Source organism: Ottowia sp. (genome assembly GCF_047975795.1).
Lineage (GTDB): Bacteria > Pseudomonadota > Gammaproteobacteria > Burkholderiales > Burkholderiaceae_C > Ottowia.
Window position 1 is genome coordinate 56,906 of record NZ_JBKEEE010000036.1, and the last position, 113,545, is coordinate 170,450.

General features: G+C 62.1%; 105 protein-coding genes, 1 other RNA gene and 1 pseudogene (2 of these 107 cut by a window edge). 74 read left to right on the forward strand and 33 right to left on the reverse strand.

The annotated features are described in order from the left end of the window. The 4 genes and pseudogenes from ccoP to ACK5NW_RS05235 all read left to right on the forward strand — a co-directional run. Positions 1-258: pseudogene (gene ccoP, locus ACK5NW_RS05220) on the forward strand (cytochrome-c oxidase, cbb3-type subunit III); its annotated part reaches 630 nt to the left of the window's first position; the annotation flags it as partial. A 15-nt stretch (positions 259-273) separates the two neighbouring features. Next, positions 274-654 (forward strand): OmpA family protein, encoded by a 381-nt coding sequence (locus ACK5NW_RS05225; RefSeq protein WP_416925971.1) that lies wholly within the window; start codon positions 274-276, stop codon positions 652-654. Between the two features lie 254 nt (positions 655-908). Next, a complete protein-coding gene (gene ccoG / locus ACK5NW_RS05230) occupies positions 909-2,345 on the forward strand; it encodes a cytochrome c oxidase accessory protein CcoG (protein ID WP_416925763.1) in 1,437 nt (478 codons plus the stop codon). Positions 2,346-2,356: 11 nt separating this feature from the next. Beyond that, a complete protein-coding gene (locus tag ACK5NW_RS05235) occupies positions 2,357-2,656 on the forward strand; it encodes a nitrogen fixation protein FixH (RefSeq protein WP_416925765.1) in 300 nt (99 codons plus the stop codon). A 72-nt stretch (positions 2,657-2,728) separates the two neighbouring features. Here the strand turns inward: ACK5NW_RS05235 and ffs are convergent. Then, positions 2,729-2,825, reverse strand: an RNA gene (gene ffs, locus ACK5NW_RS05240) — signal recognition particle sRNA small type. 55 nt (positions 2,826-2,880) lie between these two features. Continuing rightward, positions 2,881-3,390: a ribonuclease E activity regulator RraA gene (rraA, locus tag ACK5NW_RS05245; RefSeq protein ID WP_416925767.1), complete on the reverse strand. Its 510-nt coding sequence runs from the start codon at positions 3,388-3,390 to the stop codon at positions 2,881-2,883. Positions 3,391-3,536: 146 nt separating this feature from the next. Here rraA and ACK5NW_RS05250 point away from each other — a divergent pair, with 146 nt between their 5' ends. The 5 genes from ACK5NW_RS05250 to ACK5NW_RS05270 all read left to right on the forward strand — a co-directional run bounded on the left by ACK5NW_RS05250 (position 3,537) and on the right by ACK5NW_RS05270 (position 12,455). Then, complete coding sequence (locus ACK5NW_RS05250; RefSeq protein ID WP_416925769.1) at positions 3,537-3,746, forward strand: hypothetical protein; 210 nt, start codon at positions 3,537-3,539, stop codon at positions 3,744-3,746. 75 nt (positions 3,747-3,821) lie between these two features. Further along, entirely contained in the window at positions 3,822-4,169 is a 348-nt protein-coding gene (locus ACK5NW_RS05255) for an SWIB/MDM2 domain-containing protein (protein WP_416925771.1), read from the forward strand. Positions 4,170-4,429: 260 nt separating this feature from the next. After that, the gene (locus ACK5NW_RS05260; RefSeq protein WP_416925773.1) at positions 4,430-7,666 is read left to right on the forward strand and encodes an efflux RND transporter permease subunit; all 3,237 of its coding nucleotides are present in this window, start codon (positions 4,430-4,432) and stop codon (positions 7,664-7,666) included. After that, positions 7,663-10,905, forward strand: a complete 3,243-nt coding sequence (locus ACK5NW_RS05265; RefSeq protein WP_416925775.1) for an efflux RND transporter permease subunit — start codon at positions 7,663-7,665, stop codon at positions 10,903-10,905. Before ACK5NW_RS05260 ends, ACK5NW_RS05265 begins: the two co-directional genes overlap by 4 nt. A 152-nt stretch (positions 10,906-11,057) precedes the next feature. Further along, complete coding sequence (locus ACK5NW_RS05270; RefSeq protein ID WP_416925777.1) at positions 11,058-12,455, forward strand: efflux transporter outer membrane subunit; 1,398 nt, start codon at positions 11,058-11,060, stop codon at positions 12,453-12,455. 186 nt (positions 12,456-12,641) lie between these two features. Here ACK5NW_RS05270 and ACK5NW_RS05275 read toward each other — a convergent pair whose 3' ends face one another. Then, positions 12,642-13,589, reverse strand: coding sequence for an IPTL-CTERM sorting domain-containing protein (locus ACK5NW_RS05275; RefSeq protein ID WP_416925779.1), 948 nt, complete (start codon positions 13,587-13,589; stop codon positions 12,642-12,644). A 237-nt stretch (positions 13,590-13,826) separates the two neighbouring features. Beyond that, on the reverse strand, positions 13,827-14,747 hold the full coding sequence (locus tag ACK5NW_RS05280) for a LysR substrate-binding domain-containing protein (RefSeq protein WP_416925781.1): 921 nt from the start codon (positions 14,745-14,747) through the stop codon (positions 13,827-13,829). Between the two features lie 271 nt (positions 14,748-15,018). On the opposite strand from ACK5NW_RS05280, the gene ACK5NW_RS05285 reads away from it, so the two are divergent. The 5 genes from ACK5NW_RS05285 to ACK5NW_RS05305 all read left to right on the forward strand — a co-directional run bounded on the left by ACK5NW_RS05285 (position 15,019) and on the right by ACK5NW_RS05305 (position 20,834). Further along, positions 15,019-15,990: an FAS1-like dehydratase domain-containing protein gene (locus ACK5NW_RS05285; protein WP_416925783.1), complete on the forward strand. Its 972-nt coding sequence runs from the start codon at positions 15,019-15,021 to the stop codon at positions 15,988-15,990. Between the two features lie 77 nt (positions 15,991-16,067). After that, complete coding sequence (locus ACK5NW_RS05290; protein ID WP_416925785.1) at positions 16,068-17,231, forward strand: acyl-CoA dehydrogenase family protein; 1,164 nt, start codon at positions 16,068-16,070, stop codon at positions 17,229-17,231. A 128-nt stretch (positions 17,232-17,359) separates the two neighbouring features. Next, complete coding sequence (locus tag ACK5NW_RS05295) at positions 17,360-18,556, forward strand: CaiB/BaiF CoA transferase family protein (RefSeq protein ID WP_416925787.1); 1,197 nt, start codon at positions 17,360-17,362, stop codon at positions 18,554-18,556. Then, positions 18,553-19,956, forward strand: a complete 1,404-nt coding sequence (locus tag ACK5NW_RS05300) for an MmgE/PrpD family protein (RefSeq protein ID WP_416925789.1) — start codon at positions 18,553-18,555, stop codon at positions 19,954-19,956. The genes ACK5NW_RS05295 and ACK5NW_RS05300 overlap by 4 nt, the downstream gene beginning before the upstream one ends. A gap of 8 nt (positions 19,957-19,964) precedes the next feature. After that, positions 19,965-20,834: an HpcH/HpaI aldolase/citrate lyase family protein gene (locus tag ACK5NW_RS05305; RefSeq protein ID WP_416925791.1), complete on the forward strand. Its 870-nt coding sequence runs from the start codon at positions 19,965-19,967 to the stop codon at positions 20,832-20,834. 55 nt (positions 20,835-20,889) lie between these two features. Here ACK5NW_RS05305 and ACK5NW_RS05310 read toward each other — a convergent pair whose 3' ends face one another. Further along, positions 20,890-21,801: a dihydrodipicolinate synthase family protein gene (locus ACK5NW_RS05310; protein WP_416925793.1), complete on the reverse strand. Its 912-nt coding sequence runs from the start codon at positions 21,799-21,801 to the stop codon at positions 20,890-20,892. Positions 21,802-21,914: 113 nt separating this feature from the next. Between ACK5NW_RS05310 and ACK5NW_RS05315 the strand changes: the two genes are divergently transcribed. Next, positions 21,915-23,114 carry a PLP-dependent aminotransferase family protein gene (locus ACK5NW_RS05315; RefSeq protein ID WP_416925795.1) on the forward strand — a complete coding sequence of 400 codons (1,200 nt, stop codon included), beginning with the start codon at positions 21,915-21,917 and terminating at the stop codon, positions 23,112-23,114. 17 nt (positions 23,115-23,131) lie between these two features. On the opposite strand, the gene prmC is transcribed toward ACK5NW_RS05315, so the two are convergent. Then, positions 23,132-23,959 carry a peptide chain release factor N(5)-glutamine methyltransferase gene (gene prmC, locus ACK5NW_RS05320; protein WP_416925797.1) on the reverse strand — a complete coding sequence of 276 codons (828 nt, stop codon included), beginning with the start codon at positions 23,957-23,959 and terminating at the stop codon, positions 23,132-23,134. Positions 23,960-24,083: 124 nt separating this feature from the next. Between prmC and ACK5NW_RS05325 the strand changes: the two genes are divergently transcribed. Continuing rightward, positions 24,084-25,355, forward strand: a complete 1,272-nt coding sequence (locus ACK5NW_RS05325) for a cation:proton antiporter (RefSeq protein WP_416925799.1) — start codon at positions 24,084-24,086, stop codon at positions 25,353-25,355. 291 nt (positions 25,356-25,646) lie between these two features. On the opposite strand, the gene ACK5NW_RS05330 is transcribed toward ACK5NW_RS05325, so the two are convergent. The 4 genes from ACK5NW_RS05330 to prfA all read right to left on the reverse strand — a co-directional run bounded on the left by ACK5NW_RS05330 (position 25,647) and on the right by prfA (position 29,076). Further along, positions 25,647-26,066, reverse strand: a complete 420-nt coding sequence (locus ACK5NW_RS05330) for a BON domain-containing protein (RefSeq protein WP_416925801.1) — start codon at positions 26,064-26,066, stop codon at positions 25,647-25,649. A gap of 352 nt (positions 26,067-26,418) precedes the next feature. Then, the gene (locus ACK5NW_RS05335) at positions 26,419-27,351 is read right to left on the reverse strand and encodes a hypothetical protein (RefSeq protein ID WP_416925803.1); all 933 of its coding nucleotides are present in this window, start codon (positions 27,349-27,351) and stop codon (positions 26,419-26,421) included. Positions 27,352-27,359: 8 nt separating this feature from the next. Further along, the gene (locus ACK5NW_RS05340) at positions 27,360-27,692 is read right to left on the reverse strand and encodes a hypothetical protein (protein WP_416925805.1); all 333 of its coding nucleotides are present in this window, start codon (positions 27,690-27,692) and stop codon (positions 27,360-27,362) included. A gap of 301 nt (positions 27,693-27,993) precedes the next feature. Beyond that, positions 27,994-29,076 carry a peptide chain release factor 1 gene (gene prfA, locus ACK5NW_RS05345; protein ID WP_416925807.1) on the reverse strand — a complete coding sequence of 361 codons (1,083 nt, stop codon included), beginning with the start codon at positions 29,074-29,076 and terminating at the stop codon, positions 27,994-27,996. A 153-nt stretch (positions 29,077-29,229) separates the two neighbouring features. Between prfA and ACK5NW_RS05350 the strand changes: the two genes are divergently transcribed. Together ACK5NW_RS05350 and ACK5NW_RS05355 are read left to right on the forward strand one after the other, a co-directional pair. Further along, the gene (locus ACK5NW_RS05350; RefSeq protein ID WP_416925809.1) at positions 29,230-30,594 is read left to right on the forward strand and encodes an NnrS family protein; all 1,365 of its coding nucleotides are present in this window, start codon (positions 29,230-29,232) and stop codon (positions 30,592-30,594) included. Positions 30,595-30,627: 33 nt separating this feature from the next. Beyond that, positions 30,628-31,263, forward strand: a complete 636-nt coding sequence (locus tag ACK5NW_RS05355; RefSeq protein ID WP_416925811.1) for a nitroreductase family protein — start codon at positions 30,628-30,630, stop codon at positions 31,261-31,263. 58 nt (positions 31,264-31,321) lie between these two features. Here the strand turns inward: ACK5NW_RS05355 and ACK5NW_RS05360 are convergent, their stop codons facing one another. Beyond that, positions 31,322-32,488 (reverse strand): mandelate racemase/muconate lactonizing enzyme family protein, encoded by a 1,167-nt coding sequence (locus ACK5NW_RS05360; RefSeq protein WP_416925813.1) that lies wholly within the window; start codon positions 32,486-32,488, stop codon positions 31,322-31,324. Positions 32,489-32,593: 105 nt separating this feature from the next. Here ACK5NW_RS05360 and ACK5NW_RS05365 point away from each other — a divergent pair, with 105 nt between their 5' ends. From ACK5NW_RS05365 to ACK5NW_RS05400, 8 genes are all read left to right on the forward strand, one after another. Further along, entirely contained in the window at positions 32,594-33,526 is a 933-nt protein-coding gene (locus tag ACK5NW_RS05365) for a LysR family transcriptional regulator (protein WP_416925815.1), read from the forward strand. A gap of 670 nt (positions 33,527-34,196) precedes the next feature. Then, entirely contained in the window at positions 34,197-35,501 is a 1,305-nt protein-coding gene (locus ACK5NW_RS05370; protein ID WP_416925817.1) for a DcaP family trimeric outer membrane transporter, read from the forward strand. A 75-nt stretch (positions 35,502-35,576) separates the two neighbouring features. After that, positions 35,577-37,877, forward strand: coding sequence for an Orn/Lys/Arg decarboxylase N-terminal domain-containing protein (locus tag ACK5NW_RS05375; protein ID WP_416925819.1), 2,301 nt, complete (start codon positions 35,577-35,579; stop codon positions 37,875-37,877). A gap of 36 nt (positions 37,878-37,913) precedes the next feature. Further along, entirely contained in the window at positions 37,914-40,256 is a 2,343-nt protein-coding gene (gene speC / locus ACK5NW_RS05380; protein WP_416925821.1) for an ornithine decarboxylase, read from the forward strand. Positions 40,257-40,295: 39 nt separating this feature from the next. Further along, positions 40,296-42,599 (forward strand): arginine decarboxylase, encoded by a 2,304-nt coding sequence (gene adiA / locus ACK5NW_RS05385; RefSeq protein WP_416925823.1) that lies wholly within the window; start codon positions 40,296-40,298, stop codon positions 42,597-42,599. Between the two features lie 43 nt (positions 42,600-42,642). Continuing rightward, a complete protein-coding gene (gene potE / locus ACK5NW_RS05390; protein WP_416925825.1) occupies positions 42,643-44,931 on the forward strand; it encodes a putrescine-ornithine antiporter in 2,289 nt (762 codons plus the stop codon). Positions 44,932-45,076: 145 nt separating this feature from the next. Next, on the forward strand, positions 45,077-45,841 hold the full coding sequence (queC, locus tag ACK5NW_RS05395; protein WP_416925827.1) for a 7-cyano-7-deazaguanine synthase QueC: 765 nt from the start codon (positions 45,077-45,079) through the stop codon (positions 45,839-45,841). A 240-nt stretch (positions 45,842-46,081) separates the two neighbouring features. Then, a complete protein-coding gene (locus ACK5NW_RS05400; protein ID WP_416925829.1) occupies positions 46,082-46,762 on the forward strand; it encodes an acyloxyacyl hydrolase in 681 nt (226 codons plus the stop codon). A gap of 224 nt (positions 46,763-46,986) precedes the next feature. Here ACK5NW_RS05400 and ACK5NW_RS05405 read toward each other — a convergent pair whose 3' ends face one another. Both ACK5NW_RS05405 and gloA read right to left on the reverse strand, forming a co-directional pair. Continuing rightward, a complete protein-coding gene (locus ACK5NW_RS05405; RefSeq protein WP_416925831.1) occupies positions 46,987-48,879 on the reverse strand; it encodes a carbohydrate-binding domain-containing protein in 1,893 nt (630 codons plus the stop codon). Positions 48,880-49,067: 188 nt separating this feature from the next. After that, the gene (gloA, locus tag ACK5NW_RS05410) at positions 49,068-49,481 is read right to left on the reverse strand and encodes a lactoylglutathione lyase (protein ID WP_416925833.1); all 414 of its coding nucleotides are present in this window, start codon (positions 49,479-49,481) and stop codon (positions 49,068-49,070) included. Positions 49,482-49,622: 141 nt separating this feature from the next. Here gloA and hemH point away from each other — a divergent pair, with 141 nt between their 5' ends. Together hemH and ACK5NW_RS05420 are read left to right on the forward strand one after the other, a co-directional pair. Further along, positions 49,623-50,675, forward strand: a complete 1,053-nt coding sequence (gene hemH / locus ACK5NW_RS05415) for a ferrochelatase (protein ID WP_416925835.1) — start codon at positions 49,623-49,625, stop codon at positions 50,673-50,675. 59 nt (positions 50,676-50,734) lie between these two features. After that, positions 50,735-51,202 carry a hypothetical protein gene (locus ACK5NW_RS05420; protein ID WP_416925837.1) on the forward strand — a complete coding sequence of 156 codons (468 nt, stop codon included), beginning with the start codon at positions 50,735-50,737 and terminating at the stop codon, positions 51,200-51,202. 228 nt (positions 51,203-51,430) lie between these two features. Here the strand turns inward: ACK5NW_RS05420 and ACK5NW_RS05425 are convergent, their stop codons facing one another. The 7 genes from ACK5NW_RS05425 to ACK5NW_RS05455 all read right to left on the reverse strand — a co-directional run bounded on the left by ACK5NW_RS05425 (position 51,431) and on the right by ACK5NW_RS05455 (position 59,350). Continuing rightward, positions 51,431-52,321: an alpha/beta fold hydrolase gene (locus ACK5NW_RS05425; protein ID WP_416925839.1), complete on the reverse strand. Its 891-nt coding sequence runs from the start codon at positions 52,319-52,321 to the stop codon at positions 51,431-51,433. Between the two features lie 53 nt (positions 52,322-52,374). Then, complete coding sequence (locus ACK5NW_RS05430; RefSeq protein ID WP_416925841.1) at positions 52,375-53,448, reverse strand: branched-chain amino acid ABC transporter permease; 1,074 nt, start codon at positions 53,446-53,448, stop codon at positions 52,375-52,377. Positions 53,449-53,704: 256 nt separating this feature from the next. After that, entirely contained in the window at positions 53,705-54,676 is a 972-nt protein-coding gene (locus tag ACK5NW_RS05435) for a branched-chain amino acid ABC transporter permease (RefSeq protein ID WP_416925843.1), read from the reverse strand. A 72-nt stretch (positions 54,677-54,748) separates the two neighbouring features. Next, complete coding sequence (locus tag ACK5NW_RS05440; protein ID WP_416925845.1) at positions 54,749-55,474, reverse strand: ABC transporter ATP-binding protein; 726 nt, start codon at positions 55,472-55,474, stop codon at positions 54,749-54,751. After that, complete coding sequence (locus ACK5NW_RS05445) at positions 55,471-56,250, reverse strand: ABC transporter ATP-binding protein (protein ID WP_416925847.1); 780 nt, start codon at positions 56,248-56,250, stop codon at positions 55,471-55,473. Before ACK5NW_RS05445 ends, ACK5NW_RS05440 begins: the two co-directional genes overlap by 4 nt. A 213-nt stretch (positions 56,251-56,463) precedes the next feature. Further along, complete coding sequence (locus ACK5NW_RS05450) at positions 56,464-57,663, reverse strand: substrate-binding domain-containing protein (RefSeq protein WP_416925849.1); 1,200 nt, start codon at positions 57,661-57,663, stop codon at positions 56,464-56,466. Between the two features lie 142 nt (positions 57,664-57,805). Then, positions 57,806-59,350 carry a sigma-54 interaction domain-containing protein gene (locus ACK5NW_RS05455; RefSeq protein WP_416925851.1) on the reverse strand — a complete coding sequence of 515 codons (1,545 nt, stop codon included), beginning with the start codon at positions 59,348-59,350 and terminating at the stop codon, positions 57,806-57,808. A gap of 72 nt (positions 59,351-59,422) precedes the next feature. On the opposite strand from ACK5NW_RS05455, the gene ACK5NW_RS05460 reads away from it, so the two are divergent. The 3 genes from ACK5NW_RS05460 (at position 59,423) to ACK5NW_RS05470 (ending at position 61,344) form a co-directional block, all read left to right on the forward strand. After that, a complete protein-coding gene (locus tag ACK5NW_RS05460) occupies positions 59,423-59,872 on the forward strand; it encodes an RNA-binding S4 domain-containing protein (RefSeq protein WP_416925853.1) in 450 nt (149 codons plus the stop codon). Positions 59,873-59,964: 92 nt separating this feature from the next. Continuing rightward, on the forward strand, positions 59,965-60,855 hold the full coding sequence (locus tag ACK5NW_RS05465; protein ID WP_416925855.1) for an alpha/beta fold hydrolase: 891 nt from the start codon (positions 59,965-59,967) through the stop codon (positions 60,853-60,855). A 45-nt stretch (positions 60,856-60,900) separates the two neighbouring features. Continuing rightward, complete coding sequence (locus tag ACK5NW_RS05470) at positions 60,901-61,344, forward strand: MarR family winged helix-turn-helix transcriptional regulator (RefSeq protein WP_416925857.1); 444 nt, start codon at positions 60,901-60,903, stop codon at positions 61,342-61,344. A gap of 108 nt (positions 61,345-61,452) precedes the next feature. Here the strand turns inward: ACK5NW_RS05470 and ACK5NW_RS05475 are convergent, their stop codons facing one another. From ACK5NW_RS05475 to ACK5NW_RS05495, 5 genes are all read right to left on the reverse strand, one after another. Beyond that, positions 61,453-62,292 (reverse strand): zinc-dependent peptidase, encoded by an 840-nt coding sequence (locus tag ACK5NW_RS05475; RefSeq protein ID WP_416925859.1) that lies wholly within the window; start codon positions 62,290-62,292, stop codon positions 61,453-61,455. A 125-nt stretch (positions 62,293-62,417) separates the two neighbouring features. Continuing rightward, positions 62,418-63,209, reverse strand: a complete 792-nt coding sequence (locus ACK5NW_RS05480) for a UDP-2,3-diacylglucosamine diphosphatase (protein WP_416925861.1) — start codon at positions 63,207-63,209, stop codon at positions 62,418-62,420. Positions 63,210-63,228: 19 nt separating this feature from the next. Continuing rightward, positions 63,229-63,738, reverse strand: a complete 510-nt coding sequence (locus ACK5NW_RS05485; protein WP_416925863.1) for a peptidylprolyl isomerase — start codon at positions 63,736-63,738, stop codon at positions 63,229-63,231. A gap of 85 nt (positions 63,739-63,823) precedes the next feature. After that, positions 63,824-64,501 carry a peptidylprolyl isomerase gene (locus ACK5NW_RS05490; RefSeq protein WP_416925865.1) on the reverse strand — a complete coding sequence of 226 codons (678 nt, stop codon included), beginning with the start codon at positions 64,499-64,501 and terminating at the stop codon, positions 63,824-63,826. A gap of 107 nt (positions 64,502-64,608) precedes the next feature. After that, positions 64,609-65,241 (reverse strand): tetratricopeptide repeat protein, encoded by a 633-nt coding sequence (locus ACK5NW_RS05495; RefSeq protein WP_416925867.1) that lies wholly within the window; start codon positions 65,239-65,241, stop codon positions 64,609-64,611. Positions 65,242-65,516: 275 nt separating this feature from the next. On the opposite strand from ACK5NW_RS05495, the gene cysS reads away from it, so the two are divergent. The 3 genes from cysS (at position 65,517) to ACK5NW_RS05510 (ending at position 68,747) form a co-directional block, all read left to right on the forward strand. Continuing rightward, positions 65,517-66,893 carry a cysteine--tRNA ligase gene (cysS, locus tag ACK5NW_RS05500; protein WP_416925869.1) on the forward strand — a complete coding sequence of 459 codons (1,377 nt, stop codon included), beginning with the start codon at positions 65,517-65,519 and terminating at the stop codon, positions 66,891-66,893. Between the two features lie 46 nt (positions 66,894-66,939). After that, complete coding sequence (locus tag ACK5NW_RS05505) at positions 66,940-67,590, forward strand: DNA-3-methyladenine glycosylase family protein (RefSeq protein ID WP_416925871.1); 651 nt, start codon at positions 66,940-66,942, stop codon at positions 67,588-67,590. Between the two features lie 176 nt (positions 67,591-67,766). Then, entirely contained in the window at positions 67,767-68,747 is a 981-nt protein-coding gene (locus ACK5NW_RS05510; protein WP_416925973.1) for an acetyl-CoA carboxylase carboxyltransferase subunit alpha, read from the forward strand. Positions 68,748-68,873: 126 nt separating this feature from the next. Here ACK5NW_RS05510 and ACK5NW_RS05515 read toward each other — a convergent pair whose 3' ends face one another. Then, positions 68,874-69,167, reverse strand: coding sequence for a YkvA family protein (locus ACK5NW_RS05515; RefSeq protein WP_416925873.1), 294 nt, complete (start codon positions 69,165-69,167; stop codon positions 68,874-68,876). Between the two features lie 272 nt (positions 69,168-69,439). Here ACK5NW_RS05515 and tilS point away from each other — a divergent pair, with 272 nt between their 5' ends. The 28 genes from tilS (at position 69,440) to gdhA (ending at position 93,142) form a co-directional block, all read left to right on the forward strand. Next, a complete protein-coding gene (gene tilS / locus ACK5NW_RS05520; protein WP_416925875.1) occupies positions 69,440-70,384 on the forward strand; it encodes a tRNA lysidine(34) synthetase TilS in 945 nt (314 codons plus the stop codon). Positions 70,385-70,447: 63 nt separating this feature from the next. Continuing rightward, the gene (locus tag ACK5NW_RS05525) at positions 70,448-71,725 is read left to right on the forward strand and encodes an aspartate kinase (RefSeq protein ID WP_416925877.1); all 1,278 of its coding nucleotides are present in this window, start codon (positions 70,448-70,450) and stop codon (positions 71,723-71,725) included. 33 nt (positions 71,726-71,758) lie between these two features. Next, positions 71,759-72,868 (forward strand): 3-dehydroquinate synthase, encoded by a 1,110-nt coding sequence (aroB, locus tag ACK5NW_RS05530; protein ID WP_416925879.1) that lies wholly within the window; start codon positions 71,759-71,761, stop codon positions 72,866-72,868. 194 nt (positions 72,869-73,062) lie between these two features. Continuing rightward, complete coding sequence (locus ACK5NW_RS05535; RefSeq protein WP_416925881.1) at positions 73,063-74,205, forward strand: deoxyguanosinetriphosphate triphosphohydrolase; 1,143 nt, start codon at positions 73,063-73,065, stop codon at positions 74,203-74,205. Beyond that, positions 74,202-75,446, forward strand: a complete 1,245-nt coding sequence (locus ACK5NW_RS05540) for a CynX/NimT family MFS transporter (protein ID WP_416925883.1) — start codon at positions 74,202-74,204, stop codon at positions 75,444-75,446. The genes ACK5NW_RS05535 and ACK5NW_RS05540 overlap by 4 nt, the downstream gene beginning before the upstream one ends. A gap of 40 nt (positions 75,447-75,486) precedes the next feature. Further along, a complete protein-coding gene (locus ACK5NW_RS05545) occupies positions 75,487-76,080 on the forward strand; it encodes a DUF1415 domain-containing protein (RefSeq protein ID WP_416925885.1) in 594 nt (197 codons plus the stop codon). 55 nt (positions 76,081-76,135) lie between these two features. After that, positions 76,136-76,981 (forward strand): ABC transporter ATP-binding protein, encoded by an 846-nt coding sequence (locus ACK5NW_RS05550; RefSeq protein WP_416925975.1) that lies wholly within the window; start codon positions 76,136-76,138, stop codon positions 76,979-76,981. Continuing rightward, the gene (gene mlaE / locus ACK5NW_RS05555; RefSeq protein ID WP_416925887.1) at positions 76,978-77,760 is read left to right on the forward strand and encodes a lipid asymmetry maintenance ABC transporter permease subunit MlaE; all 783 of its coding nucleotides are present in this window, start codon (positions 76,978-76,980) and stop codon (positions 77,758-77,760) included. The genes ACK5NW_RS05550 and mlaE overlap by 4 nt, the downstream gene beginning before the upstream one ends. 19 nt (positions 77,761-77,779) lie before the next feature. Further along, a complete protein-coding gene (mlaD, locus tag ACK5NW_RS05560) occupies positions 77,780-78,250 on the forward strand; it encodes an outer membrane lipid asymmetry maintenance protein MlaD (protein WP_416925889.1) in 471 nt (156 codons plus the stop codon). A gap of 66 nt (positions 78,251-78,316) precedes the next feature. Next, the gene (locus ACK5NW_RS05565) at positions 78,317-79,102 is read left to right on the forward strand and encodes a VacJ family lipoprotein (protein WP_416925891.1); all 786 of its coding nucleotides are present in this window, start codon (positions 78,317-78,319) and stop codon (positions 79,100-79,102) included. Between the two features lie 201 nt (positions 79,103-79,303). Beyond that, entirely contained in the window at positions 79,304-79,948 is a 645-nt protein-coding gene (locus tag ACK5NW_RS05570) for an MlaC/ttg2D family ABC transporter substrate-binding protein (RefSeq protein WP_416925893.1), read from the forward strand. A gap of 31 nt (positions 79,949-79,979) precedes the next feature. Next, a complete protein-coding gene (locus tag ACK5NW_RS05575) occupies positions 79,980-80,294 on the forward strand; it encodes an STAS domain-containing protein (RefSeq protein ID WP_416925895.1) in 315 nt (104 codons plus the stop codon). A gap of 63 nt (positions 80,295-80,357) precedes the next feature. Next, positions 80,358-81,308 carry an ABC transporter ATP-binding protein gene (locus tag ACK5NW_RS05580; RefSeq protein ID WP_416925897.1) on the forward strand — a complete coding sequence of 317 codons (951 nt, stop codon included), beginning with the start codon at positions 80,358-80,360 and terminating at the stop codon, positions 81,306-81,308. A 104-nt stretch (positions 81,309-81,412) separates the two neighbouring features. Further along, positions 81,413-82,153: an ABC transporter permease gene (locus ACK5NW_RS05585; RefSeq protein ID WP_416925977.1), complete on the forward strand. Its 741-nt coding sequence runs from the start codon at positions 81,413-81,415 to the stop codon at positions 82,151-82,153. Positions 82,154-82,172: 19 nt separating this feature from the next. Next, positions 82,173-82,418, forward strand: coding sequence for a BolA family protein (locus ACK5NW_RS05590; RefSeq protein WP_416925899.1), 246 nt, complete (start codon positions 82,173-82,175; stop codon positions 82,416-82,418). 70 nt (positions 82,419-82,488) lie between these two features. Continuing rightward, positions 82,489-83,787 (forward strand): UDP-N-acetylglucosamine 1-carboxyvinyltransferase, encoded by a 1,299-nt coding sequence (gene murA / locus ACK5NW_RS05595; protein ID WP_416925901.1) that lies wholly within the window; start codon positions 82,489-82,491, stop codon positions 83,785-83,787. Next, positions 83,784-84,449 (forward strand): ATP phosphoribosyltransferase, encoded by a 666-nt coding sequence (gene hisG / locus ACK5NW_RS05600; RefSeq protein ID WP_416925903.1) that lies wholly within the window; start codon positions 83,784-83,786, stop codon positions 84,447-84,449. The genes murA and hisG overlap by 4 nt, the downstream gene beginning before the upstream one ends. 5 nt (positions 84,450-84,454) lie before the next feature. Further along, positions 84,455-85,774 (forward strand): histidinol dehydrogenase, encoded by a 1,320-nt coding sequence (gene hisD, locus ACK5NW_RS05605; protein WP_416925905.1) that lies wholly within the window; start codon positions 84,455-84,457, stop codon positions 85,772-85,774. 108 nt (positions 85,775-85,882) lie between these two features. Next, positions 85,883-86,119, forward strand: a complete 237-nt coding sequence (locus tag ACK5NW_RS05610) for a CopG family transcriptional regulator (RefSeq protein WP_416925907.1) — start codon at positions 85,883-85,885, stop codon at positions 86,117-86,119. Beyond that, a complete protein-coding gene (locus ACK5NW_RS05615) occupies positions 86,097-86,552 on the forward strand; it encodes a PIN domain-containing protein (protein WP_416925909.1) in 456 nt (151 codons plus the stop codon). The genes ACK5NW_RS05610 and ACK5NW_RS05615 overlap by 23 nt, the downstream gene beginning before the upstream one ends. Continuing rightward, complete coding sequence (gene hisC, locus ACK5NW_RS05620) at positions 86,542-87,657, forward strand: histidinol-phosphate transaminase (RefSeq protein ID WP_416925911.1); 1,116 nt, start codon at positions 86,542-86,544, stop codon at positions 87,655-87,657. Before ACK5NW_RS05615 ends, hisC begins: the two co-directional genes overlap by 11 nt. Further along, a complete protein-coding gene (gene hisB, locus ACK5NW_RS05625; protein ID WP_416925913.1) occupies positions 87,654-88,265 on the forward strand; it encodes an imidazoleglycerol-phosphate dehydratase HisB in 612 nt (203 codons plus the stop codon). The genes hisC and hisB overlap by 4 nt, the downstream gene beginning before the upstream one ends. A 43-nt stretch (positions 88,266-88,308) precedes the next feature. Next, complete coding sequence (gene hisH / locus ACK5NW_RS05630) at positions 88,309-88,980, forward strand: imidazole glycerol phosphate synthase subunit HisH (RefSeq protein ID WP_416925915.1); 672 nt, start codon at positions 88,309-88,311, stop codon at positions 88,978-88,980. An 83-nt stretch (positions 88,981-89,063) separates the two neighbouring features. Beyond that, positions 89,064-89,810 carry a 1-(5-phosphoribosyl)-5-[(5-phosphoribosylamino)methylideneamino]imidazole-4-carboxamide isomerase gene (hisA, locus tag ACK5NW_RS05635; RefSeq protein ID WP_416925917.1) on the forward strand — a complete coding sequence of 249 codons (747 nt, stop codon included), beginning with the start codon at positions 89,064-89,066 and terminating at the stop codon, positions 89,808-89,810. Positions 89,811-89,973: 163 nt separating this feature from the next. Further along, complete coding sequence (locus ACK5NW_RS05640; RefSeq protein ID WP_416925919.1) at positions 89,974-90,399, forward strand: hypothetical protein; 426 nt, start codon at positions 89,974-89,976, stop codon at positions 90,397-90,399. Between the two features lie 7 nt (positions 90,400-90,406). Beyond that, entirely contained in the window at positions 90,407-90,718 is a 312-nt protein-coding gene (locus tag ACK5NW_RS05645; RefSeq protein WP_416925921.1) for a hypothetical protein, read from the forward strand. A gap of 121 nt (positions 90,719-90,839) precedes the next feature. After that, positions 90,840-91,619: an imidazole glycerol phosphate synthase subunit HisF gene (gene hisF, locus ACK5NW_RS05650; RefSeq protein ID WP_416925923.1), complete on the forward strand. Its 780-nt coding sequence runs from the start codon at positions 90,840-90,842 to the stop codon at positions 91,617-91,619. Between the two features lie 179 nt (positions 91,620-91,798). Then, entirely contained in the window at positions 91,799-93,142 is a 1,344-nt protein-coding gene (gene gdhA / locus ACK5NW_RS05655; RefSeq protein WP_416925925.1) for an NADP-specific glutamate dehydrogenase, read from the forward strand. 40 nt (positions 93,143-93,182) lie between these two features. Here gdhA and ACK5NW_RS05660 read toward each other — a convergent pair whose 3' ends face one another. The 3 genes from ACK5NW_RS05660 to ACK5NW_RS05670 form a co-directional block, all read right to left on the reverse strand. Next, the gene (locus tag ACK5NW_RS05660) at positions 93,183-94,892 is read right to left on the reverse strand and encodes a PhoH family protein (protein ID WP_416925927.1); all 1,710 of its coding nucleotides are present in this window, start codon (positions 94,890-94,892) and stop codon (positions 93,183-93,185) included. A gap of 178 nt (positions 94,893-95,070) precedes the next feature. Continuing rightward, on the reverse strand, positions 95,071-95,547 hold the full coding sequence (locus tag ACK5NW_RS05665) for a peroxiredoxin (RefSeq protein ID WP_416925929.1): 477 nt from the start codon (positions 95,545-95,547) through the stop codon (positions 95,071-95,073). Between the two features lie 140 nt (positions 95,548-95,687). Next, a complete protein-coding gene (locus ACK5NW_RS05670) occupies positions 95,688-96,074 on the reverse strand; it encodes an Mth938-like domain-containing protein (protein WP_416925931.1) in 387 nt (128 codons plus the stop codon). Positions 96,075-96,159: 85 nt separating this feature from the next. On the opposite strand from ACK5NW_RS05670, the gene ACK5NW_RS05675 reads away from it, so the two are divergent. Continuing rightward, positions 96,160-97,434: a pyridoxal phosphate-dependent aminotransferase gene (locus ACK5NW_RS05675; RefSeq protein WP_416925933.1), complete on the forward strand. Its 1,275-nt coding sequence runs from the start codon at positions 96,160-96,162 to the stop codon at positions 97,432-97,434. Positions 97,435-97,476: 42 nt separating this feature from the next. Beyond that, positions 97,477-98,802, forward strand: a complete 1,326-nt coding sequence (locus ACK5NW_RS05680; protein ID WP_416925935.1) for a homoserine dehydrogenase — start codon at positions 97,477-97,479, stop codon at positions 98,800-98,802. 116 nt (positions 98,803-98,918) lie between these two features. On the opposite strand, the gene ACK5NW_RS05685 is transcribed toward ACK5NW_RS05680, so the two are convergent. After that, positions 98,919-99,695, reverse strand: a complete 777-nt coding sequence (locus tag ACK5NW_RS05685) for an SDR family oxidoreductase (protein ID WP_416925979.1) — start codon at positions 99,693-99,695, stop codon at positions 98,919-98,921. Positions 99,696-99,791: 96 nt separating this feature from the next. On the opposite strand from ACK5NW_RS05685, the gene ACK5NW_RS05690 reads away from it, so the two are divergent. The 4 genes from ACK5NW_RS05690 (at position 99,792) to moaD (ending at position 103,646) form a co-directional block, all read left to right on the forward strand. Further along, positions 99,792-101,303, forward strand: coding sequence for a threonine synthase (locus tag ACK5NW_RS05690; protein ID WP_416925937.1), 1,512 nt, complete (start codon positions 99,792-99,794; stop codon positions 101,301-101,303). 78 nt (positions 101,304-101,381) lie between these two features. After that, positions 101,382-101,927, forward strand: a complete 546-nt coding sequence (mobB, locus tag ACK5NW_RS05695) for a molybdopterin-guanine dinucleotide biosynthesis protein B (RefSeq protein WP_416925939.1) — start codon at positions 101,382-101,384, stop codon at positions 101,925-101,927. Between the two features lie 9 nt (positions 101,928-101,936). Continuing rightward, positions 101,937-103,217, forward strand: coding sequence for a gephyrin-like molybdotransferase Glp (glp, locus tag ACK5NW_RS05700; protein ID WP_416925941.1), 1,281 nt, complete (start codon positions 101,937-101,939; stop codon positions 103,215-103,217). Positions 103,218-103,394: 177 nt separating this feature from the next. Further along, positions 103,395-103,646 (forward strand): molybdopterin converting factor subunit 1, encoded by a 252-nt coding sequence (gene moaD / locus ACK5NW_RS05705; RefSeq protein ID WP_416925943.1) that lies wholly within the window; start codon positions 103,395-103,397, stop codon positions 103,644-103,646. 247 nt (positions 103,647-103,893) lie between these two features. Here the strand turns inward: moaD and dapA are convergent, their stop codons facing one another. Beyond that, positions 103,894-104,799: a 4-hydroxy-tetrahydrodipicolinate synthase gene (gene dapA / locus ACK5NW_RS05710; protein WP_416925945.1), complete on the reverse strand. Its 906-nt coding sequence runs from the start codon at positions 104,797-104,799 to the stop codon at positions 103,894-103,896. A 392-nt stretch (positions 104,800-105,191) separates the two neighbouring features. On the opposite strand from dapA, the gene ACK5NW_RS05715 reads away from it, so the two are divergent. After that, positions 105,192-105,827, forward strand: coding sequence for a LysE family translocator (locus ACK5NW_RS05715; RefSeq protein ID WP_416925947.1), 636 nt, complete (start codon positions 105,192-105,194; stop codon positions 105,825-105,827). A 22-nt stretch (positions 105,828-105,849) separates the two neighbouring features. Further along, positions 105,850-106,326, forward strand: a complete 477-nt coding sequence (locus ACK5NW_RS05720) for a molybdenum cofactor biosynthesis protein MoaE (RefSeq protein ID WP_416925981.1) — start codon at positions 105,850-105,852, stop codon at positions 106,324-106,326. A 178-nt stretch (positions 106,327-106,504) separates the two neighbouring features. Here ACK5NW_RS05720 and ACK5NW_RS05725 read toward each other — a convergent pair whose 3' ends face one another. Next, positions 106,505-107,377 (reverse strand): acid phosphatase, encoded by an 873-nt coding sequence (locus tag ACK5NW_RS05725; RefSeq protein ID WP_416925949.1) that lies wholly within the window; start codon positions 107,375-107,377, stop codon positions 106,505-106,507. Positions 107,378-107,436: 59 nt separating this feature from the next. Between ACK5NW_RS05725 and ACK5NW_RS05730 the strand changes: the two genes are divergently transcribed. Continuing rightward, a complete protein-coding gene (locus tag ACK5NW_RS05730) occupies positions 107,437-108,006 on the forward strand; it encodes a thermonuclease family protein (protein ID WP_416925951.1) in 570 nt (189 codons plus the stop codon). A gap of 156 nt (positions 108,007-108,162) precedes the next feature. Further along, complete coding sequence (clpB, locus tag ACK5NW_RS05735; RefSeq protein ID WP_416925953.1) at positions 108,163-110,784, forward strand: ATP-dependent chaperone ClpB; 2,622 nt, start codon at positions 108,163-108,165, stop codon at positions 110,782-110,784. Between the two features lie 267 nt (positions 110,785-111,051). Here the strand turns inward: clpB and ACK5NW_RS05740 are convergent, their stop codons facing one another. After that, positions 111,052-111,828 carry an SDR family oxidoreductase gene (locus ACK5NW_RS05740; protein WP_416925955.1) on the reverse strand — a complete coding sequence of 259 codons (777 nt, stop codon included), beginning with the start codon at positions 111,826-111,828 and terminating at the stop codon, positions 111,052-111,054. A gap of 129 nt (positions 111,829-111,957) precedes the next feature. Between ACK5NW_RS05740 and ACK5NW_RS05745 the strand changes: the two genes are divergently transcribed. Both ACK5NW_RS05745 and ACK5NW_RS05750 read left to right on the forward strand, forming a co-directional pair. Further along, positions 111,958-112,857 (forward strand): LysR family transcriptional regulator, encoded by a 900-nt coding sequence (locus ACK5NW_RS05745; protein ID WP_416925957.1) that lies wholly within the window; start codon positions 111,958-111,960, stop codon positions 112,855-112,857. 52 nt (positions 112,858-112,909) lie between these two features. Next, positions 112,910-113,545 carry the 5' end (the start) of an MFS transporter gene (locus ACK5NW_RS05750; protein WP_416925959.1) on the forward strand. 639 nt of this gene lie beyond the right edge of the window, so 636 of the gene's 1,275 nt are visible here — the first part of the coding sequence; its start codon is at positions 112,910-112,912; its stop codon lies beyond the right edge, outside the window.

Sequence of the window (113,545 nt, forward strand, 5' to 3'; positions counted from 1 at the left end):
AATTCGCCCAACGATTCGGTTCGCGCCAATCTGGGTAAGGCCAAGTTTGTGGCGTGTGCGGCTTGCCACGGCCAGGATGCCAAGGGCAATCCTGCGTTGGGCGCGCCCAATCTGACGACGGGCATTTTTACGCATGGCCCTGGGGTGGAGTCGCATATCGTGAACATGATCAACAACGGTAAAACCGGCGTGATGCCTGCTTGGGAAAGCAAGTTCTCGCCCGAGCAGTTGAAGGTGTTGACGGCCTATGTTTGGGGCAAAGGCGGTGGCGTGGTGGATCCATCGACTGCTGGTTCGGCTGCAACTTCAGACGCTGTTGGATCATCTGATGCCGCCTCAGTAGCTGTCGATGGCAGCGCCGTTAAGTTCTATTTTGCGACAGGCAAGGCCGATGTGGCTGCCGATGCGGATCAAGCGTTGGCTGACATTCTGGCTGGTGCGCAAGCGGGTAAAAAAGTGCTGGTCAGCGGTTATGTCGACAGCAGTGGCAGTGCAGCCCAGAATGAAGAGCTGGCCAAGCAGCGTGCTGCTGCCGTGCGGGAAAAACTCCAGGCGCTGGGTGTGCCCGAAAGCCAAATTGAGTTGCGTAAACCTGAAGGCATTGATGCCGGCTCTGGCGCACAAGCGCGCCGGGTTGAAGTGTCTTTGGGCTGAAATACACGCACGGCTTATTCCATCCGCATTTTCATAATAGGCTTGCATGATGGGCAAGCCACGCTGTCGGCCGAATTGCGGCCGACAGTCATTTAGGGCCTTGCATTTTCAACAAGATCATGCACCCAAGATGGATGAGTGTTTGGGCGAAGAGAATTTCCTTGCATGAGCGTTGGTATTGCGGACAACGCTGGTAGAAAAGTTGGTGCTGCATTAGACTCAGCACTGATAATAAGCAAACGCTTATAAAGACCATGGTGACCGATAACAACCCCTCCAAGCCGTCTGCAGCGCAAGACGCAGGCGAAAAAGACGTGATGGTGTCTCTGTACGAGGCGCAGAAGAAAATTTACCCGCGCAGCGTGACAGGGGTTTTTGCGCGCTGGCGCTGGTTTTTCGTCTGGGCGACGCAGCTTTTTTTCTATGGCGCGCCATGGTTGCAATGGGGCCAGCGCCAAGCCTTGCTGTTTGACCTGGAGGCGCGGCGTTTTTACATCTTTGGCCTGGTGCTGTATCCGCAGGACGTGATCTATCTGAGCGCCATACTGATCATTTCTGCGCTGCTGCTGTTTTTATTCACCGCCGTGGCTGGCCGCCAATGGTGTGGCTATGCTTGCCCGCAAACGGTGTACACCGAAATCTATTTGTGGATGGAGCGCAAGATTGAGGGTGATCGCTCAGCGCGCATGCGCCTTGATGCCGCGCCCATGTCGCCTGCCAAGTTGACTCGCAAGGTGGCCAAGCAAGTGGCCTGGGTGGCGTTTGGGCTGTGGACGGGTTTTACTTTCGTTGGGTACTTCACCCCGATTCGTGAGTTGGCCCATCATGTGGCCACCTGGACGCTGGGGCCGTGGCAAACCTTCTGGATCTTCTTTTATGGCTTTGCCACGTATGGCAACGCCGGGTACATGCGCGAGCAGGTGTGCAAGTACATGTGCCCTTATGCGCGCTTTCAGAGCGCCATGTTCGACAAAGACACGCTGATCGTCACCTACGACGCCCAGCGTGGTGAGCCGCGTGGCCCGCGTTCCAAAAAGGCCGATCCCAAAGCCATGGGGTTGGGCGACTGCGTCAACTGCACTTTGTGCGTGCAGGTGTGTCCAACCGGCATTGATATTCGTGAAGGCTTGCAGTATGAGTGCATCAGTTGCGCCGCCTGTATTGATGTGTGCAACGAAGTGATGGACAAAGTGGGCTACCCACGCGGGCTGATCCGATATTCGACAGAGCACGCCTTGAGTGAGGGCTGGGGCAGCCGTGAAATCGTGCGCCACATCATGCGCCCGCGGGTGCTGATTTACTCCAGTATTTTGGCCATCATCACCTTGGCCATGCTGGCCAGTTTGTTTCTGCGCACCCCTTTCAAAGTGGATATCGTGCGTGACCGGGCGACGTTGGCGCGCATTGTTCAAGGCGGCAAAGTTGAAAACGTCTACCGCCTGCAAATCATGAACGCACAGGAAAAAGAGCATACCTTCCAGTTGTCGGCAGAGGGCGTGCCGGGTTTGGAGTTGATCACTGATACGTCGGATGGCAAAGTGGTGGTCGATGCGGCCGACTCAGTCTGGGTGCCCGTGCGCCTGCAAGCACCCTACGACGCTGGCAAGCCGGGGTCCAATGAAATCCATTTCCTGATACGCTCAGAAGAGGGCGAGGTGAGAGAAAAATCCGCCTTCATGTTCCCTAGATAAATCAGTCGCTCATGAATACGCCGTCGCTACAGAAAGATACCCAACCTTGGTGGAAGTATGGTCACCTGTGGATGGTGATTGGCGGGCCCGTGGTGGTGATTCTGGCCTCCATGGTGACGGTGTATCTGGCAGTGCGCACGCCTGATCCGGTGTATGTGGATGACCGGGCCGAGCCGCGTGCGGCAACTCAGGGCAATGCGGATACAGATTTAACCCCAGCCATGCAGGCGCGCAATCATGCGGCAACCGGGGGGATAGCCTTGAAGCCAGAGGAGTCGACCTCGGCCACCAAAGGCGCAAACAAACCTTGATCCTGCGATAGGGTGGTTTTTACAGCTGCCGCAAAAGCGCTGGATAGATACTGCGCTAAAAACGTGAACAAGGGTGACGAGCCTTTACCCCGGCACTGACTACAAAGTTAGGGCTGCTTGGTTCCCCACCTGACCCGGTTGGCTCCTTCACCATGCGGGAAGGCCCGTCAAGGCTTATTGTAATAGGCCCATCCGGATAACTTGACTTGGCGCGCTTGCGAAGATCAAGTCAGCGCCTTGTTGGTCACCACCATGCCATCGTCGTCGGCGTACAACCAGTCGCCGGGCCGTACCCACACACCCTGTATTTGCACAGGTTCACCCGACTGGCCTTCGCCGCGTTTTTCGGTGCGCAGCGGCATCAAGGCCAGCGCGCGAATGGGGATGTCGGCGGCACGCAGTTCAGCCACGTCGCGCACGCAGCCATCCACCACGATGCCAGCCCAACCGTTCTTGGCTGCGGCCACGGCCAGGTTGCCGCCTACCAGCGCGCGACGCAGTGAACCGCTGCCATCAACCACCAGCACGCGCCCTTGGCCGGGGCTGTTCACGGCTTCGCGTACGCGCGAATTGTCTTCCGGCGCCCGCAGTGTGTGGACTGGGCCGCTGAAAGACTGCGGCGCGCCAAAGTTGTGGAATACAGGCGGCAAGACGCGAAAAGCACCACTGGTGTCGCCTTCGTGGGCGTCGCAGAAATCACAGGTGGAGAAGGCGGGGGCGGCAGGGGAGTGCATCAAAAAACCTCGTTCAGTTCACAGCCATGTCGGCTGGGGGCGACAGTGGCCCAGTCGCAAGCATAACCAGTTGTTGTGCTGCTTAGCTGCTTGTGTACAGGAAGAAAACCGCTTCAAAGCATATGCTGGAAACTCTGTGAAACATCATGATTGAAAGCGTAAAACCCAATAACCACGCCACGTTGCAGCTATTTTATGTGGCAACGCCTGAAGTCACTGCCAGGCATGCTATCAATTTAAGGGCAGCGCTGGCATGCCTGCACAATGACCGTCCAGAACATCAAGCGGCAAAAAAAACAACGCAGATTTCTGAGAAAGCGCTTTTTTCTCTTGGAGGCGTGCTATTTATCCAGTAGCATCGCGTTCAGCCAGTCGGGCAAACGTGTTTCGCTGGCCTGAAAACCAACTTCCAATAAAGAGGATCTTCAATCATGGCAACTGCAAAGAAAGCACCCGCGAAGGCTGCGGCCAAGAAGGCCGCACCCGCCAAAAAAGCAGCTCCGGCTAAAAAAGCCACTCCAGCCAAAAAGCGTACCCCCAGCGCAGCCTTCATGAAGGCCATGACGCCCAGCCCGGCACTGGCCGCCGTGATCGGTGCCAAGCCCATGCCGCGCACCGAGGTCACCAAGAAGATCTGGGAATACATCAAGGCCAACAAACTGCAAGACGAAAAGAACAAGCGCAACATCAACGCCGATGCCAAACTGAAGGAAATCTTCAAGAAAGCCCAGGTGTCGATGTTCGAGATGACCAAGCTGATCAACCAGCACTTGTCGTGATCGGCATCGCTTTTACCCACCTCAATGGTGAGGGGGGGTGAAAGCAAAACCCGGATCAACGCCGGCCAAGAAGATGGCTGACCCCAAAAGGGTTTGAAAAGGGTTTGGCGAGAAACCAAAAGCTACCGGGGCAGCGTGCTGCTCCGGTAGCTTTTTTCTTGAGGGCCAGCATGGGCACGGACGGTTTACGCTAATTTACTTGCGCAGCAGAGAATCTGCTGTATCTGCCTTTGACTGATTGGCCCGCCTTCAACCACCCCATGAACATCTCCCGCCTTTTCATCCAGCGCCCCGTGGCCACGGCGTTGTTCATGTTGGCGATCGTGCTGGCGGGGTTGTTGGGCTTGCGGCTGTTGCCAGTGGCTGCGCTGCCGCAAGTGGATTACCCGACCATTCAGGTACAGACGCTGTACCCCGGTGCCAGCCCGGACGTGATGAGCCGTACCGTCACCGCGCCGCTGGAGCGGCAGTTTGGTCAGATGTCGGGCCTGGCGCGCATGTCCAGCACCAGTGCAGCGGGGGTGTCCAGCATCACCTTGCAGTTTGTGCTGACCGAATCCATGGACACGGCTGAGCAGCAGGTGCAAGCGGCCATGAACGCCGCCGATTCGCTGCTGCCCGCCGATTTACCCGCGCCACCGGTGTATGCCAAGGTCAACCCGGCCGATGCGCCAGTGCTCACGCTGGCCGTGCGCTCAAGTAGTCTGCCGCTGACCGAGGTGCAAAACATGGTCAACATGCGGCTGGCGCTGAAGATCAGCCAGATCAGCGGTGTGGGTCTGGTGACGCTGGCGGGCGGGCAGCGCCCCGCCGTGCGGGTGCAGGGCAACGTGGAGGCGCTGGCCGCGTTGGGCTTGGGGCTGGATGATCTGAGCAGCGCCATCAGCGACGGTAATGCCAGCGGTGCCAAGGGCAGCTTTGATGGCCCGCTGCGCCAGTACACCATCAACGCCAACGACCAGTTGCTGAGTGCCGAGGACTACCGTGAGCTGATCGTCGCCTACAGCAACGGTGCGCCAGTGCGCCTGAAAGATGTGGCAAGCGTGGTCGATGGGTCTGAAAACACCCGGCTTGGGGCCTGGTCGGCTACCAAAAATGAGAGCGATTCATTCAATGTAAATGCGCATCAGGAACAAAAAACGCTTCCATCTCCGGCCCAGCAAACCACGCCAACCGATCAGCTTTTGCACCCGGCCATCATCGTCAATGTGCAGCGCCAGCCGGGGGCCAACGCCATGGCCACGGTGGACGCCATCAAGCGCCAGTTGCCTGCGCTGATTGCCAGCTTGCCGGGCAGTGTGTCGGTGGATGTGCTGAGTGACCGCACGCTGGGTATCCGCGCCTCGGTCGAGCATGTGCAGATCGAGCTGCTGCTGGCCGTGGTGATGGTGGTGCTGGTGATCTTTTTCTTTTTGCACAGCGTACGCGCCACCATCATCGCCAGCATCGCGGTGCCGATTTCGCTGCTGGGTGCGGTGGGGCTGATGTACCTGCTGGGCTTTTCGTTCAACAACCTGAGCCTGATGGCGTTGACCATCGCCACCGGCTTCGTGGTGGACGACGCGATTGTCATGATCGAGAATATTTCCAGACATAGAGAAATGGGCAAGACGCCGTTTCAGGCCGCTTTGGATGGCGCAGGGCAGATTGGCTTCACCATCATCTCGCTCACTGTGTCGCTGGTGGCGGTTCTGATTCCGCTGTTGTTCATGCAAGAGGTGATCGGGCGGCTGTTTCGCGAATTTGCCGTCACGCTGGCCATCACCATCCTGATTTCGGCACTGGTGTCATTAACTCTGGTGCCCATGATGTCGGCGCGCTGGCTGGAGCCGCTCGATCATGCCGGTGGCCGCATGGGCCAGGCAGTGCAGCGCGTGCTGGACCGCGTGGTGCACTGGTACGACAGCGCCTTGCAGGCCGTGCTGCGCCATCAAACGTTGACGCTGCTGGTGGCGCTGGCCACGCTGGTGCTGACGGTGCTGCTGTACTGGGCTATTCCCAAGGGGCTATTTCCCACCCAAAGCACCGGCCAGTTGCGCGCTACGGTGATGACCGCGCCTGACGTGTCTTTTGATCGCATGGCTGCCATGCAGCAGCGTGTGGCCCGGCTGGCGCTGGCTGATCCGGCGGTGCAGTCGGTCAACGCCGTGGTGGGGGTCGATGCCGCCAACAACACCACGCTGAATGCCGGACGCTTGATGATCAACCTGCGCGCGCGCGGCGTGTTTGGCGAGTCTGAATCGGCCATCATGCAGCGCTTGCGCCAGCAGGTGGCGCAGCAAGTGCCCGGTGCTACGCTGTACGTGCAGCCTACGCAGGACTTGACGGTGGACAGCGCCGTCGGTGCCACCGCTTACCGCTTCGACATCGAAGGCGTGAGCACCGAGCTGGTGGATGAATGGGCCGTGCGCCTGACGCAGCGCCTGTCGCAACTGCCTGAGCTGGGCCAGGTGATGACCGATGCGGGCATGACCGGCCCCGCCGCCATGGTGCAGGTGGATCGCGATACCGCCGCGCGTCTGGGTGTCACCGCCAGCAGCCTGGACGACACGCTGTACAACGCTTTCGGCCAGCGCATCATCTCCACCATCTTCACCGAGACCAACCAATACCGCGTCATCCTGGAAGCCGCGCGCGATCAAGCCACCAGCCTGCGCACGCTGCGCGATCTGCAAGTGGTCACCAGCGGCGGCGGTACCACGCCGCTGTCCAGTTTTGCCACCGTAGCGCAGCAACCCATGCCCTTGCAAGTCACGCGCGTGGCGCAGTACCCGTCAGCCACCGTGGGTTTTGACACCGCAACGGGGGTGTCACTGGGGGCAGCGGTTGCGGCCATTCGCACCGCCGCCGAGGCCGAAGGTTTTCCCGCCGCGCTCACCCTGCGCATGACCGGCTCGGCGGCGGCGTACCAGAGTTCGCTGTCCAACCAGTTGTGGCTGCTGCTGGCGGCCATCGTCTGCGTCTACATCGTGCTGGGCGTGCTGTACGAAAGCTACGTGCACCCGCTGACGATCCTGTCCACGCTGCCCTCGGCGGGCGTGGGTGCGCTGCTCATGCTGTGGTTGACCGGGCACGCGCTGGACATCGTGGGCATCATCGGCCTGGTGCTGCTGATCGGCAGCGTCAAGAAAAACGCCATCATGATGATCGACTTTGCGCTGGATGCCGAACGCACCCAGGGCCACTCGCCCGCGCAGGCCATTCACCAGGCGGCGTTGCAGCGTTTTCGCCCCATCTTGATGACCACACTCGCTGCACTGGCTGCGGCCGTGCCGCTGATGCTGAGTTGGGGCGACGGCGCTGAATTGCGCCGTCCGCTGGGGCTGGCCATTTTTGGTGGCCTGGTGCTCAGCCAGTTGCTGACGCTGTTCACCACCCCGGTCATTTATCTGTGGTTTGACCGGCTGGGGCAGCGCTTTGGCCAGCAACGCCACCTGCAAGCTGGGGTTGAATCTGCCTGCCCGCCCCCTCGTGCCCAGGTGGCGGGCAAGCCATGAATTTCTCCCGCCCCTTCATCCAGCGCCCCATCGCCACGGTGCTGCTGACCATCGGGCTGGCGCTGGCGGGCGTGGTGGCGTTTTTGATGTTGCCTGTCTCGCGCCTGCCGGAGGTCAACTTTCCGGTCATCAGCGTACGGGCCGACATGCCCGGTGCCAGCCCGGCGGACATGGCGCGCAGCGTGGCTGCGCCGCTGGAGCGCGTGTTGGGTACGGTCAGCGGCGTGGCCGAGATGACCTCGCAAAGCCGCAGTGGATCGACCGAAGTCATCCTGCGCTTCGACATGCGGCGCGATGTGGACAGCGCCGCGCGCGAGGTGCAGGCGGCCGTCAATGCCGCGCGCATCGATCTGCCCGCCGATTTACGCAGCAACCCCACGCTGCGCAAGTTCAACCCGGCGGGCAGGCCGTTCATGATTTTGGCGCTCAGCTCCACCACCCGGCCGTTGGGCGAGGTGTACGACCTGGTCAACAACGTGCTGACCCAGCAGTTGATGCAGATACCGGGTGTGGGCGATGTGACCATTGGCGGCTCGTCTTTGCCTGCCGTGCGCGTGGCCATCAACCCGCTGGCGCTGGATGCGCTTGGCATCAGCGGCGAAGATGTGCGCGCGGCCATCCAGGCCAACAACGCCAGCCGCCCCAAAGGCGTGATCGAGCTGGGCGGGGTCGATGCAGGCCGTGCCTTGCAAGTGCTGACGCCAGCGCCCGGTTTGCGCGCAGCCGACTACCGCGACGTGGTGGTGGCCATGCGCAGCGGCAGCGAGGTGCGCCTGAAAGATGTGGCCACCGTGACCGACAGCGTGCAAGACACGCGCGCGCGCGGTATGTTCAATGGTGACCAGGCGGTGGTGGTGCGCATTGCGCAAGAGCCGGGGGCCAACCTGATCCAGACGGCCGATGCCATTGACGCGCTGCTGCCGCAGTTGCGCGCGCAACTGCCCAGCGACATCCGGCTGGAAAAAGCGATCGACCAGACCGGCTCGGTGCGCGCTTCGGTGTTTGAGGTCGAGGTGGCGCTGGTGGTGGCCGTGCTGCTGGTGATCGTGGTGGTGGGGCTGTTTTTGCGCAGTTTGCGCGCGGCGCTGATCCCGGCCGTGGCCACGGTGGTGTCGCTGCTGGGCACGTTTGGGGTGATGTACTTTTTGGGCTACAGCCTGAACAACCTGTCGTTGACCGCGCTGACGGTGGCCACCGGCTTTGTGGTGGACGATGCGATTGTGGTGATGGAAAACATTGCCCGCCGCATCGAGGGCGGTATGCCACGCCAGCAGGCGGCGTTGCGCGGCGCGCGCGAAGTGGGCTTTACGGTGCTGACCATGAGCGTATCGCTGGTGGCGGTGTTTTTGCCGCTGCTGGTGCAAGGCGACGTGATTGGTGCGTTTTTCCGCGAATTTGCCCTCACGCTGTCGGCGGCGGTGATGATTTCGCTGCTGGTGTCGCTGACCACCACGCCCATGATGTGCGCGTTTTTGTTGCCGCGTGCCCACACTGAAAAAGCCACGCCCGTGCGTCAGTCGGCCGCAGGCTGGCTGCGCCAGCGGATCGCCAATGCGCTGGCTGGTGGACAGCGGGGGCTGGAGCGCGGCTACCTGCGCGCGTTGGACGCTGCGCTGGCTGCGCCCTGGCTGGTGGTGGCCGTGCTGGCGGTGGTGGTGGTGCTCAACGGTTATCTGTTCGTGTCGATTCCCAAGGGCTTTTTTCCGCGCCAGGACAGCGGGCAGTTGCGCGGTGGCCTGAGTGCTGACCGTGGCACCTCGTCCACGCAAATGGCCGACAAGCTGCAACAGGCGGTGGACATCATCCGCAGCGATCCGGCGGTGGCCACGGTGGTGGGTTATTCGGGGCGCGGCAGCGGCGGATTTTTACAAGGCACGCTCAAACCCAGGGGCGAGCGCGATGCCACCACCCAGCAGGTGGTCGATCGTCTGCGGCCCAAGTTGGGCACCATCACGGGCCTGCGGATATTTCTCAGCCCGGATCAGGAGTTTCCCAGCGGGGGCGGGGCGCGCAGCACCAATTCCAACTACCAGTTCACCCTCAAGGCCGACAGCGAAGATGACTTGAAGATCTGGAGCGAGCGACTGGCCGGTGCCCTGCGGGCCGATGATCGCTTGGTGGACGTGGACGATGACCGTGGCTCGGAAACCATGGAGTCTTACCTTCAGGTCGACCGCGACAAGGCGACTGAGCTGGGCGTGACCGCGCGCACGCTCAATTCAGCCCTGTACAACGCCTTTGGCCAGCGGCAGGTGGCCACCATGTATTCCGATCTGAACCAGTATGCCGTGGTGATGGAATGGGCGCAGGAGTTCGCCCAGTCGCCCGTGGCGCTGAAAGACGTGCGCGTGCCGTCCAGGCGCACGGCGTCCAGCACCTTGTTTGACGACGACGATGACGACACCTCGGCCAACCCCGGCTTGCGCAACGCCTCCACCGGCTCGCCAGTGTCGACCGAGCGGCGCACCATGGTGCCCCTGTCGGCTTTTGCCAGCCTGACCGAGCGGCTGGCACCGTATTCGGTGCGCCACGATGGGGGCGAGCTGTCGACCACGCTGTCGTTCAATCTGCCCGAAGGCGTGTCGCTGGCGCAAGGGCGCGCGGCGGTGCTGGAAGCGGTGGACACCATCGGCCTGCCCAACAAGGTGCGCGGCGCGTTCAGCGGCGATGCGGCCGATGCGCAAAAACAAGAAGGGCAACAGCTTTGGCTGATCGTGGCGGCTATCGGCGTCATTTATCTGGTGCTGGGCATGCTGTACGAAAGCCTGATTCACCCCATCACCGTGCTCACCACTTTGCCCAGCGCGGGCTTTGGTGCTTTTCTGGCCCTGCTGGCGCTGAAGATGGAGTTTTCCATCATGGCGCTGATCGGCATCTTTTTGTTAATTGGCCTGGTCAAGAAAAACGCCATCCTCATTATCGACTTTGCGCTGGATGCGCAACGCGCCCGGGGCCTTGCCGCTGCGCAAGCCGTGCGCGAAGCCTGCCTGCTGCGCCTGCGCCCCATCCTGATGACCACGCTGGCCGCCATGCTGGGCGCGCTGCCGCTGGCCATTGGCTTTGGCGAAGGCACTGAGCTGCGCCGTCCGCTGGGCGTGACCATCATCGGCGGGCTGCTGGCCTGCCAGTTGCTCACGCTGCTGACCACGCCCGTGGTGTATGTGCTGCTCGACAAATTGAGCCGCCGCCGCGTCAGCCAGGCGCACCTGTCGCGGGGCGTGGCGGTGGGCGCGTCATGAGGCCAATTACCCCAAGCCATCACCTCAAGCTTTTCCTGACCAGAGGGGCGAGGGCCGGTACCATGATGACATCTATGAAAAACTCACAAAACAATAGCTTCTCACGCTTGACAGAAAAGCGTTGCAACCGTTTTTCATCATGGCCTTTTGCTTTGGCAGCGACGCTGATCTTGAGCGCTTGTAGCTTTGCGCCCCAAGAGCAAACCCCAGCCGTATCGGTGCCTGCGGCCTGGAAAGAAGCTGCCCCCCAGCCCGGCTGGATCAACGCCGAGCAAGCCATGGATTGGCACTCTGGACAGTGGTGGAGGCTGTTTGGCGATGCGCAACTTGATGCGCTGATGCCGCAGGTGGACGTGGGCAACCAGAACCTGGCCCAGGCCGTGGCCAATGTGGCACAAGCCCAGGCGCTGCTGCGCCAGCAGCGCGCACAACTATGGCCTACTGTCAGCGCCAGCGGCAGCTCCAGCCGCGCCGGCGGCGGCGACATGGCCACCACGCACGGCGGCTCGGTGGGTCTTTCTGCCAGCTGGACGCCCGATTTGTGGGGCAAGCTGGGCGATGCCGCCCGTGCCCAGGGGGCCAGCGTGCAGGCCAGCGAAGCCGACCTGGCCGCAGCCCGCCTGTCGGCCCAGGGCAGTCTGGCGCAAACTTACTTTGCCGTGCGCGAAGCCGACGCCGAAATGGCGCTGCTGCAAAGCATCATTGCCGGCTACGAGCGCAACGCCCGCATCACCCAAAACCGCTACGAAGAAGGTGTGGTCGCCCGCACCGACGCGCTGCAAGCGCAAAGCACGCTGGAAAACGCCCGTGCCAACCTGATTGCGCTGCAACGCAGCCGCCAGCAATCCGAACACGCCATCGCCTTGCTGCTGGGCCGCGCCCCGGCCGACTTTGCGCTGCCGCCGCAAACCTGGACGCAAGCCGTGCCCGACGTGCCCGTGGGCGTGCCCAGTGCGCTGCTGCTGCGCCGCCCCGATGTGGCCGCGGCCGAGCGCGACGTGGCCGCCGCCAACGCGCGCATTGGCGTGGCGCGTGCAGCGTACTTTCCTGACCTGACGCTCAGCGGGGGCCTGAGCGCCAGCGGCACCGACTTGCTCAACGCCATGTCGGTGCCCAGCCTGATGTGGTCGCTGGGCCTGTCGCTGACGCAACTGGTGTTTGACGGCGGCGCGCGCACAGCCGCTGTGGATCAGGCCATCGCCGCGCACCAGGGGGCCACGGCCGCCTACCGCCAGACCGCGCTGGACGCCATGCGCGAGGTGGAAGACCAGCTCACCGCCTTGCGCACCCTGGCCGCGCAAACTGAGCGTGTGCGCGCTGCGGCCAAAGCCTCCAGCGGGGCCGAGCAGCGCATCCTCAACAGCTACCAGGCGGGCCTGTCGGCCTATACCGAAGTCGTCATCGCGCAAGCCAGTGCCCTGAATGCCCGCCGCTCGGTCATGCAATTGCAACTGCAACGCCAGCAATCGGCGGTGACGCTGGTACAGGCACTGGGCGGGGGCTGGCAGGTGCCGTGGGGCATTTCTGGCACGAGCGCACTTCAGGAGTGATCTGCAGTGGCCAGACCAGGGCCTAAGAACCTGTTCAAAGTCTCTGCGCGGGTGTGTGGACGCGGCCTCGGGCGGTCTGCTGCGTTGCAAATCCTCGCGATACCGCCAGGTATCGCTGCGGTTTGCGCCTTGCAGCCCATTTCGAACCGCATCCCACACCCCTCACGCTGAGACAGCGAACACGCTCTAACTGCGGTGGCTGCCCAGACGGCGCATGCCCAAGGCTGCTGTGGCCAGCGCCAACAGCGCCAGGGCCAGCGCACCAACGGTAGATACGGCCACTGGCGTGCTTGCAACGGGGTCGACCCAGGTGATGGTCAGCCAGCCATTGCTGCCAGCGCTGTCATAGGCACCACCGTTGTTGGCGGGTGCACAGGCCGGGCTGTTGGCTGAGGCGACTGTCATACCGGGCCACCGGCTGCCACCTGCACCGCCGCCGCCAAAAATAGCCGCGCCACCACCACCGTAGCCACCACCGCCACCGCCACCGCCGGGGTCGCTGCCACCATTACCGCCCCAGCCAGTGCCGCCGGAGTAACCGCTGCCACCGAGGCTGCCGCCGCCATTGCCACCGCTACCACCAGCGCCGTTGCCGCCGTCGATGGAGCCGCCTGTGCCATTGCTGCCACCGCCCCCGCCGCCACCTCCGCTGCCACCTCCACCGCCACCTCCGGTGCCCCCGGCAGGGCAGGCGTTACCGCCGTTGCCGCCGTTGCCGCCCGTGTTGCCGTTGCCACCACCACCGCCACCGCCTGCAATCAGCCAGGGATCGTTGGGATCGCTCCCCAGTTGGGTGGCACCGCCGCCGCCGCCGCCGTCGGTGCCCGCGCCACCGGCTCCACCACCACCGACAAAGTAGTACAGGGTAGTGCCCGAGCTGACGCTGACGCCATTGATCTGAATGCTGCTACCACTGCCGCCCCTGCCGCTGTTGGTGCCGTTGCCAGCACTGCCACCGCCCCCGCCACCCTCAGCTTCCACGTCAATGCTGGTCACGCCTGCAGGCACCGTCCAACTGTCGTCCATGCCGGTGAAGTTGAAAGTGACGCTGCCTGCCCAGACGGTGCTGCTGCATGCCAGTGCCACCAGTGCGGCAGCTATCGAACGAGGGTATACGTAAAAAGTAATAGACATAAAATATCAGAACAATGGCGGATACTGCTTTGATAAACCGGTGCAAGCAAGCAGCTTTTGCAATAGCTGCTGAGGCTGAACCCGCTTGTTACAAGGAATTTCGCTAAAAAATTGAATAAGTGCAACCCGAGTGGCTGCGTGCTTGTACAGCATCTTTCCCAGAAGCTACCGCCTACTAAAATAAAATATTAAGTGGTTCTAATATATTAATTATTTAAATATCTTTGCCAACCCTCATTAAGGGGGTGGTGCATCGCCTGATGTGGGCGGCGCAAAGTGACGCCGCAACGCGTCGACCAGATCGCTGGCGTAGTCGGGCAGGGTTTCGTGCTCGCGGCTGAGCACCGCGCGGTCGCGCCAGCGCCAGTCGTCGCTGAGGGCCACTTTGGCCAGCCGCATGGGCGTGAGGTTGCGTGCGGCGGCGCTTTCGGGCACCACGGCCACGCCCACACCGGCGCTGACCAGGCGGCACACGGCGTCAAAGCTGGCCAGTTGAATGCGGTGGCGCAGGGTGCGGCCCAGTTGGTCGGCCACCAGCCGCAAGTGGGCGTGCAAGGTGCTGCCTTCGTGCATGCCGATGTGGTCTTCGTCCAGCGTGTCGGCAAAGGCCACGGTTTTTTTGCAGGCCAATGGGTGTCCGCGCGGCACCACCAGCACCAGCTGGTCGGTGGACAGGTGCACCGCCGTGAGGCCAGAGGTATCGACCTGGCCCGAGACGATGCCTAAATCGGCGCTGCCGTCGCGCACGCCACGGGCAATTTCGGCGTTGGGCCGCTCGCGCAGATCGATGTTGATGTGCGGGTGTCGGGCCAGATAGGCGGGCAGCAGGGCGGGCAAAAATTCCATCACCGCCGTGGTGTTGGCCTGCACCCGCAACTGGCCGCGCAGGCCGCCGCCGTAGTCCAGCAGGTCAGCGCGTAGTTGCTCGGTTTGGCGCAGCACGCCACGCGCGTGGCGCAAAAAGGCTTCGCCTGCGGGGGTCAGTGCCATGCCACGCGGTTGGCGAAACATGAGCGGCAGACCGGCCTGCGCTTCCAGATTCTTCAGCCGCGCGCTGGCGGCGGCCAGCGACAGGTGCTGGCGGGCGGCGGCGCGGGTGAGTGCGCCTTCGTCGGCGCAGCGCACGAACAGGCGCAAATCGGTCAGATCGAATTGCATGGCATCCAATGGGTGGTGTGTCAGTAAGAGCGTGTTCAAAGTCTCTGCGCGGGTGTGTGCGCGGCCTCGGGCGGTCTGCTGCGTTGCAAATCCTCGCGATACCGCCAGGTATCGCTGCGGTTTGCGCCTTGCAGCCCATCCCGATCCGCATCCCACACCCCTCACGCTGAGACGTTGAACACGCTCTAAGTGGCAAGATTTCGTTAAAACCGAAAGCTAAGTTTCGATATTTCCGATTGTGTCAGAGTGATGGGTCGGTGACCATTGGGGCATGGAGACACCTCAAAGCGCCCCCCTGGATGAAGCGGCCATCACCCATTTGCGCAGTTGGGTAGGCCGCAGCGAGACACTGCAAGACACGCTGGCCGCCGCGCCGCTGCGCGGTTTTTCAGCCACGCTGGACCGCGACGATCCGCCGCCAGAACGCGGCACGCCGCTGCCGCCGCTGGGCCATTGGCTGTACTTTCTGCCACATGCCCCGCAAAGCCAGATTGGGCCTGATGGGCACCCCAAACGCGGGGGCTTTCTGCCTCCGGTGCCGCTGCCGCGCCGCATGTGGGCCGGCGGGCGACTGGTCTGGGAGCCGGGCAACCCGCTGCGCGTGGGCGACGAAGCCCGGCGCGTCTCGCGCATCGAGTCGGTCACGCACAAGCAGGGGCGATCGGGCGAGATGGTGTTCGTGCTGGTCAGGCACGAAGTGCACAACGCCCAGGGCCTGTCGTTGAGCGAGGAGCACGACATCGTCTACCGCGCGGCGGCGCATTCTGCCCCCACGCTAGGCGCTGCCGCGCCGTCGCTGCCCCCCGAGGGGGCCCTCACACCTAGGGGCGGCCCGTCGGTGTTCGCGGGTGAAAAAGCGCCGCCGCCGAAGGCTGCCCAAACCAGCGCCCCGTGGCGACGCCAGATCGTGCCGGACGACGTGCTGCTGTTTCGCTACAGCGCGCTCACCTTCAACGGTCACCGCATTCATTACGACCGCCAATACGTGACGCAGGTGGAGGGCTATCCGGGCCTGATCGTGCATGGCCCGCTGATTGCCACGCTGCTGACCGATCTGGTGCGGCGGCATGCGGCAGCCGGTGCGGTGCTGCGCCGTTTTGAGTTCCGTGCCGTGCGGCCCACGTTCGACCTGAACCCGTTTTTCGTCAACGGCAAGCCGTCGGCCGACGGCCAGCAAGTGCACCTGTGGGCGCACGATCACGAGGGTTTTCTGACCATGCAGGGCAGCGCCGAGCTGGCCTGATTTTATAAAACAAATCAGGCTTTATCGCAGCACACATATGCGTTATCAGCTACTAATTAAATAGTAAATTCATCATCATGAGCACCACCACCGATCACAGCTACCCCGAAATCCGCGACGCCGTGCGCGCCTTGTGCGCGCAGTTCCCCGACGAGTACCACCGCAAGATCGACGAGAAGCGCGGCTACCCTGAAGAGTTTGTGCAGGCGTTGACCCAGGCCGGCTGGATGGCCGCACTGATTCCGCAGGAATACGGCGGCTCGGGCCTGAGCATGGCCGAAGCCTCGGTGATCATGGAAGAGATCAACCGCGCGGGCGGTAACTCGGGTGCCTGCCATGGCCAGATGTATGTGATGAACGCCATTGTGCGCGGCGGCAGCGAGGCGCAAAAGCAGCAATACCTGCCCAAAATAGCCACCGGCGAGCTGCGCATCCAGTCCATGGGCGTGACCGAGCCGACCACTGGCAGCGACACCACCAAACTCAAAACCACCGCCGTGCGCAAGGGCGGGCGCTGGGTCATCAACGGCCAGAAGGTGTGGATCAGCCGCATCCAGCACAGCGACATGATGATTTTGCTGGCCCGCACGACGCCGCTCGATCAGGTGCAAAAGCGCTCCGAGGGACTGAGCTGCTTTCTCATCGATCTGAAGCAGGCGGTGGGCAACGGCCTGACGGTGCAGCCGATTTTGAACATGGTCAACCACGAGACCAACGAGCTGTTCTTCGACAACCTGGAAATCCCGGAAGAAAACCTGCTCGGCCCTGAAGGCAAGGGCTTCAAGACCCTGCTGGACGGCCTGAACGCCGAGCGCACGCTGATCGCCGCCGAGTGCATTGGTGACGGTTACTGGTTCATCGACCGCGCCACCCAATACGCCAAGGAGCGCGTGGTGTTTGGCCGCCCCATTGGTCAAAACCAGGGCGTGCAGTTCCCGATTGCCGAGGCGCACATCGAGCTGGAAGCGGCCAACCTGATGCGCTGGCAAGCCTGCGCCAAGATCGATGCGCACCAGAACGCGGGTGCTCAGGCCAACATGGCCAAGTACCTGGCGGCCAAGGCCAGTTGGGAGGCGGCCAACATCTGTCTGCAAACACACGGCGGCTTTGGCTTTGCCTGCGAATACGACGTGGAGCGCAAATTCCGCGAAACCCGCCTGTACCAGGTGGCCCCGATTTCCACCAACCTGATCTTCAGCTACGTGGCCGAGCACATTCTGGGCCTTCCTAAGTCTTACTGACACCCCCTGAGTCGCCTGCGGCACCTTCCCCCTCTTGCTGCGCGAGGGGACAACGCCACTGGCCGGGGGAACCCCGGCCACGGCGTTCACCCGTCTGGCTTGCTCCGCAGCCTCTGGATTGAAAGCACATGACCCATTCCAAACAGCCTCGTCCGCTCGACGGTATTACCGTCGTTTCGCTGGAACACGCTATCGCCGCACCCTTTGCCAGCCGCCAGTTGGCCGATCTGGGCGCGCGCGTGATCAAGGTGGAGCGCCCCGGCGTGGGCGACTTTGCCCGCGCCTACGACGAACGCGTGCGCGGCGAAGCGTCGCACTTCGTCTGGTGCAACCGCAGCAAGGAAAGCCTGACGCTCGATTTGAAAAACCCCGACGCGCTGGCCGCGCTGATGGACTTGCTGGCCAGCGCCGACGTGCTGCTGCAAAACCTGGCACCGGGTGCCGCTGCGCGCATGGGCCTGGCATGGGAGGCGCTGCACGCCAGGCATCCCAGGCTGATCGTGTGCGACATCTCGGGCTATGGCGACGATGGCCCTTACCGCGACAAGAAGGCGTACGACTTGCTGATCCAGAGCGAAGCGGGATTTTTGTCGATCACCGGCACGCCCGAGGTGCCTGCCAAGGCGGGCTGCTCGATTGCGGACATTGCAGCGGGCATGTACGCCTTCACCAGCATCCAGTCGGCGCTGCTGCTGCGCCACCAAACGGGCGAGGGCAGCCACATCGACGTGTCCATGCTCGAATCGCTGGGCGAGTGGATGGGCTACCCCATGTACTACGTCTTTGAAGGTGCGGCACCGCCGCCGCGCACCGGTGCCAGCCACGCCAGCATCTACCCCTACGGCCCGTTTGCCGTGGGCGATGGTGGCACCGTGATGCTGGGCCTGCAAAACGAACGCGAGTGGAAGGTTTTTTGCGACAAGGTGCTGCTCAACCCTGCGTTGGCCACCGACCCGCGCTTTGACGCCAACGCCAAACGCACTGCCCACCGCGATAAGCTTAAGGCCCTGATCGTGCAGACCTTCGCGGGCATGACCACTGCCCAGGTCGAGACGCGTCTGGACGAAGCACAAATTGCCAATGCCCGCATGAACGACATGGCGGGCCTGTGGGCACATCCACAACTCAAGGCACGCCAACGCTGGCAGCCGGTCGGCTCGCCCGCTGGCGAGGTGCCCGCATTGCTGCCGCCGGGGCGCAGCAACGCCTTCGCCTACCGCATGGATGCGGTGCCCAAGGTGGGCGAACACACCGCAGCGATCTTGCGTGAGCTGGGTCGCAGCGATGATGATCTGGCCCAACTCAAGAAAGCCAAAGCCATATGAATACACCTGCGAATACACCTGCCGAACAACTCGCCTCTTTTGCCGCCGGACTGCGCTTTGAGGCAATCCCTGAGTCTGTCATCCGTTTCACCGAAAACCTGCTGGTCGATTGGTTTGGTTCTGCCGTGGCCGGGCATGGCTCGCGGCCAGTGATGCGCATTGCCGCTTTCGCCCAGGCCATGGGGCCAAGCAGCACAGGTTCAGGGCAGGGCGCAGCCAGTGGAGCCAGCGAAGTGCTGCCCACGCGCGCCAGCAGCAGCCCGTACATGGCGGCCATGGCCAACGCCGCTGCCTCGCACGTGGCCGAGCAGGACGATGTGCACAACGGCTCGGTGTTCCATCCGGCCACGGTGGTGTTCTCGCCCGCGCTGGCCGTGGCGCAGGCCACCGGGGCCAGCGGCCCACGCTTTCTGGCCGCCTGCGTGGCAGGTTACGAGGTGGGCATTCGCGTGGGCGAATTTCTGGGCCGTTCGCACTACAAGGTGTTCCACACCACCGGCACGGCGGGCACGCTGGCCGCTGCGGCTGCGGTGGGCAATCTGCTGGGTCTGAACGCGCCGCAGATGCAGCACGCCTTTGGCTCTGCCGGCACACAGTCGGCGGGTTTGTGGGAGTTTTTGCGCACTGCCGCAGACAGCAAGCAGTTGCACACTGCGCATGCCGCTGGCGCGGGCTTGATGGCGGCATATCTGGCCAAAGAAGGTTTTACCGGCGCAGCCGACATTTTTACCGGCCCGCAAGGCATGGCCGCAGGCATGAGCAGCGATGCGGATGCGGGCAGGCTGACGGACGGCCTTGGCACGCGCTGGGCCACGGCTGAAACGTCTTTCAAATGGCACGCCAGTTGCCGCCACACCCACCCGGCAGCGGATGCGTTGCTGGCGGTGATGCAGGCCAATCAACTCAAACCTGAAGACATTGCCGAGGTGGTGACCCATGTACACCAGGGGGCCATTGACGTTTTGGGGCCGGTTGTCAAGCCGACCACGGTGCACCAAAGCAAGTTCAGCATGGGCACGGTGCTGGCGCTGGTGGCCCAGCACAGCCACGCGGGACTGACCGAGTTTGACCGCGATTACCTCAGCAGCACCACGCAACAATTGCGCGACCGCGTGCGCATGGTGTTGGACGCGGAAGTGGACAGCGCCTACCCGCAGCGCTGGATCGGCAAGGTCACGGTGAGCACCACCGACGGTCGCACCCTGCATGGCCGCGTGGACGAACCCAAGGGCGATCCCGGCAACACGCTGACCCGCGATGAAATTACCGCCAAAGCCTTGCGCCTGGCCGCGCACAGCGGCGGTGCCAGTGCGGACGAGATGCAGCGCGCCGTCGATACGCTGTGGCAGGCGGCCACCTGGGCAAACACGCCACGCTTGCTGCCGGAGCGTGCTACATGAGCGCGCTCATGAATGCGCTATCAAGTGCCCATCCGCTGGCTGCGGCCTGCTCGTTGCTGTTCGTGCCCGGCACCCGCCCTGAGCGTTTTGCCAAAGCCCTGGCCAGCGGGGCGGGCGGCGTGATCGTCGATTGGGAAGATGCGGTGGCACCGGTCGATAAAGACGCTGCTCGGGCCACGCTGGCCGAGGCGCTGGGCCAACTGAGTCCTGTCGAGCGCGGGCGTTTGGCGCTGCGCATCAACGCCGCAGGCACGCCGTGGCATGCCGATGACTTGGCCGCATTGCCTGCACTGGCCGCTGAGGGTTTGTGTGCCGTGGTGCTGCCCAAGGCCGACAGCGGTGCGGGCGTGCAGGTGGTGGCTGATGCGCTGGGCGCGCAAGGTGCGGTGCTGCCGCTGGTGGAGTCTGTCGCCGGGTATGACGCGGTGCGCGATCTGGCCGCTGCACCGCAGGTGCTGCGCCTGTTGTTTGGCCACCTCGATTTTCAGGCCGATGCCGGGCTGGCCTGCGGCCCGGACGAGGCAGAGCTGGTGCCCGTGCGCCTGCACATCGTGTTGGCTGCGCGCGCGGCGGGCCTGCCTGCGCCTGTGGATAGCGTCACGCCCGACACTAAAGACATGGCGCTGGTGCAGCAGCACGCCGCCCGTGCGTTGCGTGGCGGCTTTGGTGGCAAGCTGTGCATCCACCCGGCGCAGGTGGCGGCGGTGCATGCGGCGTTTGTACCCACGCCCCAACAGGCTGATTGGGCGCGGCGCGTGGTTGAAGGCTTTGCCGCCGCGCAAGGCGGCGTGTTCACGCTGGACGGGCGCATGGTCGATGCGCCAGTGGTCAAGCTGGCCGAGCAGATGCTGGGGCGTGCCCGGTTGCTGGCGCACTGAACGCCCATGTGCAGCACCCGCAAGGTGATGATGTGACGGGCGCGGATCACACACGTCAACCCCCTTGGTTCGGCAATGCGCCCAGCCGCTCCAGCACCTGGCGCACAGCCTGGCGTCCGGCCTCTGACAGCGGCGCTTGCGGCGGCACGGGGTTGCCCACGTCATAGCCCTGCATGCGCAGGCCGCCTTTGACGCAGGCCGCCAGGTTGTATTGGGCGAACACCTGGTTGATACCCCACAACTGGCGTTGCAACGCCATCGCTTCGGGCCACTGTTGGGCGCGGCATAGTTCGTACAACTGCACACTCTGGCGCGGCAGCAGGCAGGCAGGCCCGGCCATCCAGCCTTTGCCGCCGATCAGCATCACCGCCGCTGGAATGTGCGCCGAGGCGGCGAACACGTCCATGCGCCCCTGCACGCGCGCCATGATCGACAGCAGCCGACCGGTGTTGAACGATGCATCTTTAATGGCCACGATGTTGGGCACGTGGCTGAGCCGCTCGATGGCTGGCAGACTCAAGTCCGAGCGCTGGAAGTTGGGGTTGGTGTACAGCACCACCGGCAGCGACACCGCTTCGGCAATGCTTTGAAAGTAGGCCACCACGCCGTCATCACCGACCGGAAAATACGCCTCCATGATGGCCAAAATGCCATCGGCCCCCGCCGCCTCATAGGTGCGCGCCTGCGCCACCGCATCCTGAGTGGCGCAGGACGCCACACCGGGAATCACCGGCACCCGGCCTTTGGCAGCGGCCACCGTGGCTTGCACCACGGCCAGCCGCTGTGCCGGGTTGAGATAAGCGAACTCACCGGTTGAACCCAGCGGCGACAGCCCGTGCACGCCAGCGCCGATCAAATCGTCCACCAGGCGCGCCAGCACCTCGGTGTTGACCTCGCCATGGGCGGTCAAAGGCGACACCAGATACGGCATCACGCCGTGCCATGAGGGGGTTGGTTTCTGTGTCATGCGGGTCTCCTGGGTGATTTTGGGTGAGGCCATTGTCCGCGCGCGGGGGCCGAGGTGTGGGTGCCCAGACGCATTTGGCGACAATAAGCCATCACCTTCACCAGAGCACCGCCATGAGCCTTCCTTTCGCCCAGCGCCTGAATAACGTCGAAACCTCGGCCATCCGCGAGCTGTTCAAGCTGCTGGGCAAGCCGGGCATCATCAGCTTTGCGGGGGGCTTTCCCGACAGCGCCATGTTTGACGTGCAAGGCATTCGCGAGGCCGCCAGCAAAGCACTGGCGGATGATCCCGGTGCCGCCTTGCAGTACGGCGCGACTGAGGGCTATGAGCCGCTGCGCGCGCAATTGGCGGCCTTCATGCAGGCCAAGGGTGCGCAGGGGGTGGCACCCGAGCAGTTGATCGTGACCACCGGCAGCCAGCAGGCGCTGGACTTGCTGGGCAAAACGCTGGTTGATCCGGGCAGCAAGGTGATTGTGGAAGGGCCGACTTTTTTGGCCACCATCCAGTGCTTCAGGCTCTACGGGGCTGACTTGGTGAGCGCGCCGATCGACAGCGAGGGTGTGCAGGTCGATGAGCTGGAGCAGTTGATCAAAACGCACCGCCCCAAATTTGTCTACGTGATTCCCACCTTCGGCAACCCCAGCGGGGCCATGCTGAGTCTGGCGCGCCGCCAGCGCCTGCTGGAGCTGGCGGTGCAGTATCAGACCTTGATCGTGGAAGATGATCCCTATGGCGACTTGTACTTTGACGCTGCGCCGCCGCCCAGCCTGCTGGCGCTCAGCCGCACCGTGCCCGGCAGCCGCGACTGGCTGGTGCATTGCGGCAGTTTGAGCAAGGTGCTCTCGCCCGGTCTGCGCACCGGCTGGATGGTGGCACCGCCCGAATTGCTGGCCAAGGCCACCATGTGCAAGCAGTTTTCCGACGCCCACACCAGCACCTTTGCCCAGGCCACCGCCGCGCAATACCTGGCCGCCGGGCGCATGCCTGACACACTGGCGCACGTGCGGCAAGTGTATGGCGCGCGCGCGCAGGCCATGGGCGATGCTCTGCGCAGCGAACTGGGCGAGGCTATCAATTTTGTGCAGCCCAAGGGCGGCCTGTTCATTTGGGCGCGGCTGACCGGTGCGGGCGGCAAGTTGGCCGATGGCGCAGCTTTTGCCAAAGCAGCGGTGGCGCAGGGTGTGGCCTTCGTGCCCGGCGCGCCGTTTTTTTGCGCCCAACCGGATGCCAGCACGCTGCGCCTGTCGTTCGCCACTGTGGGCGAAGACAAGATCCGCGAAGGCGTGGCCCGGCTGGCGCGGGCGTTGGGATAGGGGCTTTCGCTGGGCTTTTACGGGGCTTTCCACAGGCCGCCAGAGCAGCGCTCAACATCGTTTAAATCGCGTCGCGACTGCACCTGGGTGAAGCCCGCCGCTGCCAGCAGGTGGCGCACGGCAGCGGCTTGATGCCAGCCGTGTTCCAGCAGCAACCAGCCGCCGGGGGCGAGGTGGGGCGGGGCACCCTGCACGATGCGGCGAATGTCATCCAAACCGTCTGCGCCGCTGACCAGGGCTTGCTGCGGCTCGTGCACCAGCGCGGGCAGGTGAGGGTCGCCCTGGGCAATGTAAGGGGGGTTGCTGGCGATGACGTCAAAGCGCTGGCCTGCGGTGGGGCTGAACCAGTCGCCATGCAGCCATTGCACGTTCAGGCCCAGCCGGTGGGCATTGGCGCGTGCCACGGTCAGGGCATCGGCGCTGGTATCGACGGCCCACACCTCAGCTTGCGGGCGCTGCGCGGCCAGCGCCAGGGCGATGGCACCGCTGCCGGTGCCTAAATCCAGCGCGCGGGCGAGGCCATCGGCTGGCAGCAGATCGAGCGCCCAGTCAACCAGGGTTTCAGTGTCGTCACGGGGGTCGAGCACGCGCGCGTCCACCGCCAGTTCCAGCCCGTAAAAGGCTTTGCGGCCAGTGAGGTAGGCCACGGGTTCGCCATTCAGCCGCCGGGCGGTCAGAGCGGCCAGCGCTTGAGCCTGCTCGGGCGTGAGGGCCGCGTCATCGTGCGCCAGCAGCCAGGCGCGCTCGTGCAGCAGGCGGCCCAGCACGTGCAGCAGCAGCATTTGCGCTTCAATCCGTGGCAAGCCCGCCTGTTGGGCCTGTTGCAGGGCTTGTACATAAGTCATTTGCTTCAAATTAAGTAGCGTATAGCGCTGGTGTGGATTGCGCAAAATGGCAAATTCTATGGGTAAACTTGCGGGCTACCCACCTTGTCACTCCTTTTTTGCGCACCGCGTTTTTGAATCTGCCATGTTCCATATCGCTGTTATCTGTCTGGTCATCACTGCATTGATGGCGTACGTGAACGTGCGCTTCATTCGCTTGCCCACCACCATTGGCGTGATGGCGGTGGCGATGCTGTTTTCGCTGGGGCTGATCGGGCTGAATGCGCTGGGTGTGCCGGGGCCGCATGCGTTTGAAGAATCGCTGTTGCGCCAGATTGATTTTTCCAGCGTGTTGGTGGGCGGCATGTTGTCGATGCTGCTGTTTGCCGGTGCGCTGCATGTGGATTTGCGCCAGTTGCGCGCGGCTGGCTGGCAGGTGGGTTTGCTGGCGGTGGTGGGCACTACGGTGTCGACGGCGCTGGTGGGGCTGGCACTGTGGTGGGCGCTGCCCTGGGTGGGGCTGAAGCTGCCGCTGATTTACTGTCTGCTGTTCGGCGCGCTGATTTCGCCCACCGACCCGATTGCGGTGCTGGCGATTTTGCGCTCGGCCGGCGCACCGGCGCGGCTGCGCATGCTGATTTCGGGCGAATCGCTGTTCAACGACGGGGTGGGCGTGGTGTATTTCGCGCTGCTGCTGGGCATGGCCACCAGCGACCATGTGCCCACCTCCGGCGAAGTGCTGGGGCTGCTGGCGCAGGAAGCCGGTGGCGGCGTGCTGCTGGGCGGGGCGCTGGGCTGGCTGGCGTTTGTGCTGCTGCGCAGCATCGACAACTACCAGACCGAAGTGCTGTTGACGCTGGCGCTGGTGCTGGGCGGTTACGAGCTGGCCCAGGCGCTGCACATCTCTGGCCCGCTGGCGATGGTGGTGGCGGGGCTGATCGTGGGCAACCATGGGCGCGAGATGGCCATGTCGCAGCAGACGCGGCAGCAGTTGGATGGGTTTTGGGAGCTTTTGGACGAGATATTGAACGCCGTGCTGTTCGTGCTGCTGGGGCTGGAAGTGGTGCTGGTGCCGTTTGAGGGCAGCTTGGTGGGCGCTTCGCTGTTGGTGCTGGCGCTGGTGCTGACGGCGCGCGCGCTGGCTGTGGGTGGGCCAGCGGCGTTGTGGCCGAACTGGTTTGGTTTGCCTGCACAAGGCTGGAAAGTGCTGACCTGGGGCGGGCTGCGCGGCGGCATTTCGGTGGCGCTGGCACTGGCGCTGCCTGCGGGGCCGGAGCGGGATGTGATTTTGATGCTGACCTACGTGGTGGTGGTATTTTCGATTCTGGTGCAGGGCTTGAGCATCAAGCCTTTGATCACGCGCATGGCGATGGCTGAAGCGCCGTCGCCGTCACCAAAAGAATCCTCAGGCCATTGAGCCTAGATCCAGCAGTTGACCGTTTGAGTTCTTCTTGAAAGCGGCATGAATACACAACTTTCTGTCCTTTCCCACGCTCAGCTTGGAGGTCAAGGCGCTACGCACCCATTGGTACCCACTGGCACTGCGCTCGCCGCGCCATGCGGCGTAGCTCGTCCTTGCGGGCAGCAAGCCCGCAGCGTCCTCGCGTCTTGCCTGGCACGCCGATCACAGCACCATCGGATGCGTCCAACTGCCGGATCTAGGTTGAAAAGCGCCAGTGATGCGGCGTGGCCTGAAAGGGTTGTGACCTCAGGGGGCTGTCGTCATGCGGTCGACCACGTCGCCCACGCCGGGCACGCTGCGCGTCGCCGACAGTGCCAGCGCGCGCTGGTCGGCGTGGGCCAGTTGGCCGCTGAGCACGATCAGCCCGCCTTCAAACCCTTCAACCCCCAGTTGCGCTCCAGCCAGGGCGCTTTGCCCCATCAGCGTGCCACGCACGCGCTCGGCCAGTTGCTGTGAGCCGGTGTTGGTGCTGGCCCCGATGCGGGCGCTGATGTTTTCCACGCTGGGCAGGTTGAGGTTGACCTGTGGCAGGTTTTGCGGCGTGGCCCCCCAGGGCGTGCCGCCGCTGCATGCGGCAAGGGTTGTCAGGGCCAGTGCGCAGAGGACCAGCCCACGAATGGCCGGCGTGCGGGGTGCGGACGGTGGTGTAAGGCGTTGGTAGCGCATGAGTGTTCCTGTTTTTTGCGGGCTTGCCATCACAAGTGCAGCCCATGAGGGCGCATCATGGTCAGGCTGCCTGAGGGGCTTTAGCGGAAGGCGCTGGCACTGGGTAGTGTGCCTTTGGTTAAACCGTGTTGCACCTCGTATTTGAATTCGCCGACCAAAAAGTTTTCGTCCCGGAAGCTGCATGACCTGTACTTACGTCTTTACGTTTCTTGTATCGGCCTGAATCGTATGCGCGCAGCAGTCTTAGCGTCTGTTTGTATGCACTGGCGTGACACTTGCAATAGTGGCATAGGCCACCGCCTGCGGCAACACCACACTGCCACTGTCAGATCGGCCAGCCTGTGATAGTAAGTTAACGTGCTCGATGGTGCTCGGTCACGTGTGTCTCTTGCTCTTGGCGTGCCAAACTCATCGGCCCATCATCTTTGGGCAGTCCTTCGCGCGATGTTGCCTCTGGCGTGTTTGCCGCTATCCGAGCATCCACAGAGCCTTCCTTGATCGTGTGGCCGTTGGTCTGGGCGAAGCCGATCTGACCATTTTTTACCGTGAGTAGATCAATGCCGGTCATCCCGTGGTCGCTCGCCTGTTGTGCCACGGCGGCCGCTGTGTTGTTCATGCCCTGATCCCAAAACAAGCCGTAGCGGTCGGCCAGTTGATGAACGTGGTATTTAGCATCGCGCAAAAGAGCCTGTGCTTGCGAAGATAGAACCGCCTCCGACAAGGTGGGTGAATCCTGCGCGCTCCCTGCGCCAGACAGCGAACTGGATGAGCGATCTTCGGTTGGCGGCGGCGTAGCAGGTGCTCCGATGCTGGTGCGGCCCTGCTGCTCCAGCCGGTGGATGCTTTCGCCCAGCACGCGGGGGGTTTCCACGGCACCTGCCGTGTAAGGCTCATCGGCGTTGATCCGCTGTCCGGTCACCGCCTCCAGCGTTTCACTGGCCCACGAGGAGCAGTTGGCGGCGTAGCCCCAGGTGACGTTTTCTTTCAGCTTCGCTTCCAGCGTAGCGGCCTGTTCCGGGGTGAGTTTGTAGTAACGGCTGGCAACAGACGGCATGTCGTCTTCCAGACCTTGGCGAACATCACTTCCTGTGCCGTTGTTCCACCCTCGGCGAACAACTCGCGGGTGATCGTCCGGCCAGAGCCCGTAGTTGGTGGTCTTGCCATCCCGGGTCACCGACAGCCAGCCATGACCATCAGTGAAACTTGTCTCACGAGGTTTGCCGGTCGCAGGATCGATCTGCCCAGGGCGAACGTTGCTGTGAATCCCCAAGATCACATCAGACATACCGCACCTCAGTTCGACATTGGCAGCTCTTCCACCACAGGGCCTGCACCATCGACCATCACACGCTCCCCGGCGTACGGAATCACCACCTCATACCAGAAGCCCTTGCTGGGGGCCTCGTTGCCGGTAGAGGGCGCCATCACACGGCATTTGAGGGTGACAAGGCAGTTCGGCAGACTGACACGCAGAGTCTCTCCGTCGCTCGTAAAGTTCGCGCCCGGGTAATTGAGCGCGCTAGACATCAACGGCTGATAAGAAATGAGGACATGCCCCGCGTCCTTGCGGGTCATCTTCATGTTCCACGCCTTCACGAGCGTGACTTTTTCCGCGCTCTGGTCCATATCTGCCCCCATACAAGCCGTGCTGAATACCGCCATTCCCACCGATAGGGCCAGTGCCCCACCAACCAATGCTTTGTTGGGTCGCTGCCTTTGTCTGTTTGCCTTCATCTTTGCCTCGCCTGAGTAGCTTTCACTCTTGTCAGATGCAGCGGCAGTCTATCTATCGCTGCACAATCATCAACAATCATATACAGCTCATCGATCAAGCCCGTATCAGAACCGAGGACTCTGGTTGTTCATGCCCTGATCCCAAAGCAAGCCGTAGCGTTCGGTCAGTTGACGAGCGTAGTATTTTGACGGCTTATGCCGACAGCTCCAGATCCTGAAGCTGCTCGGCTTCACGCGCAGCGCGCAGAGCATCGACCACGTCCTGCAAATCGCCTTCCATAGTTTGCGTCAGCTTGTACAGGGTGAGGTTGATGCGGTGGTCGGTCAATCGTCCCTGCGGGAAGTTGTAGGTGCGGATGCGGTCTGAGCGGTCACCCGAGCCAATCAGGCCCTTGCGTGTGGCGGCTTCTTTGGCGGCGCGCTCGTTGCGCTCTTTGTCTTGCAGGCGCGCTTGCAGCACGCGCAGCGCTTGCGCCTTGTTGGCGTGTTGGCTGCGGCCGTCCTGGCATTCGGCCACGATGCCGGTGGGCAGGTGCACCACGCGCACGGCGGAATCGGTTTTGTTGATGTGCTGGCCGCCCGCGCCGCTGGCGCGAAAGGTGTCGATACGCAAATCAGCCGGGTTGAGGGTGATGGCCTCGGCCTCGTCTGGCTCGGGCATCACGGCCACGGTGGCTGCGCTGGTGTGGATGCGCCCCTGTGTTTCGGTGACGGGCACGCGCTGCACGCGGTGGCCGCCGGATTCAAAACGCAGCGCGCCATAGACGTTCTGGCCTTCCAGGCGCAGCACCAGTTCTTTGTAGCCACCCAGCTCGGCGGGCGATTCGCTCATGACCTCCACGCGCCAGCCCTGGCCCTGCGCGTAGCGCGTGTACATGCGCGCCAGATCGCCCGCGAACAGGGCCGATTCGTCGCCCCCCGTTCCGGCGCGGATTTCCATGAACGCATTGCGGGTGTCGTCCGGGTCTTTGGGCAGCAGCATGCGTTGCAGCTCGGCGTCCAGCGCGGCCAGCTCGGCCTGGGCGGCGGTGATTTCTTCTTGCGCCATCTCGGCCATGTCGGGGTCGGCCAGCAGCTCTTGCGCGGTGGCCAGATCGGCCTCGCGCTGCTGGTAGCGCGCCCAGCGGCTGGCGGCGGCGCTGACCTCAGTGTGTTCGCGCGAGAGTTTCAGAAACTGGCCCATGTCGGCCATGATGTCCGGGCGCGAGAGCAGAAAGTCCAACTCTTGCAGGCGCTCGGCATGGCGGGCAAGTTGGTGGCGGATGAATGGCTTCATGGTTTGAGCGGGGGATTTTGCCGCAGTGCGCCAAGGCTGGCGCTGGGCAGGTGCGGCGCAAGTGGTTTGCAGACCTTTTGCCTATCAGGGTTTTCGGCATTTTTGACCTTGGTCATCGTAAGGGCAGGGCCATCGCGCGTACAAACCGCGTTGATGACCGATTCTTCAGCACCTCCCAAACTATCCGCCCGATCCATTCCGGTGCGCCCCGTGGCACCCCTTCCGCCTGATGGGGGTGGGCGGCCCGCACCGCCTGCGGCCAGCCGCTGGCGCTGGGCCACGGTGCGGGTGGCACCGCACCGGCTGGGTTTTTTGCTGGCCATGGTGCTGCTGGTGGCGGCCAGCGGCTGGTGGGTACTGGTGCAATGGGGCAGGATATGGGGGGTGCCTGGGTTGAACGAGACGGGCTTTCGCGTGCCTGCCACACTGACGCATGCGGTGGTGATGGTGATGGGCTTTATGCCGCTGTTTTTTGCCGGGTTTTTGTTCACCGCCGGGCCGCGTTGGCTGAATGTGGAGCCTTGGCCGGTGTCGCGGCTGCAAGTGCCTTTGCTGTTGCAGGCCGCAGGCTGGCTGTTGTGGCTGTTGGGTGGCTCGGGCCTGCCCGTGTGGATGGCGGTGCTGGGCCTGACGCTGGCGCTGGCCGGGCTGGTGGCGATGTACTTGCTGTTCTGGCAACTAATTTGGCGCAGCACAGCGGCCGACCGGGTGCACGCCATGGCCGTGGGCGTGGGTGGTTTGGTGGGCATCGTGTGTCTGGCGGGGGTGTTGATGACGACCCTGCTGGGTTATTACGCCGACCTGGCGCTGGTGCTGGCGCGCACCGCACTGTGGGGCTGGGTGGTGGTGACGTTTGCCGCCGTGGCGCACCGGATGCTGCCGTTTTTTACCTCCAGCGCGCTGCCCATGATCGAGATTTGGCGGCCCTTTTGGGTGCTGTGGTTGATGCTGGGCATTGCCGCCTTTGAGGTGCTGGCCGTGTGGGTGGACTGGGCTGCGCCTTCGCTCCACGCATGGCCTGCGTGGACGGTGCTGGTGATTGTGGTGGAGGCGGTGGCCGGGGGGGTGCTGCTGTGGCTGGCGGTGGTGTGGGGGCTGGTGCAAAGCGTCAAGATCCGCCTGCTGGGCATGTTGCACCTGGGTTTCATGTGGCTGGGGCTGGCGCTGGTGTGGAGCGCGCTGTCGCAGGGGCTGTGGCTGGGCACGGGCCAGGCCATACTGGGCCTGGGCGCACTGCATGCGCTGACCATGGGTTTTTTGGGGTCGATGATGGTGGCCATGGTCACGCGCGTGTGTTGCGGGCACAGCGGACGGGCGCTGGTGGCCGACGATTTGGTGTGGGTCTTGTTTTTGGCGCTGCAAGTGACGGTGGTGGTGCGCTTGGCGGCGGCGGTGTCGGGCGCGCCCGTGTGGTTGACGCTGCTGGCGGCCGCGCTGTGGGCGGTGGTGATGCTGCTGTGGTCGCTGCGCTATGGCAACTGGCTGGGCAGGCCGCGCTTTGATGGCAAGCCGGGATGAGGCAAGTCTGACGGAACGCTTTAAGCTATCTGGATGTCGCACACCGTTGCCGCGCACACCATTTCTGAGCTGGCTGAGCTGGTCAGCCAGATCATCCACACCCGCCAGACCGTGTTGCCCCGCCGTCTGGGCGATCCCGGCCCAAGCGGCGAACAACTGGCCGCTATCGTGGGTGCGGCGGCGGCGGCACCTGATCACCAACAGTTGCTGCCCTGGCGTTTTGTGCAGGTGCCTGCCTCAGCGCGCGCGGCGCTGGGCCAGGCGTTTGCCCTGGCTTTGCAGCAGCGCGATGCCGCCGCCACGCCTGAGCAACTGGCGCAGGCGCGCGAAAAGGCAGCGCGTGCACCACTGCTGCTGCTGGCGGTGGTGCGTTTGCATGATGACAAGGCGGATGCAGAGGCTATTTACAGCGCTGACGTTCCCCCGCACGAGCGCATTGTTTCGGCAGGCTGCGCGATTCAAAACGTGCTGTTGATGGCGCACGCCATGGGCTTTGGTGCGGCGCTGACCAGCGGCAAAGCCCTGCAATCTGAGCCACTGCGCACGCTGTTTGGTTTGAGCGCGAACGAGCAGGCGCTGGCCTTTATCAGCATGGGCACGGTGGTGCGTACCAAGCCGCCGCGCGTGCGTCCTGAAACCGCTCAGTTTTTAACTGTTTTAGGCTATTGACGCATGTTGGTATTGCGTCAAAAGCTATCAAAACAAAAGCATTTGATGAGCTGGAGATTCAAGCCGACAGCGCTTGCATCTGCTGGTACAAATCGGCCTTGCCTTCAAAGCCGATGCCGGGCAAGTCGGGCAGGGTGACGTGGCCGTTTTCCACCTTCACGCCGTCTGGGAAGCCGCCAAAGGGTTGAAACAGATCGGGGTAGCTTTCGTTGCCACCCAGGCCCAGTCCGGCGGCGATGTTCAGCGACATCTGGTGCCCGCCGTGCGGGATGCAGCGGCTGGGCGACCAGCCGTGTTCGCGCAGCATGTCCAGCGTGCGCAGGTATTCCACCAGGCCGTAAGACAGTGCGCAGTCGAACTGCAACCAGTCGCGGTCAGGGCGCAGGCCGCCGTAGCGGATCAGGTTGCGGGCGTCTTGCATCGAAAACAGGTCTTCTCCCGTGGCCATGGGGTTGGGGTAGTACTGGCGCAGCGTGGCTTGCAGCTCAAAATCAAGCGGATCGCCAGGCTCTTCGTACCAGAACAGGTCGTACTGGCGCAGTGCCTTGGCGTACTGGATGGCGGTTTCCAGATCGAAGCGGCCATTGGCGTCCACGCACAGCTTCTGGCCGCCTTGCAGCACCTGCATGATGGCGTCGATGCGGCGCAGGTCTTCGTCTAATGAGGCCCCGCCGATTTTCTTTTTGACCACCGTGTAGCCGCGGTCAATGTAGCTGCGCATTTCGTCTTGCAGCTTTTTGTAGTCCTGGCCGGGGTAGTAGTAGCCGCCTGCGGCGTAGACAAAGATTTGGCGGTTGGGCTGACCATTGCCATAGCGCTCGGCCAGCAACTGGAACAGCGGTTTGCCTTCGATCTTGGCCACCGCATCCCACACCGCCATGTCGATGGTGCCGATGGCGACTGATCGTTCGCCATGTCCCCCCGGCTTTTCATTGGTGAACATGGTGGCCCAGATCTTGTGCGGGTCGAGATTGTGGCCGCTGGCGTCGATCAGCTTGTCTGGGGCTGTCTCCATGATGCGTGGGATAAAGCGCTCGCGCATCATCTGGCCCTGACCATAACGGCCATTGGAGTTAAAACCATAGCCCACCACCGGCTTGCCGTCTTGAATGACATCGGTGATGACGGCCACTAGGCTCAGGTTCATTTTGCTAAAGTCGATGTAGGCATTGCGGATGGACGAGCTGATAGGGATGGTTCGCTCGCGGATTTCAACGATCTTCATGGGGCGGCCTGTAAAAAAAGTGAATGACGGTGTGCATCATCGACCGCCACGCGCCATCTGGCCAATGCTGCTTTTGCCTGCATCCATGCATGGCACGAACCGCCCATGAACTTCGTTTGGTTTGAAGACTTTCTGGCGCTGGCTGGCAGCGGCAGTTTTTCGCGCGCGGCCGAGCAACGGCACAGCTCGCAACCGGCGTTCAGCCGCCGCATCCGGGCGCTGGAAGACTGGCTGGGTACGCCGCTGATTGACCGCAGCGCCCAGCCCGTGCAGTTGACCGAAGCGGGCGTGTGGTTTCGCGGTGTGGCGCAAGATCTGGTGCAGCGCACCCAGCGCCTGCCCAGTCAAGCCCAGCAAGTGGCCGAGGCCAACACCGGCAGGCTGCGCATGGCGGCCACGCACGCACTGTCGTTTGCCTTCTGGCCGCGCTGGCTGCGCAGCCTGGAGGGTGTCATGGCATCTGTATCTGCATCAGGTTCGGCGCTGGGGCCGGTGGAGCTGATCTCGGACGTGCTGGCGCGTTGCGAAACCTTGATGGCCGAGGGGCGGGTGGATTTTGTTTTAAGCCATGCCCATGCCACCGCACCTACCAGCCTGGATGCCGATGCGGCGCTGTCTGTGCAGGTCGGTGTGGATGCGTTGGTGCCGGTGTCGGCCCCGGCGCGCGATGGAGCGCCCCAGTACCGGCTGGACACGACGGGCACGCCGTCGCCGTTGTTGGGCTATTCCGACGTGTCGGGCCTGGGCCGCATCCTGCGGGCTGTACTGGGCCAGCGGCTGCAAGCGCTGGATGCAAGCAGCGTCTTTACGGCGCATCTGGCGTCGGTGCTGCGCAGCATGGCGCTGGACGGGCGGGGCGTGGCCTGGCTGCCACGCAGCTTGCTGGATGAAGATCTGGCTGACCAACGCTTGGTGTTGGCCACGGACGACACCCGCTGGCAGGTACCACTGACCATCAGGCTGTACCGCCCTCCCGTGCTGGCCAATCGCACGGTGCAGGCGTTTTGGCAGGCCGCGCAGGCACGGGTGTTGAGCTGATCTGTTCATGGGGCTTGGCGCGTGCAACGCTGTCGGTGGCGATAAGGCTTGGTGCCCCCAGCGCTCTTGACCGACACGCAGTTTCGCGCTGGCAGGTCTTTTTTAGCTGAGCTTTCTTTGCCTGTGTGCGCTGGCGATGCACTTTACGCGCACGTTGGCGATCTCAAACCCCGCTGGGTGGGCTGGTGCGCTGGATCGCTAGATCGCTGCTGTTGTGCATGCCATGTCCCATGTCGACACCTGCCGAACCATGTGTTGAGCACTCATGTCCGGATGGGCAGCAGGTCGGCCGTCAATCAAGCCAGGCACATATCAAATGCCATAAAAAATCCAAAAATTAAATATTTAATTCAAATAAATTGAAATCATATGTAAATTGAATAAGTAATCGAAACAGTTGTTGATTTAGATCAAAGTCCATGTACATTCCAATTAATATCCAAATTAGATGTGATTAAATTTATTTCTGTAGTAAATTGTTTTTAATGCTTAAACTTATTCTGTCTTCTGTGAGGTCGACATGGATTGCTCTGCGTTCAGAAATATTAAATTATTTGGAATATATGGATTGGTGTTGATTTCCGCAACATCAAATGTTTATGCGCAGGCGGTGTATTCTGATTCCAGTGTTGGATCTGTGAAGCCCATTCAAGCTGAATTGGAATCGGCCATGCGCACCATTCGGGAGCTGCAAGAGCGTGTGAATGCGTTGGAGCAGCAGCAGAAAAAAGTGGTGGAGCAGCAAGCGGCCGCCACGGTTAACGCGCCACAACCGGTTGCGCCATTGTCTCCGGCAGAAACGGCCACTTTCATCCCTGCGTCCACCTTGAAAGACAACGAGACTGCGGCCTTGCGGGTGGACAACGCCACGATTGATCCTGAACTTAAAGGCTTCTTCCGAATTCCAGGCACAGACACCATCATGAAGTTTGGCGGCTACGCCAAGCTGGATTTGATTTACGACACCAAACCCATCGGCACCTACGATTACTTTATTACATCGGCCCTGCCTACTTCTGGTGCCAATCGTCGGCGCGGTACGCAGTTTACGGTGCATGCCAAACAAACGCGCATTAATCTGGATATCCGGCGTCAGACTGATGTGGGTAAGGCTCGGATGTTCATTGAAGGCGATTTTTTTGGTGATGCAAGCTGGGGCTATGACTCAGGTGGTTATGAAATGCGGCTGCGCCATGCCTATGGACAGCTTGGAAATATAGCGGCAGGCTATGGATTCAGCGCTTTTATGGACAACGATGCGCTGCCCGATACGTTGGACTTTGAAGGTCCGGGTGCTGCACCGTATTTGCTTACAGCAGGTGCACGTTATACTTGGAAGATCAACAAGAACTACAGCTTTGGACTGGCGGCTGAGCGACCCAATTCAGAGATCACCACCAGTGACAGCGGCTATGGCCGCAGCACGATGCCCGATTTGGTGGCCATTGGCCGCTATGAAACTGACGCGGGCCACTTGCAAGCCTCAGGGCTGCTGCGCCGATTGGCTTACCGTGATGATGACGGGCACGACGACGCCTGGGGTTACGGCCTCAACGTGGCAGGCACTTACACCACCTTTGGCAGCGACTACCTGGCCGGTGGTGCGGTGTGGGGCAAGGGCATTTCGCGCTATGTGTCTGATTTGTCGGGCAACAGTTGGGATGCAGTGGCCAAACCCAACGGGCAGTTGGATGCATTGACCTCTTACGGTGGCTACCTGGCGTACACCCATTACTGGACACCCAAGCTGCGATCCACCGGGGTTGCAGGCTATCTGGGCATGGACCGCTCGAGTGCCATGGCGGGCACCTCGTTCAAGAACAGCCAGTACTACTCCGCCAACCTGATCTGGAACCCCTGGGGTTCGCTCAACGTGGGGGCTGAATTGCTGTACGGCCGCCTGAAGACCATGGATGGCCGCTCGGCCAACGACACGCGCATTCAGTTCAGCTTGCAGTACGACTTCGTGCGCTGAAAACCTGCTGTCACCGTCTGATTTCACCAGACCAATGGGGGTCTGGGATGCCCTCCACCTAAACAAGGAGAAGCCATGCTGGAAAACAAGTTCATTCCTATTCGGATGCGCGTGCTTATCGTTGACGACGAGCTGGCGGCCGAGACCGCCGAAGGCCGGTCTGCACGGTCTTTGGTGCGCGATATCGAGGCGCACAACATGGAGGTCATTCAAGCCTTTTCTGCCGACGACGGCATGGCGGTGTTTATGTCAGATGCGGCCATTCATGCCGTCATGCTGGATTGGACTTTGGGCGATGACGACGCCCAAACGCATGAAAAGGCCCTCACCCTGCTGCGCTACATCCGTGGCCGCAATGATCGGATTCCCGTTTTCCTGATGGCCGAGCGCGGCGAGGCTACTGCGCTGCCGATCGACGTGATGCAGATGACGGACGAATACGTCTGGACGCTGGAAGACACCGGAGCCTTTGTCAGTGGGCGCGTGGAAGCTGCTGCGCGGCGCTACGTCGAACAAGTGCTGCCGCCCATGGCCAAGGCGCTGGGACAGTTTGCGCGCACGCACGAATATTCATGGCACACGCCGGGGCATACCGGCGGCACGGCGTTTTTGAAGTCGCCAGTTGGTCGCCTGTTTTACGACTACTTTGGCGAAAACCTGCTGCGTTCAGACCTGTCCATCAGCGTGGGCGAGCTGGGTTCCTTGTTGGATCACAGCGGGCCGATTGGCGAATCAGAGAAATACACTGCCCGCGTTTTTGGGGCCAGCCGCACTTACAGCGTGACCAACGGCACTTCGACGTCCAACCGGGTCGTCATGATGGCCGCCGTCACCCAGGGCCAGATTGCGTTGTGCGACCGCAACTGCCACAAGTCGATCGAGCACGGCCTGCTGCTGACCGACGCTATTCCCCAGTACCTGGTGCCGCTACGCAATCGTTTGGGCATCATTGGTCCGATTCACCCAGATCACTTCAAGCCCAAGGCCATCAAGGACGGCATTGCGGCCAATCCGCTGGTCAAAGACAAGTCCAGCCACAAGCCGGTGTACGGCGTCATTACCAACTCAACCTACGACGGCCTTTGTTACAACGCCAAGGAGGTGGAGGCGTTGCTTGATCCCACGCTGGATCGCCTGCATTGGGATGAAGCCTGGTACGGCTATGCGCGCTTCAACCCGATTTACAAAGATCGGCATGCCATGCGCGGCGACCCCAAAGACCACCAGGGGCCTACCATCTTTGCCACGCACTCGACGCACAAGCTGCTGGCGGCGCTGTCACAGGCTTCGTTTTTGCATGTGCGCGACGGGCGCCAGGCAATTGCGCATGAACGCTTCAACGAGTCGTTCATGATGCACGCCTCGACTTCTCCGCTGTACACCATTCTTGCGTCGAATGACGTCACATCGGCCATGATGGACGGACGCGGCGGTCAAACCCTGACCAATGAGTCGATTGAGGAAGCGGTGGCGTTCCGGCAAACCATTGGCCGAGCGCAAGCCAAGCTGGCCAAACAGGGCAATTGGTTCTTTAAAACCTGGAATGCCGAACTGGTGACGGTGCCGGGCAGCAAGCGGCGGGTGCCTTTTCACGAGGCACCGCCGGAGTTTTTGGCCACCGACGCCAGCGCCTGGGTGATGCACCCCGGAGATTCATGGCACGGCTTCGACACGCTGCCTGACGACTACTGCATGCTCGACCCGATCAAAGTGTCGGTGCTTACGCCGGGGATGAACGATGACGGCACGCTGGCCCAAACCGGCATTCCCGCCACGCTGCTCACCGCCTACCTCGATCAGCAAGGCATCCAGGTTGAAAAAACCACTGACTTCACCATTCTGTTTTTGTTCTCTATTGGCATTACCAAAGGCAAATGGGGCACGCTGGTCAACGCGTTGCTGGATTTCAAGCGCGATTACGACGCCGATGCGCCTTTGGCGCAGGTGCTGCCGCAGTTGGTGGCAGGCCATCCAGCGCACTACGCCAAGCTGGGCTTGCGGGGGCTGGCCGATCAGATGTTCGAGCAACTCAAGACCAGCCATCAGACGCAGGCGATGTCCAAGGCGTTTTCCACCTTGCCAACCCCTGTGATGACCCCGGCTGCGGCCTATCGCCAACTGGTGCTGGGCCAAGTGGAAAGCCTGCCGCTGGATCAACTGGCTGGTCGTGTGCTGGCCACCAGCGTGGTGCCTTATCCGCCCGGCATTCCCATGCTGATGCCGGGCGAGCAGGCCGGAGCGGAGAACGGGCCATATCTCACCTATCTGCGTGCGCTGCGTGACTGGGATCAACGTTTTCCGGGGTTCAGCCACGACACCCACGGCATTGAAGTTCGCGACGGTCAGCAGTTTGTTCAGTGCTTGCGCCACTCCTAAAGCGCGCAAGCCACCAATCACTGGAGGTCAAACACCATGGCAAATGAAAGCGCCGTGACATTTGAGGGTCTATTCAAAATTGTCGTTATCGCAGACCCTGCCAACACACAGGTGATCGAAATTGTCGAGGCCATCCGTGCACACGGCTATGTGGTCGAACTGACCTGTGCCGTCGATCGTGACGTTGCTGAAGACGCGGACGTAGGTGCCTACGTGGTGGCGATTGATGGGCCACAGGCTGCCACGGCCACCCGGCTGGCGCAGGCCGTGCGTGCGGCCGGTTTCGATACCCCGTTGTGGGCTATGGCCGATAACACCCCCATTGCAGATATGTCGGTGACCGAAGTCACTGGTGAGGTGGCCGGATTTCTCTACCTTGGCCAGCAATCGCCTGACTATTACGCCAAACAGGTGGTAAGCAGTTTGATTGGCTATGGGCGTTCATTGCTGCCCCCGTTTTTTGGCGGCCTGGTCGAATACGACGCCGAAGCCAATATTGCATTCGACTGCCCAGGGCATCAGGGCGGCCAGTTCTATCGCCATTCGCCCGCCGGGCAATTGTTTTTCAAGCATCTGGGCGAATCCATCTTTCGCAACGACCTGTGCAACGCCGACGTTCGCTTGGGTGATTTGCTGATTCACGAAGGGGCCGCCGCCGAGGCGCAAAAGCACGCGGCCAAGGTATTCGGTGCCGACAGCACTTATTTCGTGCTCAACGGCACCAGCACCTCCAACAAGATCGTCACCAACGCCTTGCTGCGCCCTGGTGATCTGGTGCTGTTCGACCGCAACAACCACAAGTCGGTGATGCAAGGCGCCCTGATCCAGTCCGGGGCGATACCGGTCTTCTTACCTACCGCGCGCAACGCCTTTGGCATGATTGGAGCCGTCGACTGGAGCGCCTGGGAAGAATCGCACCTGCGTGCAGCCATCAAGGCATCGCCCCAGTTGAAAGACAAGTCACGCGCTCAGGTGCCACGGCCTTTTCGTCTGGCCTGCATCCAGTTGGCCACTTACGACGGCACGATTTACAACGTGCGCAAGGTGCTGGAAAAAATTGGCCACCTTTGCGATTACGTGCTGTGGGACGAAGCCTGGATTGGCTACAACGCTTTTCACCCCCTGTTCCATGACCACAGCCCGATGCGGGTCGGTTCATTGGGGCCGGACAGCCCTGGGCTTTTCTCAACCCAGTCGGTGCACAAACAGGGCGCAGGGTTTTCTCAAGCCTCGCAGATTCACAAGCGCGATGAGCACATAGCCGGTCAACCGCGCTACGTTGAGCACAAGCGTTTCAACGAATCGTTTTTGCAACTGGTTTCGACCTCGCCGTTCTATCCGCTGTTCGCCTCGATCGATGTCAACGCCAAGGTGCATGCGGGGCGCGGCGGCGAAATGTTGTGGGATCGTTGCATTGAGCTGGGTATCGAGGCGCGCAAAAAACTGCGCGAATTTGGCCGCCATTACCGCAGCACCGGGCGCACGCCTGACGAGCAGTGGTTCTTCGATCCTTTCGTTCCGGATGTGGTGCAGGTGCCCGCTGTTGCGGGCGCGTCGGCACACCCCGTGCCGTGGGAAGACCTGCCCACAGAAACCCTCAAGCGCGAGCAGTCGTGCTGGGCGTTCGAGCCTGGGGCGCGCTGGCATGGCTATGCCGGTTATGCCGACGGCTACGCCATGGTCGACCCCAACAAGCTCATGCTCATCACCCCGGGTATTGACCGCGCTACCGGTGAATACCTTGACTTTGGCGTACCTGCCACGGTACTGGCGAATTTTCTGCGCGAGGAGCGAATCGTGCCTGAAAAGTGCGACCTCAACAGCATTCTCTTCTTGATGACGCCCGCTGAAGACGCCAGCAAGCTCAATACGCTGCTGGCCAAGCTGGTGAAGTTCAAAGACATGTGGGATCGTGACGCGCCATTGGCCGAAGTGCTGCCTACGCTGTACGCTACGCACAGCAAACGCTATCACGGCTATTCGCTGCGACAGGTGTGCAACGAGATGCATGGGTTCTACAAGCGGGCCAATATCAAGGAGCTACAGCGCCTGTGCTTTCGTGCCGAGAGCTTCCCTGAGCTGGCCATGAGTCCTCAACAGGCTTATCAAAAGCTGGTTGGCAATGAAGTCGACTACGTCCCGCTGGATGCGGCGCAAGGTCGCATCAGCGCTACGCTGGCGCTGATTTATCCGCCCGGTATCGGCGTCGTGCTACCAGGTGAACGCTGGGACGAGCGCGCCCGCCCGATGTACCAATATTTCTGCGCTTTCCAGGAGTCGTTTGATCGTTTCCTAGGCTTCAATTACGAAGTCCAGGGTGTGTACCAGGAAGTGGTGGACGGTCGAATCGTCTTTCATACCTACGTCGTGCGCGAATGACGATATGCCCATCGCCCGTTTCATCAAGAGAAGGCCCCTATGCTTAATCCCAACACCCAGTTTTACCGCTCTCGCGTCTTGATCGTGGACGACAGCTTTGCAGAACCGACCACAGCGCGTGGTCGGTCGGTTCAGTTGTTGGCCAAGACACTGGAAAACCACAACATTGATGTGGTGTGTGCGCTGTCCTACGACGACGCTTCTGCCGTTCTCAGTGTGGACGCATCTTTGCGCGCACTGTTGCTGGACTGGAATCTGGGCACCGACGGCGAGGCTTCGCACACTGAAGCCATTCGGCTGTTGCACAAGATGGGAGAGCGCCACCCGAACGCCCCGGTGTTTCTGCTGGCCGATCGTGAAAGCGTCAAACGCAGCATCACGCTGGAAGCGGCCGAGATGGTGGACGAGTTCGTATGGCAACTGGAAGACACGGCTGACTTCATCGCGGGCCGCGTGCTGGCGGCCATTCGACGCTATGAGGCGCAACTGCTGCCTTCTTATGCCCAGGCGTTGGCCAAATATGCAGCGCTGCGCGAACACTCCTGGTCGGCCCCAGGCCACCAAGGGGGCGTGGCGTTCACCAAATTGCCTGTCGGGCGCGTGTTCTTTGATTTCATGGGCGAAAACATCTTTCGCACCGACATGGGTATCGAGCGCGGTGCACTGGGGTCGTTGCTCGATCACACCGGCCCGGTGGCGACGTCGGAAAAATATGCGGCGCGTGTGTTTGGGGCGCACCGCAGTTATTCGGGCATTGTCGGGTCTTCGGGCAGCAACCGCAGCATCATGCAGGCTTGCATGAAAACCGACGATGTGATCGTGGTTGACCGCAACTGCCACAAGTCGATCGAGCAGGGCATGATGCTGACTGGTGCGCGCCCTGTGTATCTTGTGCCCACGCGCAATCGCTACGGCATCATCGGGCCGATCGCACCCGCCGAGATGGAACCTGCCAGCGTGCGCGCCAAGATCGCTGCCAGTCCGCTGACCAAGGATCTGAGCAGCCAGAAACCGGTCTATGCGGTGGTGACCAACAGCACCTACGACGGTCTGTGCTACGAATCTGGTCGGGTTGAGTCTTTGCTGGCCCAGTCGCTGGATCGCGTTCACATGGACGAAGCCTGGTACGGCTACGCCCGCTTCAACCCCATGTACGAAGGCCATTGCGCCATGCGCGGTGATCCGGCTGAACACACAGGCCCCACGGTGTTTGCCACGCATTCCACGCACAAGATGTTGGCGGCGCTGTCGCAGGCTTCGTACATCCACGTGCGTGATGGCAAAAATCCGATTGATCACCACCGCTTCAATCAAGCCTACATGATGCATACAAGCACTTCGCCGCTGTACGCCATCGTGGCATCCAACGACATCACCTCGGCCATGATGGATGGCTCTGGCGGCTTGTCGCTGACGCAGGAAGTGATCGACGAAGCAGTGGATTTCCGTCAGGCCGTGGCACGCCTGGAGCGCGAATTCACGCAGCGCGGCGAATGGTTTTTCAAGCCCTGGAACGTCGACACCGTGTGCGATGCCAAGTCCGGCAAAGAATGGACTTTCGCCGATGCGCCCACCGAGTTATTGACCCGGTCGCAAGCACCGTGGATTTTGCGCCCTGGACAGCTGTGGCATGGCTTTGACACCATCGCCGACAACTGGTGCATGCTCGATCCGATCAAGGTCAGCATTCTGGCACCAGGCATGGGGGCTGACGGCCAGCTTGAAAAAACCGGTGTACCGGCCGCATTGGTCAACGCCTGGTTCAATCGCTTTGGCGTGGTGCCAACCCGGGTGACTGATTTTCAGGTGATGTTTCTGTTCACGATGGGCGTCACCAAGGGCAAGTGGGCCACTTTGTTGACCAATTTGCTGGCCTTCAAACGCGCCTACGACGCCAACCAGCCCATCGCTGAGGCACTGCCGGAAATTGCCGCGCAGTATCCCGATCGGTATGAGGCGCTGGGCATGCGCGATTTGGGCAATGAGCTGTTTGAGTACCTGCGCAAGAACCGCCCTAACGAGGTGCTCAACGCCGCGTACGAAGCGCTGCCAACTCCAATGACGACGCCACGCGCCGCTTACGAACGCTTGGTCGCTGGCGAAGTTGAACTGGTGCCTTCCAGTGCCCTGGCGGGCCGCGTGGCCGCCAATGCTGTGATGCCTTACCCGCCGGGGATTCCGATGTTGATGTCGGGCGAGAGCTTTGGTGACAGCAAGTCGCCGCAGATCCGCTACCTCAAGAGCATGGAAGAACGTGAACGCCAGTTTCCTGGCTTTGCCGGGGTGATCGAGGGTGCTGAGTTGATCGACGGCGCTTATCACGTGTTGTGCATCAAGCCCTGACGCCATTTCAGCCAACGCCGCGCCCGCCCGCAGGAGAAAAACCATGAGCACACCCAGCACCCCAAAGAAGATGAGTTTGATGCAGTTGACGATCCTCGTCGCTGTCAACATGATGGGTTCCGGCATCATCATGCTGCCCACCAACATGGCCCAGGTTGGGGCGATTTCGCTACTGTCCTGGGGAGTCACCGCCGTTGGATCCATGGCGATTGCCTACGGCTTTGCCCAGTGCGGCCTGTTCAACCATCGCCCTGGCGGCATGGCCGCCTACGCTGAAGACGCTTACGGCAAACCGGGCTACTTTCTGGTGTTTTTGCTGTACTTTTTTTCGCTGGCCATCGGCAACGTGGCCATCGCCATTTCGGCGGTGGGCTATTTTGCGGCTTTTGTGCCGGCTGCTGCGGCCACGCCGATCGCCACCGCCATTTCGGTGATTGTTCTGATCTGGCTGACCACGCTGGCCAATTTTGGAGGGCCGTCGGTCACCGGCAAGATCGGCACCTTCACAGTTTGGGGAGTGATCATTCCGGTGGCCGGTTTGTCATTGATTGGATGGTTCTGGTTCAGCGCCGACACCTTCAGCCAAGCCTGGAACCCCAAGGGTCTGAGCATTGGCGATGGTCTGGGATCGTCTATTGCGCTCACGCTATGGGCATTTCTGGGCATGGAATCAGCAGCCCAAAACTCTGATGCGGTTGAAAATCCCAAGAAAAACGTGCCTTTGGCCTGCATGTTCGGCACCCTGGGGGCGGCGGTGGTTTACGTGGCCTCGACCACCGTGATCCAGGGCATTGTCCCTAATGCCGAGCTGGCCAAGTCCACTGGCCCATTCGGCCTAGCTTATGCACACATGTTTAACCCTACCGTGGGTTCGATCATCATGGTGTGCGCCATCGTGTCGTGCCTGGGATCGCTCCTGGGCTGGCAGTTCACCATCTCGCAGACGGCCAAGGCCGCCGCCGATGATCGTCTGTTTCCCAAAGTGTTCAGCAAAATCAACGGTATGGGCGCGCCCGTGGCGGGCATGGTCATCATGGGCGTCGTGCAGTCGCTGATGGCACTGTCCACCATCTCACCCACCTTGTCTGAGCAATTCAATGCCCTGGTCAATCTGGCCGTGGTGACCAACGTGGTGCCTTACGTGATTGCGCTGTCTTCGCTGTTCTTGATGATGCGTGTGGGCAAAGCCGAAGAGGGAGCTTTCAAGCGCAATACCGTCATCGTCACCGTGGCCATGCTGTATTCGGTGTATGCCATCTATGCATCAGGTAAAGATGCGGTGCTGGGCGGCATGATCGTGCTGGCGCTGACCTACATGATTTACGGCTATCTGGCTCCGCGTTTTCCGTCCTTGGCACCCAAGCCCAAGGCTACGGGCAAGAACGGTGGTGCAGCCAGCATCGGCAGCGCCGCCGCTTCAAGCCTGGCGTCGATCAGCATCGTTATGGTGGCTGCTGCGCTGGTGATGGTGGCTTGGCCATCCGGTCATGCACATGCCGACACGCTGGACAACATCCGCAACACTGGCCGTATCAAGTTTGGCTACAGCGCGGATTCACGCCCGTTCACCTTCAAGGACGAATCAGGCAAGCCTGCCGGATTTGGCATTGATTTGTGCGCGCGCGTGGCTGATGAAACCCGCGCAGCACTGAGTAACCCCAATCTGGCGGTAGAGTACGTTGAGGTTCCGCGTGACGAGCAACTGCCTGCCCTGTCCAGCGGCAAGATTGATGTGCTGTGTGATTTGACGGTGCCCACGCTGGCCACGCGCCAACAGGTGTCATATTCCATCCCGGCCTTTGCCAGTGGCACGGCAGCGCTTTTGCGCCGCAACGCACCCCAACGGCTGAAGGATTTGCTGATGGGGCGAGAGCCGCAAAGCACGCCCGTCTGGCGTTCCAACGCCGACCAGCTTTTACAGCGCACCGTGGTGACGGCGGTGCCCGGCACCCGCGCGGATGAAGTGGTCAAAAACACCATCTCGAAGCTGCATCTGGTCGTCAAGCTGGTGCCTTCACGAGATTACGCAGCGGGCGTGGATCGCGTGCTGACTGGTGCAGCGGGTGTTTTCGTCGGTGATCGTGCCATCCTGATGGACGCCGTGCGCCGGGCCACCGTGGGTGACGATCTGGAAGTGCTGGATCGTTACTACACCCACGAAACCATGGCGCTGGGCCTACCGCGTGACGCCGAGCGTATGCGTCTGGTGGTCGATACAGCGCTGTCACGTTTTTACCGCGCCCCTGAATTTGCCTCTTCGTTTGGGCAGTGGTTCGGTGCCCCGACCGAGGCCATCCTGACGCAGTTCAAGATCATCGCATTGCCTGAATAAAGCGTCTGCACTGGGTGCATTTTGAGCGCAGTGGTGTACGCCGTGCGCTTGATGGATGTGCAGATGGTCGCAGAAGTTGGCACAGAGCTTGCACAATCAGCACCCCGGCCCGCGCGCGGCGCAGGCGGTTTTTTGAAAGCAAACCATGACCAGCCCTTCTTTTACCTTGTCTGCACGCAGCGCTTTGGTGCTTTTCTCAGGCGGGCAGGATTCCACCACCTGCCTGGCCTGGGCGCTGGCCCGTTATGAGCGGGTAGAGACTGTGGGCTTTGACTACGGCCAGCGCCACCGGGTGGAGCTGGCGCAGCGCAGCGTGGTGCTGCGCGCGCTGCGGGCGCGCTTTGCCGCCTGGCGCGAGCGGCTGGGCGAAGACCACCTGCTGGACGCCAGCGTGGTCGGTCAGATCAGCGAATGTGCGCTCACGCGCGACATGGTCTTCGAGATGGCCGAAGGCGGCTTGCCCAACACCTTTGTGCCGGGGCGCAACCTGCTGTTCATGACGCTGGCCGGGGCGCTGGCTTACCGGCGCGGGCTGCAAGTCATTGTCACTGGCGTGTGCGAAACCGACTATTCCGGCTACCCCGACTGCCGCGACGACACCATGAAAGCCATGCAACTGGCGCTGTCGCTGGGCATGGACAGGCGCTTCGTGGTCGAAACCCCGCTGATGTGGATTGACAAGGCAGCAACCTGGCAAATGGCACATGGCTTGGGACAGCAAAGCGGCTCTGATCAAGGTGGCGATGTGCTGGTCGAGCTGATTGTCGAACACACCCATACCTGTTACGAAGGGGATCGCCAGCATCGCCACGCCTGGGGCTATGGCTGTGGTCGCTGCCCGGCGTGCGCGCTGCGCTCGGCGGGTTGGGAGCGCTGGCGTACCGGCACCAGCGTGCGGAAAACGTCCTGATGCAACACGTTGATTCTGGATACCCAAGTGCCTCGCTCGGGTTAATGCGCGGTGCTTGTTGAATGCATCTTTTTAATCAAGAATGGATCGCTCCAAAAGATGGTGCACGGGTTGATGCCGAGGGGGCAGCCTACTGAATCTAGCGCTGATCAGGCGGAATGCGTGAGTGGCTGGGCCAGTCCATCAAAATTTTGCTTGTTGAAAGGTCCGGCAGAAATATGCAACACGGGAGTGTCGGCCATGTTTTTTCAACCTTGTTTTCTATTTTCTTATATCGCTGCGCCGATCACTGAGTCTGCGCCCCCACGCGTGCGCCTGGTCAGATGCATGACGATGGCGGTGTGCGTGGCCGCGCTGATCGTGGAAGCTGCGCCAGCCTGGACGCAACCGGCCACCCCTGAGACACTGGCCCCGGCCACCTCAGATGCAGGGCACTGGGGCGAGCACTGGGACTTCAGCTTTCGCTACGGCCATGCCAAAGAGGCCAGCGTCAAAAAGTACAGCCTGATCGCAGCCTACAACCGCCCACAGCCGCTATGGCAGGGGGCAAGCTGGAGCATCCGCCTGCGCCACGAGATCGAGGCAGGGGGGTGGCACGTGCCCTATGCCAAAGATATCGCCGAGGCGGGCTATACCCCCATGTTTCGCCTGCAACGGCCTATAGGAGGCATGCTGGGCGGCACCGTGTTTTTTGTTGAAGCCGGTATTGGCATGCGCCTGTTGTCGCACGTGCACGTCAGCCCAAGCCATACCATGAGCACGGCCTTTCAGTTCAGCGACGAGATCGGCACCGGTCTGCAATTCGGCCGCGAAGGCCGCGCCACGCTGGGGGTGCGCTATCAGCACATCAGCAACGCCAACATCAAAAAACCGAATCCGGGCATGGATTTTTTTACGGTGTATTTTGGCTACCGGTTTTGAAAGGCGGCCGCATTCGTTTAGAGCGTGTTCAAAGTTTCAGCGTGAGGGGTGTGGGATGCGGATCGGGATGGGCTGCAAGGCGCAAATCCTCGCGATACCTGGCGGTATCGCGAGGATTTGCAACGCAGCAGACCGCCCGAGGCCGCGCCCACACACCCGCGCAGAGACTTTGAACACGCTCTTAGGCTGCACCAGGGCAAAGTGCCCTGGTGCAGGGGCGATGCTCAGAACGAAGTGACGCGGCTGGACACGGTGAAACTGCGGCCCGTGGTGCCACCGCTGTGCGTGGTGGGATTGATGTACAGGCCCTGATAGGTTTCATCGGCACTGCCTACCGTGCCGCCCGTGACCACGTTGTAGGTGGTGCCGGTGGTAATCAGCGGCGAGCTGATCAGCATGGCCCCAGCCGCACTGGGTACTTGATAAGCAAACGCGGCGTTGCCAGAGGCGTCGCGCAAAGCCCACAAACCGGTGCTGACGTTGCGCACCGACACCAGGTTTTGCGTGGCGGCGTTGGCGGTGGGCGTGCTGTTGCTGCCACCGATGGCCACGAACACGCCGCCGGTGACGGCAAAGGTGGCGTTGTCGCTGTCCATGCCTGCTTCGGGCTGGGCGGCACCGATGGCGACCGCTACGCCGCCAGAGATGGCGATGGTGCCGTTGGAGTCAAAACCGTTACCCGCGCTGCTGTTGGCGTACACGTGGCCGCCGGTCATGGCAATGGCGGTGCCCGCGTTCAGCGCATCGTCGGTGGCGTTGATGGTGAGGGTGCCGTCGTTGATGGTCAGCGTGGATTTGGATTCAACGCCTTCGGGTGAGAGCGAATCGTCGCCGTCGGCGGTGTTGTTGTCTTCGTACGGCGTGCCGGTGGTGGTGACCGTGACGGTGCCGCCGTTGATGGTCACGCGCGGATCGGGGTCATCTGCGGTGGTGGCGGTGTCGCCGTCTTCGTCGCCTTCCCACGACGCGGTGATGGCCTTGTCGTAGCTGGTAATGGCGATGGTGCCGCTGTTGATGGCGATAAAGCCCAGCGGCTGCGAATCGTCCTCCTGGCCTTCGACCTTGATGCCCTTGCCCGCGGGTGTGGTGATGTTCAAATTGCCGCCGTCCATGACAAAAGCGTCGTTGGCGCGCAGGCCGTCTTTGGCCGCTGCATTCAACGTGACGGTGCCGCTGAGCAGGCGCACATGCGCGTCACTGGCCAAGGCGTGCTTGGGCGTGGCGTTAATGCGCAGGCTGCCGCTGCCGCTGAACACCAGCGGGCCTTCGGCGAACAGGGTGGCTTTCAGATCCATGTCGTCGCCATCGTCGTCCAAGCGGTCGCTGTAGGTGGACGAATCGGCCAGTACGCTGGTGCCGCTCAGTTCGATGAAGGCGGTTTGCTTGGATTGCAAATTCAGTGCCGGGCCGTCACCACTGGTGATGTTGGCACTGGTGAGCACCAGCTTGTAGTCGTTGTCGCTGTACACGGTAAGGGGCGTGCTGCCGGTGCCCGTCAACTGATAGGCCATGTGCGTGCCGCCGCTGAGGGTGCTGCGCACCGTCAGGCCATAGCTGTCGCGCGTGAGGGTGATGGCGGCCGCGCCGTCCAGCGCCACCGTGACCACCGATGTGCTGGTGTTGGACACGCTCAGGCGCGATGAAGTGCTGCTCACGCTCAGCGTGTCCAGCGCAACTGTCAAAGGCAGGTAGCCGCTGGTGTCGGCCAGATCGGGTGCATAGGCCCCGGTGAGGATGTTCCACGTGGCGTTGGTGGTGTCGTTGTCGGTGTCAGTCACCGTGATGGTGGCTGCGTTGCTGGTCACGCTGCCGTAGTCGTTGCTCACCACCACGGTGTAGCTGCCTGCCGCGCCGGTGGTGTAAGACGTGGCTGTGGCGCCGTTGATGGCGCTGCCGTTCAGGTGCCATTGGTAACTCAAAGTGGCGGTGCCGCTGGCTGCCACGTTCAACGTGGTGGTGGCACCGCTGGCGATGCTGACCGACTGCGGCTGCGATGTAATCACTGGCGCGCTGCCGGTATTGGTGTCGTCACTCGACGAATCGTCGCTGCCGCCGCAGGCCACCAGGCCTATCGTCAACAGCAAAGCGCTGAACAGAACACTCAGATAACGCAGCATGGCCAGTAGCTCCCTTGTTGGATCAATGAAGCCGCGAGTGTAGGCAGCGCATGTAAACGGCATGCAAACGGCATCAGGCGTGCTGAAGGTGCGTTGTTGGCTGAAGATTTAATAAAAATATGGCTGAATCGACTGTATTGTATGCTTTATAAGCTATCAATTAATGAGCATTAATAGTGTTTTGCTGATCAGCGTAAGCCTTGACCTGCATCATCATCGGTGCGCTGAATGAGTTCGATCTTGTAACCATCTGGGTCGGTCACGAAGGCAATCACCGTGCTGCCGCCCAGCACCGGCCCGGCCTCGCGCGTGACTTGGCCGCCTGCGGCCTTGATGCGTTCGCAGGCGGCATAGGCGTCGGGCACGCCCAGCGCAATGTGGCCGTAGGCGGTGCCCAGTTCGTAGCTGGTGGTGCCCCAGTTGTAGGTCAGCTCGATCTCTGCCTGGCTGGGATTGCCGCCGCCATAGCCGACAAAGGCCAGCGAATATTGGTATTCAGGGTTTTCCGAGCGGCGCAGCAGTTGCATGCCCAGCACCTGGGTGTAGAACGTGATGGAGCGATCAAGATCGCCCACGCGCAGCATGGTGTGCAGAAGTCGCATGATGGTGTTCGTCGGTGAAAGTGCGAAAACGCCTATTGTCTATGCTCGCCGTTTTTTGTGGGCGTGATTCAGCAGGGGCGCTGATGGTGGTCTCGGACACATGCTGTTTTATGCCCCAACCGCTTTGGCCGAAAATACCGCATGGTTTTACAAGTCGATTCTGATAGCGCAACTGGGCAGGGCGCACGCACTGGCGTGCTGCTGTGCAATCTGGGCACGCCCGATGCACCCACCCCTGCGGCGACGCGCCGCTTTCTGGCTGAATTTTTGAGTGACCGGCGCGTGGTGGAAATTCCCGCTGCGCTGTGGAAGCCCGTGCTGCATGGCCTGATTTTGCGCACCCGGCCCGCGCAATCGGCGGCCAAATACAAAACCATCTGGCTGCCCGAAGGCTCGCCCCTGATGGTGTTCAGCCGCAAGCAGGCCGTGATGCTGCGCGGCTACCTGGGTGAGCGTGGGCACCACGCCGTCAGCGTGCGGCTGGCCATGCGTTACGGCAGCCCGTCCATCGCCTCGCAGCTTGATGAACTGGCCGCGCGCGGCTGCACCCGCGTGCTGGTGCTGCCTTTGTATCCGCAGTATTCGGGCACCACCACCGCCAGCGTGATCGATGCCGTCAGCGCCTGGACGCGGCGCACGCGCCATGTGCCCGAGCTGCGCTTTGTCAACCGCTTTCACGACGACCCCGGCTACATCCGCGCCCTGACGCGCGCCGTACACCAAAGCTGGCAAAGCCACGGCAGGCCAGACAAGCTGGTGATGAGCTTTCATGGCGTGCCCGAACGTACCCGCACGCTGGGCGATCCGTATGTGGCCGAATGCCAGCAAACTGCCCGGCTGCTGGCCAGCCGCCTGGCGCTCAAGGACGACGAATGGTGTCTGAGCTTTCAGTCCCGCTTTGGCAAGGCCCAATGGGTTGGCCCGGCCACACAAGCCACGCTCGAACAACTGGGCCGCAGCGGCGCAGCGCGGGTGGACGTGGTGTGCCCCGGCTTTGTCAGCGATTGCCTGGAAACGCTGGAAGAAATTGCCATCGAAGGGCGCGATGCCTACCTGGCCGCTGGCGGCAAAGAGTTCCATTTCATCCCTTGTCTGAACGACCAGCCCGCATGGGTCACCGCGCTGGCCGAAATCGCCCAAGACCACATGCAGGGCTGGCCTACGCGTGGCGTGCAGCGTCAAAGCGTGGATTGACGCAGGATGCGGGCGATTAACGAGGTTTTGAAACGATGAAACTTGTCCATGTTTGGCAGATGTTCTGGTGGCTGGCCGTGCCCTGGATGGCGGGCGGTGCAGCGCATGCAGTGCCGTGTGCTGAGGCGTCGTCCGTTCACTGCGACGCGTCGAGCCAGAAGCCTGTCTGGCTGTCGGCACCCGAGCCGGACCCGCCCGCCGAGCTGCCATTGGCAGAGGCTGCCGTCAAGCCTACTGGTTTGCGCCAGACAATCACCCTGCCGTCAGGCGCAAAGATCACGCTGCAAGAAGGTTGGCGGCCCATGCACCGCTTTGCCAGGGATATCTGCACCATCACTCTGGATGGTGTGACGTTCGATACACTGGGCCGCGGCTGGTTTGAGGCCTACGACTATAGAGGTTTGAAAGAAGCAGGTGCGCTGCCACCCGACGGCAACGCGCCGCGTGTGGGCCTGATTTATCACGCGAGTTCGCCCAACACAAATTTTGATATGGCGATTGTTCTGGTCAGGCGAGAAAACAGGTGAGAATACGCGCCCAACAGGCTGGGCGCTTACGACGACTGGGGCGTCACGTCGCTCAAGGGTTTGCGACGGGCTTTGCGGCGGCGTTAAGTAACTTTATTGAGTCGGTATCTTTAAACTTGAAAAATCCGTTCGGGCTGAGCCTGTCGAAGCCTTGCGCGGCGCTTGGGACAGGCTCAACGTGAACGGTTCAAGTTGTGGTTGATGCCGGATCAATAAGAGCGCGCCCGCTCAGGTAGCCGGTGCCTCTACGGCATCGATAAACCCGCTGACCAGTTCCAGTTGTTCGGGTACGTTCAACGCGGGTGCGTGGCCGCAGCCGGGCACCTCCACCCATTGCAGCTGGCCGCGCGCGCCGGGGCCGCGCGTTTGCATTTGCGCGCCGGTGTCGCGCAGCACCAGGTCGGACTCGGCCCCGCGCAGCAGCAGCACCGGAATGTGCAGCGCATCGTAGTGGTGCCACAGCAGGTAGTCGTCCGGGTAGTGGATGAACTGGCCGACGATGGCCGGGTCGTAATGCGGTGTCACGCGGCCGTCGGGCAGGCGGCGGGTGCTGGTTTCGCTCAGGTGCCGCCATTGGGCGTCAGTCAAAAAACCGTAGGGCTTGTAGGCAGTGCGAAAAAACGCCTCCAGTTCGGCCACGGTGGCAAAGGCGGGTGGCTGGCCTGCATAGGCTTTGATGCGCTCGATGGCAGGTTGCGCCAGTTGTGGTGCGTTGTCGTTCAGCACCAAGCTGCGAATGCGCTTTTTTAGTTCTGGTTCAAAGTAACCTGACGCACCCACCATGCCGATGGCACCGCCCATTGAGGTGCCGACCCAGTGGCATTGCTGGACATTCAGTTGTTCCAACAGATCACACGCCAGCCGGGCATAAAAGGCCAGGCAATACTCGTTCTTCGGGCTGACGGCCCACTGGCTCAGACCACGGCCCACGGTGTCGGGACACAGCACACGCCAGCCGCGGGCCGCCAGGTGGGCGGCCAGATCGTCCATGTCGCGCCCGGTGCGTGCCAGGCCGTGCCAGGCAATGACGGTGCCGCGCACCCTAGGGCCTTGGGGTGACCAGTCCATGTAATGCAGCTCGCGTCCGGCGCAGGTGAGGTACTGGGATGAGGCGGTCATGGCGGTGGTGGCAATCAGTGTGATGAAGGGGTGATGAACAAGGGCGGCGGGTTTCAATGCGTGGCTGATGCAGAGCGCGTTCGCAATTTGCCCAGCACGCCGGTGGGAAAGTAGTACACCGACAGCACGAACAACACGCCCAGCCACAGCAGCCAGCGATCGGGCGAGAGCAGGGCGGACAGCAGTGGCACGCTGGCAGTGGCTTCATGGCCCAACCGCAGCAGATCTTGCAGGTAGCTTTGCGCCACCAGAAACAACACCGAACCAATCACCGCGCCGTAAATAGTGCCCATGCCGCCAATCACCACGATCAACAGCACGTCCATCATGATCTCGAAACTCAGCGAGGTGTCCGGCCCGTTGTAGCGCAGCCAGATCGCCAGCATGCAGCCTGCCGCGCAGGCAAACAGGGCAGAGAGCACGCTGGACAAAGTGCGGTAGACCACGACGCGGTAGCCAATGGCCTCGGCACGGAACTCGTTCTCGCGGATGGCTTGCAGCACGCGGCCAAAGGGCGAGTTGACGATGCGCAGCAACGCCAGCACCAGCGCTACGCACAGCACGAACAGCAGGTAATAGGCAAAAATCTTGCCGTCCACCAGCACGCCCAGGAATTCGCTTTCAAACGGCTCGAAGCTCGGTTGCAGCCACTCGGGCATGCGGAACGTCAGGCCGTCTTCACCACCGGTGAACTCCGACAGTTGCGAGGCCAGCGTCTGGAAAGCGGCGGCCACCGCCAGCGTGATCATGGCAAAGAAAATCGCCCGCACCCGCAGCGAAAAAAGGCCAATCGCCAGCGACAGCACCAGCGACACCCCCAGCGCCGCGCCCGCGCCGACGGCCAGCGCGCCCCAGCCTGCGCCCATGCGCGTGCTGGCAATGGCGATGCCGTAGGCACCGATGCCAAAGAACATGGTGTGCGCAAAGCTGACGATGCCGGTGTAGCCCAGCAGCAAATCGAACGCGGCCACCAGCACGATGAAGATCAGCACCTTGGCCGCCACGTTGAGCGCCTTGACGCCCGGGAACAGGAACGGTGCCAACGCCAGCCCCAGAAAAATCAGCACCAGCACCACCGCCAGCACCCGGCTGCGCGGCAGATCGTGCGAGAGCAGGCGGCTCAGCATGCCGCACCTCGGTGAGATTGGTGATCAAGCGGTTGCGGAGCCAGCCATGCCAGCGAACGCCGTGCCCGGGCTTGCACCGGGCAGTGGCGTTGCCCCCCTTTTTTGAAGAGGGATGGGAAAAGAGTCCAAGGTGACGCAGAAGGCTGCGGAGCCAGCCATGCCAGCGAACGCCGTGCCCGGGCTTGCACCGGGCAGTGGCGTTGTCCCCCCTCCCGAAGGAAGAGGGGGGAAGGCGCGAAGCGACTCAGGGGGGTGTTCATTTACACACCCCCTGCGGTCGCCACAAGAGGATCGCCACCATCAGCGCAATGTTGGAAAACAGCGCTACCTTGGGTGCCAGAAAACCGGTGTAGTTGGCCATCAGGCCCACCAGCAGCGCGCCAATCAACGCGCCCAGCGTGCTGCCCAGTCCGCCGATGATGATGACAATGAAGATCAGGATGTTGACCTGTGCGCCCATCTGCGGCACCACGCTTTGCTGGTACAGCCCCCACATCACGCCGCCCAGACCAGCCAGCGCACTGCCAGCCACAAACACGCCGACGAACAGACGACGGATGCGGTAGCCCAGCGATTCGACCATTTCGCGGTCTTGCACCCCGGCGCGAATCAGCAAGCCCAGCTTGGTGCGCGCCAGCGTCCAGGCCAGCAGGGCGAACACGGCCGCGCCCACCACTACGGCGAACACGCGGTAGCGCTCTATCGCCGCATCGCCTAAAAACCAGGAGCCTTGCAGCCCAGCGGGCAGCGGCAGCGGAATTTGCTGCGGCCCCCAAACCACCTTGATCAGCTCTTCACCAATGATCATGCCGCCCATGGTGATCAGGATTTGTTTGAGGTGGTTGCCGTACACCGGCCGCACGATAAGGCGCTCAAACACCAAGCCCACAGCCCCCGCCACCAGCATGGCGATCACCATGGCCGGAAACACGGCCACCAGGTTGCGCCACACCTGGCCAGAGGCTGTCCAGTCGCCCATGGCCCCCAGCACGCTGGTGGCCACAAAAGCGCCCAGGGCAATGAACACGCCGCGGCCAAAGTTCAGCACATCCATCAGGCCAAACACCAGCGTCAGCCCCGAGGCGATGATGAAGATGATCATGCCCATCGCCAGCCCGGCCATCGACAGCGTGAGCCATGTGGAAAACGACCCCACCAGCGGCAGCGCCAGCACAAGCAAGGCAGGTACCAGCAGCAAGGGCTTGTAATCAATGTCCAGTGAATTCATGACGATAGCTATATATTTTGTAGCTTGTTGCGCTTTGTATACAGGCGTTGAAGGCGGTTTTTCTTATGACAATCAAAGTGATAAACCCAGCAGACGCTGTTGCAGGTCAATATCCTGGGCCAGCGCGGCCATGCTGCCCGCGTGCACCACCCGGCCATCGTCCATCACCGCCACGGTGTCACCCAGACGCTGGGCGAAGCTGAGGTTTTGCTCCACCAGCAAGATGGTGGCACCGCTTTCTTTCAGTTGTTGAAAGGCGCCGATCATGTTGTTGATGATGGCCGGGGCCAGGCCCTTGCTGGGTTCCTCGACGATCAGCAGATCGCGCGGCTCGACGATGGCGCGGGCCACCGCCAGCATCTGTTTTTGCCCGCCAGAGAGCTTGCCTGCCGGGTGGTTCCAGAACTTCTCCACGGCCGGAAAAAGCTGAAAAATCCATTGCAGCCGGGCTTGGTCGATTTGCGAGGTGGCGCGTGCGCTGCGGGCGGCCAGCAGCATGTTTTCCTTTACCGTCAGATCGGCAAAGATGCCCATGTTTTCGGGCACGTAGGCGATGCCAAGCTCGGCAATTTGTGGCGTGTGTTTCTTGGTGACATCTTGCCCGTTGAAGCTGATGCGGCCCTGCGACGCCTGCCACAGACCCATGATGGTGCGCAGCGTGGTGGTTTTGCCCGCGCCGTTGCGCCCCAGCAGCATGGTGAGCTGCCCCCGTGGTACTTGCAGACTGACGCCGTGCAGGATGTGGTAGGCACCGATGTGGGTGTGTACGCCGTCCAGTTGGAGTGCGATATCGCTCATGTGAGCACCTCATCTTTTGAATCGGCGCTGACGCCCAGGTAAGCTTCTTGAACGACCGGCGAAGCAATCACTTCGGCCTGTTCGCCGTCGGCCACCAGCGTGCCGTTGGTCAGCACGATGATGCGGTCGGCCAGCTCGCGCACCACGTCCATTTTGTGCTCGACCAGCAAAATGGTTTTGGTTTTGTCGTTCTTGAGCTGACGGATCAGATTCAGAATCACCGGTGCTTCGTCGTGGCTCATGCCCGCCGTTGGTTCGTCGAACATGTAGACCTGCGGATCAAGCGCCATCAACAGCGCCACTTCCAGTTTGCGTTGATCGCCGTGCGGCAGGCTGGCCACTGGCATGGCCTGCTGGGCGGTCATGGACACCGAATCGAGGACAGACAGCGCACGCTGCGTCAAACGCGGGTGGTCGCTCCAGATGCTGGAGAGTCGAAGACCGCGCCGGTGCGGGCCATCCAGCGTAGCCTGCACGGCCAGGCGCACGTTTTCCAGCACCGACAGGCTGGGAAACAGGTTGGTGAGCTGAAACGCCCTTCCTAAGCCCGCGCGCGTGCGCAAGGCGGGCGACAGCGTTGACAAATCTTTGCCGTTCAGCCGCACACGGCCTGCGGTGGCTTTGAGCTGACCGGAAATCAGGTTGAAATACGTCGTCTTGCCCGCGCCATTGGGGCCGACGATGGCTGTCAGCGTGCCCGGCTGAAAAGCGCACGTGACCGCGTTGACGGCCACGTGGCCACCAAAGCGGATGGTGAGGTCTTGCGTTTCAAGCATCAGAAGCGGTTTGTCTTGTGGGGGCGATAGCGCGCAAGGGTTTGGGCAACCTCAGCCGCGAACGGATCAATGACGGAAGCCTGTCGGCACCGTTGGCGCAGGCTCGCACATCTCAACCAAAGATTGCGGCAGCAAGCCATCCCAGTGGCATCGCTTCCCCGTCCGAAAGAGAGTCGAGGAAGGCGCGTTAGCGCCACAGGGGGCCAGCGCTTTTCAGCGCTTGTTTTTCACTGGAACATTCATTTCCTCAGGCTTGATTTCGCGCACCAGCTCAGGCACGCCCCAGGCAAAGGCTGGGTCGTTCTTGATGCGGAAGTGATACATGCTTTGCATGGCCTGATGGTCTTGCTGGCGGAAGGTCATCTTGCCCTTGGGCGTGTCGAAGCTCATGCCTTCCATGGCCCGGATGAGTTTGTTGGTGCTGGTGTCGCCGCCGGTGGCCTTGAGCGCGGTGACCAGTGCCATCGCCGCCGAGAAACCGCCTGCGGTAAAAAAGTCAGGTGGCTGCTTGAATTCTTTGTAGTGCGCCGACACCAGGGCTTCGTTGACCGGGTTTTTGGGGATGCCGAAGTAGTAGTAGGTGGCCCCTTCCATGCCGGGGAAGTTCTTGTACGCGGACATGGCGGGCAGGATGTTGCCGCCAGTGAACACGTCGATGCCATAGCGCTTTTTCAAATCCTGCGCGGCCAGCGCGTTGAAAGGCGGCGTGCCACCGGCCCAGATGACTTCAATGGCCTTTTGGCCCGGCTTGTCTTTCAGCGCATCGACCACACGCTGGATGCCTGCGGTGAAGTCGGTGGTGTTTTGCGGCAGGTATTCCTCGTGCACGATTTTGGCGTGCTTGAGGGCCGACTTGAACGCCTTGACGCCATCGCGGCCAAAGGCGTAGTCCTGCGCCAGCGTGGCCACTTGCACGCCGTCCTTGTCCATGGCCACGGCGTTGCTGATGGCGTCCTGGCTGCTGTTGCGGCCGGTGCGGAAGATGTACTTGTTCCACTTGTCGCCGGTGATGGAGTCGGCCACGGCAGGTTCGACCAACAAAATTTTCTTGTATTCCTCGGCCACCGGCAGCATGGCCAGCGCCACGCCCGACGAGGTGGGGCCGACGGCGATGTCGGCCTTGTCGTCGGCGTAGGCGGCGGCCAGCAGGCTTTTGCCCAGATCGGGCTTGCCTTGGTCGTCTTTTTCCAGCACGGTGATTTTTTTGCCATTCACGGCCATGGTGCCGCCGGTGGCGTAGGCCAGGCCCATCATCAGGCCAGTCTGGGTTTGTTTGCCATAGGCTTCCAACGGGCCGGTTTTGCTGTAGATGTGGGCGATCTTGATGTCGGATTGCGCCAGTGCGGGCAGGCTGAAGGTGGTGGCCAAAGCGGCCAGGGATGCGGCCAGGGCGATGGTGGAACGGCGTTGCATGGGTGCTGTCTCCTCAGGATGTGTATACGAAAGCAAACCTGGTGCATGCACAAGCCATGCCAAACGCTAAGTGCTTGATGGGACTGGATTAAAGCGATTTCCGGATACCCAGATGTCTAAAAAACAGACTGCTAAATTGCATTTATTTCAGACATTTGCCTGAAATTAAGTCAGGGTTTATACGAGGTGTTGTGCGTTCTGCACGCTGGCTCAGCCGCCCATACAGCGTGGCACGCGATACGCGCAGCAAGCGTGCGGTGGCCAGTTTGTTGCCGCCCGTGGCGTGCAGGGCCGCCTGGATGGCGCGCTGCTCCAGCTCGGCCACTTGTTCATCCAGCGGCCTGAGCAAGGCGCTGGCGTCGACAGGTGCAGGTGCGGGTGGCAAGACGGGCTGCACCTGCGCCAGGCCCGATTGGCGCAGCAGCGCTTCCATCTGCGCGGCACCCAGGCGGTCTGAGTCGGCGCGCAGCGCGGCTTGCTCCAGCACGTTGCGCAGCTCGCGGATGTTGCCGCGCCAGTGCTGCGCGGTCAGTAGGGCCACGGCCTGTGCATCCAACTCGGGCGGTGGGCTGCCGCGGTGGGCCATGTCTTCGCCCAGCACTTCGATCAGCGCCGGGATGTCGCTGCGGCGCTCGCGCAGCGGCGGCACACGCACAGGCAGTACGTTCAGGCGGTAATACAGGTCTTCGCGAAAGCGTCCTTCGCGCACCAGCGCAGGCAAATCGCGGCTGGTGGCGGCGATGATGCGGGCATCAAACGGCACCAGCCGGTTGCTGCCCAGCAGCTCGATCTCGCCTTCTTGCAGCGCGCGCAGCAGCTTGGCCTGCATGCCCAGGGGCATGTCGCCAATTTCGTCCAGAAACAAGGTGCCGCCATCGGCCAGTTTGAATTTGCCGATGCGCCCTTTGCGGTCAGCGCCGGTGAACGCGCCGGGGGCCACACCAAAGAACTCGGCCTCCAGCAGCGTGTCGGGCACGGCCGCAATGTTGACGCTGACAAACGGCCCGCCCGCCCGCGGCGAGGCGGCGTGAATGCCTTGGGCCAGCAGCTCTTTGCCGGTGCCGGTTTCGCCCAGCAGCAGCACCGGGCTGTGTGATTGCGCGGCGCGCCGCGCCTGGCGCTTGACTTCAACCGCAGGTGTGCTGGAGCCAATAAAGCTTGCAAATGTATAGCGTGTAGTGCGCTTGTTGTATACGTTGGAGGCATTTTTGATCGCCAATTCACGACGAGCATCGTCCAGCTCTTGCTGTAATTGTGCGAACTTGCCAATCAGCGGTTGCAGCGTGGTGGCGGGCTGGTCAAACAGCACGATGCCCAGCGCGCCGATGACCTCGCCCTGCGCATCGCGCAGTGGAATGCGGCTGACCACGAAGGTGCCCGCGCGGTTGCTCAGCAGGTCAATCAAAATCGGCTTGCCGGTGCGCAGCACCTGGTGCATTTGCGTGTTTTGCACCACGCTGGCCACTGGCTGGCCGACAAAATCTTCTTCACGTTCAAAACCCAGCGCGGGCAGAAAGCGCCGGTACTGGTCATTGATCCACACCACCCGCGCCTGGCGATCCACCAGCAGCATGCCTTCGCTGGCACTGGCGAACAGATCGAACATGCTGCGCGCGGCCAGCTCCAGGATGCTGGTGGCGTCGCTGGGCAAACTGGAAGCTGAGGGCGGGGAGGAGGGCAGCGCCATGCCCGGAATGTTAGCGCGCGGGTAAAGGCACAATCGTTATCCAAAAAAAGACAGCCACAAAGCAACACCCACATGGCAACTTCACTGCAACGGCAACGCATCGACAAATGGTTGTGGGCCGCGCGCTTTTACAAAACACGCGCGCTGGCCGTGCAAGCCATTGAGCGCGGGCGCGTGCTGCTGGCGGGGCAAGCCATGAAGCCCGCGCGCGAAGTCAAGTCTGGCGACGTGATCGAAGTACACCAACCGCAGATGCAGCGCACGGTGATCGTGCGCGGCCTGAGCGCTCAGCGCGGCCCAGCCCCTGTGGCCGAACAGCTTTATGAAGAAACACCAGAGAGTGTGGTCGCACGTGAGCAGGCTGCTGCCCGGCAGCGTTTGGCACCCGAACCCGCGCACACTATTGACCATGGGCGGCCCACCAAGCGTGACCGCCGTGACATCGACCGCACCCGGCGCGACTGGGGAAGCGGCGGTGACTGGGACGAACGCTGGAGCGCCCAGCTTCCACGGAATGAATGAGCCGTGCGGAAACCCGATTTTGCTTCCTTTTCAATAGCTAATGACGCTTTGTATAAAAGAGTTGCAGCCATAAAAGACTATAAATAATGAGCATGGATGTTCCTTCCCTACTGCCCCTGGATCAACGTATCCGCCTGGCCGAAGGCGAGCGCCTGACCACCCCGATGTCCGCTGCGGCGGGCGCAGCCGGTGAATTGGTTTGGCACCGCTGGCGGCCCGCGCTTGAAGCACACACAGACGATGCACCGCCGCTGGTGCTGTTTCACGGCGGCAGCGGCAGTTGGACGCACTGGGTGCAAAACATCGCCCCTTTGCTGGACGCAGGCCGCACTGTGCTGGCCGCCGACTTGCCAGGCTTTGGCCAATCCAGCCTGCCTGCGGCAGGCAGCGATGCCGATGCCATAGCCCCGGTGCTGGCCGATAGTCTGCGGCAGTTGCTGCAAGGCGAACGCTGCGATTTGGTGGGCTTTTCGTTTGGCGGCCTGACGGCCGGGTTGATGCTGGCGGATGCGCCAGATCTGGCGCACCGCTTGGTGCTGGTGGGCGCACCCGCCATGGGCGTGGTGCCGGGCAGGCAGTTCGAGCTGAAAGCCTGGCGGCACCTGAAAAGCGCGGCTGAGCAAGAGGCCATCCACCGCCACAACCTGGGCGTGCTGATGCTGCACGACCATGACTTGATCGACGGTCTGGCGCTGGAGGTGCACATTGCCAATGTGCTGCGTGACCGTGCGCCGCGCCGCCGACTGGCGCACACCGACATTTTGGCGCGCACGCTGCCGTGCGTGCGCTGCCCGGTGCACGCGATCTATGGCGAGCACGACGCCATTTACCGCCACTACGTGCACCAGCTTGAAGACGCCTTTGCCACCAGCGCGCCCGACTTTCGCGGCATGCAGCTCATCGCTGGTGCCGGGCACTGGGTGCAGTTTGAAGCGCCTGATGCGTTTGATGCGGCGCTGCTGCGCGCCTTGAACGCGCCTTGATGGCGGGCTGTATACGCCAACCGCGCGCTGGCACAATTTGCCGCCATGAACAGGCCGCCCCGCAAGCCCATCAACAGCCGTTTTTTGCGCACCCTGGTGGGCTACAACGCACGCCGTGCATCGCTGCAAATCATGGGTGTGTTTATCCAGCGCATGGCCCCGCTGGATTTGCGGCCAGTGGATTTTTCAGTGCTGTGCCTGATCGGGCACAACCCCGGCATCACTTCGCGCGAAATTTGCCGTGAGCTGCATTTACTGGCCCCCAATCTGGTGCGGCTGCTGGCACGGCTGGATCAGCGCGCGCTGGTGCGGCGCCAGGCACACCCCGAAGATGGCCGTGCCGTGGGCCTGAGCCTGTCAGAGGGCGGACAAGCCCTGTTGGCGCAAGCCGAATGCGAGGTGGCTGCGCTGGAAGTGGACGTGACGGCCGATCTGTCGGATGCCGAGCGTGCGCAGCTCATCGCCTTGTTGCAGCGTGTGTACCGTTGAGGGCGCGCATAGTGCGCTTTGAACACGCTCTTGCCCCTTTATAGGTGAAGGTGATCGAAGCGGTTGCGGCCAATCGATGTGCGGTTTTCAAGGCGGTTGCACGCACGATCAACGGCTACTTTCGGGCGGATGGGGCTGCCTGAAAAACGCCCGCAACGCGGTGCTGAGTTCGGGAAACTCGGCCGCAAAGCGCTCAGGCTGCACAAAGTGCGCTTCGCAGGCCACGGCAAAGAATTCTTCCGGTGCGCTGGCCCCGTAAGCGTCCAGCCAGGGCGCGGGGGTGCCAAAGCGCTGGGCCGTGATGAGCTGCTCGCGAAAGCGTTCGTAAGCTGGTGCCCAGGTGCGCGCCCAGTGGCGGGCGGCTTCGCGCGGGCCGCGTGCACCCATGAATCCGCGCGGCAGCGGCGGTGCGCCATCGGCACCACCATCTTGCATGTCCATCTTGTGCACGAACTCGTGAATCACCACGCTGTAACCGGCGTGGGCGTCGCTGCCGGCTTGCTGCACGGCGGGCCAGCTCAGCATGACCGGGCCACGGTGCATGGCTTCGCCGGCCAAGACTTCGTCGTAGGCATGCACCACGCCCGCACCATCCATGACGTGCCTGCGCGCCACGGCGCTGCCCGGGTGCATGACGATGCCCACGAAGTCGTCGTACCAGTGCAGGGCGGTTGCGGGTGTGTCGGCGTCACCCAGATGCAGCAGCGGCAGGCAGGCTTGTGCGGCCACTGCCACGGCCATGGCATCGGTCACTTGCAGGCCGTGCACGCCGGTGAATTCCTTGCGGTCGAGAAAGTGGGTGGCAAGTTGCCGCAAACGTGCCTGCTCGGGGCTGCTCAGGCGCGCCAAAAAGGCGTAGTGCAGCAGCGTGGACAGCCATAGGCTGTCGGGAATAGGGCGGGGATCGCCGATGGCGCGACGCACCCACTTTGACAGCGTTTTCAGCATGGGCTGACAGGTGATGCGGCCACGCCAAGTCGTCGGATGGTGGCGTCCTGCGTATCGTTCATCTGGGCCAGTTGGGGCCGCGCTGGGTAAATGCAATACCGGGAAAATCCGGTGCGACAAGCGGATCAGGCTTGAGTGGGCGGCAGGCGCTGAAGGCCGCCTGCGGCAGCCAGTCGAAGCACTTCGGCGCGGCAGGTGGTGCCTGCCACGTGCCAGTCGCTCAACACCACCTGGGTGAGCGGGCGGGCCTGATCGTCAGCACCCAGCGCATGGTTGCCGGGGCGGTGGGTGTGGCCGTGGATGAGCGTGGTCGATTGGGCGTGCAGTAGCCACTGGCGCGCCAGATCGGTATCGGCGTCGGCATAGAAATTACCGCCTGCCTGCTGCGCTTCGCTTTGCTGGCGCATTTGCTGGCCGATGGCCTGGCGTTCGGGCAGGGTTTTGGACAGGATGGCCTGCCGCCACTGCGGCGTGCGCACCTGTTGACGAAACTGCTGGTAGGCCACGTCGCTGATGCACAACTGATCGCCGTGTGTAAGCAGCCAGCGTTGGCCTGCAAATTGCAGCACGGTGGGATCGGCCAGCGCTTGTGCGCCGCAACGGGCAAGTAAATCATTGCCCATCAGAAAGTCGCGGTTGCCCACCATCAGGTACACCGCCATGCGGGCGCTGGCGGCGTGCAGCAGATCGGCGCAATGCGCTTCAAAGCTGCCGGGCGTGGCGCTGTCGTCGCCAATCCAGACCTCGAACAAATCGCCCAGGATGAACAGCGCATCGGCTGCGGTGCGCGCCAGGTAGTCGGCCCAGGCGTTGACGGTGCCCGGCTCGTCCGGTTTGAGATGCAGGTCGGAAATGAAGTCCACTGTGCGCCATGGCGCAGGCGCATCCAGCGTGACAAAGGCAGGTGCGGTGGACACGGTTGTGCTGTGCGGTGGTTTATGCAACCACAACGGCCTTTTCGATCACCACATCGTCGCGCGGCACGTCATCATGAAAGCCTTTGCGCGCCGTGGGCACGGCCTTGATGGCGTCTACCACGTCCTGGCCGCTGACCACCTTGCCAAATACGGCGTAGCCCCAGCCTTGTGCGCTGGGAGCTTGGAAGTTGAGAAAGTCGTTGTTCACCACGTTGATGAAAAACTGCGCCGTGGCCGAATGCGGATCGCTGGTGCGGGCCATGGCGACGGTGTACTGATCGTTTTTCAGGCCGTTGTCGGCTTCGTTGCTGATGGGGTCCTGGGTGGGCTTTTGCTTCATGTCGGGGGTAAAGCCGCCGCCTTGGATCATGAAGTTTTTGATCACGCGGTGAAACACGGTGCCGTCGTAATGACCGTTTTGCACGTAGCTGAGAAAGTTGGCCACGCTTTTTGGGGCCTTGGCTTCGTCCAGCTCCAGCGTGATGACGCCGCGGTCTTTGATGTGCAGTTCTACTTTGGGGTTGCTCATGTTCAGTGAATGGGTGTTGTGGTTGGTTGGGTTGTGAGTGGCTGTTTTTCAGTGCGTGCGTCAGACGACGGTTGCCAGGTGGCGCTTACATGATTCTGGCCGATTCGATCACCACCATTTTTTGTGGCACATCGGTAGGGAACGGCCCGCCTTTGCCGGTGGGGGTGTTGCGAATTTTTTCGACCGTGTCCATGCCGCTGACGACTTTGCCGAACACGGTGTAGCCCATCAGTTGCGGGTGGTTTTCCACCTGCTTGCGGGGAATGTCCTTGTAGTTGCGGCCCTGGTAATCAAAGGTTACAGGGTCGCCGTCGGGCAGCGCCAGGGGGTCGAGCCGGGCGTTGTCGACCACGTTGATGAAAAATTGCGAGGTCGCCGAATGCGGATCGCTGGTGCGCGCCATGGACACCGTGCCGACGGTGTTTTTCAGGCCCTTGGCGGCGGCTTTGCGGCCTTCGTGGATGACCGAGGGACGAGTGTCTTTTTCTTTGTATGACTTGTCGTAGCCGCCGCCTTGCACCATGAAGTCTTTAATGACGCGGTGAAAGATGGTGCCGTCGTAGTGTTTGTCTTTCACGTACTGCAAAAAGTTTTCGACCGTCTTGGGGGCTTTATCGGGGTAGACCTCGATCACGAATTCGCCTTCGCTGGTGACGAATTTCACACGCGGATCGGCCGCGTGCGCGGGCAGGGCAGTGCCCAAAGCGGCGGCAGCGCCCAGACTGAGGGCCAGACGGGCCAGGGTTCGGCGATGAAGGGGCATATGGTCAATCACTCCTGAATAAAACAATCAATAAAAAATTTAGTGTGTGGCGGTTGCAGCAGAGTTCCTGGGCGGGCCAGGCGTGCGTCTGGGCTGACGTGACAAATTCAGGGACGAGACTGCGGCGCAGGGGCTGATGCCGGTGATGCCGCAGACGTTGGCGTAGATGGCGGTGTCGTGGGTGATGTCGACAAAGATGCCGTGGATGTTGCTGTGGCGTTGCGCAAAGCGTTGATTTTGGCCGCCAGACGGTGGTTTTTGGCGTCCAGCTTTTGCGCATGCTCAAAGGCTTGCAGGGCCAGGCGAGTTTGCACGTCGCCCAGGTTTTCCAGCGCGGTGGCGTAGTTCGGATGAATGCGCAGGGCTTCTTGCAGCTCTTGCCGGGCCTGATTGAGCTGACCACGGGCGGCGTGCAGCACGGCCAGATTGTTCCAGGGCTCGGCCAGCTCGGGGGTGTCGCGGGTCAGCTGCGTCAACAAGGCTTCGGCCTCGTCGGTGCGCTGCTGGCTGCTGAGCAGGTTGGCCTTGATGAAGCGCATTTGCGGATCGCCCGGATGCGCGGCGATGTACTGATCGGCACGCGCCAAGGCTTCGCTGGTTTTACCGGCGGTTTGCAGTTGTTGCACTTCGGCATAGTCGTCGGCCCATGCGGGTGCCCACACAGACAGGCTGGCGATCAGACAGGCAGCAGGAATCAGGTGGCGGCGAATGCAGGGGGCCAGCACGAAGAAGGGGTTCATCAACAGTCCATCAAGCCGAAAGACGCGCGCGCTGGGTTCATGTGCAAGGATATGCCAGCGGGGTGTCAGCAGGATGCCGACGAGGTGCCCTCAGGCGGGGCGCGTCATATACTGCGGGCCATTGTAGCCAAGCGGTTTGGGCCTCACAGAAGGGGCCATCAAAGCGGGTTGGCCGCTTGACCAGCAGCCTTGGACGGGTGTTTTTGTCTCATGGCCCAATCTGTCTCAATCATGCAGACAGACCGCTGCCTGATGAATGCGAACTTTGCTTTTTCATGACCTTGCGCATCTACAACACGCTGGCGCGTGCTCTGGTTGATTTTTCGCCCATCGAACCTGACCACGTGCGCATGTACGTGTGCGGCATCACGGTGTACGACCTGTGCCACATTGGCCATGCCAGGTCGGCCGTGGCTTTTGATGTGGCGCAGCGCTGGATGCAGGCCAGCGGCTACAAGGTCACCTTTGTGCGCAACATCACCGACATCGAGGACAAGATCATCCGCCGTGCGCTGGACAATGGCGAAACCATCCGCCAGTTGACTGACCGCATGATTGCCGAGATGTACCGCGACTTCGACGCCTTGGGCGTGCAACGCCCCACACACGATCCACGTGCCACTGACTACGTGCCGCAAATGCTGGACATCGTGGGCAAACTGCAAGCCAAGGGGCTGGCCTACCAGGCCAGCAACGGCGACGTGAATTACGCGGTGCGCCAGTTCGCAGGCTACGGCAAGCTGTCGGGCAAATCGCTGGACGAATTGCAAGCCGGTGAGCGCGTGGCGGTGGCCGCAGGCAAGGGCGATCCGCTCGATTTTGTGCTGTGGAAATCCGCCAAACCCACCGAACCTGAAGGTGCCAAGTGGGACAGTGCCTGGGGGCTGGGCCGCCCCGGCTGGCACATCGAATGCTCGGCCATGAGCTGCGCGCTGCTGGGCGATACCTTTGACATCCACGGCGGCGGGGCCGACTTGCAGTTTCCGCACCACGAAAACGAAATCGCCCAGAGCGAAGGGGCCAACGGCGTGCCGCTGGCCAAGGTGTGGATGCACAACGGCTTTGTCAATATCGACAACGAAAAGATGTCCAAGTCGCTGGGCAACTTCTTCACCATTCGCGAGGTGCTGCAAAAGTTTGACGCCGAGACGGTGCGTTTCTTTTTACTGCGCACCCACTACCGCAGCCCGCTGAATTACAGCGACGTTCATTTGCAGGATGCGCGGTCGGCGCTCAAACGTCTGTACACCGCTTTGGATGCGGTGGATGCGGTGGATGCGGTGATCGACTGGGGCAACCCCTTTGCGGCGCGCTTGAAGGCGGCGATGGACGAGGACTTTGGCACGCCCGAAGCGGTGGCCGTACTGTTCGATCTGGCCAGTGAGGTCAATCGCAGCCGTCGGCCGGAAGATGCGGGGCTGTTGCGCGCGTTGGGCGGTGTGCTGGGTGTGTTGCAAGGCGATCCGCAAACCTTTTTGCGGGCGGGCAACACGCTGGATGAAGCAGCGATTGCCGCACAGATCGAAGCCCGCGCTGTCGCCAAATCAACCAAAAACTTTGCCGAAGCCGACCGCATTCGCGCCGAACTGCTGGCCGCAGGCATCGTGCTGAAAGATTCACCGCAAGGCACCACCTGGGAGGCAGCGCAGTGATTCCCATTGCAAGCTTTTCCAGGCTTGGGCGCTGGTAAATATGGCGATGACAGCTATGAAAAAACAAGCCAACGAGAGCATCACGCCCGATTACTGGCCGCAGGCGTGCGCCCATCTGGCCAGACGTGATCGCGTGATGAAGCGCTTGATTCCACGCTTTGGCGATGCCCGGCTGGAGTCGCGCGGCGATGCGTTCGTGACCCTGGCGCGTGCCATCGTGGGGCAGCAAATTTCGGTCAAGGCGGCGCAGTCGGTGTGGAACAAATTCGAGGTGCTGCCCCGGCGCATGACGGCGGCCAGCGTGCTCAAACTGAAAGTGGACGACATGCGCGCAGCAGGGCTGTCGGTGCGCAAGGTGGAATACCTGGTCGATCTGGCGCTGCACTTCGACAGCGGGCGCATTCATGTGAAACAGTGGGAGTCGATGGACGATGAAGCCATCATTGCCGAGCTGGTGGCCATTCGTGGCATTGGCCGCTGGACGGCGGAGATGTTTCTCATGTTCCACCTGCTGCGCCCTGATGTGCTGCCGCTGGACGATGTGGGGCTGATCAATGGCATCAGCACCAACTATTTTTCGGGCGAGCCGGTCAGTCGCAGCGAAGCGCGCGAAGTGGCCGAAGGCTGGGCACCGTGGCGCAGCGTGGCCACCTGGTACATGTGGCGATCGCTGGAGCCTGCGCCGGTGGTGTATTAGGGTGCCCTCTGGGCGGCTGACGCCGCTTCCCCCTCTTGCTGCGCGAGGGGGTACCACTGGTGATCGGACAAACTCCGGCCACGGTGGTCGCTGGATTGGAACGCGGACTGCGGCGTGAAATTGGGGCAGATGCTTCCGGTAACATCAGCGGATATTTGGCATCCAAGGAGCCTATGTTGGCCAAACGGACATTTCTTGATTTTGAGCAGCCCATTGCCGAGCTTGAAAACAAGATCGAAGAACTGCGCTATGTGCAAACTGAAAGCGCGGTTGATATTTCTGAAGAAATCAACCAGCTGGACAAAAAAAGCCAGCAGCTCACCAAAGACATTTATTCCGACCTGACGCCGTGGCAAATCACCAAAATTGCGCGGCACCCGGAGCGTCCCTACACGCTGGATTACATCCGCGAGTGCGTCTCCGATTTTGTCGAGCTGCACGGCGACCGTCACTTTGCCGATGACCAGAGCATCGTGGCAGGTTTGGCGCGTTTTAACGGCAACGCCTGCATGGTGATTGGCCACCAAAAAGGCCGCGACACCAAGGAGCGCACCTTGCGCAACTTTGGCATGACCCGGCCCGAGGGCTACCGCAAGGCGCTGCGGCTGATGAAAACGGCAGAAAAGTTCAGGCTGCCGGTGTTCACTTTTGTGGACACGCCGGGCGCGTACCCTGGCATCGACGCCGAAGAGCGTGGCCAGTCAGAGGCCATTGGCCGCAACATCTACGAGATGGCGCAGCTCGAAGTGCCCATCATCAGCACCATCATTGGTGAAGGCGGCTCGGGCGGTGCGCTAGCCATTGCGGTGGCTGACCAGGTGGTGATGTTGCAGTATTCGATTTACTCGGTCATCAGCCCCGAGGGCTGCGCATCCATCTTGTGGAAGACCAGCGACAAGGCGCAGGAAGCCGCCGAGGCGCTGGGCATCACCGCCCACCGACTGAAGGCGTTGGGCGTGGTGGACAAAATCGTCAACGAACCTGTGGGCGGCGGCCACCGCGATCCGCGCCAGATGGCGGCTTTTTTGAAGCGCGCGCTGGGCGATGCCTGGCGTCAGGTGGCTGATCTGAAGGTCAAGGAGTTGCTCGATCGTCGCTACGAACGGCTGCAAAGCTACGGGCGGTTTAACGACACGAAAGAAAGAGCATCCCCCTGAGCGACTGACGCCGCTTGCCCCTTCTCTCGCTGTGCGGGAGGCGGCTGCTGCTGGTGGCCGGTGCAAGCCCGGCACGGCATTCGCTGATCTGGCCTGCTCTGCAGCCTTCTGATATGGGGTGCGACTTCAGTGGCTTACAGGGCGCACGCGCGTATTCACCTTGTTTTTCAGCGCGGCCATCAAATCAGGCGGCAGGAACTTGAAGGCCAGTTGCAGCAGCAGGTAGGCGATCAGGCCGTCGTCCAGCCAGCCCAGCACGGGAATCAGGTCAGACACCAGATCCACCGGGCTGACCACGTACAGCACCGCCAGCACCGTCACCAGCTTGGCCGACCAGGGCGCACGGGCGTCGCGCAGCACGGCCCAGGCCAGCAGCAATTCTTTGCGAAACAGGGCAAAGATTCGACCAAGCTTCCACATGGGGGCACCTCCTTCAAAAACTGGTGTGCAGCCACTGCGCCGCACCAACGCCTTTTATAACGTGGGGGCAGGGCGGGGGATGACAAGCGCGCAGGCATTGGCGGACATGGCATCCCGCACATGATCTGCCCGCGCTGGCCCGCCTGTGTGCCAACAGATCACGCTACGATGCGGTCAACATGGGTTTGCTGCCGCCATCATCGCCTTCATTGTCGCCATTGCCGACCAACGCGCCCGATCCTGCGCAGGCCCCGGCCTTGATGGATGCAGCCATGGCCGCGTTTGCCGCCCAGGCTCCTGCTTTGCCTCTGGCCGTGGCTTTGAGCGGTGGGGCCGATTCCACAGCGCTGCTGCTGGCGTGCGTCGAGCGCTGGCCGCAGCAAGTGGTGGCCTGGCATGTGCATCACGGTTTGCAAACTGCCGCCGATGACTTTGAGCGGCATTGCACCGATTTGTGCGCCCGTCTGAGCGTGCCTTTGCAGGTGCGCCGGGTGGATGCACGGCACGGCCCAGGCGAAAGCCCGGAAGCCGTGGCACGCCGTCATCGTTATGCATGCTTTGATGATCTGGCGGAATCAGGACAAGCGAAACAAGCCATCAAAACAGTGGTTTTGGCGCAGCATGCCGATGATCAGGCCGAAACGGTGCTGCTGGCCCTGTCGCGCGGGGCGGGCTTGCCCGGCCTGGCCGCCATGCCGGCGCGTTGGCAGCGCGGCGCGGTCAGTTACTGGCGGCCACTGCTCACGGTGCCCGGGCCTGCCATTCGCGCCTGGCTGCAAGCGCGGGGTGAAAAGTGGGTGGAAGACCCCAGCAATCAGGATCTGCGCTACACGCGCAACCGTATTCGTGCGTGTCTGTTGCCTGCGCTGGCTGAAGCGTTTCCGCAGTTTCGCGCGACCTTTGGCCGCAGCGCGGCGCACGCGGCGCAGGCGCACGACATCTTGAACGAGGTGGCCGCGGACGATCTGGGGCGCTGCGGCGTGCCGCCGCATATCAGCGCTTTGCAGGCGTTCACACCCGCTCGGCAAGCCAATGTGCTGCGTCACTGGCTGATAGCGCACCACGGGCAAGTACCCAGCAGCGCGCAATTGACCGCACTGCAAGTGCAGATCACCGCCTGCACCACGCGCGGGCACCGCATCCGGCTGAAAGTCGGCACCGGCTGGGTGGTGCGGCAAGGGAGTGTGCTGGCATGGATAGCGGCATCCGGTGACTAAAATACCGGGTTTTCCACAGTGCTGGAGCAGTACTGTGGTGTTTTGTTTTTCTTTTGACATGCCATGGCATTGATCGTCCACAAATACGGCGGCACGTCGATGGGCTCGACCGAGCGCATCGCCCAAGTCGCCAAACGCGTCGCCAAATGGGCGCGCGCAGGCCACCAGATGGTGGTGGTGCCCAGCGCCATGAGCGGCGAAACCAACCGCCTGCTTGGCCTGGCCAAGGAACTGGCACCTACCAAGCCGGGCACCAGCTACCTGCGCGAGCTGGACATGCTGGCCGCCACGGGCGAGCAAGCCTCGTCGGCGCTGCTGGCCATGGCCTTGCAGGCCGAGAACATGCCCGCCGTCAGCTACGCAGGCTGGCAGGTGCCCATCAAAACCAGCAACGCTTACACCAAGGCGCGCATCGACAGCATCGACGACCAGCGCGTGCGCGCCGATCTGACGGCGGGCCGGGTGGTCATCATCACCGGCTTTCAGGGCATTGACGCGGGCGGCAACATCACCACCTTGGGTCGAGGCGGCTCGGACACGTCTGCGGTGGCGGTGGCAGCGGCCCTCAAGGCCGACGAATGCCTGATCTTTACCGACGTGGACGGCGTGTACACCACCGACCCGCGCATCGTCCCCGAAGCGCGCCGCTTGCACACCGTCAGCTTTGAAGAAATGCTGGAAATGGCCAGCCTGGGCAGCAAGGTGCTGCAAATTCGCAGCGTGGAATTTGCAGGCAAATACAAGGTGCCCATGCGCGTGCTCTCCAGCTTCACGCCCTGGGACATCGACATCACCGAAGAAGCCCGCTCCGGCACCCTGATCACTTTCGAGGAAGACGACCAAATGGAACAAGCTGTTGTTTCCGGCATTGCCTTTAACCGCGACGAGGCCAAGATTTCTGTGCTGGGCGTGCCCGACAAGCCTGGCATTGCCTTTCAGATTCTGGGCGCTGTGGCCGACGCCAACATTGAGGTCGATGTCATCATTCAAAACCTCTCCAAGGACGGCAAGACCGACTTCAGCTTTACCGTGCACCGCAACGACTACGCGCGCGCGACCGATCTGCTCAAAGACAAGGTGGTGCCCGAGCTGGGTGCAACCAACGTGGTGGGCGATGACAAGATCTGCAAGGTCAGCATCGTGGGCATCGGCATGCGCAGCCACGTCGGTGTGGCCAGCAAAATGTTTCGCGTGCTGAGCGAGGAGGGCATCAACATCCAGATGATCTCCACCAGCGAAATCAAAACCTCGGTCGTCATCGACGAGAAATACATGGAGCTGGCCGTGCGTGCGCTGCACCGCGCGTTTGACCTCGATGCGTCGGCCACTGCCAAGGCTTGACCCCGAGGCGTGACAGGTTCACCGGGTTCGTGCATGAGCGCTTTTGATCCCCATTGCTCGGTGCCCATCGCGCTGGGCGAACGCAGTTACGCCATCCGCATCGGCAACCGGTTGCTGGCCGATGCGGCGGCCTACCAGGCAGTACCCAGCGGCGGGCAGGCGCTGATCGTTACCAACACCACCGTCGCGCCGCTGTACGCCGACAAGTTGGCGGGTGCGCTGCAATCGCGTCACGCCAGCGTGCAGACGCTGGTGCTGCCCGATGGCGAGAAGTACAAAACCTGGGAAACGCTGAACCTGATCTTTGACCAGTTGCTGGGCCAGGGTGCTGACCGTAAAACCACGCTCTACGCCCTAGGCGGCGGGGTGGTGGGCGACATGACCGGCTTTGCCGCCGCCTGCTATATGCGGGGCGTGCCTTTCGTGCAGGTGCCGACCACGCTGCTGGCGCAGGTGGATTCGTCGGTGGGCGGCAAAACCGCCATCAACCACCCGCTGGGCAAGAACATGATTGGCGCGTTCTATCAGCCGCTGGCGGTGGTGTGCGATCTGGATGCGCTGCGCACTCTGCCTGCGCGCGAGCTGTCGGCCGGGCTGGCCGAGGTCATCAAATATGGGCCGATTGCCGACATGGCCTTTTTTGCATGGCTGGAAGCGCACGTGGACGCCCTGCGCGCCTGCGATACCAAGGCGCTGGCCCATGCGGTGCAGCGCAGTTGCGAGATCAAGGCCGAGGTGGTGGGTCAGGACGAGCGCGAAGCTGGCCTGCGCGCCATCCTCAACTTTGGCCACACCTTTGGCCACGCCATCGAAGCGGGCATGGGCTACGGCACTTGGCTGCACGGCGAAGGCGTCGGTGCGGGCATGGTGATGGCCGCAGAGCTGTCGCACGCATTGGGTCTGGTGGATGCGGCTTTTGTGCAGCGCCTGAGGCGTCTTATTGAGCGCGCTGGCTTGCCCACGCGCGGCGCGGTGATCGACTCGGCCGACAATGCCGGGCGTTACCTGCAACTGATGCGGGTGGACAAAAAAGCCGAAGGCGGCGAGATTCGCTTTGTCGTCATCGATGGGCCAGGCCGCGCCGTGGTGCGCCGCGCGCCCGATGAGCTTGTGCGGCAGGTGATTGAAAAGTGCTGTGTGTGAAGCAACAGTGCACCGCCTGAGCCGCCGTCCCCCTCTTGCTGTGCGAGGGGGACAACGCTGATGCCGGGACGCAGGTCCGGGCATGGCCTGCTCCGCAGCCAGCCAATCTTTGAAGTTGGGGCGGTGATGCGCGTTGTTTGATATTGTTTTGATAGGTGCTTGCGCTTTTGGGCAACGCGCTGAAACCTGATTTGATGCATAAAACCGGTGGATTGGCCCCCTATGCCAGCAACCCCGCCCAGTCGCGTGGCCGCTGCTACGCCACTGTGCCCGCGCCCACGCGCAACGAATTTCAGCGCGATCGCGATCGCATCGTTCATTCCACCGCCTTTCGCCGCTTGGTTTACAAAACCCAGGTATTTCTCAATCACGAAGGCGATTTGTTCCGCACCCGGCTGACGCATTCGCTGGAGGTGGCACAACTGGCGCGCTCGATGGCGCGCTCGCTGGGCCTGCACGAAGACCTGACCGAAGCCATTGCCCTGGCGCACGATCTGGGCCACACGCCGTTTGGCCATGCTGGGCAAGATGCGCTGGGCGAATGCATGGCCGGGCACGGCGGTTTTGAGCACAACCTGCAAAGCTTGCGTGTGGTGGACGCGCTGGAACACCGCTACCCCGATCACGACGGCCTGAACCTGACATTTGAAACGCGCGAGGGCATTCTCAAGCACTGCGCACCGGTCAACGCCCGCTTGCTCGAAGCGGCTGAGCCGGGTGGCGTGGCATGCCGCTTTATCGACGGCACGCAGCCCAGTCTGGAAGCGCAACTGGCCAATCTGGCCGACGAGATTGCCTATAACGCGCACGACATTGACGACGGTGTGCGCTCGGGCCTGCTCACGCTGGAACAAGTCGCGCAGGTGCCGCTGTTTGCGCGCTTTCAGGCCGAAGCACTGGCTGGGCATCCGTCGCTGGCCGGGCGACGGCTGCTGTACGAAACCATTCGCCGCATGCTGTCGGCCCAGGTGTACGACGTCATCGCGGCCACTCAGCAGGCGCTGGACGCCGCTACGCCTGTCAGCGCCGACGCCGCGCGCCGCGCCGCACCGCTGGTGCGCTTTGGGGCCGAGATGCGGGCGCAACTGGTGCAGCTCAAACGTTTTTTGCTGGCCAACCTGTACCGCCACCCGCAGGTGCTGCACAACACCCGCCAGGGCCAGCAGGCGGTGCGCGAATTGTTTGCAGCCTATCTGGCGCGGCCCAGCGAGTTGCGCCCCAGCTTTGTCCGCCGCCCCGACCGCGAGCGCGCCGTGGCCGACTACATCGCGGGCATGACCGACCGCTTTGCCCTGCGCGAGCATGAACGGCTGACCGGGCAGCGCCTGCTGGCATGAGCGCTGCCGCGCCAGCGCAGGAGCGCGCCTTTGTCGTCATCCTGCTGGCGGGCATCAGCGCCGCGCTGCACGTGGGCAAACTGCCTCCGGCGCTGCCGGTGCTGCAGCAGGAGCTGGGCATCACATGGGTGCAGGCGGGCTTTTTGCTGTCGCTGGTGCAAGGCGCGTCGATGCTGCTTGGGCTGGTGGCTGGGCTGCTGGCTGATGGGCTGGGCTTGCGCCGCTGCATGATGGCGGGGCTGGTGTTGCTGGCTGTTGCCGGTGCGGCCGGTGGTTTGGTGCACAGTGCTGCCGCCTTGCTGGTGCTGCGGGGGCTGGAAGGGGTGGGTTTTTTGCTGGTGACGGTGCCCGCGCCGTCCCTGGTGCGTCGCACGGCGCTGGCGGCGCAGGCCACGCGACGGCTGGGCGTATGGGGCGCTTTCATGCCAGTGGGCACAGCGACTGCGTTGTTACTGGGGCCGTTGGTCATCGCGGTGCTGGGCTGGCCTGCCTGGTGGTGGTTGGCAGCCGGTTTTTCTGCCGCCATGACGTATGCCGTGGCGCGCATGGTGCCTGCGGATGTGCCGTTTGTGGAGGTGTCACCTGCGGCGGCAGGGCATGGCGCGCAGCCCCAAGCCGCGCCTTGGCCGCAGCGGCTGGCCACCACGCTAAGCGCCAGCGGGCCGTGGCTGCTGGCGCTGGCGTTTGCGGTGTATTCGGCGCAGTGGCTGGCGGTGATTGGCTTTTTACCTTCGCTGTACCAACAATCGGGCTGGGGTGGTGCGCTGGGCGCGGTGCTGACGGCATTGGTGGCGGGCATCAACATGGTGGGCAACGTGGGTGCAGGCAGGTTGCTGCAACGCGGCGTGCCGCCGCAATGGCTGCTGTGGATGGGTTATGCGGCCATGGCGTTGGGGACTTTCCTGGCTTTTTCTGCGGTAACGGCAGACAGCCCGGTGTGGCGTTACGGCGGGGCGCTGTTGTTTTCGGCGCTGGGCGGGTTGATTCCGGGTACTTTGTTTGCACAAGCGCCGCGCCTGGCTCCCAGCGAGCAAACCATTGCCACCACCGTAGGCTGGATGCAGCAGTGGTCGGGCATTGGCCAGTTTGCCGGGCCGCCGCTGGTGGCCTGGGTGGCTGCGCAGGCCGAGGGCTGGCAGTGGAGCTGGATGGTGACCGGCACCTGCTGCGTGGCCGGGGCGGTGCTGGCCGGATTAATGGCGCGCCACTTGCGCGCAGACCCCGTTGGTGGCCACCAGTGATTGTGGTGTGATTGCAGTGCGAGTGCGGTGTAATTGCGGTATGACCAAGTTGAACGCTGCTGACCTGCACGCTACCGCCATGGCCGACACCCGCCGCTGGCTGGAGCGCGCGGTGATCGGCCTGAACCTGTGCCCGTTTGCCAAGGCTCCGCACGTCAAAGGGCAAGTCCACTACGCCGTGAGCGATGCCACGGATGAGGTGGCGCTGCTGGTCGATCTGCGCACCGAGTTGCAGGCGCTGGCTCAGGCCGATGCGGCCCAGCGTGAAACCACGCTGCTGATCGCCCCCAGGCTGTGGCCCGATTTTCTGGACATGCATTTCTTTTTACCCCAGGCGGACGCTGAACTGGCCGCGCTGGACTTGCAAGGCGTGCTGCAAATTGCGCCGTTTCACCCGCGCTTTCAGTTTGCCGGCACGGATGAGGGCGACATCAGCAACGCCACCAACCGAGCGCCGTATCCCACGCTGCACCTGATTCGCGAAGCCAGTATCGACCGCGCCGTGGCTGCTTTCCCTGAGGCAGAGATGATTTATGAGGCCAACATCGCCACGCTGGAAAAACTGGGTGAACAAGGTTGGCAGGCGCTGGATGTGGGGCCATCGGATGTTTGTTACAAGCAGGGCGCTGAGTAGATAGAATGGGTGAAAACCCTGTAAAGCCGCAGCTTGGACTGGCGGCTTGTTTGTTGTGCCAGTGACTGCATCACCTTCATCATCATCCACACCGGCAAGTGATTTGCTGGTGGCTTTGCGCGACGTGACGTTCGGCTACGGCGAACGTCCGGTGCTGGACGGGCTGTCGCTGGTAGTGCCCAAGGGGAAGGTCACGGCATTAATGGGCGCATCCGGTGGCGGCAAGACCACGGTGCTGCGGCTGATTGGCGGGCAATGCCGCGCGCAGTCGGGGCAGGTGCTGCTGTCTGGGCAGGACGTGGGGGCTATGTCCCAGGCGCAGTTGTATGCCGCGCGCAGGCGCATGGGCATGCTGTTCCAGTTTGGGGCGCTGTTCACCGATTTGTCGGTGTTCGAGAACGTGGCTTTCCCCTTGCGCGAGCACACCCGGCTGCCGCCAGCGCTGATTCGCGACATTGTGCTGATGAAGCTCGATGCGGTGGGTTTGCGCGGCGCGCGTGATTTGATGCCATCTGAAATTTCAGGCGGTATGGCGCGCCGGGTGGCCCTGGCGCGCGCGATTGCGCTGGACCCTGAACTGGTGATGTACGACGAGCCGTTTGCCGGGCTTGACCCGATTTCGCTGGGCACGGCGGCGTCGCTGATCCGTCAGTTGAACGACGCACTGGGCGTGACCAGTATTTTGGTGTCGCACGACGTGCACGAGACACTGACCATTGCCGATCATGTGGTGATTCTGGCGCATGGCAAGGTGGCGATGGCGGGCACGCCCGCCGAGGTGCGCGCCTGCACCGACCCGCTGGTGCAGCAGTTCATTGGCATGGCGGTGGAAGGGCCGGTGCGTTTTCACTACCCTGGCCCGTCGGTCGAGCAGGATTTTGGCGTGGGAGCGCGGTCATGAGCTGGTGGCGTCCGTCAGACGTGGGCCATGCCGTGCGCACCGGGCTGGCTGATATTGGTTATGCCGCGCGGTTTTTCGTGCAACTGGTGCGCCTGTTCGGGCCGACGTTCCGGCGCTTTGCGCTGGTGCGCGACCAGATTCATTTTTTGGGCAACTATTCGCTGGCGGTGATTGCGGTGTCGGGCCTGTTTGTGGGCTTTGTGCTGGGCTTGCAGGGGTTCAACATTCTGGACCGGTACGGCTCGTCGGCGGCAGTGGGCATGATGGTGGCACTGTCGCTGCTGCGCGAGCTGGGGCCGGTGATTACGGCGCTGCTGTACGCGGGCCGCGCGGGCACGTCGTTGACGGCTGAAATTGGCTTGATGAAAGCGGGCGAGCAGTTATCGGCCATGGAAATGATGGCGATCGACCCAGTGCAGCGTGTGGTGGCCCCGCGCTTTTGGGCCGGGGTGATCACGGTGCCGTTGCTGACGGCGGTGTTCAGCGCCGTGGGTGTACTGGGGGGCTGGATTGTGGCGGTGCCGCTGATTGGCGTCGATCCTGGCGCGTTCTGGAGCCAGATGCAGTCCAGCGTGGACTGGTGGGCCGATTTGGGCAATGGCGTCATCAAAAGCGTGGTGTTTGGCGTGGCGGTGACGTTTGTGGCGCTGTTGCAAGGCTATCGGGCCAAGCCCACAGCGGATGGGGTGGCCAAGGCCACCACGCGCACGGTGGTGGTGGCTTCGCTGATGGTGCTGGGGCTGGACTTTTTGCTCACGGCATTGATGTTCGCCAGTTAAGGCGAAGGAGAAAACGCGTATGGGACGATCCAAAAACGACGTCTGGGTAGGGCTGTTTGTGATGCTGGGCGTGGCGGCACTGGCATTTTTGGCCTTGCAGTCGGCCAATTTGCTGTCGCTGAATTTTCAGAACACTTACCGGATTACGGCCAACTTCGACAATATTGGAGGCTTAAAGCCCAAAGCAGCCGTGCGCAGCGCGGGTGTGGTGGTGGGCCGTGTGGCGGACATTGGCTTTGACGAAGAGCGCTTTCAGGCCAAGATTGCCATCGATATGGAGACGCGCTACCAGTTTCCCAAAGACAGTAGTCTGAAAGTGCTGACCAGTGGTTTGCTGGGCGACCAGTACATCGGTATAGAGCCGGGGGCCGAAGACGAAAACTGGGCTGCCGGTGATAATGTGAGCCGTACGCAGTCAGCGGTGGTGCTGGAAAACCTGATCAGCCAGTTTTTGTTCAACACCGCCGCCAGTGATCCGGGCAGCAAGTAAGGGCTATGGCGAAATCAAAATGCCAGACAAAAAAACCAGTCAAGTGCTGGTGAAAAAAGAATATTTATGAAGTTTTTATCCATCATTTCATGGCGCCGGGCGGCGGTGACTCTGGGTGCTGTGGCACTGGCGGCGCTGACGGGATGCGCCACGGTGCAATCGCCCGATCCGCGTGATCCGTGGGAGTCGGTCAACCGGACGGTGTTCGAGTTCAACGACGGCGTGGACAAGGTGGTGCTCAAGCCTGTGGCCACGGTCTATCAGGATGTGGTGCCTAGCATGGTGCGCACTGGCGTGGGCAACTTTTTTGGCAACATGGCCGATGCGTGGTCGCTGGTCAACAATGTATTGCAGGCCAAGCCAGAGGCGGCGCTCAGCTCGTTCTGGCGTGTCGCCATCAACACCACCATGGGCCTGGGCGGCGTGCTGGATCCGGCCAGCGAGATGCGGCTGGAAAAGCAGCGCGAAGATTTTGGTCAGACCCTGGGTTACTGGGGCGTGCCCGCGGGGCCTTACGTGGTGCTGCCGTTTCTGGGGTCGTTCACGTTGCGTGATGCAGCGGCTTTGCCGGTGGATTGGTATGGCTACCCTTTGAGCCAGATGAATGACAAAGGCTGGATGTACGGGCTAACCGCTTTGGGCATCGTGGATGTGCGGGCGCGCTTTCTGGAGGCGGGTGACTTGCTGGACGCGGCCGCGCTCGACCCCTACACCTTGCGGCGCGAAGCGCATTTGCAGCGGCGTGTGCACCGGGTAGATGACGACAGTTCGGCGACGCCAGAAGAGCGCTACGACCTGGATCCACCGCCGACGGCCCCTTTTGCACCGGGCAGTTCCAGGCGCGAGCCGTAACGTAACGCAGACGTAACGCAGCAAGTGGCTGGCTGGCATTTTCACGGCGTGTGCCGTGCCCAGTGCTACGCACAGTTACACCTGCCAAGTCACACCCGCAACACAATGACCCGCAAGTTGCCGCCTGCTGCGGGAACCTGCGGGCCTTGGCAAAATCTATAACGCTTCAGATGGAATGTCTCCATCAGGGAATGAATACTTATGAGTCAGTTGAATCGTCGCACGTTTGTTTCTACCGTCGTGTCCAGCGTATTTGCTATGGGGGCATTGGGCATGTCTGCGCCCGGATGGGCCGCCGATGAAGCGCCGGATGCGCTGATCCAGCGCCTGTCCAACGAGGTGTTACAAACCGCCCGTACCGATCAGCAGGTGCAAGGCGGCGACATTCAGCACATGATGACGTTGGTGGACGCCAAAATCATGCCGTATGTGAATTTCACGCGCATGACCGCCGCCACCACCGGCCCGGCATGGCGGCGTGCCACGGCGGATCAACGTCAACAATTGCAACAAGAGTTCAAAACGCTGCTGGTGCGCACCTATGCAGGCGCGCTCCGGCGGGCGTCTGATCAGACCATTGAGGTACGCCCCATGCGCGGCGGTGCTGGTGACAAAGAGGTGCTGGTGCGCACACTGGTCAAAGGCCGGGGTGATCCGGTGCAGATCGACTACCGCATGGAAAAAACCAGTGGCCAGAGTGCAGGCTGGAAGATTTACGACATGAACGTGATGGGCGTGTGGCTGGTCGACACTTATCGTCCCCAGTTTGCCCAGCAAATCAATGCCTCGGGCATCGATGGGCTGATCAAGCTGCTGGAAGAACGCAACAAGGCCAATGCGGCCTGATGCGCTGACCTGAGGCCGAGCAAAGCTCCCTATGCTGGTGTTGCCTGCCGAGCTGACCCACCCACAGGCCGAAACCTGCCTGAACATGCTGCTGCAAGCGGCGCAGGCAGAAAAAACACCCGACATGCTGGTGGATGCCACGGCGCTGGCCCGGTTTGATTCGTCTGCGCTGGCCGTGCTGTTGGCGCTGCGACGCGAAAGCCTGCTGGATCGCAAAAGCTTTGCAGTGCGCGGCGTGCCAGCGCGCTTGCAAGATCTTGCCAAGCTGTACGGCATCGCCGATTTGCTGCACGCGCCCGAGATGGTAGGGCTGGCGGTAGATCAGGCGGCCGAAGTCAGCGCCTGAGTCCACCCTCCAGCCTGCGCCGGTCAGCACGCGGGCGGACAGAAAAGTAAAATAAGCGGCTTCATGCCCGCGATCTCTTTTCAGTCGGTGTCCAAGGTCTATCCGGCCTCTGGCAAACCCGGCTCCCAACCCTTCAAAGCCCTGGACGATGTCAATTTCGACATTCAGGCCGGTGAATTTTTTGGTTTGCTCGGCCCCAACGGTGCGGGTAAAACCACGCTAATTTCCATTCTGGCGGGGCTGGCGCGTGCCAGTTCGGGCCACGTCAAGGTGTACGGCCACGATGTGCAAACTGACTATGTGCAGGCGCGCCGTCATTTAGGTATCGTGCCGCAAGAGCTGGTGTTTGACCCGTTTTTCACGGTGCGCGAAGCCTTGGTGTTTCAGTCCGGTTACTTTGGGCTGCGCCACAACGACGCCTGGATTGATGAGCTGCTGACCGGTCTGGGCCTGGCCGACAAGGCACAAGCCAACATGCGCATGCTGTCCGGCGGCATGAAGCGCCGCGTGCTGGTGGCGCAGGCGCTGGTGCACAAGCCGCCGGTGATCGTGCTGGACGAACCCACCGCCGGGGTGGATGTGGAATTGCGCCAGACGCTGTGGCAGTTTGTGGCCGACCTCAACCGCAAGGGCCACACCGTGCTGCTGACCACGCATTACCTGGAAGAGGCCGAGGCGCTGTGCGACCGCATTGCCATGCTCAAGCGCGGGCGCGTGATTGCGCTGGAAAACACCAGCACGCTGCTCAATTCTGCGTCGTCCAGCGTGCTGCATTTCAAGACCGACCAGGCTCTGCCGCCTGCACTGGCCACGCTGGCGCGCGTGACGGGGCGCATTGTTGAATTGCCCGCCGACAGCCCGCAAGACATTGAAAGCCATCTGGCCGCGCTGCGCCAGGCCGGTGTGCAGGCCGAAAATGTCGAGATTCGCAAGGCCGACTTGGAAGACGTGTTCATTGCGCTGATGAACGCGCCATCGGCATCGAATTTCGGCACGCTGGAGGAAGCGGCATGAGCACGGCACCTTCATCTGCCACATCTTCACCACCATCGGTGACGCCGTTGCCGCCGCTGTCGCCGCGCTTGCAAGCGCCACAAGCGCCGGACGACGGCTGGAAGATGCTGCTGAAAAAAGAGGTGCTGCGCTTTTGGCGCGTGGCGCTGCAAACCATTGCCGCGCCAGTGCTGACTTCGGTGCTGTACCTGATGATTTTTGGTCACGTGCTCAGCGAGCGCGTGCAGGTTTACCCCGGCGTCACCTACGTGGCTTTTCTGGTGCCCGGTCTGGTGATGATGAGCGTGCTGCAAAACGCTTTTGCCAACAGCGCCTCCAGCCTGGTGCAAAGCAAGATCATGGGCAACCTGGTGTTCACGCTGCTCACGCCGTTGTCGGCCTGGCACTGGTTTGTGGCCTATGTCGGTGCAGCGGTGCTGCGTGGCCTGCTGGTGGGCGTGGGGGTGTACGTGGTGACGCTGTTGTATGCACCACCGCAAGCGGCTGCGCCGCTGTGGGTGGCGGTGTTTGCGCTGCTGGGCGCGGGCATGATGGCCGTGCTGGGCCTGCTGGCCGGACTGTGGGCCGACAAGTTTGACCAGATGGCGGTGTTTCAGAACTTCATCATCATGCCCGCCACGTTTTTGGCGGGGGTGTTTTATTCCATCCATTCGCTGCCCGCCGTGTGGCAAACCTTAAGCCATCTGAACCCGTTTTTTTACATGATCGACGGCTTTCGCTATGGCTTTTTTGGCGTCAGCGATGTCTCGCCCTGGCTCAGTCTGGCCGTAGCCGGTGGTTCTTTGCTGGCCGTGACGGGCTTGACGCTGCGCCTGTTGCACACCGGCTACAAGCTGCGCTATTGATTTTTGATGTGATTGTTTTATGACTGCTGAACAGATTCAAGCCCTGATTGCTGCGGGCCTGCCGTGCGAACACCTGACGGTGGAGGGCGATGGCCGCCACTGGTTTGCCACCATCGTCTCGCCCGAGTTCGAGGGCAAGCGCCTCATTGCGCGCCACCAGCGCGTGTACGCCACGCTGGGCGATCACCTGAAGACCGACGCCGTGCACGCCTTGTCGATGAAAACCTTCACGCCCGCTGAATGGGCTGCGGCCAGCTCTCAATAACTATCGATTTGATAGCGTATTGAGTAGATGGTTGTAACGTAAAAGCCGTTTTTAATTGTAAAACTGAGTTATGGACAAATTGCTGATCCGTGGTGGCCGTTCCTTGAACGGCGAGGTGTTGATCTCAGGAGCCAAGAACGCCGCGCTGCCCGAGATGTGCGCCACGCTGCTGACCGATGAGCAAGTCAGGCTCATCAACGTGCCGCGCCTGCAAGATGTGCGCACCATGCGCCGTCTGCTGGACCACATGGGCGTGCAGACCGAAACGCATGGTGAGCGCGGAGGTATCAGCTTTCACGCGGCCGATCCCATCACACCAGAAGCGCCTTATGAGCTGGTCAAGACCATGCGCGCTTCGGTGCTGGCGCTGGGGCCGTTACTGGCGCGCTTTGGCCGTGCCAGGGTGTCGCTGCCCGGCGGCTGCGCCATTGGCTCGCGTCCGGTCGATCAACACATCAAGGGCTTGCAGGCCATGGGGGCCGACATCGTGGTCGAGCATGGTTACATGGTGGCCAGCCTGCCTGAAGGGCAAACACGTCTGAAGGGCGCGCGCATCAGCACCGACATGGTCACCGTGACCGGCACCGAAAACTTTCTCATGGCCGCCTGCCTGGCCGAGGGCGAGACGGTGCTGGAAAACGCCGCGCAAGAACCCGAGATCGTGGATCTGGCCGAGATGCTCATCAAAATGGGCGCGCGCATTGAAGGGCAGGGCACCAGCCGCATTCGCATTCAGGGTGTGGAGCGCCTGCACGGCTGCACGCATCATGTGGTGGCTGATCGCATCGAGGCAGGCACTTTTTTATGCGCTGTGGCCGCCACTGGCGGCGACGTGGTGTTGCAACACGCCCGCGCCGATCATCTGGATGCGGTGATTGAAAAACTGACCGAAGCGGGCGTGCAGATTCAATCCGTGGACACGTCCGCTGCCGACGACGTTTGCGCCTTGCGCGTGCGCAGCGCCGGGGCGGCCGCGCTTGCGGCGCAAAGCTTTCGCACCACCGAATACCCTGGTTTTCCTACCGACATGCAGGCGCAGTTCATGGCGCTGAACTGCGTGGCCCAAGGCACCAGCATGGTGACCGAAACCATTTTTGAAAATCGCTTCATGCACGTCAACGAGCTGGTGCGTCTGGGCGCTGGCATCCACGTCGATGGCCGCAACGCCATGATCGACGGTGCGGCCAGGCTGTCGGGGGCCACCGTCATGGCCACCGATTTGCGCGCTTCGGCCAGCCTGGTCATTGCGGCCCTGGTGGCTGAAGGTGAAACGCTGGTCGACCGCATCTACCACCTTGATCGTGGTTACGACCAGATGGAAGAAAAACTGCGCGGCGTAGGGGCGGATATCGAGAGGATTTCGACATGATTACTCTGGCCCTGTCCAAAGGCCGCATCTTCGATGAAACCCTGCCGCTGTTGGCCGCTGCGGGTATCGAGGTGCTGGAAGACCCCGAAAAATCGCGCAAGCTGATATTGCCCACCAACCAGCCCGATGTGCGCGTGGTGCTGGTGCGCGCCTCTGACGTGCCCACCTATGTGGAATACGGCGGGGCCGATCTGGGCGTGACGGGTAAGGACGTGCTGATCGAGCACGGTGCGAATCAGGATGGCTCCTTTGGAAGCGTGGGTCTGTACCAGCCGCTGGACTTGCAAATCGCCAAATGCCACATGGCCGTGGCCGTACCCGCCGGGTTTGACTACCCCAGCGCCGTGCGGCAAGGCTCGCGCATCACCGTGGCCACCAAATACACCGCCATGGCACGCCAGTTTTTTGCTGAAAAAGGCGTGCACGTTGATTTGATCAAACTCTACGGCAGCATGGAGCTGGCTCCGCTCACTGGTTTGGCCGACGCCATTGTCGATCTGGTCAGCACCGGCAAGACGCTCAAGGCCAATCACCTGCTTGAGGTGGAACACATCATGGACATCAGCTCGCACCTGGTGGTCAATCAGGCCGCGTTGAAATTGAAAACTGCGCCGATTCGCCGCATCATCGACACCTTTGCTGCCGCCATTACAACGGTTTGAATACTATGAAATTCATAGCTTCTCCAGTACGCCTGTCAAGCTCTGAAGCTGATTTTGAAGCCAGATTTCAGGCCCGCCTGCATTGGAGCGCCGAGCAGGACGATGCGATCGAGCAGCGCGTGGCGAACATCCTGGCCGACGTGCGCCAGCGCGGCGATGCCGCAGTGCTGGAGTACACCGCGCGCTTTGATGGCCTGCAAACCGACCACATGGCCGCGCTGGAGCTGACCACCGCCGAGTTGCAAGCCGCTTTCGACAGCCTGCCGCCCGAGCAGCGCAGCGCGCTGGAGCAAGCCGCTGCCCGCGTACGGCGTTACCACGAATGGCAAAAAAGCCAGGGTGGCGAAACCGCCACCTACCGCGACGAGGACGGCACCCTGCTGGGTCAGAAAGTCACGCCGCTCGATCGGGTCGGCATCTACGTGCCCGGCGGCAAGGCCGCTTACCCCAGCAGCGTGCTGATGAACGCCATTCCGGCCCACGTGGCCGGTGTGGCTGAAATCATCATGGTGGTGCCGACGCCGAAAGGCGAACGCAACCCGCTGGTGCTGGCCGCCGCGCACGTGGCGGGCGTCACGCGCGCCTTCACCATCGGCGGCGCGCAAGCCGTGGCCGCACTGGCCTATGGCACCGCCATGATCCCGAAGGTGGACAAAATCACCGGCCCCGGCAATGCCTACGTGGCCAGCGCCAAGAAGCACGTGTTTGGCACCGTGGGCATCGACATGATTGCCGGCCCGTCTGAAATCCTGGTGCTGGCCGACGGCAGCACGCCGCCGGACTGGGTGGCGATGGATCTGTTCAGCCAGGCCGAGCATGACGAGTTGGCGCAAAGCATTTTGCTCAGCCCCGACGCTGCTTACATCGACCACGTGCAGGCTGAAATCGACCGCCTGCTGCCCACCATGGCGCGCGCCGAGATCATCGCCAAAAGCCTGACGGATCGCGGCGCGTTGATCCACACCCGCAGCATGCAAGAGGCGTGTGCCCTCAGCAACCGTATCGCACCCGAACACCTGGAAGTCAGCAGCCGCGAACCGCACCGCTGGGAGCCGCTGCTCAAACACGCTGGGGCCATCTTCCTCGGTGCCTACACCAGCGAAAGCCTGGGCGACTATTGCGCAGGCCCCAACCACGTGCTGCCCACCAGCGGCACGGCGCGTTTTTCAGGCCCCTTGAGCGTGTACGACTTTCAAAAACGCAGCAGCCTGATCGAGGTCAGCGCCGAAGGCGCGCAAAAACTCGGCCGCATTGCCAGTGTGCTGGCGCGCGGCGAGGGTTTGCAGGCGCATGCGGGCGCGGCTGAAATGCGGCTGAAGCGCTGAGGTGCGGCCACCAAAGTGCATCTCATCCGAGGGTTGACGTCGCACAATCGCTGCCAACTCGCGCTGCAATAATTTCGTGATGCACGAATTTCGTGTAAACTCAATTGAATGAAAAACGTCACCATTACCGTCAACGATGGCGTGCTTGAGTGGGCGCGCATCGAGGCCGCCAAGCGCGGCAGCAGCGTTTCGCGCATGGTTGGCGAGATGCTGGCCGAGAAGATGCGCCAGGACGATGCCTACGCGCAGGCCATGCGCGCAGCACTGCGCTTCGAGTCCTGGGGTGCCAGTGACGGGCCGTACCTGGGCCGCGACGAGTTGTATGAGCGCGCTCGTTTTCGTTGACACCAACGTCCACCTGTACGCGGTGGACGAGCGCGACGCTGCCAAACAAACGCAGGCGCGCGAGTGGCTGCGCTGGTGCTGGACTGAAGGAGCGGGCCGCATCAGCACCCAGGTGCTGAACGAGTTTTACAACAACGCCATCACCAAATTTCGCGCCACCATGCCGGTGCAGCAGGCGCGTGCGCAGGTGCGCAACCTGCGCCAGTGGCAGCCTCCGCACCTGGACACCTACACCATCGACGGTGCCTGGGCGTTGCAGGATCGTTATGCGCTCAGCTATTGGGACGCGCTGATCGTCTCCTCTGCCCAGCAGCAGGGCTGCAATGTGTTGTTGAGTGAGGATATGCAGCACCAACAGCACTTTGATGCGGTGCAGGTGCTCAACCCTTTCCTGGTGCGCCCTCAAGACTTGCCTGAATACCATGTCAGTTGAAGCCTTTATCCCCAACGCCGCTGCTGACCCGCTGGCCCGCATCCGCACCGACGTGCAGGGCATGCACGCCTATGCCGTGCAGGATTCGGCAGGCTTGCTGAAGCTGGACGCGATGGAAAACCCCCACCCGCTGCCACCCTCGCTACAGGCCCAGCTGGGGCAGCGATTGGGCGCGGTGGCCATCAACCGTTACCCCGGTGCGCGGCTTGATGACTTGAAAGCCGCGCTGCACACCCACGCCCAGCCGCCCGAAGGCTGGGCGCTGATGCTGGGCAACGGCTCAGACGAGCTGATCAGCCTGCTGGCCATGGCCTGCGACGTGCCGGGCGCGGCCATCGTGGCCCCGGTGCCGGGTTTCGTGATGTACGCCATGAGCGCGCAGTTGCAGGGACTGGCCTTTCATGGCGTGCCGCTGACGGCCGACTTTGCGCTGGATGAAGTGGCGATGCGGGCTGCCATTACCCAGCACCGCCCAGCCATCCTGTACCTGGCTTATCCCAACAACCCCACCGGCACGCTGTGGGATGCGGGCGTCATCCAGCGCCTGATCGATGCGCAAGGCGCTCAAGGTGGCCTGGTGGTGATGGACGAGGCGTACCAGCCTTTTGCCGCCCAAAGCTGGATCGACCATGCCCGCGCTGCGCCTGAAGCACACCGCCACGTGCTGGTGATGCGCACCCTCAGTAAATTTGGGCTGGCGGGCGTGCGCATCGGCTACATGATGGGCGATGCGGCGCTGATCGCCCAGGTGGACAAGGTGCGCCCGCCCTACAACATCAGCGTGTTGAACGCCGAGTGCGCGCTGTTCGCGCTGGAGCATGCCGAGGTGTTTGCCCAGCAGGCGGCCGACATCTGCGCCCAACGCCAGCGCCTGCTGGTCGCGCTGGGCCAGATGCCCGGGACGGTGGCCTTTCCCAGCGAGGGCAACATGATTTTGGTGCGTGTGCCCGATGCGACAAAAACCTTCGAGGGCATGCGCGCGCGTGGCGTGCTGATCAAAAACGTTTCTAAAATGCACCCATTGCTGGCCCAATGCGTGCGCCTGACGGTGGGCACCGAAAGCGAAAACACGCACATGCTGGCCGCATTGCAAGCCACCTTATGACCACCATCCCCATCCGTTCTGATCGAGTCGCCGAAGTCGCGCGCGACACGGCCGAGACCAAGATCAAAGTTCGCCTCAACCTGGACGGCACGGGCCGCGCCAGTTTGAACACCGGCATTGGTTTTTTTGACCACATGCTCGACCAAATCGCCCGCCACGGCATGATCGATCTGGACGTGCAGGCCGCAGGCGATTTGCACATCGACGGCCACCACACAGTGGAAGACGTGGGTATCACCATCGGCCAGGCGGTGGCCAAAGCCGTGGGTGACAAGCGCGGCATTACCCGTTACGGCTACGCCTATGTGCCGCTGGACGAGGCGCTGTCGCGCGTGGTCATCGATTTTTCAGGCCGCCCTGGGTTAGCGGTTGACGTGTGCTTTACCAGCGGCATGGTGGGTGGTTTCGACACCCAGTTGCTGCACGAATTCTTTCAGGGCTTTGTCAACCACGCGCAGGTCACGCTGCACATCGACAACCTGAAGGGCGTGAATGCGCACCATCAGGCCGAAACCATCTTCAAAGCCTTTGGCCGCGCGCTGCGCATGGCCCTGACGCCGGATGCACGCGCGGCGGGGCAGATTCCGTCCACCAAGGGTAGTTTATAAGCTAAATCGGCCTGTATCGCTTGTATGTAAAGCGTAGACAGCTATGAACTCAGTAGCAAACCAAACCGTTGTCGTGGTTGATTACGGCATGGGCAACCTGCGCTCGGTGGCGCAGGCGGTGATCCACGCCACCGCCGACACGCGCGTCAACGCCGTCATCACTGCTGACCCGGCCGCGGTGCGCGCCGCCCACCGCGTGGTGTTGCCCGGCCAGGGTGCCATGGGCGACTGCATGCGTGAGTTGCGCGAATCCGGTTTGCTCGAATCGGTGCTGGATGCCGCCGCGCGCAAACCGCTGTTTGGCGTGTGCGTGGGTATGCAAATGCTGCTCGACCACAGCGCTGAAGGCCGTGACGGCCAGGGCACGCCCGGGCTGGGGCTGATTGGCGGGCAAGTCATCAAGTTTGATCTGCTGGGCCACAAGCAACCCGATGGCAGTCTCTACAAAGTGCCGCAAATGGGCTGGAACCGCGTGTGGCAAAACCGCCCGCATCCGGTGTGGGGCCAAGTGCCCGATGGCCAGTGGTTTTACTTTGTGCACAGCTTTTATGCCAGGCCGCTTGACACAGCGCACAGCGCAGGCGAAACCGAATACGGCACGCGCTTTACCTCCGCCGTGGCGTGCGATAATATTTTTGCCACCCAGTTTCACCCTGAAAAAAGCGCCGATCAGGGCTTGGCGCTGTACCGCAACTTCTTGCACTGGAGTCCGTGACCACTTGCTATTGACTATATATTCAATAGCAATTCTCGCAGTTTTCATCAGCACAAAAGCTGTTTTCCTTTAGCTATCGCATCATGCTGCTCATTCCTGCCATTGACCTCAAAGACGGCCATTGCGTGCGCCTGAAACAAGGCGACATGGACCAATCCACCACCTTCAGCGAAGCGCCCGCCGAGATGGCCGCGCACTGGCTCGACCAGGGCGCGCGGCGTCTGCATCTGGTGGATCTGAACGGTGCCTTTGCAGGCAAGCCGAAAAATCTGAACGCCATCAAAGCCATTCTGACCGAGGTGGGCGATGAGATTCCGGTCCAATTGGGCGGCGGCATCCGCGATCTGGACACGATCGAAAAATACATCGACGCGGGCATCAGCTACGTCATCATTGGCACGGCGGCGGTGAAGAATCCCGGCTTTTTGCGTGATGCCTGCACCGCCTTTGGCGGCCACATCATCGTTGGTCTGGACGCCAAGGACGGCAAGGTCGCCACCGATGGCTGGAGCAAGATGACCGGGCACGAGGTGGTTGATCTGGCGCAGAAATACCAGGACTGGGGTGTGGAAAGCATCATCTACACTGACATCGGGCGAGACGGCATGCTCAGCGGCATTAACGTCGACGCCACCGTCAAGCTGGCGCAGGCGCTGTCGATCCCGGTCATCGCCTCCGGCGGGCTGGCTGGCATGGCCGACATCGAGGCGCTGTGCACGGTGGAGGGCGAGGGCATCGAGGGCGTGATCGCCGGACGGGCCATTTATTCGGGCGATCTGGACTTTGCCAAGGCGCAGGCCAGGGCCGATGCGCTGGACAGCCAAGCTTGATTGCAGCGGGCGTGGCGGCGTGTTGGCCGCTATCCTCGCCAGATACACCGCCTGATGCGCCGTCAAGGGCACCACCTGATTGGGGCGATTGAAGAAAATTTCCATACTTTATGATTAGATATTCTGCGGAATTTCTATGAAATTGAAATTTTCTTTAGTTCTTTTGGGTTTGTTTGCAAATTTGGCGTGTGCCACAGGTGCCCATGCACAAGCGGTGCTGGCTGCGCCGGTAAGTCCGGGCGAACAGGTATTGCTGGGGTTGCGCCCCGATGGCGCGCTGATTGCGCCCAAAGGCACGCCACCGGGCTACATCTATCCCACATCGGACGTGTATTACGGGCTTTATGACGTGCCTGAGCGCACTGAGATCGTGGGTGCCAACTACCCTTTCGAGGGCTGGGGGCTGGCCGACACTCTGACATCCACCGAGGGACATGCGGCGGTGACAGGCAGCACCGTGACGATTGACAGTTTTACCAGCGCAGTCAGCACGGCGACGAGCGGTGCGGGCATGTTTCGTGTGACCCACGCAGTGGCACCGGCCACGGCCAACACCTTCCGGTTTGTGGTGACGATTCACCACTTTTGATCTGGACTTGGGTGATTTGGCGGCAGGGGCATCGGTCCGCTTCAGCATGTATTACGGCGTGACGGGTACCGAATCGGCAGCGCTGGCGGAGCTGGGCAGCGCGGGTGCCAGCACTTACGCCTTGTCCAAGCCCAACCCGGCCGATACCGGTCTGCCCGATGGCGCACCGGGCGTGTCGTACCTTGGCTTCAGTGATCTGCCATGCAGCGTGGTGACACCCGTTTCAACACCTGCGCCGGTGCCTGTGAATCGACCATTCATGCTGCTGGTGCTGGCGACGCTGCTGTTGGCTGCTGGGCTGCGGCACCAGCGCCGCTAAGTGATCGCTGGGCACCTGGATTTAGGTAAGCTTCAGGGCGTGCAGCACCTGCGACTGCGTTGTATTGTTTTAGAACACGGTCGAATTCACGGCCCCTCAACCCTGATTTTTTTCAACTTTCATGCTTGCCAAACGCATCATCCCCTGTCTGGACGTGACCGCCGGTCGCGTGGTCAAAGGCGTCAATTTTGTCGAACTGCGCGATGCGGGCGATCCGGTCGAGGTGGCTGCGCGCTACAACGAGCAGGGCGCGGATGAACTGACATTTCTGGATATCACCGCCACCAGCGACGGGCGCGATGTGATCTTGCACATCATCGAGGCCGTGGCCTCGCAGGTGTTCATTCCGCTCACGGTGGGTGGCGGCGTGCGCACGGTGGACGACGTGCGCCGCCTGCTCAACGCCGGGGCTGACAAGACCAGCTTCAACTCAGCGGCCATTGCCAACCCGCAGGTGATCCGCGATGCGTCAGATAAATACGGTGCGCAGTGCATCGTGGTGGCGATTGATGCCAAGCGCCGCTTTGGCGACGATGTGATGGCGCGTGGCGAAGGCTGGGACGTGTACAGCCACGGCGGGCGCAAGAACACCGGGCTGGACGCCATTGCCTGGGCCAGACAAATGGCCGATTACGGCGCAGGCGAAATCCTGCTCACCAGCATGGACAAAGATGGCACCAAGACCGGGTTTGATCTGGAGTTGACCCGCACTGTGGCCGAGGCGGTGCCGGTGCCGGTGATCGCCTCGGGCGGCGTGGGCACGCTGGAGCATTTGGCCGACGGCGTGCAATACGGCCTGGCCGACGCTGTGCTGGCCGCCAGCATCTTCCACTACGGTGACTTCACCGTGGCTCAGGCCAAGCAGTGCATGGCCGAACGCGGTATTGCGGTGCGCGTTTGAGTCCACGTTGATGAGGCGGATGCACCTGAATGGTGAGCGTGTGCCGCGCTGCGCCCATGCGCCGCACCATCAGCGGGCGTGCCAAAAGGCAGGCTCCTGAAGCGGTACTTTTTTGGTGCATGATCGGAAGGTCTGGCGACCTGTAGCGTGGGTCGCGCTTTTTTGAGGAGTCTGAAATCTTGTTGACCACCGATCTGGAAACCTTCATGCAAGGCGTCGCCCGGCGCGATCCGCACCAACCCGAATACCTGCAAGCCGTGCGCGAGGTGATGGAAAGCCTGTGGCCTTATCTGGCCAAGCACCCCCAATACCGCGATCAAGCGTTGCTAGAGAGGTTGGTAGAGCCAGACCGGGCGATCCAGTTTCGCGTCAGTTGGGTGGACGACAAAGGCCAGACCCAGGTCAACCGCGCTTTCCGCGTGCAGCACAGCATGGCGATTGGGCCGTACAAGGGCGGCATGCGCTTTCACCCCAGCGTCAACCTGTCGATTCTGAAGTTTCTGGGCTTTGAACAAAGCTTTAAAAACGCACTGACCACGCTGCCCATGGGCGGCGGCAAAGGCGGTAGCGACTTTGACCCTAAAGGCAAAAGCGACGGCGAGGTCATGCGCTTTTGCCAAGCGTTGATCAGCGAGTTGTACCGCCATCTGGGGCCAGACACCGACGTGCCCGCGGGCGACATTGGCGTGGGTGCGCGCGAAGTAGGCTACATGGCGGGCATGCTGAAAAAAATCAGCAACAACGCCGCCTGCGTGTTCACCGGCAAGGGCATGGCCTATGGCGGCAGCTTGATGCGGCCGGAGGCCACGGGCTACGGCACGGTGTACTTTGCCCAAGAAATGCTGCACCGTGCGCACGAAGGGATGGACGGGCGGCGCGTGTCGATCTCTGGCTCAGGCAACGTGGCCCAGTACGCGGCAGAAAAAGCCATTGAGCTGGGCGCGCGTGTGGTGACTTTCTCTGATTCAGGCGGCACGCTGGTGTGCGACAAGGGCTTTACCGAGCAGCAACTGGTTGATCTGATGGACTGGAAAAACGTCAAACGTGGGCGGCTGGTCGACTTTGCTGCGCAGCAGCGCATGGATTTTCAGCCCGACGTGCGTCCCTGGCAGGTGCCGGTTGATATCGCGCTGCCCTGCGCCACGCAAAACGAGCTGGACGAGGCCGACGCCAAGACTTTGATTGCCAACGGCGTGCGCTGCGTGGCCGAAGGGGCCAACATGCCCAGCACGCTGGAGGCGGTGGAAGCCTTTTTGCAGGCAGGTACGCTGTACGCGCCGGGCAAGGCCAGCAACGCGGGTGGCGTGGCCACTTCGGGTCTGGAGATGAGCCAGAACGCCATGCGCCTGTCCTGGCACCACGCCGAGGTGGACGAGCGCCTGCACGCCATCATGAAGGATATCCACGCCAACTGCGTCAACCACGGCACCCGGGCCGATGGCAGCGTGAACTACGTGGTGGGGGCCAACGTGGCGGGCTTCGTCAAGCTGGCCGATGCCATGCTGGCGCAAGGCGTGGTTTAAGCGGGGGGCAACTGCCGGGCCGGTTAGGGGACTACGGCGGTTACAGCACCTCGCTGGCAAAGTCGGCCAGACGTGAACGTTCGCCGCGCGCCAATGTGATGTGGCCACCGTGCGGCCAGCCCTTGAAGCGGTCGACGGCAAAGGTCAGGCCGCTGGAGCCTTCGGTCAGGTAGGGCGTATCGATCTGCGCCAGGTTGCCCATACAGATGATCTTGGTGCCAGGGCCAGCGCGGGTAATCAGCGTTTTCATCTGCTTGGGTGTCAGGTTCTGCGCTTCGTCCAGAATGATCCACTTGTTCATGAAGGTGCGCCCGCGCATGAAATTCATGCTCTTGATCTTGATGCGGCTGCGGATCAGCTCGTTGGTGGCCGCGCGCCCCCACTCGCCCGCACCGCTGGCGTCGCCCTTGGCTAAAAATTCCAGATTGTCGTCCAGTGCGCCCATCCAGGGACCCATTTTTTCTTCTTCGGTGCCGGGCAAAAAGCCAATGTCCTCGCCCACGCTGACGGTGGCGCGGGTCATGATGATTTCGGTATAGCGCCGGTCGTCCAGCACCTGCGTCAGGCCGGCGGCCAGCGCCAGCAGGGTCTTGCCGGTGCCGGCGGTGCCGGTGAGGGTGACGAAATCAACCTCTGGATCCATCAGCAGATTAAGGGCAAAGTTCTGCTCGCGGTTGCGTGCGGTCACGCCCCAGACACCGTTTTTCAGGTGGGTGTAGTCCTTCAGCGTTTTGAGCACCGCTGTTTTGTCGCGGATTTCGGCCACGCGGGCGTACAGGCTGGGTTCGCCCGGGGCTTCAAAATAAACGAACTGGTTAATGTCCAGACTGACCACCGCCGGGCCGCTGACGCGGTAGTAAGTGGCGCTGCCGCTTTGCCAGCTTTCGACGGTTTTGCTCTGGCGGGTCCAGAAATCGGGTGGCAGTTGCAGCGCACCGGAATACAGCAGGTCGCCATCGTCCAGCGTCTTGTCGTTTTCGTAATCTTCGGCCGCCAGCCCCAGGGCGCGCGCCTTGACGCGCATGTTGATGTCTTTGGATACCAGCACCACCTCGCGTGGGGTGTGCTGCTTTTCCAGTGCAGCGACCACGCCCAGAATCTGGTTGTCGGCCTTGCCGGGGGGCAGGGCGGTGGGCATGGTGGCGTCCAGCGGCGTGGTCTGAAAGTACAGTTTGCCGCCCGCCGCAGTCTGGCCGGTAGACGATAGCACCAGGCCGTGTGCCATGTCAGCACCTTTAACCCCCGCCAGCGCATCGAGCAGGCGGCTGGTCTGGCGGCCGTTGCGGGCCACTTCGGTCATGCCTTTTTTGTGGTTGTCCAGCTCTTCGAGCACGATCATGGGCAAGAAGATGTCGTGCTCTTCAAAGCGGAACAGCGCCGTGGGGTCGTGCAGCAGCACGTTGGTGTCCAGCACGAACAGGCGGGTGGGGCCGGTGGCGCGTGTCCGTTTTGATTTTCCAGTGGCTGCTTTTATGGTTTTGCCTGCGGGTTGAGCGGTGGACGGTTTGACGGTCGAAGGCGTATCGCGCCGCGCGCGTGATGGTGATTGGCCTTGCGGCGGCGTGGGCACCGGTTGCAAAAGGGTGGTATCGGCCACGGTGCGGGTATCGGACACTGATGGCATGGACGGTGCTGGGCGCAACAAGGCAGAAGCCGCTGCTGGGCGTGATGCATGCCGCCGTTCGGCCAGATCGATCACGCTGGATGAAAGCCGGGTGCCGCGTTTGGTGGGGGGAGGGGGCAAAGGCATAAAGTGTGGGCGTCAATAAATCAACAGAACAAGAGGGGCGCAAGCGTTTCAGTTGCCCGCCCAAAGAAAAAGCCGCACTGGCGGCCCAGGCGGCTTTTCAAAAATGGATGGGCGCAATGACAGCGAGCACATTCCGAATCATTATGCATGAGCCAGTCACGGCCCATGCTGCAAGGCATCAGGCGGCTTTTTTCAGCAGCTTGACGGCTTTGAGTACCTCTTCCACATGGCCGGGTACTTTCAGACCGCGCCATTCCTGCACCAGAATGCCATCGGCATTGACCAAAAAGGTGCTGCGCTCAATGCCCTTGACCTTTTTACCGTACATGATTTTGTTTTTGACCACGCCAAACATGTGGCACATTTTTTCTTCGGTATCGGCGATTAATTCAAAAGGTAGTTCCAGTTTTTCCTGAAAACCTTCGTGTGATTTCATATTGTCGCGGCTGACGCCAAATACCACAGCACCGGCTTTGACAAAATTCTTGTATTTATCGCGAAACTGCATGGCCTCGGTAGTACAGCCGGGCGTGTTGTCTTTGGGGTAAAAATACAGAATCAATGCCTGACCATTGTGAGAGGTGTTGGTCACCTGAACGCCACCTGTGGCAATCGCTTCGAATTCGGGAAGGGGTTTATTGACGACGACTGCCATAAGCGCTTGATTCTCCGAAAGTTAATGCTGAAATACCGGCTGATGCGTGCCTTTTCACCAGGAAAAGCTCCAATCCATAAAACACAGGTCAAAGCACTGGTTGGATGAGCAGGGCGGCACAAGCCACCCCTTATTTTAGCCTACCCTGGCGGTGGGCTGTCCGGGCCAATCAACAAAGCCACCAGCACGCGCCTGCCTTCGCCTGCCAGAATGTTGTAGGTGCGGCAGGCGGCGGGGGTGTCCATGGTCTCGAAGCCGATGCGTGCGTCAATCAGCGGTCGCAGGCAGGCAGGTTTGGGAAAACGTAAGCGCTCACCGCTGCCAAAGAGCACCAGCTCGGGTTGGTGCTGGGCCAGCAGCGCGAAGTCGGCAGCGCTCAGGTCTTCAAAACGGTTGGGCCGCCAGGCCTGACGCTGGCCGTCGCTGTGCAGCACCAGACTGTGCTGGATGCGCTGGCCAGCCACTTCGATCCAGCCGGGGCCGTAGCCGGTGACGGCGGCACCAAATTTGTCGGGCTGGAATTTCATGGGTGCTGATCCGGGGTGAAGTCAAAGGATGTGTTCCAATTCTAGGTTTCCCCTGCAACGCCTGTCTCTGCAAGAGGTATTGACCATGAAAACGATCCAGAAGTCGGCCAAGCTGGCCAACGTGCTCTACGACGTGCGCGGGCCGATCGTGGACGCGGCCAAGCAAATGGAAGACGAAGGCCAAAAGATCATCAAGCTGAACATCGGCAACATGGCACCGTTTGGCTTTGATGCGCCTGAAGAAGTCCAGCAGGACATGATCCGCAATTTGCCCGACTCCGCCGGTTATTCGGACAGCAAAGGCATCTTCGCCGCGCGCAAGGCGGTGATGCACTACACCCAGCAGCAGGGGATTGCCGGGGTAACGCTGGACGACATTTATCTGGGCAACGGGGCCAGCGAGCTGATCCAGATGGCCACCACCGCGCTGCTCAACGATGGTGACGAATTGCTGGTGCCCTCGCCCGACTACCCGCTGTGGACGGCCGTGGCCAGCCTGGCGGGCGGCAAACCGGTGCATTACGTCTGCCGCGAGGAAGATGGCTGGATGCCCGATCTGGCCGACATGCGCGCCAAGATCACGCCGCGCACGCGCGGTATCGTGGTCATCAACCCCAACAACCCGACCGGGGTGCTGTATTCCAATGAGACGCTGCGGGGCATCATCCAGATCGCGCGCGAGCATGATCTGGTGCTGTTGGTCGACGAGGTGTACGACAAGGTGCTGTACGACGGTGTGCAACACACCGCCATGGCCAGCCTGTCGAGTGACGTGCTCACGCTCACCTTCAACTCACTGTCCAAGGCGTACCGAAGCTGCGGCTACCGCGCGGGCTGGATGGTGCTGTCCGGCCCCAAAGAGCGCGCGGGCGATTACGTTGAAGGGCTGAACATGCTGGCCAACCTCAAGCTCGGCTCCAACGTGCCGGGCCAATGGGCCATTCAGACCGCGCTGGGGGGCTACCAGAGCATCAATGATCTGGTCAAAGAAGGTGGCCGCCTGCGCCGCCAGCGCGACATCGCATATGAGCAGCTCACCGCCATCCCCGGGGTGACCTGCGTCAAGCCGCAGGCAGCGCTGTACATGTTTCCGCGTCTTGATCCCAAGCTGTATCCCATCGATGACGACCGCCAGTTTTTCATGGAAGTGCTGCGTGCCACGCGCGTGATGCTGGTGCAGGGGTCGGGCTTCAATTACCCCGACAACCAGCACTTTCGGATTGTCTTTTTGCCGCACGAGGACGACCTGCGCGAAGCCATTGCACGTCTGGCGAAATTTCTGGAGCAATACCGCCAACGCCATGCAGATGCTGCGCCGGTGCTGTCGATTGCTACTAAAAAAGAAGCTGCTCGCGCTTGATGCGACTGCGTTACAAGCCAATTTAATTCATAAACTGAAGTCATGAAGCCGATACAAATAGGTCTGATGGGCATAGGCACCGTGGGTGCTGGTGTGTTTGAGGTGTTGCGCCGCAACCAGGAAGAAATCAAACGCCGTGCTGGCCGCGGCATTGCCGTCACCATGGTGTCACGCCGTGACACCGCGCGCGCCAAGGCCATTGTGGGCGATGCGGCACAGGTGGTGGCTGATCCGCGCGACATCATCCGCAACCCCGACATCGACATCGTGGCCGAGCTGATCGGCGGCTACGATCTGGCGCGCGATCTGGTGCTCGAAGCCATTGCCGCAGGCAAGCACGTGGTCACCGCCAACAAGGCGCTGCTGGCCGTGCACGGCACCGAGATTTTTGAGGCCGCGCAGAAAAAAGGTGTGATGGTGGCGTTTGAGGCCGCCGTGGCTGGCGGCATCCCCTTCATCAAGGCGCTGCGCGAAGGACTGACGGCCAACCGCATTCAGTGGATCGCCGGCATCATCAACGGCACCACCAACTTCATCCTGAGCGAAATGCGCGACAAGGGGCTGGACTTTGACGTGGTGCTGAAAGAAGCGCAGCGCCTGGGCTACGCCGAGGCCGACCCCACCTTCGACATCGAAGGCGTGGACGCCGCGCACAAAGCCACGCTGATGAGCGCCATTGCCTTCGGCATCCCGGTGCAGTTCGACAAATGCTACGTCGAGGGCATCACCCAACTGGCAGCCACCGATATCCGCTACGCCGAGCAACTGGGCTACCGCATCAAGCTGCTGGGCGTGACCAGGCGGCGTGAAGGTCATGGGGTTGAATTGCGTGTCCATCCCACGCTGGTGCCAGCCAAACGCTTGCTGGCCAATGTGGAAGGTGCGATGAACGCCGTCGTCGTACAGGGCGACGCCGTAGGCACCACGCTGTACTACGGCAAAGGCGCGGGGGCCGAACCCACCGCCAGCGCCGTGGTGGCCGACCTGGTCGACGTCACCCGCCTGGCCACCAGCGACCCCCAGCACCGTGTGCCGCACCTGGCGTTTCAGCCTGGCCAGATGCGCGACGTCAGCGTGCTGCCGATGGACGAGGTGCTCACCAGCTACTACCTGCGCCTGCGCGTGGCCGACGAAGCCGGTGTACTGGCACGCGTGGCCACTTTGTTGGCCGACGCGGGTATCAGCATCGACGCCATCTTGCAGCGTGAAGCCGACGAAGTGGGCGGCGAAGGCAGCACCCAGACCGACATCGTCATCTTGACCCACGACGCCCGCGAAGGTGCCATGAACGCCGTGCTGGCCCAGTTGCAGGCCCTGCCCAGCGTGTTGGCACCGATTGTGCGGATTCGGAAAGAAGAACTCGCCTGACGGCACCCCCTGTGCGCCTGCGGCGCTTTCCCCGAGGTGGAAGCGCCGACCGCATCGGGCGGTCGTGCGCAGCGGCTCCTGATGTGGCCTGCTACGCGGCCTGGCAAACTGCGCATTCACACCCGCAACGCCCACTCCTCAGCCTGTTCCTCGCGCACCATCTGCTCGGCGCTGGCGGGGCGCACGGTGCGATAGGGCGGGTGCTCGGCCTCGATCACTTCGATCATGGCCGCCACCATCTCGGCCGGGTCGCTCTGGCGTTTGAGTTCGCGCTTGGGCCAGGGGGCCACGGTGCGTTCGGCCTGGTGCCACCATTGGTCAGCGCTTTCCATGCCCGTGTCGTTGAAGCCGGTGCGGTACGCACCTGGATTGACGGTGACCACCTGCACACCGTAGGACTTGAGTTCTTCACGCAGTGCCGAGCACATGCCTTCCACGGCGTGTTTTGAGGCGGCGTAGGCACCGTCAAACGGCACTTTCACCAATCCTGCAACCGACGACACCCAGACAATGCGCCCGCTGCCGCGCCGCACCATCTGTTTGGCAACCCCCTGGGCCACCGCCAGCGCCGCGAAGACATTGACTTCAAATACCGAACGCACCACCGGCAGCGGGATCTCCGTCGTCGGCCCGGATTCCATGACGCCCGCGTTGTTCAGCAGCACATCAACCTCGCGTTCCAGCGCATGCTGACGGTCGATCTCGCTGGTGACGTCGAACTTGATCACCTCCAGCGCCAGCCCATCGGCTTTTGCACGCGCGCGCAGCGCAGTCACCTGCGGCCAGATGTGGCAGCCGGCGATCACCCGGTGGCCGCGCGCCGCCAGCCCCAGAGCCACGCCCAGGCCAAAACCACTGCCTGCGCCGGTGATGAGAACGGTCTTGCTCATGATGGGTTCCTTTTCATAAGCCCCATTTTGGCCGCCACAGTGCGGCGTTGGGACCAGCGCGCCGCGCCTACAATCACCGCAGTTCATATCGTCTCTCTCATGCACTACCTTTCGACCCGTGGCGACACCACCCCGCGCCAGTTTTGCGACATCCTGCTTGAAGGCTTGGCACCCGATGGCGGCTTGTATCTGCCTGACCATTACCCGCAGATCAGCACCGAGCGCTTGGCCGGGTTGCGACAGGTGTACGCCAGCCAAGGCTACGCCGCGCTGGCGTTTGAAATTTTGTCGCTCTATATCGACGACATTCCGGCCGCTGAGCTGAAAGCGCTGTGTGCCAAGACCTACACGCCTGAGGTGTTTGGCTCGCGCGAGATCGTGCCGCTGAAAAAGCTGGAAGGCGATCTGTACCTGGAGGCGCTGTCCAACGGCCCCACGCTGGCCTTCAAGGACATGGCCATGCAGTTGCTGGGCAACCTGTTTGAGTACGAGTTGAAGCGGCGCGGCGAGCAGCTCAACATCCTGGGTGCCACCAGCGGCGATACCGGCAGTGCGGCCGAATACGCCATGCGCGGCAAGCAGGGTATTCGCGTGTTCATGCTCAGCCCGCACGGGCGCATGAGCGCGTTTCAGCAGGCGCAGATGTTCAGTCTGCAAGATGCCAATATCCACAATATCGCCATCGAAGGCGTGTTTGACGACGCACAAGACATCGTCAAGGCCGTCAGCAACGACCTGGCGTTCAAGCGCCAATACAAGATCGGCACCGTCAATTCGATCAACTGGGCGCGGCTGCTGGCGCAAGTCGCCTATTACTTCGCGGGCTACTTCCAGGCCACGCAACAGGCCCCCACGCTCCGCGCTGGCGCGTCTTCGCTGCCCCCCGAGGGGGCCGCGCCCGCCTTGGGGCGGCCCGGCGGCGGGCATGACGATTCCGAGCAGGTGGACTTCACCGTCCCCAGCGGCAATTTCGGCAACGTCTGCGCCGGTCATGTGGCGCGGCAGATGGGGCTGCCCATTGGCCAGCTGGTGGTGGCCACCAACGAGAACGATGTGCTTGACGAGTTTTTCCGCACCGGCGTGTACCGCGTGCGCGCCAGCGCCGACACACACGAAACCAGCAGCCCCAGTATGGACATCAGCAAGGCCAGCAACTTCGAGCGCTTCGTGTTCGATCTGCTGGGCCGGGATGGGGCGCAAACACGTACGTTGTTCACCGATGCGTTGGCGGCAGCAGGACAGTTCGACATGTCGGGCAACGCAGCGTTCCAGCAAGCGCGCCAGCGCTACGGCTTCGTCAGTGGCAAGAGCGTGCACGCCGACCGCCTGGCCACCATTGGCGAGGTGTTCGAGCGCCACGGCGTCATGATCGACACCCACACCGCCGACGGCGTGAAGGTGGCGCGCCAGCACGTGCGTCCAGGTGTGCCCATGCTGGTGCTGGAGACGGCGCTGCCCATCAAGTTTGCCGCCACCATCCGCGAGGCGCTGGGGCGTGAACCGGATCGCCCGTCCAGGTTTGAAGGTATCGAGGCGCTGCCGCGTCGCGTCAAAGTCATGCCTGCCGATGCAGCGCAGGTGAAGGCGCTGATTGCGAAAGAGTGTGCGTAAAAATTCGATTGATTTTGCCTTTAGCGCTTGTGTATCAAGCGCTAAAAGCTATTGAATTGATAGTTTTCAAAACAAGACATGAAGGTTGTTGGCATCACCGGCTATTCCGGCGCAGGCAAGACGCAGTTGATCGAGCGGCTGATCCCGGCGCTCAAAAAGCGTGGTCTTCGGGTGTCGGTGGTCAAGCACGCGCACCATCGCTTTGACATCGACCATGCGGGCAAGGACACTTACCGCCACCGCGCGGCGGGCGCGCTAGAAGTGGTGATTGCCTCGCGCCACCGCTTGGCGCTGATGCGCGAGTTTGAACAAGAGGCGGATTTGTCGGTGCACCACCTGTTGGCCGAGCTGTACGATGGTGTGGACTGGGTGCTGGTGGAAGGCTTCAGGGGCAGCGACATCCCCAAGCTGGAAGTCTGGCGACCCGCCAGCGGCCACCCCGCCCGTTACCCGGACGATGAACAAATGACCGCCATCGCCACCGATGCGCCCGGGCAGTTGCCTGCGCCGACAGCGTTGCCGGTGCTGGACTTGAACCAGCCCGAGGCCGTGGCCCAATGGCTGCTCGATCACGGCGCACGGTTTGACTACGATGCCGATCTTTATTTGAAAGACGAGGTTTGAACCCCACCCATGCCTGATCCCGCCCGTCGTCCCCCGTTGATCCCGCTCGATGACGCGCTGGCGCGCCTGCTGGCACACGCCAGGCCACTGGAGCGCACTGAACAGATCAGCACCTTTGACGCCGATGGCCGCGTGCTGGCGCAAGACGTGGTGTCGCCTTTGCGTGTGCCGCCGAATGACAACTCGGCCATGGACGGTTACGCCGTGCGCGCTGCCGACGTCACTGCACCGGGCGTTGAGCTGCCCGTGTCGCAGCGCATCGCTGCCGGACAGGCGGGCACCCCACTGGTGGCGGGTACGGCGGCGCGCATCTTTACCGGCGCGCCGCTGCCTGCCGGAGCCGACGCGGTGGTCATGCAGGAAGACGCCGAGGCGCTGGATACCAAGGCGTCGGATGGCGGCGAGCGCGCGCGCATCCAGGCCGTGCCTGCTGCGGGCCAATGGGTGCGCCAAGCAGGTGAAGACGTGGCACAGGGTGCAGCCGTGCTGCGTGCGGGCCAGCGCATCGGCCCCGCAGGCATGGGCCTGGCCGCAGGCGTGGGCCAGGCCACGCTGGCGGTGCATGCGCGCCCGCACGTGGCGTTGTTTTCGACCGGTGATGAACTGGTCATGCCCGGCGACGTGGCTCCACAGAGCATGAAACCCGGCAGCATTTACAACAGCAACCGCTTTTTCCTGCGCGCGCTGCTGCAACGCCTAGGTTGCATGGTGACCGATTTAGGCATCGTGCCTGATAACCGCTCCGCCACGCTGGCCGCCTTGCAAAGCGCGGCCGAGGCGCATGACCTCATCCTGACCAGCGGCGGCGTGTCGGTGGGCGAGGAAGACCACGTCAAACCCGCCGTGGAACAACTGGGCGCGCTGGACTTGTGGCAAATCGCCCTCAAGCCCGGCAAACCGTTTGCCTATGGCCATGTGCGGCGCGGCGAGCAGCAAGCCGGTGTGGGTGCGGCGCACTTCATCGGCCTGCCGGGTAATCCGGTGTCCAGCTTTGTCACCTTCCTTGTGCTGGTTCGCCCCTTTTTGCTCAAGCTGCAAGGGGCGGCGCACTGGGCACCTGCAGTACAGATGGCGCGGGCCGACTTTGCCGTCACGCGGGCCGACAAGCGGCGCGAATTTCTGCGCGTGCGCCGCAATGCGCAAGGCGGACTGGACTTGTTTGGCAACCAAAGCTCGGGCGTGCTCACGTCCATGCACTGGGCCGACGGCTTGGTGGACAACCCGGCAGGCACCACCATTGCGCCGGGTGATACGGTGCGCTTCATTCCCATGGCGGAGGTATTGAAGTGAATCACCCCCCTGAGTCGCTGACGCGCCTTTCCCCCTCTGCTGCGCGATGGGGGAAGGCACCGATGCTCGGTGCAAGCCCGAGCATGGCGTTCGCTGGCTTGGCCTATTCCTCCGTAGCCTGGCGTTTCTGTCAATCGCGGGCTGCGCCGGTAGTGTGTGCTGTCGGGGGGATTTGACATGCATGTCACTGTGCGTTATTTCGCCAGCATCCGCGAGGCCGTGGGGCAGGGCAGCGAGGCGGTAACGACTCAAGCCGCCACGGTGGGTGCGTTGCGCGACGAGTTGATGGCGCGTGGCGGTGCCTATGCCCAGACGCTGGCGCGCGGCAAGGCGGTGCGCGCCGCGCTGAATCAGGACATGTGCGATGACGCGGCGGCGCTGGCTGCGGGGGATGAGGTGGCGTTTTTTCCACCGGTCACGGGGGGATAAGTTCTTATCCAAATCGGCCTTTGACGCTAGTGTAGTGTTCGACGCTATCTGGCACATAAAAACGCGTCTTTGCCGCCATGGCGGCGTTGCAAATCCTCGCGATAGCTACGGCTATCGCTGCGGTTTGCGCCTTGCCATGACGACAAATCCATCATTTTTATAAGTGCCATCAAGCATCGACCACTACACTAGAGCCAAAAGAGCAAACAGCTATCAAAAAGTGAGAGTTCTCACGCGTTGATCTGAATCACAACATCGGCCCCAGCGTCCGGCTCAAGGCGATCACGTGCGCGCGCGTGGCAGCACTGGCGCTGGTCATGGGCAGGCGCAGCCGGTCTTGGCACCAGCCTTCGCTGGCCAACAAGGCTTTCAGTGGGCCGGGGTTGGGTTCGGCAAACAAAGCTTGCACCAGCGGTGCCAGGGCGTGCCAGCCTTGGCGGGCGCTGTCCAAGTCGCTACGCGCCGCAGCGCGAGCTACGGTGACAAAACGTTCAGGGTGCACTTGGGCGCAGGCGGCGATCGCCCCCGTGCCACCCAGCGCCAGAGTGCTGAGCATCTGCACGTCTTCACCCGCCAGCACGGCCAGCCGCCCGTCGCGCAGCAGTGCCTGCATTTTGGTGCCATCGCCGCCGCAGTCTTTGATGGCGGAGATGTTTGGATGCGCGGCCAGCGCCAGCAGAGTGGAGGTGTCGATCACAGTGCCGGTGCGGTAGGGGATGTCGTACAGCACCAGCGGGGCCGGACTGACATCGGCCAGTTGGGTGAACCAGGCAGCCAACCCTGCTTGCGATGGGCGCACGTAGCACGGCGCGGGCAGCAGCACGCCAGCCAGCGGCGGGCCGCTGCGGCCTAACTCGGCCAGCCAACCTTGCATCTTGCCCAGGTGGTAGCCGCTGACGCCCATGATGACGGGCAGCTCAGGCGCGTGCTGCGCCACGGTGTGCAGGCAGGCCAGTTGTTCTTCTGGCGAGAGTGCGGCGGCTTCGCCGGTGCTGCCGCAGACCACCAGACCGGCCAGGCCCGAGGTGGCCAGCCGCGCTGCCAGTCGGCCGAGTGCGGTGTGATCGACCTGATCGTCATCGCTGAAGGGTGTGATGATGGGTGCCCAAACGCCATGAAACGGGTTGAGGTCAATGAGGGAAGGTGCAGACATGAACGCTCCACAAAAAGGACAAAAGCGACCGCTTGAGGATCCTTCTCGCGTTCAGGGCAGCAAGCCGGTGGTAAAGGTGTTTGGGCCGTTTCCGTCAGGTGCCACATCTGACGAAAAGGCCAAAGCCCCGGTCAGATGGACTTCGGTTTTTTGGCTTTGTATGCCGCCACGGCCAGTGCCAGCGCCTGCAAGGGCAGGGCGCGGTGGGCTGTAAGGTAGGCGGCGAACACGGGGGCAGTGTACGGCATGTGGCGGTGAATGCCAGTGCAAGTGTTCGACGCCATCTGGCACATCAAAATGCGCTTTTGCCGCCAGGGCGGGGTTGCAAATCCTCGCGATAGCTCGGCGATCGCTGCGGTCTGCGCTGGTCGGCTTGGTGTCAAAATCGCCCCATGCTCATGTTTCCCCCTGAAGTTCTTGTGGCCTACGGCATCGCCATGCTGGTGGTGGTGATCTCGCCCGGGCCTGACAACCTGCTGGCCATCAGCCGGGGTTTGAGCCAGGGGCCGTGGGCGGCGGCCCTGTCGTCCATCGGCGCGGGGCTGGGCATCATGGTGCATTCGCTGGCCGCCACCTTTGGACTGACGCTGATCATCCAGGCCTCGCCCGCCGCGTTCTGGGTGGTCAAGGCTGTGGGCGCGGCGTATTTGATCTGGTTGGGACTGAAGGCGCTGCGCTCGCGCGATTTGATCAGTTTTGAACCCGCCAAACGCCAATCGCTGCGGCGCGTGTTTGTGACGGGTGTGCTGTCCAACGTGCTCAATCCCAAGCCGGGGCTGTTTGTGTTGGCCTTCATTCCGCAGTTTGTGTCGGCCCAGCGCGGTTCGGTGCCGGTGCAGATGCTGGTGTACGGCACCATTTTTGCGGTGTGCACGGCGATCATCTTCACGCTGATGGGCGCGTTTGCGTCGCGCCTGTCGGCTTGGCTGGCACGCCACCCGCGCACGGGCAGCGGCCTGAACATTGGCGCTGGGCTGGTGCTGGTGGCGGCGGGTCTGTCTATTCTGGGCTTGCAACGGCGGGCCTGAAGCCATGCACGAACCGCAGCGTATGAGCAATCCGCGTGTCAGTATCCAGACCGAAGACTTTGACCTCAGCACTGAGCTGGCCCGCCTGCGGGCGGGTCAGCCCCAGGTGGGGGCGGTGTGCGCGTTTGTGGGCACCGTGCGTGACCGCAGTGACGGTCAGGCCGTGAGCACCATGGAGCTGGAGCACTACCCCGGCATGACCGAAAAAGCCATTGCAGCGATGATCGACGCCGCCCAGCGCCGGTTTGACCTGCTTGGCGTGCGCATCATCCACCGCGTGGGCTTGCTCAAACCGCAAGACCAGATTGTGCTGGTGGCCGTGACCTCCGCCCACCGAGGCGAGAGCTTTCAGGCGTGCGAGTTTTTGATGGACTACCTGAAAACCCAGGCCCCGTTCTGGAAAAAAGAACAAACCGCTGAAGGTGCGCGCTGGGTCGATGCGCGCGTGTCTGACGATGCGGCGCTGGCGCGGTGGGGAATTCAGGCGGGGAATGCTTGAGTCTGTGTCGATGCAGAGCCAGCCTTGCTTTTGAAATCGTAAAAAGGGGGCGGTTTCACCATTGGGCACACCACCCTAACCCGCCAATGACCGGAACGTGCCCCGCTCTTCATTTTGATAGGGCACACATTCGGTCGCAGCGCATCCTTTTCATTTGCAGCCTGAACCGCTGGCGCGGTCAAGGTGCCAGCATGGCCGACGTGGACAGCGCCGCTGCCTCGGACGCGCAGGTGGCGGGGTTGGGCAACTGGCCTGCGGCGCGGGCGGCTTTGACTTCATCAGTGGCCAGCAGCGCCTGGGCGCGGTACACGGCGTTGGCGTGCAGGCGGGCCACGGTGGCCGCGCCGATGCTGCGTCCGGCATCGATGTCGCTTTTCCAGTGCACGCCGCACACGCCGCGGCTTTGGGCGAAGGCGCGACCGCGTTGTAGAACCTGATCGGCACGCTCAGGCGCGATTTCGGCCAGTTGCAGCGCCCAGGCCCAGCCCAGGGCCGAATGGCCTGAAGGGTAAGAACCATCTTTGCGCAGGTGTTCAGCTTCTTCGGGCGTGCAGATGGCGGCGTTGAACGCCACGAAGGGGCGGGTGCGCTGGTAGTGCTTTTTGGCTTTGTAGGTGGATAGCCCTGCGTCGGTAGCGCTGCGTCGCAGCAAGGTGTAGAGGTGCGGTGTGGCTTGTTCGCTGATGGCGATGCCCAGTGCGCAAGAGAAGGTGCTGGCGGCTTCAGGAAAGTGCAGGTTGGCGTCTTGTTTGGCCAGTGCGCCACGCGGGCCGTTCATCAAGGCAGTGAGTTGATCGAAGGCTTCGCGGTCAGCGGCCAGCGCGGCTGAGTTCTGGGCCGGAGGTGGGGGCAACAAGGCCAGGCTGTCAGGGTATTCTTGGCGTTCCAGATAACCCTTGTAGATGGTGAGCGAGCCGAATTTCAGCTCGCCCACTGCGGCAGCTCCCACTGGCGGCTGAGCGCTTGCCGTGGATGACTGGGGGGCGGTGGTACAGGCGCTGGCAAGCAGTGCGAGTGCAGCAAAGATCAGTACGGAACGCGGGGTGCGCATGAACTTGGTCTCCTCAACGATGGATGGATGGGGTCAGTTGGGTGAATTGGAAGGCCGCAGTGTCGCAGAAATTTTTGTCTATTTTTAGATCAGCCCAGGGCTTTGCGGCGCTGGTTTTGATGGTCGGGCTGCTGGCTTCTGACATTGCTTTGACGATGCCGCAAACCACTGCTGATCCCGTTGCGGGCAAAGCTATAACTGCGCGTGTGAGCTACGTGGTGGATGGCGATTCGCTGTGGGTGCGTGCGGCGGACACGGGCGCGCGCATCAAGCTGCGGCTGGCGGGTGTGGACGCGCCCGAGATTTGCCAGCAAGATGGGGAGCGTTCGCGCACCGCCTTGCAGGCACTGGCCGATGGGCAGCCGGTGCGGGTGCGGGTGCAGGCGCATGACCGTTGGGGCCGCGCCATTGCCCGCGTGCAGCGTGTCTCGGACGGACGCGATCTGGCTGAAGCAATGGTCAGTCAGGGCTGGGCGTGGTCTGAGCGCCGCTTGAGCAGGCGCCACCCTTTGGCGGTAGCGCAGGCGCAGGCGCGGCAGGTGGGGCGGGGATTGTTTGCTCGCCCAGCGCCCGAATATCCAGCCGATTTCAGGCGCAAGCATGGGCCTTGTGGGCGGAATCAGCGCTGAGTTTTTGTCGAGCAGCCGATCTTGCAGCTGATAGCAGAGCGCTTGAAAATGGATGTACAGACCGCAAATAAACGGCATTGACAGCGCTTTGCTTTGTTGCCGACAGACGGTTGACATCAGGGCGGTTTGGATCTCAACCACTTTTATTTCTGACACATGCGAATCGACAAACTGACCACCAAATTCCAGGAAGCGCTGGCCGATGCCCAGTCGCTGGCGCTGGGTAACGACCACGCCTACATCGAGCCGGTGCACCTGCTGGCCGCCATGCTGCGCCAGCCCGATGGCCCCAAGGCGCTGCTGCAACGCGCGGGCGTGAACGTGGGCCAACTGACGCAAGAGGCCGAAGCGGCCATCAAGCGCCTGCCCAGCGTGACCGGGCAAGAGCAGGTGCAGCCCAGCCCTGATTTGATCAAGCTGCTGCAAGCCACTGAGAAAGAGAGCATCAAGCGCGGCGACCAGTTCGTGCCCAGCGAGCTGTTTTTGCTGGCGCTGGCCGACGCCAAGGGCGAAGCGGGCCGTATCGCCAAGGAAAGCGGTTTGAGCCGCAAGAGCATGGAAGCGGCGATTGACGCCGTGCGCGGCGGCCAGACGATGGACTCGGCCGATGGCGAAAGCCAGCGCGAGGCGCTGAAAAAATACACGCTGGACCTGACCGAACGCGCCCGCATCGGCAAGCTCGACCCGGTGATTGGCCGCGACGACGAAATCCGCCGTGCCATCCAGGTGCTGCAACGGCGCAGCAAGAACAACCCGGTGCTGATTGGCGAGCCGGGCGTGGGCAAGACCGCCATCGTTGAAGGGCTGGCCCAGCGCATCGTGGCTGGCGAAGTGCCCGACACGCTGCGCGACAAGCAGGTTTTGTCGCTCGACATGGCGGGCCTGCTGGCCGGTGCCAAGTACCGGGGCGAATTTGAAGAGCGCCTGAAGGCCGTGCTGAAAGAAGTGGCGGCTGAAGAGGGGCGCATCATCTTGTTCATTGACGAAATCCACACCATGGTCGGTGCGGGCAAGGCCGAAGGTGCCATCGATGCGGGCAACATGCTCAAGCCCGCGTTAGCGCGCGGCGAGCTGCACTGCATCGGTGCCACCACGCTGGACGAATACCGCAAATACATCGAAAAAGATGCGGCGCTGGAGCGGCGCTTTCAAAAAGTGCTGGTGGGCGAGCCGAGCGTGGAAGACACCATTGCCATCTTGCGCGGCCTGCAAGAAAAATACGAAGTGCACCACGGCGTGGACATCACCGACCCGGCCATCGTGGCCGCGGCGGAGTTGAGCGCGCGCTACATCACCGACCGTTTTTTGCCCGACAAGGCGATTGACCTGATTGACGAAGCGGCGGCCAAGATCAAGATCGAGATCGACTCCAAACCCGAGGTGATGGACAAGCTGGATCGCCGCATGATCCAGCTCAAGATCGAACGCGAGGCCATGAAGCGCGAGACCGACGAGGCGTCGCAAAAGCGCTTGCAACTGATCGAGGACGATCTGGCCAAGCTGGAAAAAGAATACGCCGACCTGGACGAAATCTGGAAGGCTGAAAAAGCCAGCGCCCAGGGCAGTGACGGCCTGCGCAAGGAGATCGACCAGTTGCGCTTTCAGATCGAGGAATTCACCCGCAAGGGCGACTTCAACAAAGTGGCCGAGCTGCAATACGGCAAGCTGCCGCAACTGGAAAAGCAGTTGAAAGAAGCCCAGGCCAGCGAGAGCCAGCGCGAAAAAGCCGCGCCCAGCTTGCTGCGCACGCAAGTCGGTGCCGAAGAGATTGCCGAGGTGGTCTCGCGCGCCACCGGCATCCCCGTCAGCAAGATGATGCAGGGCGAGCGCGAGAAGCTGCTGAAAATGGAAGATGCACTGCACCAGCGCGTGGTGGGCCAGGACGAGGCCATCTCCGCCGTGGCCAACGCCATCCGCCGCTCGCGCTCCGGCCTGTCCGACCCCAACCGGCCGCTGGGCAGCTTCTTGTTCCTCGGCCCCACCGGCGTGGGCAAGACCGAGCTGACCAAGGCGCTGGCGACCTTTTTGTTTGACAGCGCCGAGCACCTGATCCGCATCGACATGAGCGAGTTCATGGAAAAGCACTCGGTCGCCCGCCTGATCGGCGCGCCGCCCGGCTACGTGGGCTACGACGAAGGCGGCTACCTGACCGAAGCCGTGCGCCGCAAACCCTACAGCGTGATTTTGCTGGACGAGGTGGAAAAAGCCCACCCCGACGTCTTCAACGTGCTGCTGCAAGTGCTGGACGATGGCCGCCTGACCGACGGCCAGGGCCGCACGGTGGACTTCAAAAACACCGTGGTCATCATGACCAGCAACATGGGCAGCCCGCTGATCCAGAGCATGGCCGGGCAGCCGTACGATGACGTGAAAGACGCGGTGTTTGGCGAGCTGAAGAACCACTTCCGTCCGGAGTTTTTAAACCGCATCGACGAGATCGTGGTGTTCCACGGCCTGGACGCCAGCCAGATCGGCGAGATTGCCAAGATCCAGCTCAAGACCCTCAGCGAGCGGCTGGCCAAGATGGAGCTGCACCTCAAGGTGTCCGACCAGGCGCTGGCCGAGCTGGCCAAGGTCGGGTTCGATCCGGTGTTTGGCGCCCGGCCGCTCAAGCGCGCTATTCAGCAGCGCATTGAAAACCCGCTGTCGCGTGATTTGCTGGAAGGCAAGTTCCCGCCCAAGACCGAGATTGATGTGTCCGTCGATCCGATCAAGGATCCGGGGGTGTTTCACTTCAAGGCCAGCCCGGCCAAGAAAGCCGCCAAAGTTAAAGAATGACGACGAAGCTGCTGGGTGCGCTGCTCCTGCTCGGGTCGGCTTGAAATCAAACACGGGCTGCACTTTGCGGGTGCAGCCCGTTTTGATTTGAAAGCTGGGACGACCTTCAAGTCAATGAACCTCTGCGGATGGCGCAGGGTTTCCTTGAAAGCAACTTACAAAAACTATCATATTGATAGCTTGTAGCGCTTGTCAGACAGGCTCTACAAGCGCTTTTGTATATATTTTTTCGTCGTCGCGTCATGGCGCTGGTGTCGCGCCGCAGGCTTATTTGGTGGTGTAGCCGCCGTTGATGAGGATGGTTTGCCCGGTGATCCACCAGCCGTCGCTGACCAGGTGGCGAATGAAGGGCACCACGTCTTCAATGTCGGTCAGGCCGGTTTTACTGAAGGGCGACAGCGCGGCGGCGGTCTTGTGATATGCCACGGCATCATCGCCTTCGGCGGGGTAGAAAAAGGGCGTGTCCATGGGGCCGGGGCCGACGGCGGTGACAGAGATGCCGCGCGCGCCAAACTCCTTGGCGGCTGCGCGGGTGAAGTGTTCCACCGGGGCTTTGGTGCCCGCGTAGCTGGCGTAAAACGGCGTGAAGGCACCCAGCAGCGAGGTGACGATGGTGCAGACCTTGCCGCCGTCGTTGACGTGTTGGCCCGCTTCCTTCAAGAAAAAGAAGGCCGACTTGGCGTTGATGGCGCTCATCTCGTCGTATTCGGCTTCGGTGACTTCGGTCATGGGCTTCTTTAAAACCTTGCCCACGGTGTTGATGGCGATGTCGGGGCGGCCCACGGCGGCCACGGTATCGGCAAACAGTTTCTTCATGGCGGCGGCGCTGGTCAGATCGCCTTGCAGGGCCACGGCTTGGGCACCGGCTTGCTCGATGGCGGCCACGGTTTGGTCGGCATCTGCCTTGCTGGCGGCGCTGTTGTAGTGGATGGCGATGGCCTTGGCACCGTGCGCGGCCATGTCGCGCGCGATCAGGCCGCCCAGGTTTTTGGCACCTCCGGTGATCAGCACCACTTTGCCTTCGATGCTGTGTTGGTTCGACATGCGGATTTCCTTTTGGGATACGTGAATAAACGGCCCCTGACTGTATCGATGCAGCCTGTCGGAATAAACCGGGCGGGGAAAGATAGACTGTCCAAAAAACCCGAACAATCACCCAATTTCGCTCAAGTTATGGATCGCATCGAGCAGCTACGCATCTTTTTGCAGGTGGCCACGACAGGCAGCTTTACCAAGGCGGCCGAGCAACTGGCGCTGCCCAGGGCCAGCGTGTCGGTGGCGGTGCAGCGGCTGGAAGAACGCCTGGGTGCGGGCCTGTTGCACCGCACTACGCGGCGCGTGACGCTCACGTCCGATGGCGAGGCGCTGCTGGAGCGCGGCCGCGCTCTGGTGGCCGATGTGCAGGCGCTGGAGCAGCAGTTTCGCCCAAGTGCAGAAGGGGTGTCGGGCCGCCTGCGGGTGGACATGCCCAGCCGCATTGCCCGGCGTTTGGTGGTGCCTGCGTTACCGGCTTTTTTGGCGCAGCACCCCAGACTGGAGGTTGCCCTCAGCTCGCGTGACCGCGTGGTCGATCTGGTGCAAGAAGGGCTGGACTGCGCGCTGCGTGTCGGCGCGCTGACACCCAGTACGCTGGTGGCCAGGCCGCTGGGCCAATTCAAGATGGTGCATTGCGCCAGCCCTGGCTATCTGGCGCGCTACGGTACGCCGCAGCATCCGGGCGAATTGGCAGCCCACATCGTCGTGCAATACGCACCATCCAGTGCGCAGCGCGCGGCACCCTGGCAATGGCAGGAAGGCGAGACGGTGCGCAGCCTGTCGATGCACGGGCCGGTCACGGTGGACAACGTTGAGGCGTATATCGCCTGCGGTCTGGCGGGATTGGGCTTGATTCAGATACCCGCCTACGATGCACGCGCGCACCTGGATGCGGGTGAACTGCTTGAAGTGCTGCCCACCTGGCCCGGCCCCAGCATGCCGGTACACCTGATGTATGCGCACCGACGTCAGGTATCGCGGCGCATGCAGGCTTTCAGCCAGTGGCTGGCGCAGGTGCTGGCGGTCGCTTTGCGCTGAAGCGCAGGGCAATGTGGCCTAACATGCCGGAACATCCTTTCAGTATTTTTTTATGAGCACAGCCACGCTGCCTCCTGCTGTCCCCACATCGTCGGTCGAATCTGCGCCAGAACCTGCTGCTGCACCGGGCTACAAACCGCTGCGCGAAGACGCCAAGGTCATTGGTCTGGTGGGGCTGGCGCATGCCAGCTCGCATTTTTCGCATCTGTTGCTGGCACCGCTGTTTCCGGTGTTTGTCAAGGAGTTTGGTCTAAGCTTTGCACAACTGGGCTTGCTGGGCACGGTGTTTTTTGCCATTTCGGGCACGGGGCAGGCGCTGTCGGGCTTTTTGGTGGACCGGGTGGGCGCGCGGCCAGTGCTGTTTGCGTCTATCGTTTGCTTTTTTCTGGCCGCGCTGACCGGATCGATGGCCGATGGCTACACCGGGTTGATGGCTGTGGCGGTGCTGGCCGGATTGGGCAATGCGCCATTTCATCCGGTGGACTTCAGCATTTTGAACCAGCGCGTGTCGCCCGCCCGGCTGGGTTATGCCTACAGTGTGCATGGCCTTTGCGGCAATCTGGGCTGGGCGTTGACGCCGGTGTTTTTGATGGTGTTTGCACAATCCAACTGGCGCGTGGGCTATGTCGGGGCGATGGCGTTGTATGTGGTGGTGCTGGTGGTGCTGTGGCTGAACCGCCAGCGGCTG

Coding starts and splice junctions, on each gene's coding strand:
- ACK5NW_RS05290 (WP_416925785.1), top strand. CDS start 16,068: ATGAGCACCACCACCGATCACAGCTACCCCGAAATCCGCGACGCCGTG.
- ACK5NW_RS05590 (WP_416925899.1), top strand. CDS start 82,173: ATGACTGCTGAACAGATTCAAGCCCTGATTGCTGCGGGCCTGCCGTGC.
- ACK5NW_RS05490 (WP_416925865.1), bottom strand. CDS start 64,501: ATGCCCCTTCATCGCCGAACCCTGGCCCGTCTGGCCCTCAGTCTGGGC.
- ACK5NW_RS05715 (WP_416925947.1), top strand. CDS start 105,192: ATGCTCATGTTTCCCCCTGAAGTTCTTGTGGCCTACGGCATCGCCATG.
- mobB (WP_416925939.1), top strand. CDS start 101,382: ATGAAGGTTGTTGGCATCACCGGCTATTCCGGCGCAGGCAAGACGCAG.
- ACK5NW_RS05690 (WP_416925937.1), top strand. CDS start 99,792: ATGCACTACCTTTCGACCCGTGGCGACACCACCCCGCGCCAGTTTTGC.
- ACK5NW_RS05545 (WP_416925885.1), top strand. CDS start 75,487: ATGACCAAGTTGAACGCTGCTGACCTGCACGCTACCGCCATGGCCGAC.
- speC (WP_416925821.1), top strand. CDS start 37,914: ATGGCAAATGAAAGCGCCGTGACATTTGAGGGTCTATTCAAAATTGTC.
- cysS (WP_416925869.1), top strand. CDS start 65,517: ATGACCTTGCGCATCTACAACACGCTGGCGCGTGCTCTGGTTGATTTT.
- mlaE (WP_416925887.1), top strand. CDS start 76,978: ATGAGCTGGTGGCGTCCGTCAGACGTGGGCCATGCCGTGCGCACCGGG.
- ACK5NW_RS05610 (WP_416925907.1), top strand. CDS start 85,883: ATGAAAAACGTCACCATTACCGTCAACGATGGCGTGCTTGAGTGGGCG.
- ACK5NW_RS05565 (WP_416925891.1), top strand. CDS start 78,317: ATGAAGTTTTTATCCATCATTTCATGGCGCCGGGCGGCGGTGACTCTG.
- ACK5NW_RS05475 (WP_416925859.1), bottom strand. CDS start 62,292: ATGCTGAAAACGCTGTCAAAGTGGGTGCGTCGCGCCATCGGCGATCCC.
- ACK5NW_RS05725 (WP_416925949.1), bottom strand. CDS start 107,377: ATGCGCACCCCGCGTTCCGTACTGATCTTTGCTGCACTCGCACTGCTT.
- ACK5NW_RS05505 (WP_416925871.1), top strand. CDS start 66,940: ATGACAGCTATGAAAAAACAAGCCAACGAGAGCATCACGCCCGATTAC.
- gloA (WP_416925833.1), bottom strand. CDS start 49,481: ATGCGACTTCTGCACACCATGCTGCGCGTGGGCGATCTTGATCGCTCC.
- queC (WP_416925827.1), top strand. CDS start 45,077: ATGACCAGCCCTTCTTTTACCTTGTCTGCACGCAGCGCTTTGGTGCTT.
- adiA (WP_416925823.1), top strand. CDS start 40,296: ATGCTTAATCCCAACACCCAGTTTTACCGCTCTCGCGTCTTGATCGTG.
- ACK5NW_RS05540 (WP_416925883.1), top strand. CDS start 74,202: ATGAGCGCTGCCGCGCCAGCGCAGGAGCGCGCCTTTGTCGTCATCCTG.
- tilS (WP_416925875.1), top strand. CDS start 69,440: ATGGCCGCGTTTGCCGCCCAGGCTCCTGCTTTGCCTCTGGCCGTGGCT.
- ACK5NW_RS05335 (WP_416925803.1), bottom strand. CDS start 27,351: ATGTCTGATGTGATCTTGGGGATTCACAGCAACGTTCGCCCTGGGCAG.
- murA (WP_416925901.1), top strand. CDS start 82,489: ATGGACAAATTGCTGATCCGTGGTGGCCGTTCCTTGAACGGCGAGGTG.
- ACK5NW_RS05275 (WP_416925779.1), bottom strand. CDS start 13,589: ATGTCTATTACTTTTTACGTATACCCTCGTTCGATAGCTGCCGCACTG.
- ACK5NW_RS05585 (WP_416925977.1), top strand. CDS start 81,413: ATGCTGCTGAAAAAAGAGGTGCTGCGCTTTTGGCGCGTGGCGCTGCAA.
- ACK5NW_RS05535 (WP_416925881.1), top strand. CDS start 73,063: ATGCATAAAACCGGTGGATTGGCCCCCTATGCCAGCAACCCCGCCCAG.
- ACK5NW_RS05440 (WP_416925845.1), bottom strand. CDS start 55,474: ATGAGCGATATCGCACTCCAACTGGACGGCGTACACACCCACATCGGT.
- ACK5NW_RS05325 (WP_416925799.1), top strand. CDS start 24,084: ATGTTCCATATCGCTGTTATCTGTCTGGTCATCACTGCATTGATGGCG.
- ACK5NW_RS05580 (WP_416925897.1), top strand. CDS start 80,358: ATGCCCGCGATCTCTTTTCAGTCGGTGTCCAAGGTCTATCCGGCCTCT.
- ACK5NW_RS05675 (WP_416925933.1), top strand. CDS start 96,160: ATGAAAACGATCCAGAAGTCGGCCAAGCTGGCCAACGTGCTCTACGAC.
- ACK5NW_RS05280 (WP_416925781.1), bottom strand. CDS start 14,747: ATGCAATTCGATCTGACCGATTTGCGCCTGTTCGTGCGCTGCGCCGAC.
- ACK5NW_RS05235 (WP_416925765.1), top strand. CDS start 2,357: ATGAATACGCCGTCGCTACAGAAAGATACCCAACCTTGGTGGAAGTAT.
- mlaD (WP_416925889.1), top strand. CDS start 77,780: ATGGGACGATCCAAAAACGACGTCTGGGTAGGGCTGTTTGTGATGCTG.
- hemH (WP_416925835.1), top strand. CDS start 49,623: ATGGTTTTACAAGTCGATTCTGATAGCGCAACTGGGCAGGGCGCACGC.
- potE (WP_416925825.1), top strand. CDS start 42,643: ATGAGCACACCCAGCACCCCAAAGAAGATGAGTTTGATGCAGTTGACG.
- ACK5NW_RS05315 (WP_416925795.1), top strand. CDS start 21,915: ATGAGCCTTCCTTTCGCCCAGCGCCTGAATAACGTCGAAACCTCGGCC.
- ACK5NW_RS05525 (WP_416925877.1), top strand. CDS start 70,448: ATGGCATTGATCGTCCACAAATACGGCGGCACGTCGATGGGCTCGACC.
- ccoG (WP_416925763.1), top strand. CDS start 909: ATGGTGACCGATAACAACCCCTCCAAGCCGTCTGCAGCGCAAGACGCA.
- ACK5NW_RS05295 (WP_416925787.1), top strand. CDS start 17,360: ATGACCCATTCCAAACAGCCTCGTCCGCTCGACGGTATTACCGTCGTT.
- hisF (WP_416925923.1), top strand. CDS start 90,840: ATGCTTGCCAAACGCATCATCCCCTGTCTGGACGTGACCGCCGGTCGC.
- ACK5NW_RS05425 (WP_416925839.1), bottom strand. CDS start 52,321: ATGACCGCCTCATCCCAGTACCTCACCTGCGCCGGACGCGAGCTGCAT.
- prfA (WP_416925807.1), bottom strand. CDS start 29,076: ATGAAGCCATTCATCCGCCACCAACTTGCCCGCCATGCCGAGCGCCTG.
- ACK5NW_RS05515 (WP_416925873.1), bottom strand. CDS start 69,167: ATGTGGAAGCTTGGTCGAATCTTTGCCCTGTTTCGCAAAGAATTGCTG.
- glp (WP_416925941.1), top strand. CDS start 101,937: ATGCCTGATCCCGCCCGTCGTCCCCCGTTGATCCCGCTCGATGACGCG.
- ACK5NW_RS05285 (WP_416925783.1), top strand. CDS start 15,019: ATGGAGACACCTCAAAGCGCCCCCCTGGATGAAGCGGCCATCACCCAT.
- ACK5NW_RS05450 (WP_416925849.1), bottom strand. CDS start 57,663: ATGCAACGCCGTTCCACCATCGCCCTGGCCGCATCCCTGGCCGCTTTG.
- clpB (WP_416925953.1), top strand. CDS start 108,163: ATGCGAATCGACAAACTGACCACCAAATTCCAGGAAGCGCTGGCCGAT.
- aroB (WP_416925879.1), top strand. CDS start 71,759: ATGAGCGCTTTTGATCCCCATTGCTCGGTGCCCATCGCGCTGGGCGAA.
- hisB (WP_416925913.1), top strand. CDS start 87,654: ATGACCACCATCCCCATCCGTTCTGATCGAGTCGCCGAAGTCGCGCGC.
- hisH (WP_416925915.1), top strand. CDS start 88,309: ATGAACTCAGTAGCAAACCAAACCGTTGTCGTGGTTGATTACGGCATG.
- ACK5NW_RS05435 (WP_416925843.1), bottom strand. CDS start 54,676: ATGAATTCACTGGACATTGATTACAAGCCCTTGCTGCTGGTACCTGCC.
- ACK5NW_RS05375 (WP_416925819.1), top strand. CDS start 35,577: ATGCTGGAAAACAAGTTCATTCCTATTCGGATGCGCGTGCTTATCGTT.
- ACK5NW_RS05355 (WP_416925811.1), top strand. CDS start 30,628: ATGTCGCACACCGTTGCCGCGCACACCATTTCTGAGCTGGCTGAGCTG.
- ACK5NW_RS05430 (WP_416925841.1), bottom strand. CDS start 53,448: ATGCTGAGCCGCCTGCTCTCGCACGATCTGCCGCGCAGCCGGGTGCTG.
- ACK5NW_RS05445 (WP_416925847.1), bottom strand. CDS start 56,250: ATGCTTGAAACGCAAGACCTCACCATCCGCTTTGGTGGCCACGTGGCC.
- ACK5NW_RS05360 (WP_416925813.1), bottom strand. CDS start 32,488: ATGAAGATCGTTGAAATCCGCGAGCGAACCATCCCTATCAGCTCGTCC.
- ACK5NW_RS05365 (WP_416925815.1), top strand. CDS start 32,594: ATGAACTTCGTTTGGTTTGAAGACTTTCTGGCGCTGGCTGGCAGCGGC.
- ACK5NW_RS05680 (WP_416925935.1), top strand. CDS start 97,477: ATGAAGCCGATACAAATAGGTCTGATGGGCATAGGCACCGTGGGTGCT.
- ACK5NW_RS05330 (WP_416925801.1), bottom strand. CDS start 26,066: ATGCGCTACCAACGCCTTACACCACCGTCCGCACCCCGCACGCCGGCC.
- hisC (WP_416925911.1), top strand. CDS start 86,542: ATGTCAGTTGAAGCCTTTATCCCCAACGCCGCTGCTGACCCGCTGGCC.
- ACK5NW_RS05720 (WP_416925981.1), top strand. CDS start 105,850: ATGAGCAATCCGCGTGTCAGTATCCAGACCGAAGACTTTGACCTCAGC.
- moaD (WP_416925943.1), top strand. CDS start 103,395: ATGCATGTCACTGTGCGTTATTTCGCCAGCATCCGCGAGGCCGTGGGG.
- ACK5NW_RS05265 (WP_416925775.1), top strand. CDS start 7,663: ATGAATTTCTCCCGCCCCTTCATCCAGCGCCCCATCGCCACGGTGCTG.
- ACK5NW_RS05670 (WP_416925931.1), bottom strand. CDS start 96,074: ATGAAATTCCAGCCCGACAAATTTGGTGCCGCCGTCACCGGCTACGGC.
- ACK5NW_RS05420 (WP_416925837.1), top strand. CDS start 50,735: ATGTTCTGGTGGCTGGCCGTGCCCTGGATGGCGGGCGGTGCAGCGCAT.
- hisD (WP_416925905.1), top strand. CDS start 84,455: ATGAAATTCATAGCTTCTCCAGTACGCCTGTCAAGCTCTGAAGCTGAT.
- ACK5NW_RS05250 (WP_416925769.1), top strand. CDS start 3,537: ATGATTGAAAGCGTAAAACCCAATAACCACGCCACGTTGCAGCTATTT.
- ACK5NW_RS05340 (WP_416925805.1), bottom strand. CDS start 27,692: ATGGACCAGAGCGCGGAAAAAGTCACGCTCGTGAAGGCGTGGAACATG.
- ACK5NW_RS05570 (WP_416925893.1), top strand. CDS start 79,304: ATGAGTCAGTTGAATCGTCGCACGTTTGTTTCTACCGTCGTGTCCAGC.
- ACK5NW_RS05300 (WP_416925789.1), top strand. CDS start 18,553: ATGAATACACCTGCGAATACACCTGCCGAACAACTCGCCTCTTTTGCC.
- ACK5NW_RS05255 (WP_416925771.1), top strand. CDS start 3,822: ATGGCAACTGCAAAGAAAGCACCCGCGAAGGCTGCGGCCAAGAAGGCC.
- ACK5NW_RS05575 (WP_416925895.1), top strand. CDS start 79,980: ATGCTGGTGTTGCCTGCCGAGCTGACCCACCCACAGGCCGAAACCTGC.
- ACK5NW_RS05740 (WP_416925955.1), bottom strand. CDS start 111,828: ATGTCGAACCAACACAGCATCGAAGGCAAAGTGGTGCTGATCACCGGA.
- ACK5NW_RS05615 (WP_416925909.1), top strand. CDS start 86,097: ATGAGCGCGCTCGTTTTCGTTGACACCAACGTCCACCTGTACGCGGTG.
- ACK5NW_RS05460 (WP_416925853.1), top strand. CDS start 59,423: ATGGCAACTTCACTGCAACGGCAACGCATCGACAAATGGTTGTGGGCC.
- ACK5NW_RS05310 (WP_416925793.1), bottom strand. CDS start 21,801: ATGACACAGAAACCAACCCCCTCATGGCACGGCGTGATGCCGTATCTG.
- prmC (WP_416925797.1), bottom strand. CDS start 23,959: ATGACTTATGTACAAGCCCTGCAACAGGCCCAACAGGCGGGCTTGCCA.
- ACK5NW_RS05660 (WP_416925927.1), bottom strand. CDS start 94,892: ATGCCTTTGCCCCCTCCCCCCACCAAACGCGGCACCCGGCTTTCATCC.
- ACK5NW_RS05495 (WP_416925867.1), bottom strand. CDS start 65,241: ATGAACCCCTTCTTCGTGCTGGCCCCCTGCATTCGCCGCCACCTGATT.
- ACK5NW_RS05400 (WP_416925829.1), top strand. CDS start 46,082: ATGTTTTTTCAACCTTGTTTTCTATTTTCTTATATCGCTGCGCCGATC.
- hisG (WP_416925903.1), top strand. CDS start 83,784: ATGATTACTCTGGCCCTGTCCAAAGGCCGCATCTTCGATGAAACCCTG.
- ACK5NW_RS05470 (WP_416925857.1), top strand. CDS start 60,901: ATGAACAGGCCGCCCCGCAAGCCCATCAACAGCCGTTTTTTGCGCACC.
- dapA (WP_416925945.1), bottom strand. CDS start 104,799: ATGTCTGCACCTTCCCTCATTGACCTCAACCCGTTTCATGGCGTTTGG.
- ACK5NW_RS05745 (WP_416925957.1), top strand. CDS start 111,958: ATGGATCGCATCGAGCAGCTACGCATCTTTTTGCAGGTGGCCACGACA.
- ACK5NW_RS05370 (WP_416925817.1), top strand. CDS start 34,197: ATGCGCACCATTCGGGAGCTGCAAGAGCGTGTGAATGCGTTGGAGCAG.
- ACK5NW_RS05665 (WP_416925929.1), bottom strand. CDS start 95,547: ATGGCAGTCGTCGTCAATAAACCCCTTCCCGAATTCGAAGCGATTGCC.
- hisA (WP_416925917.1), top strand. CDS start 89,064: ATGCTGCTCATTCCTGCCATTGACCTCAAAGACGGCCATTGCGTGCGC.
- ACK5NW_RS05350 (WP_416925809.1), top strand. CDS start 29,230: ATGACCGATTCTTCAGCACCTCCCAAACTATCCGCCCGATCCATTCCG.
- ACK5NW_RS05485 (WP_416925863.1), bottom strand. CDS start 63,738: ATGAGCAACCCCAAAGTAGAACTGCACATCAAAGACCGCGGCGTCATC.
- ACK5NW_RS05305 (WP_416925791.1), top strand. CDS start 19,965: ATGAATGCGCTATCAAGTGCCCATCCGCTGGCTGCGGCCTGCTCGTTG.
- rraA (WP_416925767.1), bottom strand. CDS start 3,390: ATGCACTCCCCTGCCGCCCCCGCCTTCTCCACCTGTGATTTCTGCGAC.
- ACK5NW_RS05260 (WP_416925773.1), top strand. CDS start 4,430: ATGAACATCTCCCGCCTTTTCATCCAGCGCCCCGTGGCCACGGCGTTG.
- ACK5NW_RS05405 (WP_416925831.1), bottom strand. CDS start 48,879: ATGCTGCGTTATCTGAGTGTTCTGTTCAGCGCTTTGCTGTTGACGATA.
- ACK5NW_RS05455 (WP_416925851.1), bottom strand. CDS start 59,350: ATGGCGCTGCCCTCCTCCCCGCCCTCAGCTTCCAGTTTGCCCAGCGAC.
- ACK5NW_RS05465 (WP_416925855.1), top strand. CDS start 59,965: ATGGATGTTCCTTCCCTACTGCCCCTGGATCAACGTATCCGCCTGGCC.